Here is a 113165-nt window from a genome sequence, read left to right as displayed (position 1 = left end):
GGCGGGGGGGCGCCCCCCCCGCTCTCTGCGGTTTCTCCGTTTCCGGTTGCGTTTGGGGGGGGGGGGGGGGCCCCCCCCCCCCCCCCGCCGAACTATGTGCCGACTGTGAAATTACTGTGTTCGTCAGCTCTATAAGACAGGTAATGAATCGCACTTCACGGATTGAAATCCCGTCCAGGCCGGTCAAAGAATTGCCCTGAGTTCCACAAGAGTTTCCTTGAAACTGGCCTCTTTGGCGTGGCGGGCTCGCGCGGTGCCGAAGACTGCTGTGCATGGCTACGACCGTCCTCGACCTGTCCGCCCGCCCCACCAGTGGTGATCGTCGCGCCCCCTGGAGATCGCCGGTGGACCAACCCGCGTACGCGCGCCCGGCCCTGCTGGTCATCACCGCGCTCGCCGCCGTGCTCTACACCTGGGGGATCGAGCACAGCCAGTACCACACGTTCTACGCGAACGCCGCCCGCAGCATGACGGAGAGCTGGAAGGCTTTCTTCTACGGCTCTTTCGACCCCGGAAATTCCATCACCCTGGACAAATTGCCGGGATTCCTGTGGCCGCAAGCGCTCTCCGCCCGCGTCTTCGGATTCCATCCGTGGGCGCTGACCCTGCCGCAGGTCCTCGAGGGAGTGGCGAGTCTGCTGGTCCTGCACCGTGTGGTGCGCCGCTGGGCCGGCGTCAACGCCGCGCTGATCGCCTGCACGGCGTTCCTGGTGACCCCGGTGGCCGTGGGCCTGTTCCGCACCGCGGTCGAGGACCCCGCCTTCACTCTGTGCGTGCTGCTCGCCGCCGAGGCCACGCAACGGGCGGCCCGGGACGGCCGGATGCGCCCGCTGCTGCTCGCCGGTGTGTGGGTCGGGCTCGGCTTCCAGGCCAAGATGCTCGAGGCGTGGGCGGTGCTTCCCGCGCTCGCGCTGGTCTACCTGATGGCAGCGCCGATCGGGCTGCGGAAGCGGCTGGCGCACCTGGGTCTGTCGGCCCTGGTGATGACCGCCGTCTCGGCGTCCTGGATACTCGCCGTCACGCTCACCCCGGCCAAGGACCGGCCGTACGTGGACGGCACCACCAACAACTCCGCGTTCAGCATGGTGGTCGGCTACAACTTCCTCAACCGCTTCTCCTCGCTCGGCATCAGCGCCGCCTCGACGGGCAGTGTGAGCGCGACGCAGGGCGCCGGGGGCGGCCGTGGCGGAGCGAAGGGCGGCGCGGGTGCCGACCGGTTCGGACAGACCGGGCCGACGGGGCAGAACGCCGGCAACGGAACGTCCGGAGCCGGTCGCCGGCACAGCGGCAACGGCAACGGCAACGGCCAGTACGGCGCCATGCGCCTGGCCGGAGGCGCCGGCGGTGGCGGTGGCCGCCCGGGCGGAGACCAGAACGGCTGGTCCAAGATGTTCGGCACCTCGCTCGCCTCGCAGACCGGCTGGCTGTACCCGATCGCCGCCGTCGCCCTCGTCTGCGGCGTGCTGTGGCGCCGGGGCAAGCCGCGCACCGACCGGGTCCGCGCCGGATTCGCGCTGTGGGGCACCTGGCTGATCACGTACTTCCTGGTCTTCAGCGCGGGCAGTGTCGGCGGCCACACGTACTACATGGGGGTGATCGCGGTGCCGCTCGCCGCGCTCACCGGTGGCGGTGTCACGCTGATGTGGCGCGCCTACCGGACGGGCGGCCGCCGCGCCTGGGCGCTGCCGGCCGCGGTGGCGGCGACCGCGACGTGGAGCGCGTACCTCGCCGGCGAGTTCCCGACGTTCCTGCCGTGGCTGGCGCCCGTGGTGGCCGTGCTCGGGTTCGCCGCCGTCGTTCTGCTGGCCCTGGCCCGTCCCCACCGTGCCGCCTCCCGGGGCCGGCTGGCCCTCGCCGGACTGGCCGCGGCCCTCGCGGCCGTGCTGATCGCGCCGGGCGCGTGGGCGGTGCAGATCTTCAACCCCTCGTACGGCAGCTCCGGCATGGGCGCGGTCGGTCCGTCCGGCACGAACGGCGGCCACCGCTCGGTGACCGCGGCGGGCGCGCGGTTCGGCCAGGTGCCCTGGGGCGGCGGCCCGACGCGGGGGGCCGGTACGAACCGCCGGAGCATGGGCGGCTTCGGCGGCTTCGGCGGCTTCGGTGAGAACGGCACACTGACCGCGAGCCAGCGGCAGCTGCTCGACTACACCACCGCGCGCCAGGGTTCAGCCGCCTATGTCTTCGCCACCACCAGTTGGAACGGCGCCTCCCCCTACATCCTCGGCGCCGGCGCCCATGTCCTGCCGCTCGGCGGGTTCAGCGGCAAGGTGCCGTTCCCCACGGAGACGCAGTTCCGCCGGCTGGTCGACTCCGGCAAGCTTCAGTACGTGCTGCTGGGGGGAGGCCGCGGTACGGGCAACCCGTTCGGCGGAGGTACGACGACGACAAGCAGCCGGATCACCCAGTGGGTGCGGTCCTCCTGCGCGCCCGTGCCCGCCTCCGCCTACGGCGGCTCACGGTCGTCCGGCGGCTCCCCCACGGCGGAGACGCTGTACCGGTGCGGCCCGGGTCGCTGACGCCCGGCAGCGCGAAGGGTGCGCCGGCCACGGGACGACGCTCGGTCAGGACCGTTGGCAGCGGAAGGTGCTGATTGGGTAAAGGGTTCGACATCGGCCCTTCAATGGTCTTGTCCTGTGCATGTCTCACTGGGTGAGATGCACGGAGACCACTTCGTGCGACTCAGGACCATCCAGGGGGATCCATGCACAGGGCCCGTACCGAGCGGAGCGACGCGGCTTCCACGGCGGCCATCGCCACCCTCGCCGTCGCCGCGCTGGCGACCGCTCCGCTGGCCGGCGTCACCACCGCCGCGCCCGCCGCCGTACCGCACACCAAGGCGGTTCCCGCCATCGCCGGGCACACGCTGGTGCGCGGTGTGCCCAGCCCGCTCTCCAGCGAACAGTGCCAGGCCAAGTGGCACATCGCCTGCTACAACCCGCTCCAGTACCGCACCGCGTACGACCTCAACGCGCTCTACAGGAAGGGCATCACGGGCAAGGGGCGCACCATCGTCATCGTCGACTCGTTCGGCTCCCCCACCGTCCAGCACGACCTCGACGTCTACAGCAAGCAGTTCGGCATACCCAGCACCAAGGTCGACGTGGTCAAGTGGGGCAAGGTCCCCGTCTTCGACCCCAAGAACCCCGACATGACCGGCTGGGCCGGCGAAACCACCCTGGACGTCGAGATGGCCCACGCCGTGGCGCCCGATGCCAGGATCGTCCTGGTGGAGACGGCGGTCGCGGAGACCGAGGGGACCACCGGCCTCCCGGAGATGATGGACGCCGAGAAGCACCTGATCGACAGCGGGGTCGGCGACGTCATCAGCCAGAGCTTCGGAGCCACCGAGAACACGTTCCCCGGTTTCGACAAGGGCGACTTCTCCAGCATCAAGAAACTGCGCTACGCCTTCGAGGACGCGAGCCGCAAGCGGGTGACCGTCCTCGCCTCCTCCGGCGACGGCGGCGCCACCGACAGCACCGCCGACGGGAAGGGCTACTACAAGGAGCGGGTCAACTCCTGGCCGTCCTCCGACCCGTTGGTCACCTCCATCGGCGGCACCCAGCTCCACCTGAACGACAAGGGTCAGCGCGTCAAGCCGGACAGCGTCTACAACGACAACGGTGCGGGCGGCGGCGGCCAGTCCCACGTCTTCCCCCGCCCGTCCTTCCAGAACGACGTGAAGAACGTCGTCGGAGCCCGTCGCGGCACCCCGGACGTGTCGCTCACCGCCGCGGTCAACGGCGGCGCCTGGGTCTACTCCAGCTTCGACCCGACCGCGACCGGGTGGGACGTGTCCGGCGGCACCAGCGAGGCCAGCCCGCTCTTCTCGGGCATCGTCGCCCTCGCCGACCAGGCGGCCGGCCACCGGGTGGGCGACATCAACAAGGCACTGTACGACCTCTCCGAGCGCGCCTCCCACCACGACAAGAGCACCGGCATCGTCGACGTCAACGACGGCACCGACAACAGCTACGCGGGTGTCACCGGGTACAAGGCCGTCAACGGCTACGACATGGCCACCGGCGTGGGTACCGTGGACGCCCTCCGCTTCGTGGCCGCCCTCGCCAGGGCGAGCCACCGCGGCTGACGCCGCACCGCTGTCCCAGGGTCGCTGCCCTGACAGTCGCGTCCGAGACGGCCCGGGCTCGCACCCGGGCCGTGCGGCCCTCGGGTCGCGACCGCTGGCAGGGCAAGACTTGAGACAGGTTTTACGCGACACACGCAACTGCCAACCAGGCCTACCCTGTCTGACAGTGAGTCGGGCCCGTCGGGGCCGAACAGCGAGAGAGCGGGGCAGGTCGTGGGACGGCGCAAGGGCGGCATAGGGATCGCACTCATCACGGGCGTTGTGCTGGTGGGCGCGAGCGCCTGCGGCGGGGGTGGCAGTACCAAGGCGAGCGGCGACGACGGCAAGTCGTCGGGAAAGCCGGGCGCGAGCGCCTCTCCGTCGCCGACGAAGCCCGCCGGCCCGCCGATGCTGCTGGACTCGATCACCCCGCAGGCGGGAACCACGGTCGGCGTGGCCATGCCCATCTCGGTGGTCTTCACCAACCCGGTGGCGGCGAAGGCACGCGCCACGGTGGAGAAGCACATGAAGGTGAGCGCCTCGCAGCCGGTGGCCGGCGCCTGGCACTGGTTCGGCGACCGGCGTGCCGACTGGCGCCCGAAGACGTTCTGGCCCTCCGGCACCAAGGTGAAGATCGACGCCGACATGAAGGGCGTCAGCAACGGTGACGGTCGCTACGGCACGCACGACTACACGCACACCTTCACGATCGGCGACGACGTGCGCGCGGATGTCTCGGTGACCGGCCACACCATGAAGGTGACCCGGAACGGCAGCGTGGTGCGGACGCTGTCGATCAACGCGGGCAGCGCCCAGTTCCCGACGTGGGACGGCACGATGGCCGTCATCGACAAGGAGGAGAAGGTCCACATGACCTCCTGCAGCGTCGGCATCAGCTGCCAGAAGGGCAGCCCCAACTACTACGACCTGACGCTGCCCTGGGACATCCACCTGACCCAGTCCGGCACCTATGTGCACTACTCGACCGGCGACCCCAACCCCGGCAGCGGCAGCGCCCGCGGCTCGCACGGCTGCGTCCACCTGTCGATGTCGGACGCCAAGTGGTTCTACGGCCAGGTCAAGCAGGGTGACCCGGTCACCGTCACCGGCTCCCCCCGGGGCAAGGCGCCGGCGGACAACGGGTATGCCGACTTCAACCTGGGATGGGACCAGTGGCTCGCCGGCAGCGGGTCCGGGGAAGGCAGCACCGCCACGCTGTGACGCGGTGCGGGTCCTCCCTGCTCAGGGAGGACCCTTCTCGCCCACGGCCGGCGGCGGCGACTCGCCGAAGCGGACGGAGATCTTCTCGAAGCCCTTGAAGGACTCGGTGGCCGCGTAGGAGCGGTACGCGCGCAGGTCGCCCTTGGCGAGGTGGACGTGGTCGGTGAAGGGCGTCGCGAGGCTGCGCGGCCACAGCCGCAGGCAGCGTACGGAGATGATCTCCGCCGCGGTGAGGTACACCGTGGCGGCGAGGTAGATCCAGGCGAGCAGGCCGAGCACGATGCCGAACATGCCGTAGGTCGCCGTGGTGCCCCGCAGCACGTGCCCGACGTAGTAGGAGCCGCCCCACTGCAGTGCCTGCCAGGCGCACGCGGCGCCGAGGGCCGGCCCGTAGGTCACGCGCAGCGGCAGTTTGCGCCGGGTCATGAGCCGGTAGCTCAGCAGGAGGAGCGCGGCGTTGAGCGCGATGCCCGCGAGGCCGACGGCGATGCGGATGCCGACCGCGAGGCGGGTCCCGAAGAGGGTGGCGGCGGACTCGGCGGCGGACAGGGCCGTCGTCAGGCAGAGACCGGCCGCGAGCAGGAGCAGGAAGTACAGGCTCCTCGCCCGTGAACGCAACGGATCGGGGCGGGCGTGCCGTGGCACGGCGAAGATCTTGTTCAGGGCGTGCTGGACCGCCTGGGCGACCCCGAGGGCGCCGTAGACGCTGCCGGTGACACCGACGGCGACGGCGGCGCCGCTGCCGTGGAACGAGTGGATGTTGTGTCCGAGCTGGTCACCGATCACCGGGAATTCGCCGAGCGCGGAGTGCAGCACGGAATCCTGCAGCTGCGGATTGCCGTGCAGCGCTCCGCTGAGGATCGCCACCAGGAAGAGCAGCAGCGGGAAGAGCGAGACGAAGCCGTAGTAGGCCAGCAGTGCGGCGAGGTAGGTGGCCTGGTCGTCGAAGAACTTGTACACGACCGCGAGGGGCACACCCACCCACCGGTGCCGTCGCTGGTATCGGTCCAGCCGGGCCAGCACGTCGTCCATGTGCCCTCCCACCCCCTCGGGTGCGAGTCCGCACCTCGGCGGACGCCTCACCTCTCCCGTGCCCCCGGCCGTGCCGTCCCACACCGCCCTGCGTGATCATGAGCGCTCTGGTGTGGGTCTTCCGCGGCCGCTCACATGTCGTCCAGCCGGCGCAGGTCCTCCTCGTCCCAGGTGCTGGTGTCGCGCGGCTGGGTGTACGGCTTCTGCTCCGGTGGCAGCCCGCCGGCGATCGCTCGCTGGCGTGCGGTCTCCGCGTCGAACTCCAGGCCCAGCAGGATCGCCAGGTTGCTGATCCACAGCCAGACGAGGAAGACGATGACGCCGGCCATCGTGCCGTACGTCTTGTTGTACGAGGCGAAGGTGGCGACGTAGAACGCGAACCCGGCGGAGGCGATCATCCAGATCAGCAGGGCGAGGAAGCTGCCCGGGGTGATCCACCGCAGGCCTTTCACCTTGGCGTTCGGGCTGGCCCAGTACAGGAGCGCGATCATGAGGGTGACCAGGACCACCAGGACGGGCCACTTCGCGATGGACCACACCGTCAGCGCGGTGTCCCCGATCCCGAGGGCGGTGCCGGCCTGGTGGGCCAGAGCGCCGGTGAAGACCACGATCAGCGCGCTGACCACGGCAAGCACCAGCAGGACGACCGTCAGCCCGAGCCGCACCGGAAGGAGCTTCCAGATCGGCCGCCCCTCGGGGATGTCGTACACCTGGTTGGCAGCGCGCATGAACGCCGCGACGTAGCCGGACGCCGACCACACCGCCAGTACGATGCCGACGACGGCCATGATCGAGCCGGTGCCGGCGTTGTTCTGCAGTTGCTCGACGGCTCGCGTGATGATGTCACGGGCGGAGCCGGGGGTGAGTTTGCGCAGGTTGGACAGGACCGTGTCGGTGGCCGACCTGCCGGTGATGCCCAGAAGGGACACCAGGACCAGCAGCGCGGGGAACATCGACAGCACGCCGTAGTAGGTCAGTGCGGCCGCGCGGTCGGTCAGCTCGTCGTCCTTGAATTCCCGCAGGGCGCCCTTGAGGACGGCGCCCCACGCCCGCCTCGGCAGCTCCGTCGGGGCATCCGGTGCACGTCGTTCGACGTCGGGGCCGGGCCCCACCTCCGCGGGCGAGGGGGACACGTCGTCGTGGTGGTGATCTTTGTGCCCCGGAAGATGCAGCTTCATACCCACCGAATAACCCTTCCTCACCCGCTCACGCCCACGACGGCGGCACAATCCGCCGGGGCGGTGCCTGCCCGTGCGGGCGGCTTCCGATCGTGTGATCAGGGAGCGAGTGGAGGAAACCCGGGGCCGGCGGGGTTCGGCCGCGCCGACAGGTCTCCGGCGGTCCAGGGGGCGGTCCCGGAGAGGGGCGGCAGGATCCGTGCCAACTCCCGGCGTATCCGGTCGGCTTCACCCCGTACCTGGGTGGGGATGTCACCGCGCTCGGCAACGAGACGGTTGTAGATCGGGGTTTCATGGAACACGGTGAAGTCCGCCTTCTTCGGTGAGCCTGATGTTTGGCCGGGCGGCCCAATGATGCCCTGTCCACGACAGGAGTCAGGCGGACGGTCACGGGCTGGACGCGCTGCGGGCGGGAGAATGGGCGGCGACCGGTGTCCGTTCCGGCTGTTTCGCCAGGTGGAACGCGGTGCAGGCGAAGTCGGTCGGGGGAGGTCAGAAGACGGTGGCGGGCGGTGGGGTCCAGCGGCGGGCGGGCGGGACCGCGCCGGGGACGCCGTAGTCCTTCTTCAGCTGTTCGGGAATGGCGTAGTGCATGACACGGCCGCGGGTGAGGGTGGACAGTTCGAGGAGGGTGGTGAGGTGGCCGAGCCGGTCCAGGGCCCATCCGCCGAACGGTGAGCGGTCCTCGATCGTCTCCAGGATCCCGAGCAGGTGGGGTGCGGCATTGACGACGGTGTCCCAGGTGCTGCGGGGCACGTCGAGCCAGTCCGCGCAGGTGTCGCCGATGAGGTGGCGGATCAGGGCGGAGACGACGGGGTCGAAGAGGGTGCCGGGGACCACCTCCTCGTACAGGTCGATCAACTGGCGGGTCAGATGGGCGCCTTCGTCGGAGCGGCCCATGTGGCGCAGCATGTACAGGTCCAGGAACCGGCGTGCCTCGTCGAGTGTCCTGGGGACGGCGTCCTGGTCGACGCCGAGGATCGCGCCGACCACCCGCCAGGCGTAGAAGTAGGCTTCGGCCCCTTCCGTGCTCAGGTGGATGCCGAGGCGGTGGAGGGAGTCGAGGACGAGGAGGGAGAAGAACATCTGGCCGCCGATCATGTCCTCCTGGCAGATCGGCACGCCGAGCGCCTCGGTGTCCCAGCGGTTCTCCCGTTCGAGGTGGTGACGGATGGAGGCGTGCAGCAGTCGTACCTTCTGGGCGGCCGGGAGGAAGCGGCTGCCGGCCTCGAAGGCGTCGGGTTGCATGAGGTGGACGGTGAACTGCCCGGTCTCCGCCATCCGTTTGGAGGGGTAGTGCAGCCCATGGGTGGTCGAGAGCAGCTTGGCCACGTGCGGGACGAGGTAGCAGGCGGGCATCGAGGCGAAGGACAGCGCGGTGGAGATGTGCACGTTGTTGTCGATGAAGAACAGCCGGGCCTTCTCCATCTCGGCCCAGTCCACCCAGTCCGGTGCCCTGCTGGTCTCCTGGAGGTAGTCGCGGGCCACCGCGGGCAGGCCCTCGGGCAGTTGCTGCCCGGTGGAGGTGACGTAGCGCATGAGGGAGTTGAACTTGCCGACCTCGCCGCGCTCGAACAGGGTGGCCACGACCTGGTCGGCCAGTTCGTCACCGCTACGGCGCAGCAGGTTCATGGACGTCTCGGTGTAGGTCATCACGGTCTCCTCGCGTGGCGGCCCGGCGGGCGGGCGGTTTCCGGGGCCGGGCGGCAGGGTGCGGCCGGTGACACGGGCCGGGGTCAGTGCAGGCGGTCGGTTGCCTGACGCGCCAGCTCCACGAGGGCCCGGCGCGCTGGTGGGGGCACATCCACGTCGTCCAGGGCGCGGGTCGCCCGCTCCACTCGCACGAAGATCATCCGCTCGATCCGTTCCGGCGTCCGCAATCGGGACATCAGCTCGCGCACCATGCGCAGATCGGTGCCGTCGAGGTCTTGGCGGCCCAGCACGAGACGCAGTTGCTCACGCTGGGCGGGGGACGCGGCCTTCCAGGTCTCGGCCAGCAGGGCGGTGGGCCGGTGGGTGCGCAGGTCGTCCAGGCCGGCCTTGCCGGTGTGCTCGGGGTCGCCGAACAGGCCCAGCAGGTCGTCGCGCAGTTGGAAGGCCTCGCCCAGGGGCAGTCCGTAGGCGGAGTAACCTGCCTTCAGCTCATCGGCGGCGCCCGCGAGCAGGCCGCCCAGCAACAGGGGCTGCTCGACGGTGTACTTGGCGGTCTTGTAGCGGATCACCTTCAATGAGGCGTCGGTGTCCGGCCGGCCGCCGCTGCGCAGGATCTCCAGGCACTCCCCCGCGATCAGATCACGGGCGAGAGTCGTCCACAGACCCCGGGCGCGGGCGAGATACGCGGCGGGCAGACCGCTGGTGGTGAACAGATGCCCCGCGAGGGCCATCAGGTGGTCGCCCACCAGCATCGCCAAGGACCGTGCGGCCGCGCCGGGTTCCGGGCGGCCGCCCAGGGCCGGCTCCAGGGCGATGTGCGCGGTCGGCAGCCCGTGGCGCAGCGGACTGTCGTCGATCAGGTCGTCGTGGACGATCGCGGCCGCGTGCACCAGCTCCATGGACGCCGCCGCCCGTACCAGCGCGTCGCTGTCGGGCTGTCCGCACGCCCGCCAGCCCCAGTAGCAGAAGGCCGCCCTCAGTCGTTTGCCGTGACCCGCGGCGTTCTTCAACTGTTCGGCCACTGCTTCGAGTTCGTCGTCGATGGCCACCAGCTGCTCGGCTTCTTCGGTCAGGAAGGCCCGCAGGACGGCGTCGACACGGGTCTTGAAGGCGACGGGGTCCCAGCCGTCAGACATGGCCACCGTCGGCGGGGCGTCGGGCCAGCTTGTGCTGGGCCAGCACTTCCAGGTGGGCGGGCGGTACGTTCGCGTACCGGTCCAGTACGAGACGGCCGCGGGCCTGCAGCTCCCTGGAGGCGTCCCGCGCGAGGTCGACCGTGTCCGAGCGTCGTAACAGGCCCCGCACCGCACCCAGCGCCGAGCCGAGTGTGCTCACCGCGAGATCGGCCAGCCCGGCCGCCAGCAGGACGGCCTGCTCGTCCGGACCTCCGGAGCGCCGTGACGCGTCTGTCATGTCTTTCCCCCGGGTCGTCCAGCCATCAGCGGGCGCCCACCCGAGCGCCGGTGATCACAGCATGACAGCGCACGAGATCCGCATGTCACAGAACACCCGATCGGGTGATATCTCGGAAAAGGTGTTTGTCACCGTCGAACGACAGCGGGGCTCCGGAAGTCGTGGGATCATCGGCCGGTGGAGACGGACCGGGCCAGCCGTACAGCGGTGATGGTCCGCCAGGGCCGCGCCGCCGCGCACGGACGCCTCGCCGAGGGGCGGTTCGCCGATCCGGTGGCGCTGGAGCTGCTGCGTGCGGACGAGCGCGTCGCCGTGCGACACGTGCGGGACGGCGCACCGCCCAAGGGCTGGGGCGAGCGCGTCGCGTACGAGACGGTAGGAGCCACTGCCGAGGTGATGGTGCCACGGACAGTGGCGATCGACGACGCGGTACGAGCCCGGCCGGCGCCGCAGCTGGTCATCGTCGGCGCGGTCCTGGACGACCGGGCCTGGCGGTTGCCGGAGCCGGCCGACGTGGAGGTCTTCGAGGTCGACCACCCGGCCTCGCAGCGTGACGAGCGCGGCCGCGTCGCAGGTCTTGAGCCGCTCGCGAGGTCCGTGCGGTTCGTGCCGGTCGACTTCACCCGCGAGCGGCTGGACACCGCGCTGGCGTCCGCCGGTCACCGTCCGGAGACGGCCACCACCTGGATCCGGGAAGGCGTCGTGCCGTATCTGAGCCGGGCGGACGTCACCGCCACCGTCGAGGCGATCGTCGGCCGGTCGGCGCCGGGCAGCTGTCTCGTCGTCAACTAGACACCAGCGGTGCGATGACCGCCTTGATGAGCCGTACGAAGCCGTCACCGAGCGGCTGCACTGCCGTGCCGACGCCGGGCCACAGCCGGCCGACGAGGACACCGAGGACCAGGGCGCAGAAGACCTGCAGGAACAACGAGGTACGCAGCGTGCGCGCGACGCGTCGTGGGACGGACGGGGCTGACGACGGCACAGGGCACTCCCCTACACAGTTCTGGGATGCGGAATTCGTTTTCCGCGATGCGTCACCATGGATCACCGGCCGCCGAGACAGAAGACCCTACGAAGTCATCGGCCCGAAGCTTGGATGTTCCTCCAACGGGTTCGGCGTCGAGAGGCCGTCAGCGGTGCCGGGCCCCGCCCGGAAGCGGCGAACGCAGGGCTGGAAGCATTACCGCGTCCTTACGGCCCCGCCCCGGCTGAGGCGAGGCGGGGTCCGTGCCCGTACCCTCCGACGCACGACGCCCCGGCCCGGTGGACGGCAGCCGGGCGGCGGCCGAGCAGTCATCCCGATCGCCCACGTATTCACTGGAGTTGCATACTCGATGTCCCTCACCAAACGTTCCGCGCTCATGGCCGGAAGCATCGTCACGGCCGCTGCCGCGGTCATCGGCACCGCGGCCGCCGGACAGGCGGCCGAGCGTCCCTCGGCTCTCCCTCCCGCCGGCGTCGGCCGCACGACGATCCCCGCCGCACTGCGTGTCCCGGACGGCAACAAGCAGGTTGCTGTTCTGCAGGCGCGGGGCGTGCAGACCTATACCTGCGCCAACGGCGCGTGGGTGTTCCTCGAACCCGCCGCGACCCTCTGGAAGAGCCACGACCCGCAGCACCGTGCCGTGGCCCTGCACAGCAAGGGGCCCGTGTGGATCTCGACCACCGATGGCAGCGCGGTCAACGCCGCCGCTGTGCCGGGGGCGAGTGTTCCGCAGGAGCACGCGGTACCGGAACTGCTCCTCAAGGCCACCGCCACCCGCGGAAACGGCATCTTCGGCAAGGTCTCCTACGTCCAGCGTCTCGACACGAAGGGCGGCCTGGCCCCGACCGGAAGCTGCGCTCAGGGCGCCCAGACCGGCGTCCCGTACTCGGCCACGTACCGCTTCTACGAACCCACCGACTGACCTCGCCGGTGCTGTGGAGGCGCCCACCACCATGTGCGGGTGGGCGCCGTACCGCCGGGCCGTGGCAGTCCGCTCGCGTGGAGGATCGGCTCCGGCGGTGAAGTGACGACAGCGGATGAGCGCCGGGGTTCCGGGGCCGGCGGCTGGTCAGCGGTTTCGACCCGACTGATCGGCGAGGTACTCCCGGACGACGGACAGGAAGCCCGGATCGGGCTCCAGTCCGAGTGCGGCGGCTCGTCCGTTGTCGAGGACGGCGGGCCACGAGGCCACGATGGCCTCTACGGCGGGGTCCGGGCTGACCGTGACCAGGCCGGCGGCCGCGTCGCCGGCCACCTGCCGCAGGGTGGCGAGCATCTCGGCGACCGAGACCGTGAGCGCCGGCAGGTTGACCGGCCCCGGGCCTTCGAGCCGTCCGGGCCCGACGCCGCGTTCGGCCTCCGCGATGCGCAGGACGCCCTTGATGGTGCGTCGCGGTGCGGCGAGCGCCACCCGCAGGTCGGGGTGCACGGGGCAGGTCGCCGGGAGCCCCGCGAGCGGTTCACGGATGATGCCGGACAGGAATCCGGAGGCGGCCGCGTTCGGCCGGCCCGGCCGCACCGCGACGGTCATCAGGCGGGCGACCCGCCCGTCGACGAAACCGCGACGCGTGTGGTCGGCGATCAGGTACTCACAGATGAGCTTCTGTGTGCCGTAGCTCGACCGCGGCACCGGCAGGGTGGACTCGCTGACCGTCGGCGGGTCGGACAGCTTCGGGTCGAAGCCGTAGACGGCGAGGCTGCTGGCGAACAGCATCCGCGGTACCGGCCCGCCGTCGGCCGACTGGTTTCGGGCGGCGTCGAGCAGGGCTCGGGTGGTGTCCACGTTGGCGCGCATGCCGAGGTCGAAGTCGGCCTCGCACTCGGCCGACACCGCCGCGGCGAGATGGAACAGCATGTCGACGGGCTGCGCGAACACCTCGTCGAGGCGGTCGGCCAGGTCGCCGTGCACGATGTCGACGAGCGGGTCCGCCGCCTCCGGCGATCCGAGCGGCACGATGCGGTCGGCGAGCACGAGCCGTGTGATCGGCGCGCCACGAAACGTCCGCGTGTGCAGCAGTGCGCCGGTCAGCCGACGCCCCAGGAAGCCGAACGCGCCCGTGATGACGACCCTCACGTGTCTTCCTCCTCGCGCGTGCCGGCGGCGTGACACCGTCCGGCAGCGACGGCGAACTACCCACGCCCGCCCGTCCGCCAAACGCCGACGTGGGCCGGGCGGTGCAAGCGATCGCGCTGTCGGCCCTCGGTACCCGTCAGGCCACCGACCCGGCGACCATGCAGACGGCCACGGCCAGCAGCACCACGGCGAAGACCTGCCGCAGGGTTCCTCCCCTCACCCGGGCCCCCAGGCGCCTGCCGTCCCATGCCCCGAGGACCGCGGCGCCGGTGAAGGGGGCGACGACCGACCAGTCGAGTCCGTCCACGGTGCCGCCGCGCACGGTGAGCGCCGCGAGCGAGTTGACGGTGATGACCAGCAGGCTGGTGCCCACCGCTTCCCGCATGCGGAGTCCGAGGACACTGACGAGAGCCGGTACGGCGAGGAAGCCACCGCCGACCCCGAGGACCCCGGTCATCGCGCCGAGTCCGGCACCGGCCGCCGCGGCGCGACCGGGCCTGACCCTTCCGACGGCACCCGCCTCCACCCCGGGCCGCAGCATGCGCGCCGCCGCGACCACCGCGACCACCGCGAAGGCCGTCGGCAGGACGTCCGCCGGGAGGTGTGAGGCCGCCGCGGAGCCCAGCACGGCCGGGCCGATCCCGGCGGCGGCGAACAGCAGTCCCACGCCCCAACGGACATGCCCGTCGCGGGCGTGCCCGGTCAGGGCGGCTGCCGAGGTGAGGGCCACGACGACCAGTCCGGCGGTGGTGGCCGCCACCGGGGTGAGGCCGAGCGGATAGATCAGGGCGGGTACGGCCAGCACACTGCCACCGCCACCGAGCGCGCCCAGCACCAGCCCGATGACCGCGCCGGCCGCGAGGGCGAGGAACAGGGCGCTCACGCGACCGTACCGCGCGGGCCCCGCGAGTCCGCCTCGGCGGGCAGGGTGAGTCCGGCCCGCTCTGCGGCGGCGAACGAGTCGTCCACCGCGACGACGTCACGGCCTGCCGCGTCCAGCAGCGAGGCGGCGATGGCGGCGCGCGCGCCGCCCGCGCAGTGCACCCACACCTGGCCGGGCGGCACGTCGTGGAGGCGCCGGTGCAAGGTGTGCAGCGGGACGTGGACCGAGCCGTGGACGTGCCCGGCCGCGCGTTCGGAGGCACGGCGGACGTCCAGGACGACCACCTCCCGCGCCGGGTGCTGCCCGGCGAGGTCCGCGAAGGTGGCGCGGGGGAAGGCGGCCGGGGCTTCGCCCTCCCTGCTCCAGACGCGCGGTCCGCCGGTCGCCGCGGCGGCCGGACGGTCGATGCCGACGCGCACCAGCTCCCGCTGCGCGTGCGCCAGTTGTCCGGCCGACTCGGCGAGCAGCGTCACCGGCCTGCCCCACGGGATCAACCAGGCCAGGTGGGTGGCGAGTTGCCCGTCGGCCTCGAAGTTGTAGGTGCCGGCGACATGCCCTTCGGCGAACGCGATCCGGTTGCGCAGGTCGACCACCCACTCACCGGCGGCCAGTCGCGCCGCGATCTGCTCCGCGTCGGCCACCGGGGGCGCGGTGAGGTCGACCGGGGAGGGTCCGGCGGAGTTGGCCGGACCCATGTGTGCGTAGTACGCGGGGATGTCGTCGAGCCCCGCGAGCAGGTGGGCGGTGAACGTCTCGACGTCCTGGGTGAGCGCTCCGTTCGAGGCCCTCTCCTGCCCGATGGTGGTCCTGTCCCCCTCGACCCGGCCGGCGGAACAGAGGCTGCCGAATCCGTGGGTGGGCAACACCACGGCGGCGTCCGGCAGTTCGCGGGCGAGACGGTGCGCGGAGGCGTGCTGGGCCCGCGCGAGGCCGTCGGTCAGACGCGGCTCGACCAGGTCGGGACGGCCCACAGTGCCGATCAGCAGTGAGCCGCCCGTGAACACGGCGGCCACCGTCCCTCGCTCCAGGAGGACGTATGCGGTGTGGTGCGGGGTGTGTCCGGGTGTCGCCAGCGCCCGCAGGGCGAGACCCTCGTCGATGAGCGTGCGGTCCCCGTCGTGCACGGGTGTCCGTTCGAAGGACACGGCGGCTCCGGCGGGTACGAGATACGCGGCGCCGGTGAGACGTGCGAGCTGCGGACCGCCGGTGATGTAGTCGTTGTGGATGTGGGTCTCGACGACATGCGAGATCCGCACACCCCTGCGCGCCGCGGCCGCCAGCACCCGGTCGACGTCCCGGGGCGGGTCGACGGCCACGGCCGTGCGCTCACCGCCCGCCAGATAGCTGCGGTTGCCGAGCCCCGCGACCTCGACGGTTTCCACGAAGGACACGTGCGGCACTCCCTCCGGGCCCATGCCCCCTCACCGCGCCGGATCGAGGCGCCGGACGCTCCGGCGCGAGCGGGTGAAGCGGGCGGCCGCGGGATCGAGGCGGTACCCGGCGCGGGCGTCGAACTGGGCCAGGACGCTGAACCGGTCGCCGCGGACGAGAGTGGTGCGCCATTCGACAGTGCGGTCACGCGTGCGGCCGACCCGCTCGATGGAGAACGCCGCGACGCCCTCGGGGAGGCCGAGCAGCCTCTGTTCGGCGGGGGTGGGAGTGACCGCCTTGATGCGTTCCGCTCCCCCGACCAGCCGGATGCCGCACCGGTCGGCCAGTTCGTCGTAGAGCGCCGTGTGCCCGAAGTCGACGTCGAGCAGCGCCCGGGCGTCCGAGGCCGGCAGCCATACCTTGTCGTGGGCCAGCGGCTCGCCGTCGGCCAGGCGGACGCGCTCCAGGTACAACAGCGGTGTCGACTCCTCCAGACCCAGCCGTACCGCTACGTGCGCGTCCGCACGGATGTCGAGAGTGCGGACGACACTGCGCTGTTCGAGACCGGCCGCCTCCACGGAGGCGAACAGGCTGTAGAGGGCGCCGACGGGCTGCTCGACGACTGCCTCGCCCACCGGTCGCGGCCGTCGTCCTCGTGCCGCCGTGACCAGCCCCTCTTCCCGCAGCTCACGGAGTGCCGCGCGAACGGTGTGCCGGCTGACTCCGTACCGGGCACCCAGTTCGTTCTCCCCGGGGAAGGAGTCGACGAACTCGCCGCGCTCCAACCGGGCCCGGAGGTCGTCACGCACATGGCGCCACAGCGGGGTCCCACCCCGGTCCGCCCGGGAACGCGCGCCCCGGCCGGCCGAGGGAGCCGGTTCCTCACTCATGATCCCCATCCTTGTGTACGTACATTTGGAAAGCTAATGTACGTACATTAGCGGACGCGGGCGCGCCGGGGAAGCCGGGCCGCGTGCGCTCCGGCAGAGGAACACGGGCGCTCCAGGGAGGAACCGGGATGACCACCGACGCGCACCACCAGGTCCTCGTCGTGGGCGGAGGAAGTGCCGGCGTCAGCGTCGCGGCCCGCCTGCTGCGGCTCGGCATCCGCGATGTCGGCGTCGTCGAGCCGTCCGGCACGCACTACTACCAACCGCTGTGGACACTGGTCGGCGGCGGCCGGGCCACCGCCGGGGCGAGCTCACGTCCGCAGCGGTCCGTCCTGCCGAAGGGTGTCTCCTGGATCCGGGACCGCGTGGAGAGCGTGGACCCCGAGGCGCGGACGGTGGGCACCGCCGACGGCAGCGTCATCGCCTATGACAGGCTGGTCGTCTGCCCCGGCCTGCAACTCGACTGGAACCGGGTGCCCGGCATGGCGCAGGCCGTCACCGCACCGCACACCTCCAGCAACTACACCTATGAACTGGCGCCCAAGACCTGGGACCTGATCCGCTCCATGCGCTCGGGCACGGCGGTGTTCACCATGCCGTCAGGCCCGATCAAGTGCGGTGGAGCGCCGCAGAAGATCGCCTATCTCGCCGCGGACCACTGGCGCGAGCAGGGTGTCCTGAAGGACATACGGGTGGTCCTCGCGCTTCCCACGCCGGCCATGTTCGGGGTTCCGGTGTTCGCCGGGGAGCTGGAACGGGTCGCGGCCCGCTACGGCATCGAGGTGCACCGGAGCAGCGAGCTGGTCGAGGTGGACCCGGACGGCCGCACCGCAGTCCTGGTCCATCACGAGTCGGGGGCCAGGGAGTCCGTCCGTTTCGACATGATGCACCTCGTGCCGCCCCAGTCGGCACCCGACTGGCTCAAGGGCGGTCCGTTGGCGGCCCCGGCGGATCCCGCCGGCTATGTGGAGATCGACAGGCACACCATGCGTCACGTGCGCCACCCGGAGATCTTCGCTCTCGGCGATGCCGGCTCGTCACCCAACTCCAAGACGGGGGCCGCGGTCCGCAGACAGGCGCCGGTCGTCGCCCGGAACGTCGCCGCGAGCCTGGCGGGGGCCGAGCCGTTGCCCGCTTCGTACGACGGATACTCCTCCTGTCCGATCACCACCTCCCGGCACAGCGTGCTGCTGGCCGAGTTCGACTACGGCCTGCGGCACCGCCCCACCCTCCCCCTCGTCGACACCACCCGCGAACGCCGGGACCTGTGGTACCTCAAGCGCTACGGCCTGCCCTTCCTCTACTGGCACCTCATGCTCCGGGGACGCGCCTGAAGGGCGGCGCGGGTCAGCTGTCGCCCGGAGCCCGGCCGACGTCCGGAGCCCGGCCGACGTCCGGAGCCGTGGCGGCCCCCGGGTCCGGAAGGTAGCTCGCCAGGCCGCGCAGGATGATCTCCAGGCCGACGTCGAACCTCTCGTCGGAGGAGTCGGTCGCCATCAGCCCCGCGACGGCGCGCAGGTGGGGAAAGTCCCGTGCGGGCAGGGACGCGAAGTAGTTCTGCATCTCGCCGGCCATCTCCCGCCAGTCGGGGCGGGCCAGGGAGGAGCGGTCACCGCCGAGCTGATCGGCCCGGTCCTGCCACATGCCCTCCTCCAGGACGAACCCCTCGATGTACGTGGAAATGAGGTCACCGGCCTCCACCGCGATACGGTCGGGCAGCCCCGCGGTACGGAAGACGGCGAGCAACGCCTCGAGGTGCGGCAGCAGTTCGGCCGTGAAGGGGACGTGGGCCATGGCGATCCTGGCCATGTCCCGGTGGGCGAGCAGACGCAGCCGCCCGGAGCGGGCGTAGTCGCGCACCTGCTCCTGCCATCGCTCGGGGTCGGGGGCGGGCATCTCGAAGCCGTCGAAGAGCCGGGCGTACATCAGTTCCAGCAGGTCGTCCTTGGAGCTGACGTGGGCGTAGAGGGCGGAGACCGTGACTCCCAGTACGGCCGCCACCTGACGCATCGACAGCCCGTCGAGCCCTTCGCGGTCCAGCACGGTGAAGGCGGCTTCGACGACCCGTTCGCGTGACAGCGGTGCGCGCGCGGGGGCGCCGGGGGTGCGAGCGGGGCGCTCGCGCTCCCAGGGGGACGGCGGAGGGGGTACGGGAGCGTCGGCGGCCGCGTCGGTCATGAGGACAGTCTAGGCACCGGGAGAACAGTGTTCTCCATGAGCCGAGAACCCGGCCGTACGCGATATATCTTGTCCTGGAGCCAGGATTGCGCTATATCTTAATGAACGCTGTTCTCTCGGTGAGCACTGTTCCGCTAAGGTGAACAGCGTTCTCTTCTCATGACCGCCCCGTCACGCCCGGAGGTTGCTCCTCCGGCGCCACTTCCGCGAGGAGTTCCGATGTCCACCACTGGTGTCGCGTCAGCCGAGACGGCCACCGACTCACCAGCGCCCTACCGATGGCGCTGGGCAGCGCTCTTCGTGATCCTCGCGGCCGAGGTGATGGATCTGCTCGACGCCGTCGTCACGAACATCGCCGGCCCCTCCATGCGGGCCGACCTCGGCGGCGGTGCCTCCACCCTGCAGTGGCTGGCCGCCGCGTACACCCTCTCGATGGCCGTCGGGCTCGTCACCGGAGGGCGGCTCGGGGACATCCACGGGCGCCGCCGGATGTTCCTGGTGGGAGCGGCCGGCTTCACCCTGGGTTCGCTGCTGTGCGCGGTCTCGGTGTCGCCCGGGATGCTGATCGGGGCACGCGTCGTGCAGGGGGTGTTCGGCGCGGTGATGCTGCCGCAGGGCCTCGGCATGATCAAGGAGATGTTCCCGCCCAAGGAGTCGCAGAAGGCCTTCGGCATGTTCGGCCCGGTCATGGGACTGTCCGCGGTGTGCGGTCCGATCCTGGCGGGCTGGCTCGTGGACGCGGACTACTTCGGCACCGGCTGGCGGATGATATTCCTGATCAACCTGCCACTGGGCGCCGCGGCCTTCCTCGGTGCCCTGCGCTACCTCCCGAAGGGCCGCTCGGGCAGCAAGCCCCGCCTGGACGTCCCCGGCATGCTCCTGGTCTCGCTGGCCGCGCTGCTCATCATCTTCCCGCTGGTCCAGGGCAGGGAGTACGACTGGCCCGCCTGGACGTTCGCGATGATGGCCGCGTCGGCGGTCTGCTTCGTCGCCTTCGCCACGTACGAGTCGCGCCGCAGCAAGGCCGGCCAGGACCCGCTGGTCGTCCCCAGTCTCTTCCGCAAGCGCGGGTTCAGCGGGGGCATGGGCCTCGGGCTCGTGTTCTTCTCGACCATGCAGGGCTTCATGCTGGTCTTCAACCTCTACACGCAGATCGGCCTCGGCTATTCGCCGCTCAAGGCCGGGCTGGTGATGGTGCCCTGGTCGGGCGGCATGATCGTCGGCTTCGGGGTGGCCCAGGGCGTCGCCCGGTTCGGACGGGCCGTCCTGCAGGCGGGCGCGCTGGTCATGGCGGTCGGTGTGTTCGGTGTGTGGCTGACCCTCGACCTGGCGGGGAGTGCCGTCGGCCCCTGGCAGCTGATGCCGTCCCTGCTCGTCACCGGCGTCGGGATGGGCCTGCTCATGGCGCCGTTCTTCGACATCGTGCTCGCCAGCGTCGAGCAGCACGAGACCGGTTCGGCGTCCGGCACGATGACGGCCGTGCAGCAGCTCGGTGGTGCCTTCGGCGTGGCCGTCCTCGGCACCGTGTTCTTCGGCCTGCTGGGCGGCGGGATCGCCGGCGCCGTCGACCACCAGGCGAACGGCCTGCGGGGGCAGCTGACCGCCGCGCACGTCACGCCCGCCGCCCAGGAGCGCCTCGTGGCGGACCTGCGCCGCTGCACCTCGGACCGCGCCGTCGCCAAGGACCCCGCCGCGACCCCGGCCTCCTGCGCGCGCCTGGCGAAGGACACCCGGTCCGCCGTGACCTCGCCTCAGGCCGGAGCCCGGATACCCGTAGCGCTGCGGACCACCGCCTCCTCGGCCTTCCGCAGCGGTTTCGGCTCCGTCATGCAGACGGTGCTGTGGATCGTCGACGGCATGCTCGCCCTGACCTTCCTGCTGGCGTTCCTCCTGCCGCGCCACGCACGCCCCGAGGAAGCCGCAGGCCACTGAGACCCGGCCGTACGGCCCCTGACGCCGCCTCAGCCGCGCGCGGTCACGTACAGGGTCTGGGTGCTGCGGCCGAGTGGTCCCTTCTCGTCGTGCAGGGCGGATTCGGCCAGCCCGATGCCCGCACCGTCCACCATCGTCCGGGCGTCCAGACAGACCCACTCGCCCTCGGGGTGGCGGTGCAGGCTGACCGTCAGGTCGGCGTTGACGAAGACATAACGGTGGAAGTCCAGTTCGGCGCTGATGCCGTTGCCCGAGTCTGCGGCGGTGAGCACCCGGCTGAGCGGCGTGATCTCCTCGCCCGCGACCAGTGGGACGCTCATGCGCATCCACGCCGTCGCCGGGCCCCGCTCGAGGAACGCACCGGCGGCGAAGCGGACTTCCATGGCCGTGTGGTAACCCTGGTCCCACGGGACCGGGAAGAACGCCTTCGGGCCGACAGCCGCCGGTCCGGCGACCTGCGGGCCCGGCGCCACCTCCGGAACCGAGTCCGGCGCCGTCTTCATCAGCAAGGCCGTCGCGCGCATCACCTCCTCGCCTCCGTCGGGGGTCAGACCGACCTCCACGAGTTCGACGCTGCGCCCGGCGCGCAGCACGCGCGTGGCCACGGTCAGGGGCCGTATCGGGACGGGCCGCATGATCTCGTAGGTGAGGCGCGCCACCCGCATGTCCGGCCGCCCGCCGGGCCGCTGCTCGACGGCCAGCCCGAGCAGCGCGGCCGGGGGCCCGGCGTGCTGGGAGCCGGCGTCCCAGGGTCCGCGGGTGTAGGCGGTGGGGAGGAACCGGTCGGCCGCCTCCCGCTCGTAGAAGGCCTCGACGTGCGTCTGCATGGCTGTTCCTCCCGGGTGAGCGGACCACTGCCGACGATGTTACTAAGCGCTTGCTCACATCGCACCGGAATCGACCACCCGAAGTCCCGGCACATCCCGGCCCGGTCGGCTCACCTGCCCGATCAGGCGGCCGCCCGGCCGAGGGCGGGGCGCGATCCAGGCGCAAGGGATCGACAGGCCGGCCCCGCTATGAGCTGCGCCACACGACTGAAGGGGTTCCGTTCCCGCTCGCGGAGGCGTACGTTCCGCTTACCTCGCGACATCGCCTTCCAAGGCGTCGGCCCGCCGGTCCCGGGGCGGCGGGCCGCGCGGGGGCCAACCTGCCGCCGGCCGACCCCCGTCAGTCGGCGTGCCAGGCACCGCCGAGGTGGCTGAGCCTGGCGGCCGCGGTGATGGTCGCGTAGACGTAGTGCTGGGGTGCGGTCGGCATGATGTCCATGGGCTTGAGCAGCAGGACCGCGCCCCAGATCGCGCCGTCCCAGATGACGGGGGCGGCGATGGAGTTCCACTTCGCCATGCATTCCTGGTGTCCCAGGGCGTATCCCTGGTCGCGGATGTCGGCGAGGGAGGCGAGCAGCTCGTCGCCGTCACGGATGACGCCGGGGCCCGCCTCCTCCGGGACCGGGTCGGCGGCCACCCGCCGCTGGATCTGTTCAGGGAGGTAGGCGAGGATCGTCCGGCCGGAGGCGCCGGTGCGCAGCGACCGTGTGACGGAGAGGACGTCGCGGGGCGTCATGCCCAGCTCCACGAGGTCGGAGTCCCCCACCGCCATGTCCAGACACTGCCGGCCCGCTATGCCGAACGGCGCCCTCATGTACAGGAAGACCAGGCCGTTGTCGGTCGCCGTGCGCAGACCCTGCAGGACCTGGGTGGCCTCGGCGCCGGAGAGGTTGTCTTCGGCGAGTGCGTGCAGCCCCAGGTCGGCGACCGTGCTGCCGAGCTGGTACAGGCCCCGGTCGACCCGGACGAAGGTGCTGTTGTACGTGCCGGCGGTCAGCATCCGGCCGGTGGTGGAGTCGTCGAGATCGGCGGTCTTGGCGATCTCGGACAGGCGGTGGGCACCGGGGCCGAGGGTGATGAAAGCCTGCTGCACGCGCATGAAGCGGTCGGCGTAGCTGGTTCCGGTTCCGCGCTGCCCACTCATCAGCCGTACCCCCTTGGTCACCCCGCACCCCTCCTCCTGGAGCGCGGCAGCACCCGACGCGGATAGCACCGAGTACCTTTCTGAGCAACAAGGTTATTGCTTGACGGTGTCCAGACTGAACTTGCCCATGCCGGCTCGGGTGTTGAGCACGTGGTGCGCCTTGGCCGCGTCGGCGAGCGGGAAGGTCCCACCGCTGACGATCTTGAGGGTGCCGTTGCCGACGGCGTCGAAGAGCTGCCGCATGGATGCCGTCAGCGGGAGCGTCCGGTCGGTGTACAGGTGCGGGAGCCAGAAGCCGGCGACGGTGACGGACTTCTGCAGCAGCGTGTGCACGGGGACGTCGGCGAGCTGCCCGCCGGCGAAGCCGTACACGGCGAGCCTGCCGCGCGGAGCCAGCACGTCGAGCGTCTGGTGCAGCGTCTTGCCCCCGGTCATCTCCAGCGCGGCGTGCACGGGCCCTCCCGCGGCGTCCAGGATCCGTTCGGCCAGGCCGTCCTCGTCGGAGGAGTCGACGGCTGCCGCCGCACCCAGCTCCAGAGCCAGCCGACGCTTCTCGTCCGTGCCGGCGAGGGCGACGACCCGCGCGCCCGCCCGTCGCGCCAGCTGGACGGCCAGCGAACCCACACCGCCGGCGGCGGCGGGAATGACGACGGTCTGCCCCTTGGTGATCTGGGCGACCGTGAAGAGGAGGTGGTACGCGCTGTTGCCCTGCAGCGCGAGCGGCACCGCCTGTTCGTCGGTCAGCTCGTCCGGGATCTCCCACTGCAGCCTGCGGTGGACCGCCACCTTCTCCGCGTAGCCGCCCCCCTGGGTCAGCGCCACGACACGCCTGCCCTCCGGCGTGCTGCCGACGACTTCGTTGCCGGGGATGTACGGCAGTTCGACCGGCGCGAGGTAGGTATTTCCGCGAACGTGGACATCTGCGTAATTAACACCCGCCAGCCGCACGTCCAGCAGCGTTTGTCCGCGCGCGGGCTCGGGGTCCGGAACGTCTTCCAGTCGCAGAATCTCAGGGCCGCCGAATTCCCTCATGACAATGGCGCGCACGGCACTCCTATCGCAGCCGGGGCAGGTGTGTACCCCGACAGGCTAGGGCATCCGCACAGGGCGCCCGACCTGGGCAGATTGCCTGCTACATATTTCTCACGAGATGAGAAACGACTGCCCGTTTCTCACTCGCCAAGAAAGTTTAATCTCGAACTTCTCGCGAGATGAGAAGGGAAATAAGCCGCTTGCTTTCGCCCTTTCGAAGAGACATAGTGATGCCGCCTCCGCACTGCCGGGCGCTGCCCCTTCGGGGGCGGTCGGCGGTGCGGGAGGAGGGGCGGCACCTTGGTCCAGGACCAGGACCAGGACCCGCCCTGGAGCTGAGGGGGAACCAGCTCCAGGGCGGAACGTGAGTGCCCCCCGGAGGGGGACGGGGACGGGTGGAGGACCGATGAACGACCAGCAGCCGCCATGGCTACCGCGCCGGCATCGCCAGGGAGTCGCCCGCTCCGGCTCCTGAGCCCGGGCCGGCCGTCCCGGCCCGCAACAGGGACTTCCGGCACACCACTGGGTGCTCTTGCGGCGCGGCACAGGCCCGCGCCCAGCACGTCATGCAGGAGGTTGTTGTGCCCCCTTCCCTTCTTGACTGCCCTGGCCACTCGCGACGCGCCGGCACGTACGTCGACCCCGGCGCCGCTTCGACCGAATCCGTTCCCGACTCCCCCGGCCACAGCGGCCGGATTCCCCGGTTACCGGCGGCCTGCCCGTCCCGAGGAGCGACCGATCCCGCCGTTGGGCCTGTCACCGGCCCGCCCTCCCCGGAGGCCGGGGCCGCGGCCGCCAACCAGGGCAGGGCGCGCATCTGGTCGTCGTAGGCGGTCGCGGCCGCCGGCCCGTGTCTACCGATGCCGACCCCCACACCTCGTCCGTCCTGGAGCTGGTTCTCACGGCCGTCCCGTCCGCCACCCTCCTGGGCGCCCGCCCGTTCGAGGCCGCCGCCGGTTCCGTGGCGATCGTCGCCCCCTGCCCCGGGCGCGCCCTCGTGGAGAGCTTCGCGCGGCACGGATGGCGAAGCGTGGTGGTCGAACCCGGCGCTGCCCGGCAGCCGTCGGTTCTCCAGGAGAGGTTCGCGGCGGGCGCCCACGCGGACGTGGTGGAACATCGCGGATCCCTGCGCCGAACGGTCAAGGCACTGCGGGCGCTGGGGGTCTCGGCCGTCGTCTCCGGGAGCGCGGCGGGCGTCGAGCTGACGGAACGGATCGCCTGGCAACTGGGGCTTCCCCGAGCCGATCCCGAGACATCGCGGCTGCGCTACGACCGTGGCGCACAGGCAGCCGCCCTGCACCGGGCCGCGCTACCGGCGCCGCGCGGCATCGCCACCACGAGCCTGACCGAGGCCCTGGCGTGGGCCGGAACCCACCCGCTGCCCGGGTACGTGCTGGCCCCGGCCGCCGCCGGTGTACCGGTCGAGCCGGTGGTCTGCGACGGGCCGGCGTGGATCGGCTCCGCCTGGCCCGCGATGGTGCGAGCGGCCGCCCGGCACGGCGGTGACACGCGCCTGCTCCTCACCGAACGGCTGTCCGCCCGCCGGTTCGTGGTCAACAGCGTCAGCCGTCCCGGCGCGGACGGGAGGACGGACCATGCGATCACCGACGTGTGGGCCGAGCGGCGCGCCTGGGACGGGACGCTGGACCGCACGGACCTGTTGCACCCTCAGGAGCCGCTGACGCGGGAGCTGTCGGCCTACATGTTGCGCGTCCTCGACACCCTGGGCGTGATGTGCGGTCCGGTCACCGCACGCCTCGCCCGCGAAGAGAACCGGGGTCCCCTGCTCGTCTCGGCACTGGCGGTGCCCGGGACGTCACCGGCCGACGAGGCGCTGCGCAGGGCGACCGGCTGCGACCGGGTGACCGACGCGCTGGACACCTGGAACCCGCGCCCGCCCGTCCCGTTCCTCCGCACTCCGACCGGTCACCGGATCGTCCGGGTCCACCTGCACCCGAGCAGTGGGGCCGCCTCGAACCCGGCGCTCGGAGCCGTGCTGCGCCGGCTGCCGACGGTGAGCGCGGCCGGCGAGGATCCCCCCGCCGGGTGCGGGAGCCCGTTCGCCGAGGTCGTTCTCAGTGGCGCCGACCCGGATGCCGTCGAGGCGGACTACCGTGCGATCCGGGCCGTGGAGCGTGCGGGCCTGCACGAGCCGGTGCGCGTCTGAGAACGCCGGTCGCGACGGCGCCGGGCCGGCGAGCGGCGGGCGAATCCGCCTCCGGCAGGGTGCGGGCCGCGGTGGGCGAACGAGTAGCCCGAACCGGAAGCCGCGCCGAGGACTCCGCTGTGGAGGCGGCCCTGGCAGCGGCAGGGCGGCGTTGTCAGTGGTGGCAGGCAGGATGACGGGTATGACCACACCTGCAGCAGTGATCGTGGATGCCGCCGCCTACGCACAGGCGGTCGAGGACGCCGTAAAGGCTTCGGCCGCCTACTACACGGGCGGCACCTCGGACTTGGACGACGAGACCTACGACCGGCTGGTGCGCGGCATCGCGGCGTGGGAGGCGGCCCATTCCGACCAGGTGCTGCCCGACTCGCCGACGGGGAAGGTCGCCGGCGGCGCCGTGGAGGGGGACGTTCCGCACACGGTGGCGATGCTGAGCCTCGACAACGTCTTCTCGCCCGAGGAGTTCGTCGCCTGGACCGCCTCGCTGGCCCGGAGGATCGACCACGAGGTCACGCGTTTCAGCGTCGAGCCGAAACTGGACGGCCTCGCGATCGCCGCCCGCTACACCGGCGGCCGCCTGAGACAGCTGGTCACTCGCGGGGACGGGACGGCCGGGGAGGACGTCTCGCACGCGATCGGCACCATCGAGGGCCTGCCGGAGGAACTGGCCGAGCCGGTCACCGTGGAGGTGCGCGGCGAAGTCCTGATGACCACCGCCCAGTTCGAGCACGCCAACGAGGTCCGTACCACGCACGGCGGGCAGCCGTTCGCCAACCCGCGCAACGCGGCGGCGGGCACCCTGCGCGCCAAGGAGAGGGCCTACACCGTCCCGATGACCTTCTTCGGGTACGGCCTGCTGCCCCTTCCGGACACCGACACGGCCTTGGCGGACCGGCTGGGCCTGCTCGCGCACGGCGACCTGATGGCGCTGGCCGCCGCGTTCGGGGTGAACACCACCGCGACCACCGCCGTGCCCGGCACCACCGTCGGCACCGCCGAGGAGGTCCTGGCCCGGGTGCGGGAGATCGCCGCCGTCCGGGCGGAGCTGCCGTTCGGGATCGACGGGATCGTCGTCAAGGCGGACCTGGCCGCCGACCAGCAGGCCGCCGGTTCCGGGTCGCGGGCCCCGCGCTGGGCGATCGCCTACAAGCTGCCCGCCGTGGAGAAGATCACCCGGCTGCTCGCGGTCGAGTGGAACGTCGGCCGCACCGGCATCATCGCCCCGCGCGCCGTTCTGGAACCCGTCGAGATAGACGGCTCCACCATCACCTACGCCACCCTCCACAACCCGGCCGACATCACCCGCCGCGACCTGCGCCTGGGCGACCATGTCATGGTCCACCGGGCCGGTGACGTCATCCCCCGCGTCGAGGCCCCCGTCGCCCATCTGCGCACCGGTGACGAACAGCCCATCGCCTTCCCCGAGTCGTGCCCACGCTGCGGCGCCGGGATCGACACCGGCGAACAGCGCTGGCGCTGCGAGAACGGCCGCAACTGTCACCTGGTCGCCGCTCTGGCCTACGCCGCCGGCCGCGACCAGCTCGACATCGAAGGCCTCGGTCACACCCGCGTCGTCCAACTGGTCGAAGCCGACCTGGTCAGCGACCTCGCCGACCTGTTCGCCCTCACCCGCGACCAGCTCCTTCGCCTGGAACGCATGGGCGAGACCAGTACCGACAACCTCCTCGCCGCGATCGCCAAGGCCAAGAACCAGCCGCTGTCGCGGGTGCTGTGCGCGCTCGGCGTCCGTGGCACCGGCCGGTCCATGTCCCGACGCATCGCCCGGCACTTCGCCACCATGGACGCCATCCGCGCCGCCGACACCGAGGCGATGCGGCAGGTCGAGGGCATCGGCACCGAGAAGGCCCCGTCGATCGTCGCGGAACTGGCCGACCTCGCCCCGCTCGTCGACAAACTCGTCGCCGCCGGGGTGAACATGACCGAACCGGGCGCGACCCCTCCCACTCCCCCGGCGGCCGACGGCGCCGAGGACGGCACGCGGTCCGCCGACGCGCAGGCGCAGGGCGGCCCGCTCGCGGGAATGACGGTCGTGGTCACCGGCGCGATGACCGGCCCGCTCGAGTCCCTCAGCCGCAACCAGATGAACGAGCTGATCGAACGCGCCGGCGGCCGCTCGTCCTCCAGCGTCTCCAAGAAGACCACGCTGGTCGTGGCCGGAGGAGGAGCCGGATCCAAGCGCGCCAAGGCCGAGACCCTGGGCATCCGTCTCGTGGACCCCGACGAGTTCGCCGCCCTCGTCGCCGATCACCTCGACTGACCCGCTCGGCGAGGCGCGTACCCCGGCGGGTTCCGGCGGTCAGGACTTGAGGTGAAAAGCGGAGAAGTCCCGTCGCGGATCAGAACGTCAGGACCAGCCGGCCCCGTACGCCACCCTTCGGACGGCTCGCGCCCGCGCCCCACTTCACCTCCTTCGGCGGGGTGGCCGAGGAGTTCTACGACGCCGGCCGGCACGTGTTCGTCCGCGGCCACTACCACGCCGTGTCCAAGTCAGGTCAGGAGTCGGACGCGCGGTTCATCCACCTGTGGACGGTCGGCGACGGCAAGCTCACCCATCTGGTCCAGGCAGCCGACAGCCATGTCGTCCAGCAGGCCCTGATCGGCTGACCGCGCTCACTCCAGGGAGAAACCCATGGCAAAGATCCTCTTCGTCGTCACCGCCGCCACGCACTGGACCCTGGCGGACGGCTACCGGCAGCCCGCCGGGTCCTGGGCGGAGGAAGCCCTCGGCCCGTACGCGGTCTTCAAGGAGGCCGGTCACGAGGTCGTCGCGGCCACCCCGGGCGGCGTACCGCCGACCGCCGACGCGCTCAGCCTGACCCCGGACTTCAACGGCGGCCCCGAAGGCGCCGAGCGGATGAAGACCGCACTGCGGGAGGCGACCGAGCCGGCACGGCCGCTGCGCGTGGAGGACGTGCGGGCCGACGACTACGACGCGGTGTTCGTGCCGGGCGGCTGGGGCCCGATGGAGGACCTGCCGGACAACGCGGCCACCGGAAAGCTGCTGACCGGCATGCTGGCCGCGGGCAGGACCGTCTCCCTGGTCTGCCACGGGCCCGCCGCCCTGCCGGTCACGGTCGGGGACGACGGCAAGTCCCCGTTCTCCGGCTACCGCCTGACCGGCCTGAGCAACGCCGAGGATGCAGAACGGGCCGGCGGACCGCGCGAAGTGGCTGCTGCAGGACCGTCTCGTCTCCGACCTGGGCGTGGACTACCGCCACGGTGAGCCGTTCGCCCCGCACACCGGGGTCGACCGCACCCTCGTCACCGGCCAGAACCCCGCCTCGGCGGTCCCCCTGGCCCATGAAGTGCTCAAGACCCTGGCATCACAGGCCTGAGCGGGCGGCATCCGGTGACCCGACGCCGGCCTGACGCCCGGTCACTCCGCCTGGGCCCGCACCGCACACCCCGGGGCGGTGCGGGCCTTCCCGCGGTGTGATCACCCGCACCGGCCGGTTGTAGCCTCCAGCCTCATGACTTGGCTGCCCGACGACTTCGTCCACCCCGTCCATGTGCCCGTACCCGGCACCACGCTTCACCTGCGGCCGATCCGGGAGGCGGACGCCGCGATCGACTACCCCGCCGTGATGGGCTCCCGGGAGCGCCTGTGGGAGATCTTCGGACCGGCCTGGGGCTGGCCCGACGAGACGATGACCTACGAAGAGGACCGCCTCGACCTGCTGCGGCACGAGAGGGAGATAGCCGCGCACCAGTCGTTCAACTACGCGCTGCTGGACGAACGGGAGACGGCGGTCCTCGGCTGCGTCTACATCGACCCGCCCGAGCGGACCGGCTCCGACGCCGACGTCTCCTGGTGGGTGGTGGACGATCTCGTCGGCGGCGAGGCGGAGCGCGCGCTCGACGCGCTGGTTCCGCGGTGGCTCGCCGCCGCCTGGCCCTTCCGGCGGCCCCGCTGTCTGGGCCGCGACATCTCCTGGCAGGACTGGCTCGCCCTGCCGCCCGCCTCGTGACACGCCCGGGGCGATGCCCCCGGCCCGGGGAACCCGTGACCGATGATGTACCGGCGTAGCCGCGCTGGGGCGGCCGGCGGCGGTGGTGCACGGGGCGGCTTTCCACGAGGCGGTGCTCGGTGCGACACCGGGGAAAGGAGCGGAGCGTGCGTGAGATCCTGCCGGCGCTCGAACGCTGGTACGCGGCCGGGATCCCGTTCGGTCTGGCCACGGTCGTCGCGGTCAGCCGCAGCGCACCGCGCGGGCCCGGTGCCGCCATGGCGGTCGGGCCCGACGACGAGGTCGTCGGCAGTGTGTCCGGGGGGTGCGTGGAGGGCGCGGTGTTCGAACTCGCGCAGGAGGCCGTGGCGAGCGGCGAGGCGCGGCTGGAGACCTTCGGATACAGCGACGAGGACGCCTTCGCGGTGGGGCTGACCTGCGGCGGCGAGATCACCCTGCTGGTGCGGCCCGTGACGCCCGGCTCCGACCCCGCGTTCGGCGCGGTCGCCGCGTCGGTCGCCGAGGGTGCGCCGGTGACCGTGGCCACGGTGGTCGACGGGCCCGCCCCGCGCGGGGCCACGCTCGCCGTGTGGCCCAGGGCCGTGTCCGGCACACTCGGCACGGAGGGACTGGACGTCGCCGTCACCGCCGACGCACGCGGCGAACTCGCCCTCGGCGCCTCGGTGCTCAGGCACTACGGGCCGCACGGGGAGCGGCGCGAGGACGCGGTCACGGTGTTCCTGCAGTCCTACGCGCCACCGCCGCGCATGCTGGTCTTCGGCGCGATCGACTACGCGGCCGCGGTGGCCCGCGTCGGTGCCTTCCTCGGCTACCGGGTCACCGTCTGCGACGCCCGTCCGGTCTTCGCCACGCCCAAGCGCTTCCCGCCGGACGTGGAGGTCGTCGTCGACTGGCCGCACCGCTATCTCGGCGGCACGGACACCGACGAGCGCACGGTGATCTGCGTCCTCACCCACGACCCGAAGTTCGACGTGCCGCTGCTCGAGGAGGCGCTGCGCCTCCCGGCCGCCTACATCGGGGCGATGGGCAGCCGCCGTACCCACGACGACCGGCTGCGACGGCTGACTGAATCCGGTCTCACCGAGGCCGAACTGGCGCGCCTGCGCTCACCGCTGGGGCTGGACCTCGGGGCCCGCACCCCTGAGGAGGTCGCGGTGTCCGTGGCCGCCGAGATCGTGGCGCTGCGCTGGGGCGGCACCGGCGCGCCGCTGTCCGCGACCAGCGGCGCCATCCACCCGCCCGCCGCCCGCTGAGCGCGAGGGACCGCTCGGTCAGTTAACTGTAAAGAACCTTGACAGAATATTGGTCTAGTCCAACTATGGTCGTCGTTCTCCCCCGGTCAAGGGGGGTTCGCCGACGCCCACCCATGCGGCGTGCGTCTGCGGTCCTGTCCTTCCGCTGTCCCCGCCTGCTCTTTTCACCATGGGAGCGTCAATGAGACGACCTGGGCCCCTTCGCGCCCTGCTGTCCTGCATGACCGTCACCGCCCTGTCGGCCGGGGCGGTCGCCCTCGGCGGCAGCGGCGCGCTCGCCGCACAGGCGGCACCCGCAGCGGCCGGAAAGCCGCTGCCCGCGCACCTCGCGGCGCCCTACTTCGAGGCGTGGACCGGCGAAAGCCCCGCCGCGCTCGCCGCCGAGTCGGGCAACAAGTACCTCACGATGGCCTTCCTGCAGACGCCCGCGGCGGGCTCGTGCACCGCCGACTGGAACGGTGACTCCACCCAGCCGATCGACAAGGCGACCTTCGGCGCCGACATCGCGGCGATCCAGGCCCGCGGCGGCAACGTCATCCCGTCCTTCGGCGGCTACGGCGCCGACACCACCGGCACCGAACTGGCCGACAGCTGCACCAGCGTCGACGCCATCGCCAAGGTGTACGAATCCCTCGTCACGACCTACGGAGTCACCCGGATCGACCTCGACGTCGAGGCCGACTCCCTCAACAACGCCGCCGGCATCGACCGCCGTGACAAGGCCATCGCCAAGGTCCAGCGCTGGGCCGAACGCGGCGGCCACCACGTGCAGTTCTCGTACACCCTGCCGACGACCGCCACCGGTCTCGCGCCCAGTGGCGTGGCCCTGCTGCGCAACGCCGTCGACAACGGCGCGCGCGTGGACGTCGTCAACATCATGACGTTCGACTACTGGGACGGAGCCACCCACGACATGGCGGCCGACACCGAGACGGCCGCCGCCGGTCTGCACGACCAGCTGGCGTCCCTCTATCCGAAGAAGGGCCCGGCGAGGCTGTGGCACATGATCGGGGTCACCGAGATGCCCGGCATCGACGACTACGGCCCCGAGGAGACCTTCACCCCGCAGGACGCCGTGACGGTGGAGGCCTGGGCCGTCGCCAAGGGCATCAACACGCTCTCCTTCTGGGCGCTCCAGCGCGACAACGGCGGCTGCGTGGGCACCGCCGGCGCCAACTCCTGCTCCGGGATCGCCCAGGACACCTGGCGGTTCAGCCACGCCTTCGAGCCGTTCACCCACGGCGCCGGCGTCAGCTGAGGCCTCGTCGGGCTCACTGATGCGGTCCGGCAGGACCGTCCCCCGCGTGGTGCCCGTGCCGCGTGTGGTCGGCGTGATCGTGGCCGGGGCCGGGTGAGCCGCCCATCATGCGGAGCATGCTCGGCCCGCCGGTCCGCCAGAACCGTGTCAGGAGCACCGCGGCGAGGACGAGGAAGGCGATGTTGAGCCAGGTGGTGTAGTTCCAGCTGATGCCCTCCATGGGTACCTTCGCCTCGGCCTGGTCGGGGATCAGGCCGAGGCCGCCGAAGGTGAACTCCACGACGTAACCGGCGACGACCATCGCCAGGTAGAACGTGCCGAGGAGGAAGGCGGCCGTCTTGGCTCCGTAGTACTTCCGGTAGATGTTGAGGATCGGCAGGATCAGCAGGTCGGCGAAGATGAACGCGATCACGCCGCCGAAGCTGATCCCTCCTTTCCACAGCACGACCGCCAGCGGCACGTTGCCGATCGAGCACACGAACGAGGCGATCGCCACCAGGGGTCCCACGAGGGGGCCCCACAACTTCGCGGCGAGCGGGTGCCCGTCGAAGAACAAGGTGCGCCAGAAGGAGTCCGGGACCCAGGCCGCGACGGCGCCGGCGATGAGCAGTCCGACGATCAGGTCACGCAGGATCGCCGCCCATTCCATGACGAACACATGGCTCGTGGCGGTGAAGCCCTCGCGGGAGAGCAGGCGCCGGATGAAGGAGCCTTCGCGCGATACGGACATGTCCATCGCGGCGTGGCCCTCCATCGATCCGGCGAGCCCGCGTTCCGCCTGCCGGCGGGCCTGGCACAGGAGGTCGTCGCGCAGGAACAGCCGGAACAGGACCGCGAGCAGGACGATCATGATGGGGCCGCCCACGAATTCGGCGGCCGTGAACTGCCAGCCCATCAGCAGTGCGAGGATGACGCCGAGTTCCACGACGAGGTTGGTGGAGGCGATCTCGAAGGCCATCGCGGCGGTGAAGTTCGCGCCCTTGCGGACCAGCGAGCGGGCCAGCGCCACCGCCGCGTACGAGCACGAGGAGGACGCCACACCGAGGCCGGCGGAGACGGCGAGGGTGCGGGGCCTGTCGTCGCCGAGCAGGGAGACGACGGTGGATCTGCGGGCCACGGCCTGGACGACGGCGGACAGGGCGAACCCCAGGACGAGGGCCCAGGTGATCTCCCAGGTCATGGAACCGGTGATCGACAACGCGTGCAGTACGGCATGCATGGAGGGAACCTTCCCTCCCTGGTGCGGCGTACGACTGTCCGTCGGCGGGACTCAGGCCGGTTCGGGTTGCGGTTCCGGTCGCAGTACTGGTGCGGCCTTCGGCTCCCAGAGCCTGGTGGTCCGGGTGTAGCCGTGGATCACCGAGGTCATCGCCAGAAGGAGGAGCGGTCCGAACACCCACGGATGTCCGGCCATCTCCACCGGCAGACAGCGATAGGACACCAGGAGCGCGGCGAAGACCGTCGCGCCGTGGACGACCAGCTGGATTCCCGACCGGTCCCAGCCGCGTTCGATCGAGCGCATCGCCCCCTCGATCGTGAGCGCGAAGACCACACCGGCCACGAGGTCCACGCCGTAGTGGTAACCGAATCCCAGCGTCGCGGCGAGAGTGGCAACCAGCCAGAAGGCGCCCGCGAACCGCAGAACACGTGGGCCCTTACGGGAATGGATGAAGATCGTGGTGGCCCACGCCGTGTGCAGGCTGGGCATGCAGTTGCGCGGGGTGATCTCGTCGAACGGCATCTCGTGCGGGGTGTGGATCGGCGGCGGGATGTCCGGCCACAGGTTGGCCGCCGCCCAGTGGCCGCCGTCGGCACCGTAGGCGAAGGCCGGCCCGACCACCGGGAAGACCATGTAGACGGCGGGTCCGAGGAGGCCGATCACCAGGAAGGTACGCACCAGGTGATGGCGCGGGAAGCGGCGCTCGACCACCACATGGCGCAGCTGGTACATGGCGACCACGACCGCGGCCACCGCGAGCTGGATGTAGACGTAGTCGAGGACATGGGTGCCGATCGGGCCGGTGGCCCTGACGATCCGGCCCACCAGCCAGGACGGGTTGCCCAGCGCGTGGTCCGCGGTTGCCACGTACTGGTCGAGAACCGTCGGGCGGGCCTCCGAGGTGATGGACAGCCAGGCATCGCCGGTCTTGCGGCCGGTCACCAGCAGCAGTCCCAGCCCGACGCCCTTCAGGAGCAGGACCCGCTCCTGGCCGGTGCGGCGGGTGACAGCGATGACCGCCCAGCCCAGGATCACCCACAACGCGCCGTTCCCGAAAGGGTGGCCGTCGGTCACCTTTATGCCGGCGGCCCACCGCACCAGGAAGAAGACGACGTCGATGCCTATCGCGGCTCCGAGCGCGATGAACCGTTGCCGCCAGGTGAGCACCACCATCATCAACGCCATACCGGCATACAACAGAAAACCCGACTTCGGCGGAAATATCACCTCTCGCACCTGATTGGTGACCGGCGCCGGAAGGTCGTAGCACCGCGCGACAATCTCGAGTGTGACCAAGAATGCCAGGGCCACCACACCCGCCGCGGCCCGCAGCATCAGCCGCGGTTGGCGCCATTCGGCGAAAGCGATTCTTCCGTTTATTCGCGAAAGCACCCGCGATACCATAGATCTCAATTGTTTGGCCGATTTTTCATTTTGTTCAGTCAGTTGGTCGCTCGTCGTAGGTCCGAGCATGCTATCGGAGCGCCGCCAGTGGGCGAGGCCGCGGCGAGTGGTGAGGGTGTCCGGGTGCTCGGACCCCACGTGCCCGACCGCTACTGCTACGAGGTCGTCAGGACCAGGCTGTGGGCCGACCGGTGCCGAGGCGGGCCAGGATCCAGTCGTGGAACTCGCCGATGTGGTGTTCGCTGGGCACCAGGACGCCGCCCTTCGCGTACAGGCGTGAACCCATCGCCGGCTGACAGCGCTCGCAGGCGTCGAAGTCCTGCCGGTTGACCCGGTCGAACAGCTCGACCGACCGGCTGACGTCCTCGCCGCTCTCCACCACGCCCTTCAGGTACAGCCAGTCGCACTCCACGACGGTCCGGTCCACCGCCACCGGGTACATCCGGTGGAAGATCACGTGGTCGGGGACCAGGTTGATGAACACCTGCGGCCGCACCGTCACGGCGTAGTACCGGCGGTCCTGGTCCTCGGAGACGGTCGGGATGCGGTCCAGCCCCTCCGAGCCGTCGACGGTGAACCCCTTGACGTCCGCGCCGAATTCGGCGCCGTGCCCCACGTAGTACTGCGCCGCGTAGCCGTCGGCGAACTCCGGGAGCACCTCGGTGAGTTCCGGGTGGATCGTGGCGCAGTGGTAGCACTCCATGAAGTTCTCGATGATCAGCTTCCAGTTGGCCCGCACGTCGTAGACGATCCGCCTGCCGACCTCCAGGCTCCCGATGTCGTACCGGTCGATGGACTCGACGTCCCCGAGCCGCTCCACCACATCCGCTATCACCGACTGTTCGAACGGGGGCGGGTCCTCGGCCAGGCACACCCACACATAGCCGAGCCACTCGCGCACCGGCACGCTCGCCAGGCCGTACTCCGTCCGGCCCACGTCGGGCATCCTGGTGAGGTTCGGGGCCGCGACGAGCTTGCCGTCGAGGCCGTACGTCCAGGCGTGGTACGGGCACTGGAACGCCCGCTTCACCTCGCCGGACTCCTCCGTGCACAGCTTGGCGCCCCGGTGGCGGCACACATTGAAGAACGCGCGCACGGAGTTGTCCCGCGCCCGGGTCACCAGGACGCTCTCGCGGCCCACGTCCACGGTCCTGAACGCACCCGGCCTCGCCAGCTCCGAGGAGCGGGCCACGCAGCACCACATGGACTCGAAGATGTGCTCCTGCTCCAGGCGGAAGATCTCCGGATCCGTGTAGTGGTCTCCGGGGAGGGTCGCGATCAGGCTCTCCGGCAGGCCGGTCGTGGTCATGGTTCACCTCGCGGGAAGCGTCTCGGGCAGGAACTCCTGAAGTTTCCTCATGTGCAACACACATCGAGTTACGCAACACACAGTGCGGCCCGCCCCGACCCCTGTCAAGAGGAGGGCGGACCCTTGACCGCAAGGCGTCACAGCCAGGACCATGTTGCGTATCAGTCACGCTGTTGCGTCATACGAATCGCGTATGGCGGACCCCCGGGAGGACCCAGTGTCTCTTCGCCCGCGACCCGACCGCGACTTCGTCCTCACCCTGTCGTGCCCCGACCGCTCCGGAATCGTCCACGCCGTCACCGGATTCCTCGTCCGGCACTCCGGGAACATCCAGGAGAGCCAGCAGTTCGACGACCGTCCGCAGGACCGCTTCTTCATGCGGGTGCACTTCGACGTCTCGGATCCGGGCACGTCACTGGAGACCCTGCGGTCCGGCTTCGCCCCGGTCGCTGAGGCGTACCGGATCTCCTGGCAGCTGCACAGCGCGTCGACCCCCACCCGCGCGCTGATCATGGTGTCGAAGTTCGGCCACTGCCTGAACGACCTGCTCTTCAGGCAGCGCACCGGAGCGCTGAACATCGAGGTACCGGCGATCGTCTCCAACCACCGGGACTTCGAACCGCTCGCCGAGAGCTACGGGATCCCGTTCCACCACGTGCCCGTGACGGCGGAGACGAAGGCCGACGCGGAGGCCCGGCTGCTCAGGCTCGTCGACGAGCTGGACGTCGACCTCGTGGTCCTCGCCCGCTACATGCAGATCCTGTCGAACGATCTGTGCAAGCAGCTCGAAGGCCGGGCGATCAACATCCACCACTCGTTCCTGCCGAGCTTCAAGGGCGCACGGCCCTACGTCCAGGCGCACGAGCGCGGCGTCAAGCTCGTCGGAGCCACCGCGCACTACGTCACCCCGGACCTCGACGAGGGCCCCATCATCGAGCAGGACGTCATCCGGGTGAACCACGCGCAGAGCCCCGACAGCCTGGTCACTCTCGGACGAGACGTCGAGGCGCAGGTCCTCGCCCGGGCCGTGGAGTGGCACAGCCAGAACCGCGTCATGATCAACGGCAATCGCACGGTCGTCTTCCGCTGACCTGTGTCGACCCGTTCACATATGGTTCCGCCATGAGCAGCTTCGGCACCGAGTCCGCGGGCAACGCCGGCGGCGGGGTGCAGTCCGTCGACCGGGCTGTCACCGTACTGGAGATCCTGGCCCAGCGCGGCGAGGCAGGCGTAAGCGAAGTGGCCGAGGCCATCGACGTGCACAAGTCCACCGCCTTTCGCCTGCTCGGCGCGTTGGAGGCGCACGGGATGGTCGAGCAGGAGGGCGAGCGCGGCAAGTACCGCCTCGGCTTCGGCATGGTGCGACTGGCCGGTGCGGTCACCGGGCGCATCGAGGTCACGAAGCACGGGCGGGGAATCTGCGAGCGTCTCGCCGACGAACTGGGCGAGACGCTGAACATCGCGGTGCTGGAGTCACACCACGTGATCAACCTCGACCAGGTGCGCGGCCCGTCCGCCATCACCGCGCAGAACTGGGTCGGGCGGCTGACGCCGCTGCACTGCACGTCGAGCGGAAAGATCCTGCTCGCCCACCTCGAGGACGAACGCCGGGACGAGCTGATCGCGGCGGCCGGTCTCGCGCGCATGACGGCGCACACGCTGACGTCCAGGCGGAAGCTGGAAGCGGAACTGGCACAGGCCCGGGAGCGGGGCTACGCCATCACGGTGGAGGAATACGAGGAGGGGCTCAACGCCATGGCCGCTCCCGTGCGTTCCCGCGAGGGGGACACCGTCGCCGCGCTCACCGCCTCGGGTCCCGCCTTCCGTCTCACCGAGGAGCGGATGCACGAGCTGGCGCCGGTGCTGATCGAGGGAGCGGACGAGCTGAGCCGCCGGCTCGGACATGTGGGCTGAAACGAGCTGAGGCGCGCTGAGACGGCGGGACCGGCCGGGCGGGCGGCGGGCGGCGGTCCGGTCTGCGGATCGCCGGCCGCCGCCCGCGCGGCATGCCAGGCCTCAGGCCAGCCACTCCGTGGCCGCGTCCAGCAGCCAGTCGGTCAGATAGCCGGCGAACGAGGCACGCACCAGTACCCAGAAACCGGCCCGTGGTTCGTCACGGGCGACCAGTACGACCTGGGTGCGGCCGAGGGGCGTCTGGGCGCAGCTGCCGGGTCCGAAGGAGCGCGGGTGCAGGTCCAGCGCGCAGCCGTGGGCCAGCAGGTCACGGGCTCGGGCGCCCGAGACGAGGAGCGTGGTGCGCTGAGCGGAGACGTCGACCACGGACACCGGCTCGTCACCGCAAGCCGCACGGATCCGGCTCTCCAGCTCCCGCCGGCCACCCGGCGGACCGACCACGAGCCACTCGTCGGGGCCGAGCCACAGCACGGTCAACTGACCCGAGCGCACGACCGTGTTGGGTTCCACGGGCAGTGGGAGGCCCAGCTCCAGCCCGACGGCGTCCGCCGCCGCTCCCTTGGGGTCCAGGCGCACCCCGACCTGGGTCAGGAAGGGCAGTTCGGCCAGCCGGACCGCGCCGCCGGAGGAACGTGTGGCGGCGGCCAGGCGGTCGGCGGCATGCGCCAGAGGGCTGCGGGGCGGGGCGGTAGGGGCGGTGTCAGCCATCGCGGCGGGCTCCCTCGGGGTCGTAGAGGACGGGACTGGCGACGGTCACCGGGACCAGCCGGTCGCCCACGGGGGCGTAGAGCCGCTCGCCGATGCGCTCCCGGCCGCCCTTGACCAGGGCGAGCGCGAAGGTCCGGCCGAGTGCCGCGCTGCGGTAGCTGGAGGTGACATGGCCGAGCATCGGCACGGGCGGCGCGGGCAGCACGCTGTCGGCGACCAGGTGCGTGCCTTCGGGGAGGAAGGTGCCCGGATCGTCGGGGAGCAGGCCGACCAGGTGCTTGCGGTCGGGGCGGACGGTGTCGGCGCGGGCGTAGGAACGCTTGCCGAGGAAGTCCGGCTTCTTCTTCGACACCACCCAGCTCATGCCGAGGTCCTGCGGGGTGACCGTGCCGTCGGTGTCCTGGCCGACGATCGGATAGCCCTTCTCCGCGCGCAGCACATGCATCGTCTCGGTGCCGTACGCGGTGATGCCGTACGGGGCACCGGCTTCGTACAGCGCCTCCCACAGGGCCAGGGCCTGCCAGGGGGAGACGTTGATCTCGTAGGCCAGTTCGCCGGAGAAGCTGATCCGGCACACCCGCGCCTCGATGCCGGCGACGGTCGTCTCGCGCCAGGCCATGAACGGGAAGTCCTCGTTGCCCAAGGCCAGTCGGGGCGCGAGGGTGCCGAGGAGCGCGCGGGAGCGCGGGCCGACCAGGGCGACGGTCGCCCACTGCTCGGTCACTGACGTGCAGTGCACCCTCAGGTCCGGCCACTCCGTCTGCAGCCACTCCTCCATCCAGTCCAGTACGGCGGCCGCGTTGCCCGTCGTGGTGGTGGCCAGGAAGCGGTCCCGGGCGAGGCGGATGACGGTGCCGTCGTCGAAGACCATGCCGTCCGGGCGGCACATGACGCCGTAGCGGATCATGCCGACCTTCAGGGTGCTCATCAGGTTGGTGTAGAGGCGGTCGAGGAAGACGGCGGCGTCCGGGCCCTGTATGTCGATCTTGCCGAGGGTGGAGGCGTCCATGAAGGCGACGCCCTCGCGGGCCGCGGCGCACTCGCGCAGCACGGCGGTCTCCATGTCCTCGCCGTCCTGCGGGTAGTACCAGGGGCGCTTCCACTGGCCGACGTTCTCGAAGCGGGCTCCGTGCGCGACGTGCCACTCGTGCAGGGCCGTCGTACGGATCGGGTCGTGCAGCGCGCCGCGGTCGCGGCCGGCGAGCGTGGCGAAGGAGACCGGGGTGTACGGGGGACGGAACGTGGTCGTGCCGAGCGCGGAGACGTCCACGCCGAGCAGTTCGGCGACCACCCCGCCGGCCAGGAGTCCGGAGGTCTTGCCCTGGTCGTTGGCCGTGCCGGCCGTGGTGTAGCGCTTGGTGTGCTCGACCGAGCGCATTCCGGCGCCGGTCGCACGGGCCAGGTCGTCGACGGTGACGTCGCGTTGCAGGTCGACGAACCGGGGGGCGCCTTCGCGGCCGGGGACGGTGAAGACGTGCATGGGCGGCGTCGGGCGGGGCTCCGCGGGCACCGGGGGGAGGTGCACGGTCTCGGGCGGGTAGCCCTCGGCCTCGACCGCGCGGGCACCGGCAGCCGCGCCCTGCGCGAGAGCGGCGGCCAGATCGAAGACGCCGTTCGCGCTGCCCGCGACCTCGACGGCCTGACGGCAGGAGTCGGGGACGAAGGTGCCCAGTGCCTGGTCGTGGCGGAGCCGGCCGCCCGCCTGGCTGAACAGGTGCGCCACCGGGTTCCAGCCGCCGGAGACGAGAAGGAGATCGGCGGCGAACTCCCGCCGGCCCACGCTCTCTCCGTACGGGGCGACGGTCACCGCGGTCAGCCGCGCCTCGCCCTCGGTGGCGGTGACCGCGTGCCCGGGCAGCACCTCGATGCCGGCCGCGCGGGCACGCTCAGCCCACTCCCCCGGCTCGGGTCGGGTGTCCACGATGGCCGTGACCTCGGCACCGGCCCGGTGCAGGTCCAGCGCCGCCGCGTAGGCGCTGTCGTTGGTGGTGAACACCACCGCGTGCCGGCCGGGCAGGACGCCGTGGCGGTTGACGTAGGTGCGGGCCGAGGCGGCCAGCATCACGCCGGGCCGGTCGTTGTCGGCGAAGGCGAGGGAGCGTTCGTGGGCGCCGGTGGCGAGGACGACCCGGCGGGCGCGGATGCGGTGGACTCGTTCGCGGGAGACGTTCTCGGGGGCGTCGGCGCCGAGGTGGTTGGTGCGGCGTTCGACGGCCAGGAGGTGGTTGTCGTCGTAGTAGCCGAAGACGGTGGTGCGGCGCAGGACGCGAAGTTGGGGGGCGGCGTCGAGGTGTGCGGTCGTTTCGGCGACCCAGTCGGGGAGTTCGCCGGTGCCGAGGAGACTGCCACCGGGTTCGGGCCGGTCGTCGGCCAGGACGACACGGGCGCCGGTGCGTGCGGCGGCCACGGCGGCCGCGAGGCCGGCCGGGCCCGCGCCGACGATCAGGAGGTCGCAATGGGTGTGTACGGCGTCGTAGCGGGCCGGGTCCGGGGTGGCGGCGAGGCGGCCCTGGCCGGGGAGACCGGCCGCCACGAGGCCGTCGTACAGCTCGACGGTCGTGGCGGGGAGCATCGGCTCGGGGAAGGGTTCCTCGATCTGGACGACGGCGTTGGGTTCCTCGACGCCGGCGGAGAAGATGCCTCGGGGGCGGCCGAGTCTGATGCTGGTCGCCGCCGCGATGACGCCGTTGGCGAGGAGGGCGGAGGCGAGGGTGTCGCCCTCGACGCCCTGGTATTCGGTGCCGTCGAAGGTGAAGGTGAGGGTCCGCTTTTGGGCGCGGGTGCGGGTGCGGGTGCGGGCGGGTGCTGGGGGCTCTGCCCCGAGACCGGCTGGAACAGCCGGACCCGGCTGGGAGGGAACCGGACGTGACTGGGAAGTCAGGGGGCGTGGCTCGACCGTCTCCGGCCGTTGCTCCCCCGCCCGGTAGACAGCCAGGATCTCGTTCGTCGACGTGTCCCGCACCGCGTTGAACCACCGGCGGCAGCCCGCCGAGTGGCTCCACCTCTCGGCGAACGGGCCCCTCGGGTTGTCGCGGAAGAAGAGGTACTTGGCCCACTCCTCGTCGGTGAGGGATGCCGGGTCCTCCGGGTACGGCACGTGTGCCTGGCCGCCGTAGTGGAACTCGGCCTCGTCGCGGGGCCCGCACCACGGGCAGGGGATGAGCAGCATGTCGTTCGGCTCCCTTGAGGATCCCTAGTGGGCCACCGCGGCAGCGCCGTGCTCGTCGACGAGCGCGCCGGTGGTGAAACGGTCGAGCGAGAAGGGGGCGTTGAGGGGGTGGGGTGTGTCGTGGGCGATGGTGTGGGCGTAGACCCAGCCGACTCCCGGGGTCGCCTTGAAGCCGCCCGTGCCCCAGCCGCAGTTGAGATAGAGGTTGTCGACCGGGGTGAGGCCGATGATCGGGGAGGCGTCGGGGCTGACGTCGACGATGCCGCCCCAGGTGCGCAGCACATGGGCACGGGCGAAGACCGGGAAGAGTTCCAGGGCCGCCGCCATCTGCTCTTCGATGATGTGGAAGGCACCGCGCTGGGTGTAGGAGTTGTACGAGTCGATGCCCGCGCCCATCACCAGCTCGCCCTTGTGGGCCTGGCTGACGTACACGTGGACGGCGTTGGACATGACGACCGTCGGGTGCACCGGCTCCAGGAGTTCGGAGACCAGCGCCTGCAACGGGTGGCTCTGCAGGGGGAGTTCGATGCCCGCCATGGCGGCGAGGACCGAGGTGTGGCCGGCCGAGCACAGCGCGACCTTGCCCGCCGCGATCGGGCCCCGGGTGGTCCGCACCCCGACCACCCGGCCGCCGACGATGTCGAGGCCGGTGACCTCGCAGTTCTGGATGATGTCGATCCCGGCCGCGTCGGCCGAGCGGGCCAGGCCCCATGCGACGTGATCGTGCTTGGCGATGCCGGCTCGCGGCTGGTAGGTGGCGCCGAGGACCGGATAGCGCACGTCCGGGGAGGTGTTGACGATCGGGCAGACCTCGTGGACCTGCCGCTCGTCGAGCCACTCGGCGTCCACGCCGTTCAGGCGGTTGGCCTCCACCCGGCGCACGCTGTCGCGGACGTCCTGGAGGCTGTGGGCCAGGTTGAGGACACCGCGCTGGGAGAAGAGGATCGGGTAGTCGAGTTCCTCCGCCAGTCCCTCCCACAGCTTGAGCGCGTGCTCGTAGATGCCGGCGCTCTCGTCCCACAGGTAGTTGGAGCGGATGATCGTGGTGTTGCGGGCCATGTTGCCGCCCGCCAGCCAGCCCTTCTCCAGGACGGCGACGTTGGTGATGCCGTGGTTCCTCGCCAGGTAGTGGGCGGTGGCCAGACCGTGTCCGCCGCCGCCGACGACGATCACGTCGTACGAGCGCCTGGGGTCGGGCGTGCGCCACAGCCGGTCGGGGTGTTCGGGGAGTTCGGCGCCGGGGGTGCGGGGGCTCATCGGGCGTCTCCGTCCTCGGACAGGTGCGGGTAGAGCGGGTGCCGGGCGGCCAGTGCCTCGGTGCGGGCGCGCAGGGCGGCGACGTCCGGTTCCGGCTGGAGCGCCAGCGCGATCACGTCGGCGACCTCGGCGAAGTCCTCCTCGGTGAAGCCCCTGGTGGCCAGTGCCGGGGTGCCGATGCGCAGGCCCGAGGTGACCATGGGCGGGCGCGGGTCGAAGGGGACGGCGTTCCGGTTGACGGTGATGCCGATGTCGTGGAGCAGGTCCTCGGCCCCTCTGCCGTCGAGTGCGGAGTCGCGGAGGTCGACCAGGACCAGGTGGACGTCCGTGCCGCCGGTCAGCACCTTCACCCCGGCCGCCGACGCGTCCGGCCGGATGAGGCGTTCGGCGAGGATGCGGGCGCCGGCCAGGGTACGGGTCTGGCGCTCGGCGAACTCCGGTGACGCGGCGACCTTGAAGGACACCGCCTTCGCGGCGATGACGTGCTCCAGCGGGCCGCCCTGCATGCCCGGGAACACCGCTGAGTTGATCTTCTTGGCGAGGTCGGCCTCGTTGGTGAGAATGACCCCGCCGCGCGGGCCGCCGAGCGTCTTGTGGGTGGTGGTGGTCACCACGTGGGCGTGCGGGACGGGGTTGGGGTGAAGTCCGGCGGCGACCAGTCCGGCGAAGTGCGCCATGTCGACCATCAGCAGGGCGCCCACCTCGTCGGCGATCCGGCGGAAGGCGGCGAAGTCCAGCTGCCTGGGGTACGCCGACCAGCCCGCGATGATCATCTTGGGGCGGTGTTCCTTGGCGAGGCGCTCGACCTCGTCCATGTCGACCAGGTTGTCCGTCTCGGCCACGTGGTACGGCACGACGTTGAGCATCTTGCCGCTGTAGTTGATGCGCATGCCGTGGGTGAGGTGCCCGCCGTGCGCGAGGTCGAGACCGAGAACGGTGTCGCCGGGCTGGAGCAGCGCGAAGAAGACCGCGGTGTTGGCCTGGGCACCGGAGTGCGGCTGGACGTTGGCGAACCCCGCTCCGAAGAGCGACTTGATCCGCTCGATGGCCAACCGCTCGGTGACGTCGACGTGTTCGCAGCCGCCGTAGTAGCGGCGGCCGGGGTAGCCCTCGGCGTACTTGTTGGTGGCGACCGAGCCCTGCGCCTCCATCACGGCGGTGGGCGCGAAGTTCTCGGAGGCGATCATTTCGAGGGTGGACTGCTGACGGCGCAGTTCGGCCCGGAGGGCGGCGTGGACCTCGGGGTCCAGTTCCGCCAGGGGGGTGTTCAGCGCGTTCATAGGGTGTTCGCGTTCCTCTCGGCGGCCTCGACGACATTGGCGAGCAGCATGGCCCGGGTCATGGGGCCCACTCCCCCGGGCATCGGCGCGAGCCATCCGGCGACCTCGGCGGCCTCCGGGTGCACATCGCCGGCCAGCCCGTGGGCCGTGCGGGTGATGCCGACGTCCAGGACCGCCGCGCCGGGGCGCAGCAGGTCCTTGGTGATCAGGCCGGGCGAGCCGGCCGCCGCGATGACGATGTCCGCCTCGCGTACGTGCCAGGCCAGGCCCCTGGTCCCGGTGTGGCAGAGGGTGACGGTGGCGTTCTCGGAGCGGCGGGTGAGGAGGAGACCGATGGGCCGGCCCACGGTGATGCCGCGTCCGATCACGCACACCCGTGCTCCGGCGATCGGCACCTCGTGACGGCGCAGCAGTTCGAGGATCCCGCGAGGGGTGCAGGGCAACGGCGCCTCGACGCCGAGGACGAGCCGGCCGAGGTTGGCGGGGTGCAGCCCGTCGGCGTCCTTGGCCGGGTCCATCCGTTCCAGTACGGCGCCGGCGTCGAGGTGTGGCGGGAGCGGGAGCTGGACGATGTAGCCGGTGCAGGCCGGGTCGGCGTTGAGTTCGTCGATGACGTCCTCGACCTGCTGTCGGCCGGCGTCGGCCGGCAGTTCGCGGCGCAGGGAGGCGATGCCGACCTGCGCGCAGTCACGGTGCTTGCCGGCGACGTAGGCGTGACTGCCCGGGTCGTCGCCGACCAGGACGGTGCCCAGGCCCGGCGGGCGGCCGGTCGTGGCGGCCAGCTTGGCCACGCGTTCGGCGAGGTCGCGGCGGATGTCGGCGGCGGTCGCCTTGCCGTCGAGGAGTTGTGCGGTCACCGGTGGTGCTCCTTCTTGGCGGCTAGCCACGCAGACGGGACATCGTCGGGTCGAACAGCGGCTCCTCGGCGACGACCGCCTCGATGCGCTGGTCGAAGTAGCCGATGCGGACGGTGGTGCCGGGGGCGGTCAGCTCGGTGGGGAGCCAGGCGTAGGCGATGCCCTTGCCGATCGTGTAGCCGTAGGCGGCGCTGGTCACGTATCCGACGGGGCGTTCACCGTCGTACACCGGCTCCTTGCCCATGACGACCGACCGGGGATCGTCGATCGTCAGGCAGGTCAGTTTCCGCCGTACGTCGGCCCTGCGGCGTTCCAGCGCGGCCCTGCCGATGAAATCGTCCTTGTCGGGCTTGACGGCGAAGCCGACACCGGCCTCGTAGGGGTCGTGTTCGTAGGTCATGTCGGTGCCGAAGGAGCGGTAGCCCTTCTCCAGGCGCAGGCTGTTGAAGGCGCCCCGGCCGGCCGCGATGCCACCGAGCGGCCTGGCGGCCTGCCAGAGGGTGTCCCACAGTTTCTGGCCCAGGTCGGCGGTGGTGTACAGCTCCCAGCCGAGTTCGCCGACGTACGACAGGCGCATGGCCGTCACGGGGACGGAGCCGATGTGGGCCCGGCGGGCGCGGAAGTACTTCAGGCCGGCCGCCGAGAAGTCGGCGTCGGTGAGCGGTTGCAGGACGTCGCGGGCCAGTGGCCCCCACAGTCCGATGCAGCAGGTGCCGGGGGTGATGTCCCGGACCTGGACGGTGCCGTCGGCGGGCAGGTGCCGGCTGAACCAGTCGAGGTCCAGGTTGGAGTTGGCGCCGACCTGGAAGAGGTCGGGAGCGAGCCGGGCGACGGTGATGTCACTGCGGATGCCGCCGTCGTGGTCGAGGAGCAGGGTGTACGTCACCGAGCCGACGGACTTGGCGACCTTGCCGGTGCACAGCCGCTCCAGGAACCGCGCGGCGCCGTGCCCGCTGACCTCCAGCCGTTTGAGGGCCGTCATGTCGTACATCGCGACGGTCTCGCGGGTGGCCTGGGCCTCGGCGCCGACGATGGGCGACCAGTACCGGGCGGCCCAGTCGTTCGGGGTGACGAGGGAACGGCCTTCGACCAGGCCCGCGTTGGCCTCGTACCACTGGGGGCGCTCCCAGCCGTTGGCCTCCAGGAAGAAGGCGCCCAGCTCCTGCTGGCGGGTGTGGAAGGGGCTCGTGCGGATCGGGCGCGGGTGCCCGGCCGGCTGGAGGGGGTGCAGGATGTCGTAGACCTCGACGAAGTTCTGGCAGTCGCGGGCCAGCACGTACTCCGGGGACAGCTGGTGCGGTTCGAAGCGGTTGACGTCGCACTCGTGCAGGTCGAAGGACGAGCAGTGACCGTCGACCAGCCATTCTGCGACGGCCCGTCCCACACCGGCGGAGTGGGTGACCCACACGGCCTCGGCGACCCAGAACCCCTTGACGTCCGGGGACTCGCCGAGGAGGGGGAGGCCGTCGGTGGTGAAGGAGAACAGGCCGTTGATGCCCTCCTCGACCTTGGCCTCCCGGGTCGCGGGGAGCAGTGACCGGGTCTCGGTCCACGCGTCCGCGAAGTCCTCCTCGGTGAACTTCAGGACGGACGGCATCGCGTCGTCGGCGTCGTCGACGGACAGGATGTCGTCGGCGGAGACCGGCATCGGGCGGTGGCCGTAGGAGCCGATGCCCAGACCGTCGAAGCGGTCGCGGTAGTAGAGGTCGGCGTCCTGGTGGCGCAGGATCGGGCGCACCGCCTCCCGCGTCTGGCCCGCCAGCGCCGGTACCGGGCCGGTCCAGGCCAGTTGGTGGGCGAGCGGGGTGAGCGGCAGGTTCATGCCGACCATGCGGGCGATCTTCGGGCCCCAGATGCCGGCGCAGCACACGACGATGTCGGCGGGGATCTCGCCCTGGTCGGTGCGGACGCCGGTGACCTCGCCGTCGGTCTGCGTCACGTCCAGGACCTCGTGGCGAGCGAGGAAGCGGACACCGCGTTCGGTGGCCCGGCGGATCTGCGCCTCGACGGCGAGGACGGCCTTGGCGATCCCGTCCGTCGGGACCAGGAGACCGCCGAGGACCCTGTCGGGGTTGACCAGGGGGTGCTGTTCGACGCACTCCTCGGGGCTCAGCAGCCGGCTCTCGATGCCCCAGGAGGTGAGCCAGCCCTGGCGGCGCCGGAGTTCGGCGACGCGCTCCGCGGTGGTCGCCACCTCGAGGCCGCCGACCTGAAGGAAGCAGGGTCGGCCGTCGACGTCGAGGGAGCAGAACTTCTCGACCGTGTAGCGGGCCAGCTCGGTCATGGTCTTGGAGGAGTTCGTCTGGAAGACCAGGCCCGGGGCGTGCGACGACGATCCGCCGGTGGCGGGCAGGGGGCCCTGGTCGACCACGGTCACTTCGGTCCAGCCTCGCGCGGAGATCTCGTCGGCGAGCGCCGCCCCCACGACGCCCGCTCCGATGATGACCACCCGGGGTCCCGCCATCGCCGCACCTCCGACTTGGAAAGCGTTCCAGTTGCCCAGTCACCAGTTGCTGGTTCCCAGTTGCTAGTCGCGCAACATGGTTCAGGTTGCGCAACTCAATGTGCCCGTCGGGGGGATACGTGTCAAGGGGTCCGTGACGTCGGAAAACCACCCCGGAACGCGACGGGGCCCGGCAGGCTGACAGCGCAGCCTGCCGGGCCCTTCCGGCGGGTTTCCGGGGCGCCGGCGCGCCCTACTTGATCCAGGCGTCGACCTTGCCGCGGTTGGCCTCGACCCACTTCTTCGCCGCCGCGTCGGGCGACAGCTTGTCCACCGCGATGGACTTGGCCACGGCGTTCTGGTCGTCGTTCGTCCAGTTGAAGTTCTTCACCAGGTGATAGGCCGGGCTGCCCGACTGGGCGAACTTGGCGCTGACGATCTTGTCCAGGTCGTACACGGGATAGTCGCAGGCGACCTTCGCCGCATCGGCGTCGCAGCCCGTCTTGTACGCCGGGAGGTTGACCTTGACGAGTGGCACCTCGGACAGGAACCACTGCGGCTCGTAGAAGTAGCCGATCACCCATTGCTTGTTCTTCTCGGCGTTGCGGTACGCCTGGATGAGCGCGGTCTCGCTGCCCGCGTACACCACCTTGAAGTCCAGTTTCAGGTTCTTCACCAGCGCCGCGTCGTTGGTGACGTACGACGGGTCGCCGTCGAGGAGCTGGCCCTTTCCGCCCGACTCCGAGGTCTGGAACTTGGACGCGTACTTGTCGAGGTTCTTCCAGTCGGTGATGTCCGGGTGCGCCTTCGCCAGCCACGGCGGCACGAACCAGCCGATGATGCCCTTGTTGCCGGTCTGGCCGGCCTCGACGGCGGTCTTCTGCCCGGTGATGTACTTCTTCTTCAGGTCGTCGTGGCCCCAGTTCTCCAGGACGGCGTCGACCTCGCCCGTGCCGAAGCCCTGCCAGGCGATCTCCTCCTTGAGGTCCTTCTTGGTGACCGTACAGCCGAGGTCGTGCTGCGCGACGTACGCGACGACCGCCGCGTCCGCCTCGTAGCCCACCCAGGGGTTGACGGCCAGGTTGAAGGTGCCGCACTTGCCCGAGCTGCCCGGACTCCCGGCGCTGTTGTCGCCGACCTTCGCGCCACCGCAGGCCGTGAGGGTGAGGCCGAGAACCGCCATGCCGGCCGCTCCGGCCCGCCAGTGTCTTGCCATGGTGTGGTGCTCCTTATGCGCTGGTGCGGCGAGCCGCTGCCTGAGTGATCCGGTCGAACATGACTCCGAGCAGGACGATGGCGAGTCCGGCCGCCAGTCCCTTGCCGTACAGCTGTCCCTGGGAGAATCCGGCGACGACGTCGTAGCCGAGGGCGCCCGCTCCCACCAGACCGCCCACGACGACCATCGACAGCACGTAGATCAGGCCCTGGTTGGTCGCCAGCGTCAACGCTCCGCGTGACATCGGCAGCTGGACCTTGGTGATGATCTGCCAGGTGTTGCACCCGGCGGCCGTCGCCGCTTCCACGGTGGTCTCGGGCACGGTCCGCACCCCGTCGGCGATGATCTTTATGGCGACCGGGGCCGCGTAGACCACGGCGGCGACGATGGCCGTGAACCGGGTCGCGCCGAAGAGCGCGAGGAACGGTACGAGGTAGACGAACGGCGGCATCACCTGTGCCGCGTCCAGGGTCGGCCGCACCAGCCGGTCCACGAGCGGGCTGCGTCCCATCCACACCCCGAAGACGACGCCGAGGAGCATCACCAGCACCGTGGCGACCACGGTCGAGGCCAGTGTCGTCATGCCGTCCGACCACACGCCCGTGCCGACCAGCAGCCCCACGCACACCGCGGTGGTCACCCCGGCCCGCCGGCCGCCGAGGACCGCGCCCACCGCGATCAGGGCGGCGCCGACGACCCACCACGGGGAGTCGGTCAGCAGGGTCTGGAACGGGTTGAGCAGGCCGTTGGTGATGGCGTCGCGGAAGCCGTTGGTGAGGCCCGACAGGTGGTCCTGGGCCCAGGTGGTCACGTCGTCCGCCGCCTTGGCGATGGAGCTGCCGGTGCCGCCCTGGCCGGGGAAGTCCGCCGCCCACACGTACGTGTGCGACAGATAGACCAGGACCACCGCCACGACACCTCCGGCCGCCAGCAGCGGCCGCCGCCACCTGAGGAAGCGGCCGTCCGAGTTGCGGGCCGCCTCCGCTCGTCCGCTGGCCGCGGTGGTCACCCGGTCCAGCACGATGGCCATGACGACGATGGCCAGGCCCGCGTTGAAGGCCGTTCCGACATCGAGGGACTGCAGGGCCTGGACGACGGTCTTGCCGAGGCCCGGCGCGTCGATCAGGGCCGCGATGGTGACCATGGCCAGCGCCGCCATGATGGTCTGGTTGACGCCCATCACCACGGTCCGCCTGGACATCGGCAACAGCACCTTGAGCAGCGACTGCCGGGGGGTGGCGCCCATGGAGTCGGCCGCCTCGACCGTCGTCGCGGGCACGGAACGGATGGCGTGCGCGGTGATGCGGATGGCCGGCGGCGCGGCGTAGATCACGGTGGCGATGGTCGCGGACGCACCGCCGATGAGGAAGATCAGGGTCAGCGGGGCCAGGTAGACGAAGGTCGGCATCGTCTGCATGAAGTCCAGGAAGGGCGTGATGATCCGGTTGAACCGGTCGGACAGGCCCGCCCACACGCCCAGCGGGATGGCGAACAGCAGCGCCACGAACACCGCGCACAGGATGAGGGCCAGGGTGTCCATGCTCTCCTGCCACAGGCCCTGCAGCCCGAAGAAGGTGAAGCCGGCCACGGCCAGCAGCGCCACCCGCCAGTCGGCCAGCGCCCAGGAGACGTACCCGGCCAGGCCCACCACGCCGAGCCAGCCGATCTGCGGGACCGGGCGGGTGCCGGACGGCTGGGAGATCAGGTGCTGGACGAAGGTCACCAGGTTGTCGATGACCAGCCGGATCTCGTTGAAGAAGTACAGGAAGAGCGGGTTGGAGTTGCGGTTGGCGCCGATGGAGTCGTTGACGTCGTTGAGCCAGCGGTGCAGTCCGGTGAGGTCCGCCGCCGCCAGGGACAGGGTCTGGGTGCCGCGCAGCACGGCGAACAGCAGCAGCCAGACGACCAGGATCGCGGCCACCACCATGGACCGGCTGATCCGGCGTGCCCGCGCGACCGGCGCCGGCGGCTCGGGCCGCCGTGTCTTCTGCGGTTTCCGCACGGCGACGGTCATCGCGCGTCGCCTTCCTGTCCGGCGACCACGGCGAGGATCTCCTCGTCGCCGACGATGCCGAGCAGCTTTCCGTCCTCGACGACCTTGACCGGCTTCTCGGCCGCGAGCACCGCCCGGGTGGCCTCCCGCACCACGACGTCCGGACCCAGCTCCGGCCCGTCCAGCGGGTCGCCGGGCTCCGCCGGACGCATGATCCATCGCAGGGTCAGCACATCGCCGCGCGGCACGTCCTTCACGAAGTCGCGCACGTAGTCGTCCGCGGGGGCGCCGACCAGTTCGTCACCGGTGCCGCACTGGACCATCCTGCCGTCGCGCATGATGAGGATGCGGTCGCCCAGCTTCAGCGCCTCGGACAGGTCGTGGGTGATGAACACCATCGTCTTGCCGACCTCGTGGTGCAGGCGGATGACCTCGCTCTGCATGTCACGGCGGATCAGCGGGTCGAGCGCGGAGAACGGCTCGTCGAAGAGGAGCACGTCGGGATCGCCGGCCAGGGCGCGGGCCAGGCCGACGCGCTGCTGCATACCGCCGGAGAGCTGGTCGGGGTAGGAGTTCTCGTATCCGGCGAGGCCGACCAGTTCGACGACCTCCAGTGCCCGCCGGGTGCGCTCGGCCCGGCTCATGCCGCGTATCTCCAGTCCGAACGCCACGTTGTCGACGACCCGGCGGTGCGGCAGCAGCCCGAAGTGCTGGAAGACCATGGAGAACTTGCTGCGCCGCAGTTCGCGCAGGCGCTTCTCGTCCGCGTCCCGGATGTCCTCGCCCTCGAAGACGATCTCACCGGCGGTGGGCTCGATCAGCCGGGTCAGACAGCGCACCAGGGTGGACTTGCCGGAGCCGGACAGGCCCATGACGACGAAGACCTCGCCGGGCGCGACCTCGAAGTTCACGTCGCGCACGGCGGCGGTACAGCCGGTGCGGTCCATCAGCTCGCGGCGCGTCAGCCCGCACAGTTCCTCGGAGTCCGGCACCTGGTTCGCCTTCGGCCCGAACACCTTCCACAGCTTGCGCACGGAGATGACCGGCGCGGGGACCGCGTCCCGGGGCGTGCCGCGTCGCCGCGGCGCGTCGGTCTGCGTGGGGGTCATGGTCGACCTCTTTTCGGCGTTCAGCCGCGGAACCAGTGTTGCGGCCGGGGTTGGATGTTCTGCCAGATGTGCTTGGGCTCGCGGTACTCGCCCAGGCCGGTGGGTCCCAGTTCCCGGCCCACGCCGGAATGCCCGAAGCCACCCCATTCCGCCTGCGGCACGTAGGGGTGGTAGTCGTTGATCCACACCGTGCCGTGACGCAGCCGCCGGGCGACCCGCTGGGCCTTCCCGGCGTCCTCGGTCCACACGGCTCCGGCGAGTCCGTACTCGGTGTCGTTGGCGATGCGTACGGCGTCGTCCTCGTCGGTGAAGCGCTCCACCGTGAGCACGGGTCCGAAGGACTCCTCGTGCACCACCCGCATGTCCTGCCGGCACTCGTCGAGCACGGTGGGCGGGTAGTAGTGGCCGTTCGCCAGGGCCGGGTCGGCGGGGCGTTCGCCGCCGCAGCGCAGTACCGCGCCCTCTGCGACACCGCCGGCGACGTACGCCTCGACCTTGGCCAGGTGCTGCGCGGAGATCAGTGCCCCGGTGTCGGCCTCGGGATCGAAGGGTCCGCCGAGACGGATCCGTCCGGCCCGGCGGACCACCTCGTCGACGAACCGGTCGTGCAGCGAGTCCTCGACGATCAGCCGGGCGCCGGCCGAGCAGACCTGCCCGGAATGCAGGAAGACGGCCGTGAGAGCGAAGTCCACGGCCGTCTCGAAGTCGGCGTCGGCGAAGACGACGTTGGGATTCTTTCCGCCGAGTTCCAGCGCGACCTTCTTCACGGTGGCGGCTGCGGTGGCCATGATCCGCCGGCCGGTGTCCAGGCCGCCGGTGAAGGAGACCATGTCGACGCGGGGATCCTCCGAGAGCGGGGCGCCCACCTCGGGGCCGGCCCCCAGGACGAGGTTGGCGGCGCCGGCCGGGAGTCCTGCCTCCTGCAGTGCTCTCATCAGCAGGATGGAGGTGGAGGGGGTCAGTTCACTCGGCTTGAGGACGATCGTGTTGCCCGCGACAAGGGCCGGGGCGACCTTCCAACTCGCCTGGAGCAGCGGGTAGTTCCAGGGTGTGATCAGCGCGCACACCCCGACCGGCTCGTACACCACGCGGCTGACGGCGTCGTCGCGGCCGGTGTCGATCACCCGGCCGGCGTCGGTGCCGCCGAGGCCGCCGTAGTAGCGGAAGCAGGAGACGACGTCGGCGATGTCGTACTCGCTCTCCACCAGCCGCTTGCCCGTGTCCAGCGACTCGGCGCGGGCGAATTCCTTGGCGTCGCGCTCGACGAGGTCGGCGGTGCGCAGCAGCAGGGCGCCGCGCTCGCGCTCGGGGGTGTGCGGCCAGGGGCCTTCGTCGAAGGCCCGGCGGGCCGCGGCGACGGCGGCCTCGGTGTCGGGACGCGTCCCTTCGGACACGGTCGCGGAGAGGGTGCCGTCGGCGGGGCACCGGATGTCCCGGTGACCTCCGGCCACCGGGTCCCGCCATTCCCCGTCCACATACAGGTCTGCCACGTCGGGGCCTTTCCAGCCAATTTCGTTGCGCATAGCGCACCGTATTGCTTGTGGTGGAACACTCTGGAGACTGCGGGAACCCACGTCAAGGGGTAGCGGAGCGGCAATCGGAAAACTCTGTGTTACCGGGTCCTGGTCACCGGGGGGAGGCGCTCAGCCGGTCCAGCAGGGCGCGGCGCCATCGTTCGGTCTCGGCGATCTGGTTGAAGGTGAACAGGTGGAGGCCCGCCACGTCCGCCGGCGGCGCGGTGAGCGCCTCGGCGGCGCGGGCGAGCAGCCGCTCGGGCGCGTAGCCGCCGGGGGCCGCGAAGCGCAGGAACCAGGAGGTGTGTCCGGCCAGGAACCGGGTGGACTCCCCCACGCCGATCTTCGTAGCCATGGACAGCAGCTTCGCCCGCTGTACGGGGCCCGCGACGCCCACGTGCACGGGCAGGGCGACATCACGGCGGCGGATCCGGCGGACCCAGTCACCCAGCACGCGCGGGTCGAAGCAGAGGTTGCTGACAATGTACGTGGCGTGCGCCTGTTTGTCCCACATCGCCTGGATGGTGAGGTCGTCGTGGATGAGCGGGTGGCTCTCGGGATAGCCGGTGATGCCGACCCGGGCGAAGGGGCTGCCCAGTTCGCCGAGCCGGCGCAGCACCGGCAGCGCGCCGTCGTAGACCCCGGCCGGCGGACCGGCGTCCCCCGCCGGGACGAAGACGTCGGCGACGCCCGCCTCGCGGAGCCGGTCGACGACGTCCTTGAGGTGGGCGTCGTCCCGCAGCAGCCGCGCGGGCACGTGCGGGACGACGCGGTGACCGTGCGCCGCGAGCCGGGTGGCGAGGTCGAGGGTCGGTTCCAGACCCTTGACCGGCGAGGCCGTCACGGTGACGACGACGTCGCGCGGGACATGGGCGAGGACCTTGTCCTCGGTCGCCTTCGCGGGCAGCACCTCGTAGCGGACGCTACCCAGCAGAGCGCGCAGACCGTCGGCGCCCAAGGCTTACCCGGCCTGCTTCTGGGCGTCGCGGTGCCGGTAGTAGTCGGCCGAGGAGGGGGGCAGCGGCTTCTTGCCGAGGATGAGGTCGGCCGCCTTCTCCGCGATCATCATCACCGGCGCGTAGATGTTGCCGTTGGTGACGTAGGGCATCACCGACGCGTCGACGACGCGCAGTCCCTCCACCCCGTGCACCCGCATGCTGGCCGGATCCACGACGGACATCTCGTCGGTGCCCATCTTGCAGGTGCAGGAGGGGTGCAGGGCGGTCTCGCCGTCCTTGGCGACCCAGGCGAGGATCTCCTCGTCGGACTCGACGGAGGGTCCGGGCGAGATCTCCCCGTCGTTGTACGGGGCCAGGGCGGGCTGGTTGAGCAGCTTTCGGGCGACCCGGATCGCCTCCACCCACTCGCGGCGGTCCTGTTCGGTGGAGAGGTAGTTGAAGCGCAGCGCGGGGTGCTCCCGCGGGTCCGTGCTCCTGATCTTCACCGAGCCGATGGCGTCGGAGTACATGGGCCCGACGTGCACCTGGTAGCCGTGGCCGCCGGCGGGTACGGAGCCGTCGTAGCGGACCGCGATGGGCAGGAAGTGGAACATCAGGTTGGGGTAGTCCACGTCCTCGTTGCTGCGGGCGAAGCCGCCCGCCTCGAAGTGGTTGGTCGAGGCGGGGCCCTTGCGCAGGAGCCACTGCAGACCGATGAAGGGGGCGCGCCACTTCGCCAGGTACGGCTGCATGGAGACGGGCTGCTTGCAGGCGTACTGGATGTACACCTCCAGGTGGTCCTGCAGGTTCTCGCCGACGCCGGGGAGGTCGTGGACGACGTCGATGCCGAGCGCGGCCAGTTCCCGCGCGTTGCCGACGCCGGAGAGCTGCAGGAGCTGCGGGGAGTTGATGGCGCCGCCGCAGAGGACGATCTCGCGGGCGCGCACCCGCTGGGGCCCTCCGCGACCGCGCCGGTATTCGACGCCGACGGCCCGCTTGCCCTCGAAGAGGACCCGGGTGACCAGGGCGCGGGTCGTGACGGTGAGGTTGGGACGCTTCCTCGCGGGCTTGAGGTACGCCTTCGAGGCCGACAGGCGGCGTCCTCGGTGGACGTTGCGGTCGAAGGGGGCGAAGCCCTCCTGCCGGTATCCGTTGACGTCGTCGGTGCGGGCCTGTCCCGCCTCCTGGACGGCGTCGAGGAAGGCGGTGAACAGCGGGTTGGTGGCGGGGCCGCGCTCCAGGACGAGCGGGCCGTCGTGGCCGCGGAACTCGTCGTCCGGGTCGGCCGCGAGACAGTTCTCCATCCGCTTGAAGTACGGCAGACAGTGCGCGTAGTCCCAGGTCTCCATGCCGGGGTCGGCGGCCCATCGCTCGTAGTCCATGGGGTTGCCGCGCTGGAAGATCATGCCGTTGATGCTGCTGGAGCCGCCCAGCACCTTGCCGCGCGCGTGGTAGACGCGCCGGCCGCCCATGTGGGGCTCGGGTTCGGACTCGTACTTCCAGTCGTAGAACCGGCTGCCGATCGGGTAGGTCAGCGCCGCGGGCATGTGGATGAAGACGTCCCACGGGTAGTCGGGCCGGCCCGCCTCCAGGACCAGCACCCGGTTGCCGGGGTCGGCGGAGAGCCGGTTGGCCAGTGCACTGCCGGCCGATCCACCACCGACGATGACGAAGTCGTACTGCGCAGGAGCCATGGTGCCTCGTCTCGCTCGTGCCCTAGATATGCGCGGCATGCTAGTACGAGTATCGCCATACGCACCAGGTTGCGAGCCGCGCAACTTGGGGGCCGCGTTTCAAACGTGTGACACGCACCGCAGCCCTTGTTGTTTACTGCGCGTATAGTTTCGCTGTGAGCAACTACAGTCCAGATAACGAAACGACGGGTTCACCGGCCGGCGGAGTGCAGTCCGTCGACCGGGCCATCACGGTGCTGGAGATCCTGGCCCGGCGCGGCGACGCCGGGGTCAGCGAGGTGGCCGCGGAGATCGACGTTCACAAGTCCACCGCGTTCCGGCTGCTGGGCGCCCTGGAGGCGCGCGGCCTGGTGGAACAGGCGGGCGAGCGCGGCAAGTACCGCCTCGGTTTCGGCGTCGTGCGCCTGGCCGGAGCGGTCACCGGACGGATCGACATCACCCAGCAGAGCCGCCCGGTCTGCGAGCGGCTGGCCGAGGAGATCGGCGAGACCGTGAACCTCGCCGTGAAGCAGGAGCACTACGCGATCAACCTCTACCAGGTGCGCGGCCCGGGCGCCGTCACCGCGCACAACTGGGTCGGCCAGCTGACCCCGCTGCACGCCACCTCCAGCGGCAAGATCCTGCTGGCCCACATGCCCGCCCAGGAGCGCGCGGCGCTGCTGGCCGAGGCCGGTCTGAAGAAGCTGACGCCCCGCACGCTGACCGCGAGGACCAAGCTGGAGAAGAGCCTGACCCAGGCTCTGGAGCGTGGCTACTCCTGGACCCTGGAGGAGCTGGAGGTGGGACTCCACGCGATGGCCGCGCCGGTCCGCAACCGCGACGGAGAGGTGATCGCGGCCATCAGCGCCTCCGGACCCGCCTACCGGCTCACCGAGGACCGCATGCACGAACTCGCTCCGCTGCTGGTCAAGGGTGCCGAGGAGATCAGCCACCGCATGGGCTACCTGGGCTGAGGCCGCGCACCGCCGCTACTGCGGCCGGCCTGCTCCCAGACGGTCCTGGACGAAGGCGTGGAACTCGCCGATGTGGTGCTCGCTGGGCACCAGGACGCCGCCCTTGGCGTACAGCCGGGAACTCATCGCGGGCTGACAGCGCTCGCACGCCTCGAAGTCCTGCCGGTTGACGCGGTCGAACAGCTCCACCGACCGGCTGACGTCCTTGCCGCTGTCGACGACGTGCCTCAGGTAGAGCCAGTCGCACTCGACGATCGTGCGGTCCGCGGCGACCGGGTACATCCGGTGGAAGATCACGTGGTCGGGCACGAGGTTGATGAACACCTGCGGCCTCACGGTGATCGCGTAGTAGCGGCGGTCCTGCTCCTCGGTGACCCCCGGGATGCGGTCCAGCCCCTCGGAGCCGTCGACCGTGAAGCCCTTGACCTCGGCGCCGAACTCCGCGCCGTGCCCGACGTAGTACTGAGCGGCGTACCCGTCGGCGAACTCGGGGAGCACCTCCGTCAGTTCGGGGTGGATCGTCGCGCAGTGGTAGCACTCCATGAAGTTCTCGACGATGAGCTTCCAGTTCGCCCTGACGTCGTAGACGATCCGTCTGCCGACTTCCAGGTCCTCGATGCCGTAGTGCTCGATCGACTCGGTGTCGCCCAGGCGTGTGACGACGTCCTGGACGACCTCCTCGAAGGGAGGCGGGTCCTGGGCGAGGCACACCCACACATAGCCGAGCCACTCCCGCGTCGCCACGCTCGCCAGGCCGTACTCCGTGCGGCCGACGTCGGGCATCTTGGTGAGGTTGGGAGCCGCGACGAGTTTGCCCGTCAGGTCGTAGGTCCAGGCGTGGTAAGGGCATTGGAAGGCGCGCTTGACCTCGCCGCTCTCCTCGGTGCAGAGCTTGGCGCCGCGATGCCGGCAGACGTTGAAGAAGGCGCGCACGGAGTTGTCCCGGGCGCGGGTGATCAGAATGCTCTCGCGGCCCACCTCGACCGTCCGGAAGGCGCCGGGTCCGGCGAGTTCGGAGGAGCGCACGGCGCAGAACCACATCGTTTCGAAGATGCGCTCCTGCTCCTGGGCGAAGATGCCGGGATCCGTGTAGGCGGAGCCGGGGAGGGTGGCGATCAGGCTGTCCGGCAGGCCGGTCGAGGTCACAGGGCACTCCTCGGGGAACGTCAGGGATCGGTCATGGGGACGCCGCGGGGGGGCGCTGTCAGAGCGCCGCGGCGGCGAGCTGCTTGCGCCAGCGCGTGAACAGCCGCGGCTGGTTCATCCCGAGTACGGCGACCGGCTGCCCGGAACGCCGGTAGACGGCCAGGACGTTGCGGTCGTCCCGGGAGCCTTCCTCGATCGTCACGCTGTCGGCACCCGCCGCGTGACCGGCGAACTGGATCTTCACGCCGTACTGGTCCGACCAGAAGTAGGGGGGCCGGGGCACACCGGGTTCCACCGCGCCGCCCGCCAGCAGCGTGGCGACCGCCGCGTCCGGGCGCTCCCGCGCGCCGGTCCAGTGTTCGACGCGGCGGTGGGCGCCCGCACGGGGGTCGTACCAGTTGGCGCAGTCGCCGACCGCGACGACGCCCGCCAGGCTGGTGCGCCCGTCCGCGCCGCAGGTGACGCCGTTGCCGAGCGCGACCCCTGATCCTTCCAGCCACTCGACGCACGGCCGGGCGCCGACACCGACGACGACGATGTCGGCGGGGATGCTGCGCCCGTCCTCCAGCAGGACGGCATCGATACTCCCCCAGACTCCGTCCGGGGGGACCCCCATCTCGCTTCGCTCGCCACCGCTCAGCCCCTTGACGCCCACGCCGCACACCAGGCGTACTCCGTGGTCCGTGTGGAGGGCGGAGACGAGGCCGCCCATGGCCGCCCCGAGCGGTCCGGCCAGCGGCGTCGGTGCCGCCTCGACGACCGTCACGTCGAGTCCGAGACCGTAGGCGGTGGAGGCCACCTCGGCGCCGATGAATCCGCCGCCGATCACGACCAGCCGTCCACCCCCGGCCAGTTCGTCCCGCAGGGCACGGGCGTCGTCCAGGGTGCGCAGGGTGTGCACACCGGAGAGACCGTCCGTGCCCGGCAGCGTCCGCGCGGCCGCGCCGGTCGCGATGACGATGCCGTCGGCCCTGACCTCCCGGCCGTCGGCCAGCCGCACGGCGCGGCGGAGGCTGTCGAGTGCGGTGGCGCGGGCCCCGAGCAGCCACTCGGCCCGCAGGTCCTCGCCGTCCGACTCCAGCGCGAGGTCGGCTTCGTCCAGGGCGCCGGCCAGGAACTCCTTGGACAGCGGCGGTCTGTCGTACGGGCGGTGCGGCTCGTCGCCGATGACGACGAGCCGCCCGTCGTACCCCTGGTTCCGCAGCGAGCGCGCCGCCGAGAGACCGGCCAGCGAGGCGCCCACGACGGCCACCGTCCTCACGCGGGACCCCCGGCGAGCCGGGCCTCGATGCAGGGCGGCAGGTTGGGGGCGTCCATGGACAGCTGGACGTGGATCATGCCGTCCTCGATGTGGACCTCGTGCGTGCGCACCGGGCGCTTGGCCGGCGGGGCGTCGACGGCTCCCGTCCGGAGGTCGAACTTCGAGGCGTGGAGCGGGCATTCCACCTCGCAGCCCTCCAGCCAGCCGTCGGCGAGCGAGGCGTCCTGATGGGTGCAGGTGTCGTCGATGGCGAAGACCTCGCCGTCATCGGTGTGGAACACCGATACCGGCGGATCGATGTCGAGCCGGTAGGCCTCGCCTCGCGGCAGATCCACGAGACGGCACGCGGGAATCTTCATGACACCTCGGTGCGTATGACGAAACGGATTGCGGTAAGCGCAACGCCAGTTTGGGGGCGCCCCCAAACGCCTGTCAAGGCATCCACCGGACACCGGACGGCGGTCAGAACCCTCGGTCGATCCACTCGTCCAGATGCGGCGCCTCGGCGGCGATGGTGGTGGTCTCCCCGTGGCCGGTGTGCACGACCGTGTCGCCCGGCAGCGTCAGGAGCCGGTCCCGGATCGAGCCGACGATGGTGCCGAAGTCGCTGTAGGACCGGCCGGTGGCTCCCGGGCCGCCCGCGAAGAGCGTGTCACCGGCGAAGAGCGCCTTCAGGGCCGGCGCGTACAGGCAGACCGCCCCGGGGGCGTGGCCGGGCGTGTGCAGGACCGTCAGCTCGACACCCGCCACCGTGATCACCTGCCCGTCGGCCAGTTCGCCGTCGGGCGCCCGCTCGGGGTGGGTCTGTTTCCACAGCGGAAGGTCGTCCTCGTGCAGCAGGATCGGAGCCCCGGTGCGCGCGGCGAGCTCGGGCGCGGCGTCGATGTGGTCGTTGTGGGCGTGGGTGCACACGATGGCCCGCAGGGTGCGTCCGCCGAGCGCCGCGGCGATCGCCCCGGCGTCGTGTGCGGCGTCGATGACGACGGCCTCGCTGTCGTCACCGACGATCCACACGTTGTTGTCGACGTTCCAGACGCCGCCGTCCAGGGAGAACGTGCCCGAGGTGACGAGGTGCTCCATGCGCGCCCCGGCCATCAGAAGACCACCACCGAGCGCAGCACGTCGCCGTCGTGCATCCGCTCGAAGGCCTTCTCGACCTCGTCGAGGGCGATGGTCTCGGTCACGAAGGCGTCCAGGTCCAGCCGGCCCTGCAGGTACAGGTCGATGAGCATCGGGAAGTCGCGCGAGGGCAGGCAGTCGCCGTACCAGGACGACTTCAGCGCGCCGCCCCGCCCGAAGACGTCCAGCAGCGGGAGTTCGAGTTTCATCTCCGGCGTCGGCACACCGACGAGGACCACCGTGCCGGCCAGGTCGCGCGCGTAGAAGGCCTGCCGGTACGTCTCCGGACGGCCGACCGCCTCGATCACCACGTCGGCGCCGAAGCCGCCGGTCAGCTCGCGCACGGCCGCCACGGGATCGCCCTGCCTGGAGTTGACCGTGTGGGTCGCTCCGATGCGCCTGGCGGTGTCGAGTTTCCGCTCGTCGATGTCGACGGCGATGATCCTGGCGGCTCCGGCGAGCCGGGCACCGGCGATCGCCGCGTCCCCCACCCCGCCGCAGCCGATGACCGCCACGGTGTCACCGCGCCCGACGCCGCCCGTGTTGATGGCCGCGCCGATGCCGGCCATCACCCCACATCCGAGCAGACCGGCGGCGGCCGCCGAGGCCGCCCGGTCGACCTTGGTGCACTGCCCCGCCGCCACCAGCGTCTTCTCGGCGAACGCGCCGATCCCGAGGGCCGGGGACAGCTCGGTGCCGTCCGTCAGGGTCATCTTCTGCCTGGCGTTGTGGGTGTCGAAGCAGTACTGCGGCCGGCCCCGCCGGCAGGCGCGGCACTGTCCGCAGACCGCACGCCAGTTGAGGATGACGAAGTCACCCGGGGCGACGTCGGTGACACCGTCGCCCACCGACTCCACGACACCCGCCGCCTCGTGCCCCAGCAGGAACGGGAAGTCGTCGTTGATGCCGCCCTCGCGGTAGTGCAGATCGGTGTGGCAGACCCCGCACGCCTCGATCTTCACCAGCGCCTCCCCCGGGCCCGGGTCGGGGACGACGATCGTTTCCAGGCCGACGGGTGCGCCCTTCGCTCGCGCGACGACGGCACGGACGTGGTGAGCCATGGCTACTCCTCAGGTCGGACGAGACGCAAGGAGAGGGTTTCTCATTGCGCTACGCATCTCACGTACCGCAACGAAGCATCGTGGAGGGGCAGGCGGCGGTCAAGAACTCGGACGCCACCGGGACCACCCGATGCGCAGCACCAGGGGCCTCACCTCGCCACGGCCAACGCCTTCGAGTTCGCCCACTGCGCGAGAGTGAGCGGTGTGGTCCGTGCCGGGCGGCGCCGGCCGGTCCTCCGGCCGCGCGACTGGTCGGCCAGTGCCTCCCGGAGGGGAACCAGGTGAGCCGCCACGGCCGCGAGGCAGTAGTGCTCGTCCTGGCAGGCGGAGCAGGTGGCCAGGTGGGCGCTGACGGCGCCGGCCTCTTCGGTGACGAGTGCGTGGAGTGCGTATCCGGCCAGTCGTTCCCGGATGGCGTGGCATTCCTGAAGCGAGCTGAGCATGTCGGGACGTCCTCTCTCGGCTGCGACCAGGCCACACGGGCGGCGCAGGGTTCCGTTCACCCCTTCACTGTCGCCGACACCGGTGCCCTCACGCGTCGTCCCCGTGAAGCGAATCGCGCCTACCACGTCCGTGGTACGCGGTGCCCGTGGCTACACACTGACCAGGCCGCTCTGGTAGGCCATGACCACCAGCTGGGCCCGGTCGCGGGCCGCCAGCTTGGTCATGGCCCGGTTGACATGCGTCTTGGCGGTCAGCGGACTGACGAACAGACGTTCGGCTATCTCGTCGTTGGAGAGCCCCAGGGCCACCAGGCACATCACATCGCGCTCCCGTGGCGTCAGACCCTCCAGGCGGTCCTGGACCAGGGTCGAGCACAGTTCGGGCTGCGCCAGGAACCGGGAGATCAGCGCGCGGGTCGCCACCGGCGAGAGCAGCGCCTCACCGGCGGCCACCGTCCGGACGGCGTCGAGCAGCACCTCGGGCCGTACGCCCTTGCCGAGGAAGCCGCTGGCACCCGCACGCAGCGCCTCGGCGACGTGCTCGTCGTCCTCGAAGGTGGTGAGGATCAGGACCTTCACCCCGGCCAGGTCAGCGGACTGGCTGATCAGTCGCGTGGCGGCGAGGCCGTCCATCTCGGGCATGCGGATGTCCATCAGCACGACGTCCGGAAGCAGCGCGGCGGACAGTTCCAGGGCTTCCTTCCCGTTGGCGGCCTCGCCCACGGTCTCCATGTCGTCCACCGAATCGAACAACATTTTGAAGGTGCCCCGGAGCAGAGCCTGGTCATCGGCGAGCAGGACACGGATCGTCATGCTCATTCCTCCTCGTCGGTGCCGTCGGTGCCGTCGGTGCCGTCGGTTCTGGGGGCGCCGGGGGTGCCGTGGATTCCGCCGTGGATGCCGTCGGGGTCACGTCGCCTGCCGCCGCTCCGGACAGCAACGGCAGCTCGGCGACCACGGTGAAACCGCCGTCGGCGCGGGGGCCGGCCCGCACACTGCCGCCGACGCTGCCGGCCCGTTCACGCATCCCGATCAGCCCGTGGCCGGTCCCCGAATCGGAGCAGGGGGGCTTCGAGTGTCCGTCGTCCTCGACCGTGATCGTCAACCAGTGAGGGCGGTAGCACAGGCGCAACCGGGCGTGGTCGACGCCCGAGTGCTTGCGGACGTTGGTCAGAGCCTCCTGGATGATGCGGTACGCCGCCAGGTCGGCCGCCGGCGCCAGCGGCCCGGGTGCGCCGCTCAGTGACTGCTCGACCGCGAGACCGGCACGTTCGAACGAGGCCAGCAGGGCCGGTACCTGCGCCGTGCCCGGCGTCGGATCGCGGGGCGCGGCCGTCTCGTCGGGCTGCCGCAGCAGGCTGACGGTCACCCGCAGTTCGTCGAGCGCCGACTGGCTCACGTCGCGGATGCCCTCCAGTGCGGTGAGTACGTGCTCGGGCCGCCGCTTCACCAGGTGGACGGCGACACCCGCCTGGGCGTTGATGAGGGCGATGTGGTGGGCGACGACGTCGTGCAGCTCGCGCGCGATCCGCATCCGCTCCTCGGCCACCCGTTGGCGGGCCTCCTGCTCGCGGGTCCGTTCCGCGTGCTCCGCCCGTTCCTCCACGGCCGCCACATAGGCCCTGCGGGAGCGCACCCCGTCTCCGACAGCGGCCGGCAGGGCCGTCCAGGCCAGCGTCGCCGCGTTGTCCGGGGACAGCCATGACCCGGGATCGAACGACACGGCCGCCCCCACCAGCACGGCCGCCGACACGCCCGCCGTCGTCCAGGCGGTACGCCGGTCCGTGCACACGGCGACCGTGTACACGGACAGGATCACCGGGCTCGTCTCCAGCGGGCCCTCCCGGTATCCGAGCCCCTGGAGGACCACCGCGCAGCCGACGGCCACGACGAGTACGCCGAAGGGGTGGCGGCGCCGCCACATCAGCGCGAAGCAGCTGACCCCGACGAGCACCACGGCCGGCCATCGGAAGTAGAGCCGGTGCTCGTCGTGGACGACCGAGACCGCGATCGCCGACAGCACGAACAGCACGGTCGACATCAGGACGTCCAGGAAACCCGTCCGCGCCTGCGCTCTGCGACGTCCAGTGGTGATCACTGCCATGCCACCACGGTAGGCGCGGAGGCCGCACCGGGCATCGCGTCGCGAGCCGCACGTGTCCGGCCCGGCGCGGTCAGCGAGCCGTGGCGAGCACCGAGGCGAGTGCGTCGGTGAACGCGGCCTCGGACCGGTCGGCGTGCTGCCGTATCCGCGCGGCGACGGCTTCGGCTCCGCCGCCTTCCACGAGGTGGACGAGCCGGTCGATGCGGCGCCGGTGGCCTTCCGGGGTGTCGGGCAGGGAGGACAGGTAGAAGTCCGCCGCGTCGTAGGCCATGTGGAAGACGTGCTTCTTCACATCGCTCAGCGTCAGGTAGTCGTCGTCGGTCGTCGGGACCGGTTCGGGGGCGCCGACGCACACCACCGGGGTGCCGGCGCCCCATGCGTTGACGCACAGGTGGTAGGTGTCCGTGATGACCAGCCGGTATCGGGGAAGGACCCTCACCAGGTCACCGACGGTGTGGCCGCCCGGGCGGGTGGTGATGTGACGGATCGGGGAAGGGATGTCCCGGTCGAACCACGGCAGCCATTCGAGCGGGGCTCCGAAGCGTTCGGAGAGGTCCTGGCAGAAGGCGGGCAGCCAGGCGGGGATCTCGGTGCGGGCGCCGAGGAACACCCCGATCGCGCCGCCGTCCGGGACCTCCTGGGACCATGCCGTGCCCGGCAGGCGGGCGAGGTCGCCCGGACGGGACAGCAGCGCCGCGTCCGAGCCGAAGTATTCGGTCGTACGGTCCCCGCGCAGGCGCGCGATCCTGGCCGCCGAGATCGGCTCACGCATCCAGACCCGGTGACTTCGCGTCATCAGGCGGGAGAACAGCGGACCGTACTCCTTGTCCTCGTAGTCGGACTGCGTGTTGTGCAGAATGGTGCCCCCGTAGCTGAGGGTCCGCGCGAGGAGCCCGTCCGGCTGGTCCGCGAGCAGCAGGGTCCGGTTCAGCAGCACCCGGGCGGCGTCCCGGTCGTCGGCCACACCGAAGTCGAGCAGGCGGTTGGTCGCGTCCTGGGCCAGATAGTGCCGTGCGTGGAGGAAGTCGCCCCAGAAGACGACCGCGTCGTGGCCGGCGAGCGCGTCGAGGTTCTCGGCCAGCGGTTGGAAGCGGAAGGGGAAGTCCGTACCCCGGGCGCACTCCCGCAGGGGGGCGGTCTCCGGCGGGTGCAGGGTGTACCAGGTGGCGTCGACCGCGGTGCTCATGCGCCGCCTCAGGGATTCGAACGCCAGGTCGACCGTCAGCATTCCTGTGTTGCGGTACCCGATGTTCGGCGCGGTGATGACGGCGACGCGAGCCATGTGTTCCTTTCCCCCAGCCGTTGCCGGCGCCGTCGGCGTACGGCCCGGAGCACCCCGCCAACGTACACGCCGGCGTCGGTCGGCGGACGGGCCGCCCCGGGACCGCTGTTCGTGCCGCCCACGGCGGCGCGGTCAGGTGGAGGCCGCCGTCATGTCCGGGTTGCCGTAGTAGGCGTCCGGGCCGTGTTTGCGGGTGTAGTGGCGGTCGAGGAGATGGCGGGGCGGCGGGCCGGTCGGGCCCAGGTTGAGGGTGTGGATGGCGATGTCGGCGACCGCCTCGCAGATGATCGCGTGCTCCAGGGACTTGCGGGCGCTCGGTCCCCAGGTGAAGGGGCCGTGGTTGGCGACGAGGGCGGCCGGGACCTCGACCGCCCGGCTGTCGTCCTCGCCGAGCAGGTCCACGATGACGCGACCGGTGTTGTACTCGTAGTCCTTCGCGCACTGCTCGGCCGTCAGGTCGGGAGTGCAGGGGATGGGGCCGTTGAAGGTGTCGGCGTGGGTGGTGCCGAGGACGGGTATCTCACGGCGGGCCTGGGCGAAGGCCACCGCGTGGGTGGAGTGGGTGTGGGTGACGCCGCCGATGGAGGGGAACGCCAGGTACAGGCAGCGGTGGGTCTCGGTGTCGGTGGAGGGACGCAGGTCGCCGTCGACCACCGCGCCGTCGGCGAGCCGTACCGTCACCAGGTGGTCGAGGGTGAGGTCGGCGTAGGCCACGCCGGACGGCTTGATGACGAAGACGCCTGCCTCCCGGTCGATTCCGCTGACGTTTCCCCAGGTCAGGGTCGCCAGGCCGACCTGCGGGATGGCGAGGTTCGCCGCCAGTACCTCCTGCCGCAGGCCGTCGCGTACGGGTACGGTCATCGCTCGTCTCCTTCGTGCCGGCGGCGCGTCACAGGGCCTGGGCGAGTCGGTGGTACGCGGCGTTCCACCGGATCTCCTTGGCGAGTTGTTCGGGCGTGGTGTCGGCGCCGATGGTGAGCAGTTCGACGCCGGTCATGGCGGCGAAGTCGGTCAGTGTCTCGGCGTCGACGGCGGAGCTGAGCACGGTGTGGTGCGGGGCTCCGGCCAGCAGCCAGCTCTCGGCGGACTCGGCCAGCGAGGGGCGCGGCTTCCACACGGCGCGTGCCACCGGCAGGTGGGGCAGGCGCTCGCTGGGGCCGACCACGTCGACCTCGTTGGCGGTCAGCCGGAAGCGGTCGCCCAGGTCGGCCAGCCCGACGACGACGGCGGGGCCGGGGGCCGCGTCGAAGACCAGCCGGACCGGGTCCTCGCGTCCGCCGATGGACAGCGGGTGGATCTCGCAGCTGGGGCGGTCGGCGGCCACCGACGGGCAGACCTCCAGCATGTGCGCGCCGAGGATGCGGGGGGTGCCGGGACCGAGGTGGTAGGTGTAGTCCTCCATGAAGGTGGTGCCGCCGGGCTGCCCCTGCCCCATGACCTTCATGACGCGCAGCAGCGCGGACGTCTTCCAGTCGCCCTCGCCGCCGAAGCCGAAGCCGTCCGCCATCAGGCGCTGGACCGCCAGGCCGGGGAGCTGCCGCAGGCCGCCGAGATCCTCGAAGTTGGTGGTGAAAGCGGTGAATCCGCCCTCGGTGAGGAAGGTGCGCAGGCCGATTTCCTGGCGGGCGGCGTACAGCAGGGAGTCGTGCCAGACGCCGCCGGGACGCAGGGCCGGGACGACGTTGTACGACTCGACGTACTCGGCGGCGAGTTCGGCGGCCGCCTTGTCGTCGACGGCGTCGACGACGGCGACCAGGTCGTTGACCCCGTAGGTGTTGACGGAGAACCCGAACCGCATCTGGGCCTCGACCTTGTCGCCCTCGGTCACGGCCACGTCCCGCATGTTGTCGCCGAACCGCGCCAGGCGCAGGCTGCGGGCCGCGTGGCGGCCGGCCGCGGCCCGTGCCCAGGCGGCGATCCGCCGGATCACCCGCGGGTCGGTGGCATGGCCGGCGACGATCTTGCGGTCGATGCCGAGCCGGGCCTCGATGTGGGCGAACTCGCGGTCGCCGTGCGCCGCCTGGTTGAGGTTCATGAAGTTCATGTCGATGCTCGACCAGGGCAGCGACAGGTTGTACTGGGTGTGCAGGTGCAGCACCGGCCGGTCCAGCGCGCTCAGTCCGCCGATCCACATCTTCGCCGGGGAGAAGGTGTGCATCCACACGATGACGCCGACGCAGTTGTCGGAGGCGGTGGCCTCCTGGCACAGCCGGCGGATCGACTCGGCGTCGGTGAGAACGGGCTTCCACACGATCCGCAGCGGGATCGCGTCGGCCGAGTCGATTCTCTCGGCGATCTGCCGGGACTGGTGGGCGACCTGCTGCAGCACGTCGTCGCCGTACAGGCCCTGGCTGCCGGTGAGGAACCAGATCTCCTGGTCGGTGGGCGTCTTGTCGGGTGTGGTCATGGCGGGTTCCTTTCGGGTGGATCGGCTTGCGGCGGACCTGCGGCCGCTCAGGCGGACGCCTCGGCGCGGAGGTGGCGCAGGCGGTGCATGACGTCGTTGGTGCCGCGGCCGAAGTAGTCGTGCAGGAGGCGGTACTCGGCGTACAGACGGTCGTAGGCCGCGGCACGGTCCGGGTCCGGCTGGTACACGCCCCGGTCGGCCTTGCCCATGGACTGGGCGGCGGCCTGGATGTCGGGGAACGCGCCGGCCGCCACCGCGGCGTGCATGGCGGCGCCGAGGGCGGGGCCCTGTGCGGAGCCGATGACGCCGAGGGGGCGGCGGGTGACGTCCGCGTAGATCTGCATCAGCAGCGCGTTCTTCGTCAGACCGCCCGCGATGATCAGTTCGTCGACCGGCACGCCGGACGTCTCGAACGCCTCGATGATGGTGCGGGTGCCGAAGGCGGTGGCCTCCAGCAGGGCGCGGTAGACGTCCTCGGGGCGGGTCGACAGGGTCAGCCCGACCACCACGCCGCTCAGATCGTGGTCGACGAGCACGGAGCGGTTCCCGCTGTGCCAGTCCAGCGCGATCAGACCGTGTTCGCCCACCCGTTGCCCGGCCGCGAGCGCCGTCAGGTGCTCGTGCGCGGTGCGGCCCAGCGCGGCGGCCTGGTCCGCGTACTCGGCGGGCAGGCCGGTGCGCACGAACCAGCCGAAGATGTCACCGACCCCGCTCTGCCCGGCCTCGTAACCCCACAGGCCCGGCAGGATGCCGCCGTCGACGACACCGCACATGCCGGGCACCGTGCCCCGCTGGTCGGAGCTCATCACATGGCAGGTCGAGGTACCCATGATGGCGACCATCTGGCCCGGTTCCACCGCCCTGGCCGCGGGCGCCGTCACATGGGCGTCGACATTGCCCACGCACACCGCGATGCCCTCCGGCAGGCCCGTCCACGCCGCCGCCTCGGCCGTCAGCTGTCCGGCCTTCGCGCCCAACTGGCCGATCGGGTGCTCCAGTTTGTCCGTCACGAAGTCGGCGAAGCCGGGGTTGAGTGCCTCCAGGTAGGCACGCGAGGGGTAGGCGCCGTCCTGGAGCTGCCCCTTGTAGCCGGCGGTGCAGGCGTTGCGCAGATACGTGCCGCACAGCTGCCAGACGATCCAGTCCGCCGCCTCCACCCACCGCTCCGTGCGGTGGTAGATCTCGGGATCCTCCTCCAGCAACTGCAGGGCCTTGGCGAACTCCCACTCCGAGGAGATCTTGCCGCCGTAGCGCTGGAGCCACTCCTCCTTGCGTTCGGCGGCCAGCGTCGTGATCCGGTCGGCCTGTGCCTGGGCCGCGTGGTGGCGCCACAGCTTGACGTAGGCGTGCGGGCGGGCGGCGTACTCGGGGAGTTCGCACAGCGGGGTACCGTCCGCCAGCACCGGCAGCACCGTGCACGCGGTGAAGTCGGTGCCGATGCCGACGACCTGCTCGGGCGCCACACCGGCGGCCCGGAGTGCCGCCGGTACCGCCTGGCGCAGGACGTCGACGTAGTCGGAGGGCACCTGCAGGGCCCAGTCCGGGGGCAGCCGCGTACCGTCCGGCAGCTGGCGGTCCAGGACGGCGTGCCGGTACTCGTGCTCGGCCGTCCCCAGCTCCGCACCGTCACGGACGCGGACCACCACGGCCCGTCCGGACAGTGTCCCGAAGTCCACTCCCACGACGCAGGGTTCGCCGTTCCCGGCTGTCTCGTCTCCGGCGTTCACCATCAGCCTCCTCCACGGAGAGATGTTCGACATATTCGATATATCGACCAGTGTTCGATCTCTTGTCGACGCCGAAACGGCATCCGCCCGGCTCGGCTCGGTCGACGGCGTCCTAGCCCCGGCTCCTGCCGAAGTAGCGGGCGCGCACCCGGTCGAGCAGGATGGCGACACCGAGGACCGCGCCCTGCACCACCTGCTGGTAGTAGGGGCTGACCTTGAGCGCGAGCAGACCGTTGGTGATGAACTCCAGCAGGATCGCGCCGGCCGCGATGCCGGCGATACGGCCCTCGCCGCCGGAGAGCGACATCCCGCCGACCACCGCGGCGGCGATCGCGGTCAGTTCCCAGCCCGCGCCGACCGAGGGGTCGGCCACGTTCATGCGGCCGATCACCATGATGCCCACCACGCCGGCCAGCGCGGCGCTGGCGACGTAGGTGGAGGCGATCCGGCGGGCGGTGGGGATGCCGGCCAGCCGGGCGGCTTCCTTGTTGCCGCCGACCGCGTAGATCTGGCGGCCCACGTAGGTGCGCTCCAGTACGAACCAGGCGACGGCGGCCGCTCCGACGAAGAACAGGGCGGGGACCGGTATCTGTCCGATGTAGTACTGGCTCAGGTTGCTGAACATCGGGTCGAGGTTGTTGATGGGCGAGCCGCTGGTGATCGCGAGCGCCATGCCCTGCGCGACGGTGTAGGTGACCAGGGTGATCACGAAGGGCGGCACGTTCAGCCGGGTGACCATGATGCCGTGCCAGAGGCCGACGCCGCCGCAGATCACCAGCGTGAGCAGGATGGCGAGGGGTGCGGGCAGGCCCTCGTTCACGTTCATCCAGGCGGCCAGGATGCCGGCCAGACCGGCCAGCGCGCCCACCGAGAGGTCGATGCCACCGGTCAGGATGACCAGCGACTCGCCGATCGCGAGGATGCCGACCTGGGACAGGTCCCGGCCCATCACCTGGAGGTTGCCCACCGCGGTGTACGTGTCCGCGTTGGCCGCGATCCCGACGAACACCAGCACGCAGGCGATGATGACACCGGCCTCCGGGGAGGCGGCGAGCTTGCGGGCGAGGCTCGACACGGCCGGGCGTGAACGCGGGGCGATCTCGTCGGGGGCGAGCGTGCTCTGCGCGCTCATGCTGTGGCTCCGTTCGTCAGTTGTTCCTGGTCGGGTGTTTCGGGGACGAAGGCCGAGGTGCCGGCCGCGGCCGTCATGATCCGCTCCTTGGTGGCGTCGGCCCGGTCGATGACCGTGACCACCCGCCCGTGGTTCATCACCGCGATGCGGTGGCAGATCCAGAGCAGTTCCTCCAGCTCCGAGGAGGCGACCACCAGTCCCATGCCCTGCTCCGCCGCCCGGTCGATCAGTTTGTAGATCTCCGCCTTCGCGCCCACGTCCACGCCACGGGTGGGCTCGTCGAGCAGCAGCAGGCGCGGCTCGGCGGCGAAGGCGCGGCCGAAGATGGCACGCTGCTGGTTGCCGCCGGACAGCGAGCCGATCGGCTGTTCCACCGACTGCATCCGCACATTGACGTTTTCGGTGATCTTCCGCGCCTCGGCGCGTTCGCGGCCCGGGCCGAGCAGGCCCCGGGTACTGATCCGCTTGAGCACCGAGACGACGACGTTCGACCGGATCGGTGCGAACAGCACCAGCGACTGTTCCTTGCGGTCCTCGGGGATCAGCGCGATCCCGGCGGCCACGCCGTCACCCGCGCCCCGCGGCTGGTACGGCTCGCCGCCCAGCCGCATCCGGCCGCCCGTCGAGGGCTGGGCGCCGGCGATGGTGTGGACCAGACGGCTCCGGCCCGAGCCCATCAGGCCGGCCACGCCCAGGATCTCGCCCTGGCGCACCTCCAGGTCGACGGGGCCGAGACCGTCCGCGGTCAGCTCCTCGACCTGCAGCAGCACCGGGCTCGTCGCCGGTGGTGCCTTGGGCTCGCCCTGTGCGACCTCGCCGCCGACCATCTCCCGGATCAGCCGCTCCTCGGTGGCCTCCGCGGGTTCCAGGTCGGCCACCAGCCTGCCGTTGCGCAGCACCAGGACGCGGTCGCTGACGTCGCGCACCTCGTCCAGCCGGTGCCCGATGAAGAGCACCGTGCCCCCGCGTTCGGCCAGTTGACGGGCCAGGCCGAGGACCATCTCGGCCTCGACCGGGCCCAGTGAGGAGGTCGGCTCGTCCAGGATCAGCAGCTTGGGTTCGCGGCCCCACGCCTTGGCGATCTCGATCATCTGCCGGGTGGGCACCGCGAGGGTGCGCACCTCCCGGCTCACCGGGATCGTCTCGGCGGACAGGCCGATCTCCGCCAGCATCGCCTCGGCCTCGGCCCGCTGTGCGTCACGGTCCACGAGGAACCGCCGCCTCGACTGCCGGGGGCGGCGGCCCAGCAGCAGGTTCTCCGCCACCGAGAGCTGTCCCACCAGCGGGAACTCCTGGGAGACCATGGCGATGCCGAGCTGTCCCGCCGCTTCCGTGGATCCGGCGACGAGCGGCTCGCCGCCGATCAGGATCTCGCCGCCGTCCCGGTGGACGGAACCCGCCAGGGTGCCCATCAGGGTGGACTTGCCCGCGCCGTTCTCGCCGACCACGCCGATGACCTGACCGGCGTAGAGGTCGAGTTCCGGCAGGTCGAGGACGCGCACCGGACCGTAGGACTTGTGCACGCCCCGCAGCCGTGCGGTCACCGCGCGGCTTTGGGCGTTCTTCGTGGCCGTCATGCTCAGCCGATCCCCAGCTGCGACTCGAGCGACTGGTACGCGCTCAGGTCGGACTTGGTGACCAGGCCCACGCCGGAGCTGAGGGTCGAGCCGTCCTTCTCCAGGTAGGGCTTGACGAGCGCCATCGTCTTGTCCTTGCCCAGCACCTTCTCGGCGGCCAGGATGTACGCGCCGGTGTAGCCCTGCTGGTACGGCATCTGCACCACGGTGCCGGAGATCACGCCGGACTGGATGAACTTCAGGGTCTGGGCGTCGGAGTCGTCGGACACGATGTGCACGGAGGCGGTCTTGCCGGCCGAGGTGACGGCCTGCGCCAGCGCGGGACCGTCGTAGGAGTAGACGCCGTAGAGGCCGTTGACGTCGGGGTTGTTGGCCAGGATGGTCTCGGCGTCGGAGGTCGCGGTGCTGGCCTGGAGGTTGTCGTTGACCTTCTGGGCGACGGTGATCTGGGTGCCCTTGAGCGCGTCCTCGAAGCCCGCGATGCGCTGGGTGGCGTTCGACGCGGTGAGGGAGCCGACCAGGATCGCGACCTTGCCCTTTCCGCCGAGGACCTGCTTCATCGCGGTGCCGGCCTGGAACCCGGCGGTGTAGTTCGGGGTGCCCAGGTAGAGGGAGGCCGCGTCGGTGCCGGGCAGCGGCGAGTCGATCGCCAGCACGCCGATGCCCTTCTGGACGTCGGTGTGGATGGTGCCGGCGGCCGAGGTCGGGTCGATCGCCGAGAGCGAGTAGCCGGTGACGCCCTGCGAGCGCAGGGTCTCCAGCTCCGAGTTCTGCTCCGTCAGCTTGCCGTTCGGCGGGGCGAAGTAGGTGCACTTGCTCTTCGAGATGCCGAGGTCGGAGCAGCCCTTGAGGAAGCCGACCTGGCCGGCCTTCCAGTAGTCGGCGGCCACGTTCACGACCATCGCGATGTCGACCTTGGACAGGTCCTTGCCGGCCAGCGCGGACTTCAGCGCCGCGTCGAGCTTGGCCAGGTTCGTCTGGTTGAAGGTGACCGAGCCGGCCAGTGCGACCGGGGCGGCGCTGGAGTTCGAGCCGGAGTTGGAACCGGCCGAGGAGGAGTTGGAACCGCCGGCGTTCTTGGAGCAGCCCGCGGCGGCGAGCGAGAGGAGCACCGCGGTCGCGACGGCCACGGTACGGGAACGTCTGGTACGAATCATCGCTGATCAGCGCCCTTCTAGGGATTGCGTGGGTGAGCGGTGAGCCCACGGCACGGGAGCGGCGTGGGTGGAACGGGGAGTACGGGACCGGGGCACGGTCCGTCGGCCGGCCCCCGCCTTCGGGCATGGCGGTGCCTCGGAGGGGGCGCGGATGACCGGTGGTGATCCGGTGGGAGAGCCCTGGCGGGCGAGTCGTCGGCTGTCGCCGAGTGGAGCCGACCGCGGTGACCGCGACGGGGCGGTGCGGGCGGCTGGGTTACCTGACAGTTCGTCAGGCGCGGGGGCCGACGGGTCGGAAGGCGGAATTTCTCGCCGGTTTCACTACCCGGGCGGTCTGGGCGGAGCGGTTGTTCGGCATACGGCGCTCGGGTGTGCCGGCCCCTGGCGATCGGGGACGGTCCCGCGGCCGGCGGTCACGTCAGCCGGAAGGGGCCATGTCGGAGTTCCTTTCTGTGCGCGGTCTGTACGCGTTCGGTACGCGGTCTGTGCGTGGCCTGGTGGTGCGACCGGGGTACCGGTCAGTGCCGGGGGCGGGTCGCCGAGGTGCGCACCACCAGGCTGGGCGGGATGACGATGTGAGGTGTCTGGTCGGCCGCCGGGAGCCCCGCGTCGGGGTCGCCGACGATCTCGACCAGCGCGTGCAGGGCACGTCGGCCGAGTTCGTCGAAGTCCTGGCGGACGCTGGTCAGGGCGGGGCCGAAGAACTCGGTCTCGGGCATGTCGTCGAATCCGACGACACTGATGTCCTCGGGCACCCGGTGCCCGGCCTGCTGCAGGGCCCGCAGCAGACCGAGGGCCATGTGGTCGTTGGCGCAGAACACCGCGGTGACCTCGCGGTCGGTGGCGATCCGCTGACCGAGTTCGTATCCGGTGCGGGCCGTCCAGTCGGCGCCGACCAGTGGTTCGACCACCGGGGCGCCCCGCTTTTCCAGGGTGGAGCGCCATCCGGCCTCGCGCTCCTGCGCGTCGAGCCAGGACCGCGGCCCGACCAGGTGGTGCACCGTGCGATGGCCCAGGTCGAGCAGGTAGGAGGTGGCCAGCTCGGCACCGGCCTCGTTGTCCACGGCGACCGAGGCCAGCGCGGTGTGGGTGCCGCAGCCGACCGCGACCAGGGCCACGTCCGCCGGCACGTTCGCCAGTGCGCCGACCGCGGCCGTCTGCGGCGCGATGACGATGATTCCCTCGACACCCTGACCCCTGAGCCGGTCGACGGCGTCCAGTACCGATCGCCGGTCGAGCGTGCCGACGGCGGCCACGGTGACGGTGTACTCGTGCTGTCGGGCCGCCTGTTCGATGCCGTAGAGCATGCAGGCGGGGCCGTACAGCGTGGTGTTGAAGCTGATCACACCCAGGGTGCGGGTGCGGCGGGTGGCCAGGGTGCGGGCGGCCGCGTTGGGGCGGTAGCCGAGTTCACGGACGGCGGCGAGCACCCGGTCCCGGGTGGTGGGCCGCACGTTCGGGTGGTCGTTCAGGACCCGCGAGACGGTCTGGTGCGAGACGCCCGCGATCCGGGCCACGTCCGCCATCACCGGTGCACGATCCCCGTCCATGCTCCACCTCCCCACACTCACACGCCGCCATGTTTCCGGCCGGTTGCCTCCGAGGGGAGCCAGCAGGCCGTGGAGAATTGTTAGCGCACACATTCCGAAGGGGTCAAGGCTTCGCAACCACTCCGATCAGGAATTTTCCGACAGCGTTGTCGGACGCCCCAGAAGGCTTCTGACGTCGCGATCACCCACCGGGAACGGCCGCACTCCTCCGAGTTCGCACCCCTTGGCGGAGGAAACGCATGGCATTTGTTTCCACACTCTTGACTGTTCGACGGTGTTGACCCGGTGTTCATCCCAGCGTAAAAAGACGGAGTCGCGAGACCGGTCGATCACCACCGACCGGGCGCAATCGTGCAGGCCAAGACCCCCGGTCCAGCTCCACCAGAGCAGCCCACAGGCCGGCCGCACCCCCGTCCCCCCGCTACTCGGATGAGTGGCGCCAAGCGAGTGCCTTGATTGTTAGCGCTCACAATCCCCCGCTGAACAGGCGCAAGAGGAAGAGGTTCACAGTGACAGCCAGACATCTGAGCGGGCTCCGGCTGAGGGTGGTGGGCGCGGTCCTCGCACTCGTCGCCGGCATCCTCGTCGGGGCCGTCGGCGCCGGCACGGCGCAGGCCGCCTCGTCCCTGCCCTGCGACATCTACGCCTCCGCGGGGACGCCGTGCGCCGCCGCGCACAGCACGACGCGGGCGCTCTTCGGCTCCTACAACGGCGCTCTCTACCAGGTCAAGCGAGCCTCGGACGGCGCCACCACCGACATCGGTGTGCTCAGCGCCGGCGGCTATGCCAACGCCGCGGCACAGGACTCCTTCTGTTCCGGCACGACCTGCGTCATCACCAAGATCTACGACCAGAGCGCGAACCACAACGACCTGACCATCGAGGGTCCGGGCGGCAACGGCGGACAGGACGTCGGCGCGATCGCCAACGCCCTGCCGGTCACGGTCGGCGGCCACGCGGCGTACGGCGTCTTCGTGTCCGCGGGCGTCGGCTACCGGAACAACAGCACGAAGGGCATCGCCACCGGCGGCTCTCCCGAAGGCGCGTACATGGTGACCAGCGGCCACCACGTCAACAACCGGTGCTGCTTCGACTACGGCAACGCCGAGACGTCCACCACCGACACCGGCAACGGCCACATGGACGCGATCAACTTCGGCACGGAGTGCTGGTTCTCCCCCTGCTCCGGATCGGGCCCGTGGGTCCAGGCAGACCTGGAGAACGGCCTGTTCGCCGGTGCCAACGGCTCGGACACGAACAACAAGGGCAACTCCAGCGAGTACGTCACCGCCATGGAGAAGAACAACGGCACGACGACCTACGCGATCAAGGGCGGCAACGCGCAGTCGGGCTCACTGACCACCTGGTACAGCGGGGCCCTTCCCAACATCGGCGGTTACACCCCGATGCACCTGGAGGGCGCCATCGTCCTCGGCACCGGCGGTGACGACAGCAACGGGTCCGACGGCTCCTTCTTCGAGGGCGTCATGACCTCCGGCTACCCGACCGACGCGGCCGACAACGCCGTGCAGGCCAACGTCACCTCCGTCGGCTACACCACCCCGGCCGCCACCTTCCCGGTCACCGGCACCGCCTACCGGCTGACGAACACCAACTCCGGCAAGGTCCTGGACGCGGTGAACTGCGGTACGGGCAACGGGACCGCAGTGGACATCTGGGCGTCGCTCGGCAACACCTGCCAGCAGTGGAAGTTCGCCTCCGCGGGCAACGGCCACTACACGATCACCAACGTGAACAGCGGCACGGTCCTGGACGACAAGAACTGCGGGCAGAGCAACGGCACGGCCGTCCAGCTGTGGGCCTCGCTCGGCAACACCTGCCAGCAGTGGGACGTCACCCATGTCGGCACCCACTACACACTCACCAATGTCAACACCGGTATGACGCTGGACGTCGCGAACTGCGGCACCGCCAACGGGACCGCGGTCCGTCAGTGGCAGCAGCTCGACAACACCTGCCAGCAGTGGAACATCGCTCCCTGACCCGATCCATCGAGTCATCGGTGGCCCGCCGGCCCTTCCCGCCGGCGGGCCACCGTTTCATGACCGGGACACCGGGGCCGTCGGCGCCCCGGCGGATCGGCCGTCCGTCACCTGCGCCGGCCCTCGGTGGGCGTGGGCTCCGGGCCCGCGGCCCGCACGCTGCTGGTGTGGCCCGGCGTGGACCTGCCCGGGGCGGGCCGGCCGGTGGCGGCCGGTGCCTTCTGCTTCGGGTGGTGACGGATCGCCAAGTCCTGGGGGAAGGTGAGCTGCTGGTTCATCCACGTCAGGGCGGCGGGCATCTCCCGTACCCAGGTCGGGAAGTTGTGGCTGCCCTGCTCCGGCAGGATCGACGCGACCCGCATGGGTGCCTTGACGGCCTTGATGAAGGCCACCGTCTGCGCGTAGCCGCGCTCGCCGTGCTTGCTCTCGGCGACCAGGACGGACACCTGGGGCACCGGCAGGTGCTGGAGCCGCCACATCAGATCGTGCTCGTTGATCTGCTTGACACGGCCCGGTCCACTGCCGAAGAGGTTGCCGGTGGTGGGGTCTTCCTTGATCTTGTAGTCGGGCGACAGGGCGGCCGCGGCGCTGTACACGTGCGGGTCGCGCATCGCCAGCTGCAGGGAGCAGGTGGCGCCGGAGGAGTAGCCCATGACGCCCCAGGCGTTGGCGTCGTGGCCCACCCGGTAGGCGGACCTCAGGGCGTCGGGGAGGTCCTGGGCCAGGAAGGTCTCGGTCTGCGGGCCGCCCGGGACGTCCACGCACTCGGTGTCGCGCGGCGGGGCGACCGTCGGCCGGATCATCACCACGATGGTCGGCTGCATCCGGCCGCTCTTCTGCAGCTGCCCGGCGATCTGCGACACCCGCAGGTGCTGCGCGAGGTTGAAGATGCTGCCCGGGTAGCCGCTGAGCGCGACGATCACCGGGAAACGCTGCAACTGGTAGGCCTTCTGGAAGTACTGCGGGGGCAGGTAGACGAACGCCGGGTCGACCACGCCCGTGCGGCGGCCGATGACCTTCACCGACTCCACCTGTCCGTTCACGGCGGCGGGACCGGTGGGCAGTCCGCTGACCCCCTTCAGCTGCTCGTCGCCGGCGGGCTGTACGAGCGCCCCCTTCACGGAGACACCGTCGATCGTGCCCAGGCCACCGCTGCCGGCCGCCTGCGTCAGACCCACCGGGGCGGTGTCGACGTTGCCGAACAACTCGCCCCACGACCCGAAGAACTGGTACGACGAGTTCAGCGCGCAGGCGAACGCAGCGAGGATCGTCACCTGGGTCACCCCGATGGCCGCCAGCCGCCCCAGCACCTGCCACAGCCCCGCACTGGCCAGCCGCGGCCACACCCAGACCAGCAGCGCCACGCAGCCGGCGGCGACGGCCGCCAACACGTACACGGTCGTCTCGCTGGTCAAACCCATGGCACTCAGTCCCCGCTTTCCTTGCCCGTTCGGTTTCCTTCACCCAGAAAGAGGGCCGCGGAGCCCTCCGCGTTCCCCAACGAACGCCGAGGGGGACAAATCACGGGCAATTCTTGCTTTCCCGAGGGATCTCACACCTTCCCGCGCGGCATGCGGCGGTAGGGTCGGCCGATGCCCGGACTGCAGCAACTGCACGCTTCCCATGCGCCGGCGGTGCTGGCCTTCGAACTGGCGAACCGAGCCTACTTCGCCGCGTCGGTCTCCGATCGCGGCGACGACTTCTTCGACCGGTACGCCGAGCGGCACCGCGCTCTGCTGGCCGAGCAGGACGCCGGCATCAGCGTCTTCTACCTGCTCGTCGCCGAGGACGGCTCGGTTCTGGGCCGGTTCAACCTCTACGACCTCTCGGACGGCACCGCCGTACTCGGCTACCGGGTCGCGCAGCACGTCACCGGTCGGGGCGTGGCGACCGCGACCGTCCTGGAGCTGTGCGGGCTGGCGGCGGCCCGGCACGGGCTGCGCACGCTGCGGGCGGGCACCTCCCGCCAGAACACCGCGTCCCAGAGAGTTCTCGCCAAAGCGGGGTTCACCCTGGTAGGCCCGGCCGATCCGGCCGGGCTCGGCGGCAAGCAGGGCCTCTGGTACGAGCGCGACGTGACGTAAGGACGACGTAAGAACGTCTCGACGGGGCCGTAGGAGGGGATACTTCCGCTTTGTCTCACGGGCCTCTCGCGTAAGAGCATGCACACCTCACACTGGGCCCAGCAGAGAGGCACCGCACATGAAGCACGCCGCGCGCCACCGGTGGTTGGCGATGGTCCTGCCGGTGGCGGCCGTAGCCGTGGCGGCGTCGTTCGCCGTCCCGCACCTGGCGGGCGCCTCGCCCGCGCCGGCCGTTCGGACGGCCACGCGGATCGACGACCGGCAGCAGGTTCTCGACGCCGTCGCCGATCGCATCACCGAGGGCCTCTCCGAGTCGGGCCGCGCGCGAATACCCGGTTTCACCGACATCGCGGTCGACCCCGACCACAACCTCCTGCGCCTGTACTGGAAGGGCGCCCCGCCGCAGCGGGTCCGGCACATCCTCGCCCGGCTCCCCCACGGTGTGCGGGCCGAAGTCGAGCACGCCCGCTACTCCAAGGCCGAACTCCACGCCGCCCGTGCGAAATTGCTGCGCAGCCGGACCTCGATGAACCTGCGGATCGCCGGGACCTCGGCGCCCGTCCACATCACCAGCATCGGCCCCGCGGTGGACGGCAGCGGCCTGGAGGTCGGCTACGAGGCCGTGGGCGACCGGACGAAGAGCCCCCTGGCCATCACGGGCGGAAACGTCCCCCGGCGGGTCGCGACGGCCGCCGCCCGTCTGGCGGGGATCCACGTCGCCGCGATCCACCGGCTGCAGAGCGTCGACCTGGCCTCCCGGCAGCACGACCAGTCGCCCTGGACCGGAGCCTCGGCCCTGCACAACCCCGGCGGGGGCATCTGCTCCGGCTCCTACGGCGTGCGGAACGCCGCCGGCCAGTCCATGCTCACCTCGGCCTACCACTGCGGCTCCGCCGCCGGCGGCCGGTGGACGACCTGGTCCGGCGGCGACCTCGTCGGCACCACGGACGCGACCCAGGAATCCGCGCAGGACGACGTGGTGGGCATCAAGGTGCCGTCGCGGCAGGTCAGCGGCCGGCTCTACGACGGCCCCGCGAGCCGCACCGACGGTTACGCCAAACCCCTCGTCGGCTGGGGCCACAACAACGTCGGCGACTACGTGTGCACCGACGGCGCCAACGGCGGTGTGCACTGCGGTGTACGGATCGCGCAGACCGACATCGGTGTCACCGGACCGAACCATGTCTACCGCCCCGACGTCGACCTCGCCTACGCCACTTCCGCGACTCCGGGCGGTGTCGCCGCGCTCAACGGCGACAGCGGCGGGCCGGTGTTCGCCCCCGTCCGCAACCACACGGCCGACGAGGCACGCGGAATGATCACCGCCCTCGACCGCACCGTCACCTGCCCGCCCGCGTACAACCCGAACACCGTCCTCGACGGTCACCGCAGGGCGCCGTGGTGCCTGGCCGGCGTGTACTACGTGCCGATCGGGCAGACGCTCCACGACATGCACTGGACCCTGGTGACCGGCTGACGACGGCCCGCCCGACTCCCCTTCGCACAAAGGAAGAACGCAGTCAGTGAAGCCGATCGGCGCAGACCTCCTCAGGCCCCTTCCGGAACTGCTGCGGGAGAACGCGCTGCGCTTCGCCGAGAAGGTCGCCTTCCAGGACTCCCACTTGCGGCTGACGTACGCGGAGTTGGAGCGCAGAACCGGACGGCTGGCCGGCCATCTGGCCGGACTCGGTCTGCGCCACGGCGAGCGCGCGGCGATCCTCCTCGGCAACCGCGTCGAGGCGGTGGAGAGTCTGCTCGCCGTCACCCGGGCCGGGGCGGTCGGCGTACCGATGGACGCTCGCGCCTCCGACGCGGAACTCGCCCACATGCTGGACGACAGCGCCGCCCGGGTGGTCTTCACCGACCGGTCCGGGCTGGTCCGGCTGCGGCCGCTGCTCGACGGGCGTCCGCACCTCGCCGTCGTACCGGTGGACGGTGCCGGAACGGGTCGTACGCCCGGCTACGCGGACATGGTCACGACCGAGCCGTCCGTGTCCGCGCCGGACGACCTCGGGCTCGACGAGGTGGCCTGGCTGCTGTACACCTCGGGGTCGACGGGCACGCCCAAGGGTGTGCTCTCCACGCAGCGCAACCGTCTGTGGTCGGTCGCGGCGGGCCTGGTCTCGGTGTTCGGGTTGTCCGCCGACGACCGGCTGCTGTGGCCGCTCCCCCTGCATCACGCCATGAGCCAGGTCATGTGCGTCATCGGGGTGACCGCGACCGGCGCGGGTGCCCGCATCCTGCCGCGGTTCTCGGTCGAGGACGTGCTCGGCGAACTGCGGCGGACGCAGGACCCGTGCACCCTGATGGCCGGTGTGCCGACGACGTACGCCAGGCTCCTCGACGCGGTGCGCGGCGAAGGGTTGCGGGCGCCCGCCCTGCGGGGCTGTGTCAGCGGGGGTGCCGCGGCCCCGCCCGCTTTCCAGCGGTCCTTCGAGGAGATCTGCCGCGTCCCGTTCCTCGAACACTACGGCAGCACCGAGACGGGGCCCGTCACGATGACGGCGCCGGGCGTCTCCCGGACACCGGGATCGTGCGGCCGGGTGATTCCCGGGGTCCGGGCGCGGATCGGCGACGAGGACGGGACCGCGGGCGAAGGGGACGAAGGGGAGTTGTGGATCAGCGGGCCCGGCGTCATGGCCGGCTACCACAACCGGCCCGACGACACCGCCGACGCCCTGCGCGAGGGGTGGTACCGCACCGGTGACCTCGCCCGGATCGACGCCCGTGGCGAACTCACCATCACCGGCCGGGTCAGCGAGCTGATCATCCGTGGCGGGGAGAACATCCACCCGTCCGAGGTGGAGGCGGCGCTGCTCGATCTCCCGGAGGTCGCGGACGCCACCGTGGTGGGGCGGCACGACGACGTGCTCGGTGAGGTACCGGTCGCCTACCTGGTGGCCGAGCGGGCCGGCGGGCTCGACCGCCGACGGATCCTCGCCGCGTGCCGCGCCCGCCTCGCACCGTTCAAGGTTCCCGCCGACCTGTACGAGGTGGCGGGGATTCCGCGCACGGCGTCGGGCAAGCCCAGGCGGTACGCGCTCGCCGACGCGCCCGCGCGGCTCCTGGCGGCGGTGGCCGCCCCCCGCCCCGGCCGTACGACGGCGGACCTGCTCGCCCTCGTCCGGGAGGAGGTCGCCGCCGTACTCGACTGCGCTGCCGACGACGTGGAACCGCAGACCGCGTTCCGTGATCTCGGCCTCGACTCGCTGTCGTCGACCGTGCTGCGCCGGCGCTTGGCGGCGGCCACCGGTCTCGCCCTGTCCGAGGCCGTCGCCTTCGACTTTCCGACGGCGGCCGAGATGGCCGCGCATCTGCGCGCGGGACTGACCGGGGAGCGGACGGGCGCCGTGTCCGTGGACCCGCCGGAGGCCGACGACTCCGACGATCCCGTGGTGATCGTCTCGATGGCGTGCCGCTTTCCCGGTGGTGTGGAGTCCCCGGAGGAGTTGTGGCGGCTGGTCGCCGACGGCGTCGACGCGATCACCCCGTTCCCCGCCGACCGGGGCTGGGACCTGGACGGCCTGTACGACCCTGATCCCGGGCGGGCCGGGCGGACGTACGTCCGTGAAGGCGGCTTCCTGACCGGCGTGGACCGCTTCGATCCGGCGTTCTTCGGCATCTCGCCCCGTGAGGCGCTGGCGATGGATCCGCAGCACCGGCTGCTGCTCGAAGTCGCCTGGGAGGCCTTCGAGCGCGCGGGGGTCGACCCCGGCACGCTGCGCGGTACGGCGACGGGTGTGTACGCCGGCGTCATGTACAGCGACTACGCCGGCCGGCTCCCGGCCGCGCCGGAGCACGTCGAGGGCTACCTCGGCATCGGCAACGCGGGAAGCGTCGCCTCCGGCCGTATCGCCTACACCTTCGGTCTGGAAGGACCCGCCCTCACCGTCGACACGGCGTGCTCGTCGTCGCTGGTGGCCCTGCATCTGGCGGCCCAGGCGCTGCGCAGGGGCGAGTGTTCCCTCGCCCTGGCGGGCGGCGTGACGGTGATGTCGGCGCCGGGCTCCTTCGTCGAGTTCAGCAGGCAGCGCGCGCTGGCCCCCGACGGCCGCTGCAAGGCGTTCGGCGCCCGGGCCGACGGCACCGCGTGGGGCGAGGGCGCGGGCCTGGTGCTGCTGACCCGGCTGTCCGAGGCGCGGCGGGCGGGACATCCGGTCCTGGCCGTGGTGCGCGGTACGGCGGTGAACCAGGACGGTGCCAGCAACGGTCTGACGGCCCCGCACGGGCCGGCCCAGCAGCGGGTGATACGGCGGGCCCTGGCCGACGCGCGGCTGGCGCCCGAGGAGATCGACGCTGTCGAGGCGCACGGCACCGGGACCCGGCTCGGTGACGTCATCGAGGCGGAGGCCTTCCTCGCCGCCTACGGCCGGGGCGGACGCCGTCGGCACCCGCTGTGGCTGGGCTCCGTCAAGTCCAACATCGGTCACACGCAGGCCGCAGCGGGCATCGCGGGCGTGATGAAGATGGTCCAGGCGATGGCGCACGGTGTGCTGCCCCGCACCCTGCACGCCGACGAGCCGACGCCGAGGGTGGACTGGTCCTCGGGCGCGGTGTCGCTGCTGACCCGGCAGGTGCCGTGGCCCCGGACCGGCCGGCCGCGCCGGGCGGGCGTGTCGGCGTTCGGGATCAGCGGGACCAACGCGCACGTGATACTGGAGCAGCCCCCCGCGTGGGACTCGGCCGCCACGGCGCCCCCGCCGCGGCGGACGCCGTCGGCCCCGGTGCCGGCCGTGCCATTCCCGCTCTCGGCCAGGAGCGCGGCGGGGCTGCGCGCCCAGGCCGGGCGCCTGCACGCCGCGGTGGCCGCGGACCCGGGAACCCGCCTGGTGGACACCGGCTTCTCCCTGGCCACGACCCGCGCCGCCTTCGAACACCGCGCGGTGCTCGTGGCCGGCGACCGCGACGCACTGCTCGCCTCCCTCAGGGCGGTGGCCGAGGGGCGCCACCGGCCCGGAGTGAGCACCGGCGGCCCCCGTCAGAAGGGGCCCGTGGTCTTCCTCTTCACCGGCCAGGGCAGCCAACGTGCGGGCATGGGGCGGGAGCTGTACGAGACCTGTCCCGCCTACGCCCGTTCCTTCGACGAGACCTGTGCGCGGCTGGACCCGCTCCTGCCCCGGCCACTGCGGGACGTGGTGTTCGCCACGGACGGCTCGGACGGCTCGGACGGCTCGGCCGGCTCGAACGGCTCGAACGGCTCGAACGGCTCGCACCACTCGGGCGGTTCGTCCGCGGGCGGCGACCTGCACGCGACCTTGTTCGCGCAGCCGGCCCTCTTCGCCCTGGAAGTCGCCCTGTTCCGGCTGCTGGAGTCCTGGGGGGTGCGCCCGGACATCGTGGCGGGGCACTCCGTCGGCGAGGTCGCGGCGGCGCATGTCGCCGGGGTGCTGACCCTCCCGGACGCCTGCACGTTGGTGGCGGCCCGGGGCCGGCTGATGGGCGCGCTGCCCGCCGGCGGGGCCATGGTCGCGGTGCGGGCCGGCGAGCGGGAGATGGCCGCGTTCCTCTCCGGCCGGGAGCGGCGGGTGGACATCGCGGCGGTCAACGGCCCCTCCTCCGTGGTCGTCTCGGGAGACGAGGAAGCGGTGCTGGACGTCGCCGCGTACTGGCGCGAACAGGGCCGGGAGACCTCGCGGCTGCGCGTGAGCCACGCGTTCCACTCCCCGCGCATGGAACCCATGCTGGCCGGCTTCGCCGAGGTGGCCCGGGGGCTCGCCTACTCCCGCCCGCGCCTGCCCCTGGTGACCGCCGTGGCGGGCCGGATCGCGACGGCCGAGGAGGTCGGTTCACCGGACCACTGGGTGGATCACGTACGGCGACCGGTCCGTTTCGCCGACACGATGCGCCACCTGGGCGAACGGGGCGCGACGCACTATGTGGAACTCGGCCCCGACGGTGTGCTCGCGGCCATGGCTCGGGAGTGTCTCACCGACGCCGCCCCCGCGCCCCTGGTCGTCCCCACCCTGCGCGGCTCCCGTCCCGAGGCCGAGGCGCTCCTGACCGCACTGGCCGCGCTGCACGCCCAGGGTGTCGGCGTCGACTGGCGGGAGGTGTTCGCCGGACGCGGCGCACGGCGTACGGCACTTCCCACGTACGCCTTCCAGCGGGAGCGGTACTGGCTGGACGCTCCCCGGGCGGGGACGCTCACGGCGTCGCCGGAGGCCGCCGGGGACCATCCGTTCCTGCGGTCCGTCACCTCCACGGCGGACGACGGCGGACTGCTGCTGGGCGGGCGGCTCTCGCCGCGCGACCAGCCCTGGCTGGCCGACCACGCCGTGCTGGGCACGGTGCTCCTGCCCGCCACGGCGTTCGTCGAGATGGCCCTTTACGCCGGTGGCCTGGTGGGAGCCGGCGTCCTGGACGAACTCACCCTCACGGCACCGCTGCCGCTGCCCTCCACCGGCGCCGTCGAGGTGCAGGTGAAGGTGTCCGGACCGGACGGGGAGGGGCGGCGGGCCGTGGTGTTCCACTCCCGGCCCCACTCGCCCGCGTACGACGGCCCGTGGCACCGCCACGCCACCGGAACCCTGGCACCCGGCGAGCCGTCGGCCCTGCCGGAAGGCGGCGGGCCCCCCGCGCCCGCCGCGCCCCGTGCGTGGCCTCCGGCGGGTGCCGTACCGCTCCCGCTCGATACCGAGCCGGATCCGGACGCCGATGGCGACGGCCACGGGGACGGTGACGGTGACGATGACGGCGGGTTCTACGATCGTCTCGCGCGCCTCGGACTGGACTACGGCCCGGTGTTCCAGGGTCTGCGAGCCGCCTGGCGCCTCGGCGAGGACGTCCTCGCCGAGGTCGCGCTGCCGGAGGAGGCGGGCACCGACGCCTCCCGGTTCACCGTGCACCCGGCCCTGCTGGACGCGGCGCTGCACACCATGATGCTGGCCGGCGCCGTCCCCGACGCCACCACCGCCGACGCCGGCGCCGGCCGGGCGGTGTCGCTGCCGTTCGCCTGGAGCGGGGTACGGGCGCACGCCTCCGGTGCCCGCCGGCTGCGGGTGCGCATGTCGCCCGGGGCGGCGAACCGTGCGTCGCTTGAGCTGGCCGACGACACCGGGGCGCCCGTCGCCACGGTCGGCGCACTGACCCTGCGGCCGCTCCCCCGCGAGCAGTTGACGACCGCCGGCGCCCTCGGTGACCGCCTGTTCCGGATCGGCTGGACGCGGTCGGCCCGCTCCCCCGTCGCCGTGTCCCCCGGCGAGGCCGCCTGGGGCGTGCTGGGCGAGGCCGACCCCCGGCTGCTCGACGCGCTCGGCACCGGCGGCGTCACGGCGACGCGTCACCCGGACCTGGCCTCGCTGGCCGCCGCCGCGCCCCCCGTCGTCCTCGCCCCGTGCCCGCCGCTCGGCGAGGTCGCGGCAGGCACCGACCACGCCCTGGCCGCGCACCGTCTGGCCGCCTGGACGCTGCGGCTCGTGCAGGACTGGCTCGCCGAGGAGCGCCTGTCCGGCTCGCGCCTGGTCATCGTCACCTCAAGGGCGGTCAGTACGGCGGCGGACGGCCGGGCAGGCCTCGCGGAGGGCATCGAGGCCGTCGCCTACGCGCCGGTGTGGGGGCTGGTCCGCTCGGCCCAGACGGAGAATCCGGGCCGCTTCACCCTCGTGGACGTGGACGAACACCCCGATTCCCGGCGGGCGTTGGTGTCGGCGGTGGCGAGCACGGAGCCGCAGACGGCCGTACGCCGGGGAGCCGTGTACGTTCCGGGGCTGGTCCGGGACTCCGGGACGGCGTCCGGTGCGGCGCCGGGCCGTCGGCTGGACCCCCACGGCACCGTCCTGATCACCGGCGGTTCCGGTTCGCTGGGCAGGTCGCTCGCCCGCCATCTCGTCGTCGCGCACGGGGTCCGCCACCTGCTGCTCGCGGGACGGCGCGGCGCCGACGCACCGGGTGTCGGCGAACTCCGGTCGGAACTCATCGATCTGGGCGCCGAGGTGACCGTCGTGGCGTGCGATGTCGCCGACCGCGCGGCGCTGGCCGACGTGCTGGCCGGTGTCCCCGAGGCGCACCCGCTGACGGGTGTCGTGCACACCGCGGGCGTGCTGGACGACGGTGTGATCCCCGCGCTCACCGCGGACCGGCTGGCCGGCGTGCTGCGGCCGAAGGCGGACGCGGCCCTCGCGCTGCACGAGCTGACCAAGGACCTCGACCTGGCGGTGTTCGCGCTGTTCTCCTCGGTGGCCGGGGTGTTCGGTTCCGGCGGCCAGGGCAACTACGCCGCGGCGAACTGCGTCCTGGACGCGCTGGCGCAGCACCGCGTCCGTCTCGGTCTCCCCGGCACCTCTGTCGCATGGGGGCCGTGGCAGCAGAGCGACGGGATGACGGCGCACCTGAGCGGCGCCGATCTGCGCCGGATGGCCCGTACCGGTTTCGTCCCGCTGAGCACCGAGGAGGGCCTCGCGCTCTTCGACGCCGCCGTCGCAAGCCCCACGGCGGTGCTCGTCGCGGCGCGCCTGGACCCGGCGGTCTTCCGGTCCGCCGGGACGGCCGGTGTGCCGCTGTCGCGCCTGCCGGGCCGGCGGTCCGCACGGCCCGGCTCCGTGGCACCCGCCGAGCCCGGCGGTCGTGGCTCGCTGCATGCCCGGCTGGCCGCCGTGGACGCGAACGAACGCGGCTCGCTGCTGCTGGCCGCCGTACGCGCGGAAGCGGCCGCCGTGCTGGGCCACGGCGCGGACGGTTCGGCGATCGACGCGGACCGTACGCTGACCGAGCTGGGCCTCGACTCGCTGGCGGCCGTGGAACTGCGCAACCATCTGGAGAAGGCGACGGAACTGTCCCTTCCCTCCACCCTGCTGTTCGACTACCCCACGCCTCGTGCGGTCGCCTCCCACCTGGCCAAGCGGTGGGCCGGCACCCGCTCCGAGGCGACGGGCGCCACCGGCCGCCCGTCGGACGCCGACTCCGTCTCCGGGCTCTTCCGCGCCGCGTGCGCCGTCGGCAGGGCGTGGGACGGCATGGCGGTGCTGACCGTCGCCTCCCGTCTGCGCGAGGTCTTCGCCACGGCCGAGGACCTCGGCGCACCGCCCCGGGCCGTCACCGTCTCGACCGGGGGCACCGGTCCCCGGCTGGTCTGCTTCCCGGCGCTCAGCGCGCTCTCGGGGCCGCACGAGTACACCCGCTTCGGGCGTGATCTCCAGGGTCTGCGACCGGTCTCGGTGCTTCCGCATCCCGGATTCCTGCCCGGTGAACCACTGCCGGCCACGCTGGACGCCTTCCTGTCCGCGCAGGCCGCCGCTGTCCTGGCCTGCGCGGGCGACGAGCCGTTCGCCCTGCTGGGGCGCTCGGCCGGCGGCTGGGTCGCGCACGCCGTGGCCGGGCATCTGGAGCGCGGGGGCCACGCCCCGGCCGCCGTCGTCCTGATCGACACCTACCCGCCCGACCCGTACGACGGACCCGCGCTGTCCGCGATGACGGCCGGAATGCTCGACAAGGCGGCGGGGTTCGCCTCGGCCGAGACCGAGCGGCTCACCGCGATGGCCGGTTATCTGGAGCTGTACGCCGGCTGGGAACCGGCCGCCCTGTCGGCTCCCACGCTGTTCGTCCGGGCCCGGGAGGCCCTGCCGGGTGTCGAGCCGCCCTCGCCGTGGCGTCTGCCGCACCGGGAAGTCACCGTGCCCGGTGACCACTTCACCGTCCTGGAGGAGCACGCCCGGACCACCGCTCTCGCCGTGCACGACTGGCTCACCGGCCGGCCGTGACCCGGCGTCCGCCCGCCCGAGGCCACGGGTATGTATTCGGTATGAATCAGGTATGACGGGGGTTGTTCGGGGCGCCCCCTGCCGAGGCCCGGGGGAGCACCGGGCGTAGGGTTCCTCGGCGGGTCCGGCGGGGGCCCGATGTGCCGTGGAAGGAGCGCGCGATGGCGAGTCTGCCGGAACTGACGACAGGGCGGCTGCTCTCGTCCTGGCAGGTGGATGTGCCGGCGCTGCTGCTCGTCGTCGCGCTCGGCGCCCTGTACGGGTGGGGCGTGCTGCGGCTGCGACGGCGGGGCGACCCCTGGCCCGTGCCTCGCGTCGCCGCGTTCGCGCTGCTGGGCCTCGGGACGCTCGCCGTCGCGACGATGTCCGCCCTCGCGGTGTACGACCGCGTGCTGTTCTGGCCGGCCGCCGTCCAGAACATCCTTCTCGATCTGGTGGCGCCGCTCGGCCTGGCCCTCGGCGACCCGCTGGGGCTCGCCGTGCGCGCGCTGCCCGAGCGCGCCGCGGCCCGGGTGCGGGGCGCGATGGGCCGGCGTCTCGTCCACCTGCTCACGTTCCCGCTGGTCAGTACGGCCCTGGTGCTCGCGACCGAGCTGTCGGTGTACTTCACGCCGTACTTCGAGACGGCGCTGCGGCACAGCTGGCTGCACGAGGTGATGTACCTGCACCTGCTGCTCGCCGGCTGTCTGTTCGTGGTGCCGGTGCTCACCCGCGAGGAGACCCTGCCCGCCTGGTGCACGCATCCCGTGCGGGCGGCGCTGGTGTTCCTCGACGGGATCGTGGACGCCGTGCCCGGCATCGTGGTGATGACTCATGGCACGCTGATCGCCGGCGCCTGGTACCTGCACCACGCCCCGTCCTGGGCGCCGGACGTCCAGCACGACCAGCAGCTCGGCGGCGGCGCGATGATCAGCATCGCCGAACTGGTGGCGCTGCCCTTCCTGCTGGCGATCCTCGTGCAGTGGGCGCGCGCCGAACGCGTCGGTGCCGCCGCGCTGGACCGCCGGCTGGAGGCCGAACTGGTCCCCGCGGTGGCCACCGCCGCCCCCGCCGCCGAGGACACCCCGGCCCCGGACCTGGTGCGCCCCTGGTGGGAGACCGAGAACAGCGCGGTCGCCCAGCGCGTCCGGCAGCAACGGCCCGAACGCTGACCCGACCGTAAGGGAACGCGAGTAAGGGAAGGCGAATCGCCAGAGGCCTGAGTGACTGCTGTGACGTACGAGCCGACCCTGGGTTGTCCATCTCATGGAACGGGCATAGCCACCGGAATGCCTCGGTGATACAAATGCCGCATGTCGGACCGATTTGCCCGATTCGGACGCATCTCCATGCGGTCGATGATCGGCAAGAGCCCCCGCAGCGTCGCCGGACAGGTCTTCGTCCTGCAGGCCGCGCTGGTGGTGGCGCTCGTGGTCTGCGCCGTCTTCGCGCTCGTCCTCCAGTCCGAACGTGACACCGGCACGGAGGCCCGGCGCCGGTCGATAGCGGTCGCCGAGACCTTCGCGCACTCGCCGGGCATCCTCCAGGCGCTGCGCACCCCCGACCCCTCGAAGGTGCTCCAGCCGCTCACCGAGGCCGGCCGCAGGAGCGCGGGCGTGGACTTCATCGTGGTCATGAACACCAGGGGCATCCGCTACACCCACCCCATGCCCAGCAAGATCGGTAAGCGGTTCGTCGGCAGGATCGGTCCGTCACTGGCCGGCAAGGTCTACACCGAGAGCGTCCACGGCCCGCTCGGCCACGAGGAGCAGGCGACCGTTCCCATCGACGACACCCACGGCAGGGTGACGGCCCTCGTCTCCGCCGGACTGAAGGTCAGGAACGTGACCAACGAGGTGGACCGGCAGCTGCCGATCATCCTGGCCGCCGGGGCCGGAGCACTCGCGGTGTCCACCACGGGCACGGCGCTGGTGGGCAGGCGACTGCGGCGGCAGACCCACAGCCTGGCCCCGGACGAGATGACCCGCATGTACGAGCACCACGACACGGTGCTGCACTCGGTGCGGGAGGGTGTGCTCATCGTCGACGACAACGGGCGGCTGCTGCTCGCCAACGACGAGGCCAGACGGCTGCTGGAGATACCCCTGGAGGCCGAGGGGCGGCATGTGCTGGAGTTGTCGGGTCTTGACCCCGCCATGACGGAGCTGCTCGTCTCCGGCCGTGTGGCCACCGACGAGGTGCACTTCGCCGGGAGCCGGCTGCTGGCGGTCAATCAGCGCCCCACCGACCGGGTCGGAGGCCCCAGGGGAACCGTGGTGACGCTCCGCGACTCCACCGAACTCCAGGCGGTGTCCGGCAGGGCCGAGGTGGCGCGGGAACGGCTGGAGCTGCTCTACGACGCGGGACTCGGCATCGGCACCACCCTCGACGTGATCCGCACGGCGGACGAGCTGGCCCAGGTCGCCGTCCCCCGCTTCGCCGACTTCGTCACCGTGGACCTCGCCGACCCCGTGCTGCACGGCGAGGAGCCCGCCCCCACCGCGACGGACATGCGGCGCGTCGCCGTGCACGGCATCCGGGACGACCATCCGCTCTACGAGAAGGGCCGGCTGATCGACTTCCTGCCCTCCACCCCGCAGGCGCGCGGCTTCGACGCCGGCCACTCCGAGCTGGCGACCGACCTGTCGACCGCGAACGGCTGGCACGCACAGGATCCGGCGCGGGCCCGGCAGATCGTGGACTACGGCATCCACTCGCTGATCGCCGCACCGATCCAGGCCCGTGGCGTCGTCCTCGGCATGGCCAACTTCTGGCGTGCCAAACGGGAGCCGTTCACCGAGGAGGAGCTGTCGCTCGCCGACGAACTCGTGGCCCGCGCCGCCGTCAGCATCGACAACGCCCGCCGGTACGCCCGCGAGCACGCCATGGCGGTCACCCTCCAGCGCAGCCTGCTGCCGCGGGCGCTGCCCGAACAGAGCGCCCTGGACGTCGGCTACCGCTATCTGCCCGCCCAGTCGGGCGTGAGCGGGGACTGGTTCGACGTGATCCCCCTGCCGGGGAGCCGGGTCGCGCTGGCCGTGGGCGATGTCGTCGGGCACGGCCTGCACGCCGCCGCGACGATGGGCCGGCTGCGGACCGCGGTGCACAACTTCTCCGCCCTCGACCTGCCACCGGACGAACTGCTCAGCCACCTGGACGACCTGGTCGGCCGCATCGACCAGGACGAGGCCTGCGCGCAGACGGCCGGCGAGATCGTGGGCGCCACCTGTCTGTACGCGATCTACGACCCGGTCGGCCGCCGCTGCGTCATGGCGCGCGCCGGACACCTGGCGCCCGTGCTGGTCCACCCCGACGGCTCCGCCGCCTTCCCCGACGTGCCGGCCGGCCCGCCGCTGGGTCTGGGCGGCATGCCGTTCCAGACGGCGGAAGTGGACCTTCCCGAGGGCAGTCAGCTCGTGCTGTACACCGACGGCCTCATCGAGGACCGCAACCGTGACCTGGACGTGGGCATGGAGCTGCTGCGGCGGGCGGTGGCCGGCCGCCCCGACCGGCCGCCCGAGGAGACCTGCCAGGCGGTGCTGGACGAACTGCTGCCCGAGGGATCCAAGGACGACGTCGCGCTGCTCGTCGCACGCACCCGGGCGCTGCCGCCGGAGAACGTGGCCGACTGGGACGTGCCCCGGGATCCGGCCGCCGTGTCCCGGATGCGTGCCGCGGTCTCCGGCCGGCTGGACGAATGGGGCCTGTCCGAGCTGGGCTTCGGCATGGAACTCGTGCTGAGCGAGCTGATCACCAACGCCATCCGCTACGGCTCCGATCCGGTCCGGGTGCGGCTGATCCGCGACCGCTCGCTGGTCTGCGAGGTCGCCGACGGCAGCAGCACCTCCCCGCATCTGCGGTACGCCGCGACGACCGACGAGGGCGGCCGGGGCCTGTTCCTGGTCTCGCAGATGACCGAGCGCTGGGGCACCCGGTACACCCCCCAGGGCAAGGTGATCTGGGCCGAGGTGGCCCTGCCGGACCTCTCGGAGTGGCCTGCGGAATGACCGGAAAGCGCCGGTTGCGGCAAGCAACCGGCGGGCCGGAATCGCCCTCTTGTGCGGTGACAGCAACCTATGGGGGAGGACGAGATGAATCGTGGTATCGGCCGGTCCGGCATCCGGCGCACGGGAGCCAGGGCCGCGGCGGTGGGCGCGCTGGGTACGGCCGCGGTCGTACTGGCGGTGACGCCGGCGTTCGCCAAGGGCAGTGTCGACCTGACCGCGTCGCCTGGCACCGTCCGGGTCGGACACACCGTCCATGTGAAGGGATCAGGCAACAGCGACGCGGTGTGGTTCGCGAAGTTCTGCGCGCAGGAGCGCACGGGGACGCGCGGCGCGTGGCACACCGTCGCGTGCGGCCGGGTCGTGGACGTCACCGAGCGGGACGCCAAGGTGGACGCGAGGATCGAGGTCCGCCACCGCGGCGTCGTGCAGTTCCGCGGCGTGCTCTACGGCGTCGACGGCCCGCGCGGCGGCCACCCCTACGCGGACATCACCACACCGGCAAGGACCGTGCACGTGCGCTGACCGGTGGCGGCGGGGAGGGAGGACGGCCCCGCCGGCCGGGTGTCAGGCCTGCGGCGGCGTCCACCGCTGGGCGGTGGATCCGTCGCAGGTGCGGATCTGCAGTCGGGTGCCTTCCGTCGTGGAGGAGTCGGGGTCGGCCAGGCACAGGCCGGAGTTGGTGTTCCTCAGGGAGCCGTCGGCGCCCACCGTCCAGCCCTGGGCGCCGGTGCCGTTGCAGGTGTACAGCTGGACGAGGGTGCCGTCGGTGGTCCCGCTGCTCGTCACGTCGAGACACTTGCCGAGCGTGCGCAGGGTGCCGTCGGCCGCGACCGTCCAGTCCTGGGCGTAGGTGCCGTTGCAGGTCCACAGCCGGATCGCGGTGTGATCGGCCGTACCGGAGCCGGCGTCGTCGACGCACAGGGCGGCGCTGACGCCTGAGCCGACAGGCCCCACCCGCGGCTTCCCGGGGCCCGCGGTGTCACCGGGGTAGGACGGCGGGGCCGCCGAAGGGCTCGTGGCCCAGCCGGTGTTCGCGGTGGTGCCGAGCGTATAGCTGAGCGTTCCCCCGGAGGTGATCGCGCTCGTGGGGGCGTAGGCGTTGTTCCACGCCGCCCCGTCGAACGTCGCCGACCGGACATAGGGAGCGTCGTCCGCCGCGCCCACGCCGTCGATCGTCAAGGTCTTGCCGGACGGCAGGGTGATCACGGCCTGGGGGAACACCGGCGACCCGAGGGCGAGGTCCGAGGTGCCCGGCGTCATCGGGTACATGCCCAGGGCGGACCAGACGTACCAGGCGCTCATCTCGCCGAGGTCGTCGTTGCCGTCGGCGAGACCGCCGGGAGTGTTCGACCAGATCCGGTCCTGGATGGAGCGCACCGTCGACTGCGTCTTGTAGGGGCGGCCGACGTAGTCGTACTCCCAGGGCAGTTCGATGCTCGGTTCGTTGCCGACCCGGGCGTATCCGTTCGCGCCGGTGTAGCTGCGCAACACGGTGTCGAGGTAGTGGGCCATCACCGTGTCGCCGCCCTTCGCGGTGGCCAGCCCGGCCAGGTCGAACGGCACCATGCCCGAGTAGATCCACGAGTCGGCCTCCACCATGTCGGTGCCGTTGGTCGGGGAGAAGCCGCTGGTCCAGGTGCCGTTGCCGGCACGGGGCTGGACGAAGCCGGAGGCCGGGTTCACCGTGTTGCGCCAGTCCTGCGCGCGACGGGCGTACTTCTGCCGGCTCGCGCTGTCGCCGAGTGCGCCGGCGAAGGCGGAGAGCGCGAAGTCGGCGGCTCCGTACTCCAGGGTGGTGGCCACCGGGCCGTAGAAGTTGCAGCAGCCGTAGGTGCCGTCATGGGGTTCGTAGCCCGGATCGTCCAGGTAGTGGAGGCCCGGTCGGTCGTTGTTCGCGGTGCTCGCCTGTCTCAGCAGACCGGCCAGCGCCTTCGAGGCGTCGAAGCCGCGGGCACCGAAGGCGTAGTAGTCGGCGATGATCGCCGCCGCCGGGTCACCGACCATGATGTACGACTCGCCGTCGTTCTCCGACCACTTGGGGAAGATCCCCGTCTGGGCGTAGTCGTCGGTCATGGACTGGGCGGTGTCCGAGGCGGTCGAGGGACTCAGCAGCGCCTCGATCTGCGCCTGGGAGCGGTAGACGTCCCAGCCGGAGTAGTTGGCGTAGGCGGCGGCGTGACCGGCGTCGACCGTGTGCGTCCTGCCGTCGAACCCGTAGTACTGGCGGTTGGTGTCACTGATGGCGTTCGGGTGCAGCAGTGAGTGGTACAGCGCGGTGTAGAACATGGTCTGCTGGTCCGCCGTGCCACCGGCGATCCGCACCTTGCCGAGTGCCGTGTCCCAGGCCCGGTGGGCCGCCGCACGGACGGCGTCGAAGTTCCAGCCGGCGTTCTCGGACGTGCGGTTGGCGACGGCGTTCGCCACCGAGACGTAGGAGATGCCCACCTTGGCCTGCACGACCGGGTGCGCGGTCGTGTCGAAGGTGACGTGGGCGTCGGACGCGGCGGCGGTCGAGCCGTGCGGCGTCGCCGTGCCGTCGGCGGGCCCGGGCGTCGGGCCGTGCAGTCGCGGCTTGTCCGGCTGGTCCGGATCGCTCCGGCCGGCCCGGGGGGCGGAGGGCTCGGACGGGTTCGCCGGGCGGGCCGCCGTGCTGCCGCTGGAGGCGAAGGGGCGGTCGAAGACCATGTCGAAGTAGACGGTGTAGGTGTTCGCCGCGCCGCAGAAGCGCCCGCTGGTGACCCGGCCGCTCACCTCGGTCCTGGACACGACGTCGAACTGCGTTGCGGACGCCTTGTTCTGACTGCCGGTCAGTTTGAGGAGGAGGTTCGCCTGTGCGGTCGCGGGGAAGGTGAAGCGGGCCATGCCGCTGCGTGTGGTGGTGGTGAGTTCGGTGGTGACCTTGTTGCGGAGTGCGACCTTGTAGGAGCCGGGCGAGGCGGACTCGTCGGCGTGCGCGAAGGCGTCGGTCGCCGCGTCGTCGACGGCACCCACCGTGGGCAGCACCGGCACGTCGCCGGCGGCCCGGCAGCCCGGTCCGGCGATATGGGTGAGGCTGAATCCGGTGATCGAGGAGTCGTGGTACTCGTATCCGCCACCGGGCGGCCTCGACGACGTGTCGGGGCTCCACTGGACCATGCCGAACGGGACGTCCGCGCCGGGGAAGTCGTTGGCCGCGTTGGTCGTGCCGATGAAGGGATTGACCAGGTCCGCGGGTGAGGACACGAGTTCCGCCGCGCTCGTGCCCGTGGGACGCGCCGTCGCCCAGGCGAGGGGAGCGGGCGACGCGTACCCGGCCAGCAGGGCCGCGCCGACGGCGGCCCGGAGTGCCGCTCGGCTCCGGCGGGCGCGGGCGGGTCGTCCTCGCGTCTCACGCCGGCGGCCGCCGGCCTGCATCGGGAACATCGCGATCTGCCTCCTGAGGGATTGCGTCGGAGCACACGGGCTCCGCTCGCGCGCCGGCCCGTGGGGACGTGCGGGCGGAGCCCCGGTGAGTGACGTGCGTGGGAGCCCCGTGAGTGATGTGCGTGGGAGCCCCGTGAGTGGGGACGGAGGAGAACGGTGACAACGTTGTCGCAGCACACTGTTCGCAACGTAGCTACGGAACGTGCTCACGTCAATACTGTGCGCCGATACGCCATGGTGTTACGCCCCTGTGACGCCGAGCGGACGGTTCCAAGATCGGGCCTTGACAGGCTGTGTTTCGAACAGAGCGGCAGGCGGTCAGGGGACTCCAGTGGTCCGAACGCCATCGGAGCGGCTCTGACGTTGATGCACACGACCTGTCGGCGTTCCTGGGGGAATCACTCATGACCACGCGTATCCGCACCACCGTCGCCGCCATCGCGGTGGCCGCCGCCGTCACCGGCACCGCGCTGCTGGGCGCCTCGGGCGCCGCCTCGGCCGCCACCGGGCACGGCACCCTGACCATCAGCAACGGCACCAGGTACGTGCTGATCAACGGCCACCAGGTCGACTTCAGGGTGCCCGTCCGGGACCTCGCCTGGTCCCCGAACGGCGCCAAGGCCGCCTTCATCGACGGCACCGGCAACCTGGACGTCGCCAACCCCGACGGCAGCGGGCGCGTCGTCGTCGCCAAGAACCCCGGCAACCAGAACTGGTCCCACCCCACCTGGCAGGTCACCCCGGCCGGCAACCCGGACGGCGTTCCCGCCAAGGACAACCTGATCTTCGCCGCCCGCGCGGGCGGCGTCTCCCGGCTGAAGTACGTCTCCGCCAAGGCCGTCCACGGCACGCCCAAGACGCTGCCCCTGTGGTCCGAGGTCGGCCCGGGCGTCCCGGCGCTGCCGCAGACCGGCAACGTCTGGCCGAACGCGGCCGACCACTACGGCACCTCGGTCTACGCCAACACCGACACCGGCGCCGTCTACATCCGCGACGACTACACCCGTCAGCAGGGCTACAAGCTCACCAAGGGTTCCCAGCCGGCCCTGTCGCCCAACGAGGAGGAGGTCGTCTTCGTCCGCTCGGTCGCCGGACACGACCACCTCTTCGTCGAGGGCCTGGGGCAGGACAGCCGCATCAAGGACCTCACCCCGCACGCCACCACCGACTACACCGAGCCGGCCTGGTCCCCGGACGGCAGGACGCTCGCGGCGCGCACCCCCTCCGGCACGGTCACCCTGGCCTCCAACGGCACGGGCCACCCCACGAAGGTCACGACGGAGAAGGGCCTGGCGGCCTACCGTCCCTGACGTCGGCCGGCTCACCGGGCCGGGCCGGGCCGTGCGGCGGAGTGCGCGTCACTCCGCCGTACGGCCCAGCTCGGCCCGCAGTTCTTCCAGGTGTTCGTCGGCCGTGTCGTGCGGCAGGAACTCGACGACGTCGAGGAACCGGAACATCACCTGGCTGCCGGTGATGGCGTACTCGTACTCCGCGAACCCCACCACCGCGCCCATCGCACCCCGGCGGGTGCCCCGCACCACGTGCGAGGTCAGTTCGTCCGGCTGCTCCGCCGACAGCCCGCGCCGCGCGTTGGGCCGTGCCAGGTACGGGCACACCATCGAGGCGTACAGCATGCAGGCCCGGTGCCCGGGCCCTTCCAGGGTCGGCGCGAGATTGCGGTACGGCCGCCCGGCGGCCAGTGCCTCCCCGATCGCCGCGCTCTCCGCGGCCCCCACCACCCGCCACACCGGCCCCCGCGGCATGGCCCGGTTGCACACCGAGCACAACCGCTTGCCCGCGCACTGGGCGCTGCGCTCGTAGTCGGTCAGCGCGAACTGCGGCGTGTCCCCCTCCCATGGAGTGATCGCCGGTACCGGATATCCCCGTATGTCCCTCGGCCGCGCCTCGACCCCCGCCGGCATGGGAACGCTCTCGAATCGCACGCCCCCATCCCTACCAGTCCGGGCCCCGCCGGACCAACAGGGTGGCGTGCGGCACGTGGGCGGGCGGCGGGTCCGAAGACACACCGGGGGCTATGTGAGACCGTAGTGCCAGGAAGCCCGCCCGCAGATGGGGCCGACACCATGGGTCTCACGGATATGGCCAATGAGCACCGGGGCGATCCGTTCGGCATCACGTCCGCCGCCGTCGTCCTGGTGGACGGGGACGGACTGATCCGGTTCTGGAGCCGGAGCGCGGAAACCCTGCTCGGCCACCCGGCGGCCGGTGTGCTGGGGCGCCCCGCGACCGCCGTACTGGCGAGCGAGGACTCGCTGGCGTCCGCGCTGTCCGGAGCGCGCCGGGTCGGGGACGGCTGGGAGGGCCTGCTCACCGCCCGTCACCTCGAGGGCCACCTCGTCGAACTCGCTCTGCGGGCGTGTCCGCTGCGTACGGAGCGGGGCTCCGCCTGGCTCGCCGTCGCCTGTGACACCTCCGAATCGCGCCGGTGGGAGCTGGACCAGGCGGTGATGCGCGGCATTCTGGAGGACTCACCGATCGGCATCGCCGTCCTCGACAGTGAGCTGCGCTTCCAGTGGGTGAACCGGGTGCTGACCGCCATGGAGGGCCTGCCGCCCGAACAGGGGGCCGACGGCACCGCCACGCCCCCGGGGCCGGGCCAGGTGCCGCCGGCCGTGGACTGGCAGGCGCGCCAGGCGCTGATGTCGGGGCGCATCACGCCGGCCCTGGAGCATGTGACGCCCGCGCCCGGTGTGTCCCGCCGCAACTCGCAGGGGCACCTCAGGCTGCGCTCGTCGTTCCCGCTGAGGGACCGCGAGGGGAAAACCCTGGGCGTCTGCCACACCGCCGTCGACTTCACCGCCGAGGACCGGGCCCGCGAGCGGCTCGCCCTGGTCAACGAGGCGGCGCAGCGCATCGGCACCACCCTGGACCTCGACCGCACGGTGCAGGAACTGGCCGAGGTCCTGGTGCCGCAGCTCGCCGACTTCATCGCGATCGACCTCTTCCACGGCGTCCTGGCGGCCAAGGACCTCGCCCCGGGCCCGGTCACCGGGGGCGCTCTGCTCCGGGCGGCGCACCGGTCGATCCACCAGCAGGTGCCGGAGGCGATCGTCCCCGTCGGGGGGCACAGCAAGTATCCGCGCAAGTCCCCGCAGGCACGCTGTCTGACCACCGGCCGGCCGATCCGGGACCCGGTGCTCGACCCGACGACCTGGTGGCTCGCCGAGGACCCCCAGCGCCTCGCCAAGATCACCCAACTTGGCGTGCACACCCATCTGGTGGTTCCGCTGCGGGCCCGGGGGGTGACCATGGGAGTGGTCACGCTGCTGCGCTGGGAGAACCCCCATCCCTTCGACGAGGACGACCTCCTGCTCGTCGAGGAGCTGGTGGCCCGCGCCGCGGTGTGCGTCGACAACGCCCGGCGTTTCGTCCGTGAGCACAACGCCGCCCTCGCCCTGCAGACCAGCCTGCTTCCGCCGGTCCTGCCCGATCACTGCGCGGTGGAGGTCGCCTACCGCTATCTGCCGACCGACGTGGAGGCCGGTGTGGGCGGCGACTGGTTCGACGTCATCCCGCTGTCCGGCGCCCGGGTCGCCCTGGTCGTGGGGGACGTGGTCGGCCACGGCATCCACGCCGCGGCCAGCATGGGCCGGCTGCGCGCGGCCGTACAGACCCTCGCCGACCTGGACCTGCCGCCCGACGAGCTGCTCGCCCACGTCGACGACCTGGTCCTGCGCCTGGCGGACGAGGCGGAAGCCGCGACGGACGGCCCGGTGGTGATCGGCGCGACGTGTGTGTACGCGGTGTACGACCCGATCTCGCGGAAGCTCAACGTGGCGCGCGCCGGACACCCCACGCCCGCCATCGCTCACCTCAGCGAGCCCGTGGAACTCCCCGACATTCCCGCCGGCCCGCCGCTGGGGCTGGGCGGTCTGCCCTTCGAGTCGGCCGAGATCGAGCTGGAGGAGGGCAGCGTCGTCGCCCTCTACACCGACGGCCTGATCGAGGCCTCGGACCGCGATGTCGACGTCGGCTTCGAGCGGCTCTGCTTCGCGCTGGCCCACCCCGACCGGCCGCTGGAGGAGATCTGCGACACGATGGTCCGCATCCTGCTGCCCGACCATCCGCCCGACGACGTCGCCTTCCTCGTCGCCCGGACCCGTGCCCTCCCGCCCGACCGGGTGGCCTCCTGGGAGGTCCCCGCCGATCCCCAGGCGGTGCACGACGTGCGCGACAACACCGCCCGGAAGCTGGCCGCGTGGGGTCTGGAGGACGTCGCCTTCACCACCGAGCTGATCGTGAGCGAACTGGTCACCAACGCCATCAAGCACGCCTGCGGTCCGATCAGCCTCCGTCTGATCCACGAACGCACCCTCATCTGCGAGGTGTCGGACGCCAGCAACACCTCGCCGCACATGCGCCGTGCCCACAGCACCGACGAGGGCGGGCGCGGTCTCTTCCTGGTCGCGCAGGTCGCCCAGCGCTGGGGCACGCGGTACACCGACACGGGCAAGACGCTCTGGGCGGAGCAGCAGTTGCCGGACGGCGGCCCCTGCTGAGAGCGCCACGTGGCGGCCGGTCAGGCCTGCTCGCGCCCGTTCCGCGTGCGCGGGTCCTCGCCCACCGCCGCGTCGAGGAGGGGGCCGAGTTCCCGGGCCACGGTGGTCAGGGCGCGCACGTCCCGCTCGGCCCGGGCGATGAGGACGGCCCCCTCCAGAGCACTGATCATGAGTGTGGCGAGCGCTTCGGACCGGTCCTCGGGCACGCCCATGTCCGCCAGGGCACGGGCCACCGGTCCGGTCCACGTGGCGAAGGCGTCGGACGCGGCCTTTCTCGTGGACGCGGCGGTTTCGGCGCAGTCCACCGTGGCGGCGGCGACCGGGCAGCCGCCCGCGAACCCGGCGGTCTCGTACTCGTCGGTCCACTGCCGCACCATCCGCGCGAACAGGCCGCTGGGCGTCGGCTCGGGCAGCGCGGCCAGAAAGCGGGCGACGCGGTTGCCCGCGTACCGGCCCGCCCAGCCCACCGCCTCGTTGACCAGCTGCTCCTTGCCGCCCGGGAAGTAGTGCTGCAGTGAGCCGCGCGGCGCGCCCGCGTGGGCGGCGACCTCGCGCATCCCGGTGGAGGCGACCCCTTCGCGCCGGATGAGCTGGGCCGCGCTGAAGACCATCCGCTCGCGCGGCCCCCGTTCGGCCATCCCCATGGTCGGCTCCCCCCGGCAGGTCGTGGATGTTCCGTGCCCACTCTATGACCGTCGTCATAGCGAGGGCTACTATGACCGCTGTCATAACAGCCGGGGGCCGGAAGTTGGTGGTGCGTGGTGTACGTCGGTTTCGTGGGCCTCGGCGTCATGGGACAGCCCATGGCCCTCAACCTCGCCCGGGCCGGGACGCCCCTCCTCGTCTGGAACCGCACCCCGGCCAGGTGCGAACCCCTGCGCGCGGCCGGAGCCGAGGTCGCGGCGAGCCCCGGCGAGGTCTTCGACCGGGCCGGGACCGTGATCCTGATGCTGGCCGACGAGAGGGCCGTCGACACGGTTCTGGGACGCGGCACGCGGGACTTCGCGGCACGCGCCGCCGGACACACCGTCGTCCACATGGGCACGACCTCGGCCGAGTACTCGGGCGGACTGCGGGACGACATCCGGGCGGCGGGCGGGAGATACGTCGAGGCCCCGGTCTCCGGTTCCCGCGTCCCGGCCGAACGTGGCGAACTGGTGGGGATGGTGGCGGGCGACGACGACGCCGTGGCGGCCGTACGCCCCCTGCTGGGCCCGCTGTGCCGCGAGACGTTCGACTGCGGTCCGGTGCCGGGAGCGCTGCTGATGAAGTTCTCCGTGAACCTGTTCCTGATCACCCTGGTCACCGGTTTGACGGAGGCGTTCCACTTCGCCGGCCGGCACGGGCTCGACCAGAGCCTGCTGCGGGACGTCCTGGACGCGGGCCCGATGGCCAGCGCCGTGTCCCGTGGGAAGGCGGCCAAACTGGTGGCCGGCGATTTCACCGTCCAGGCCGGCGCCGCGGACGTGCTGAAGAACAACCGGCTGATCGCTCAGGCCGCCCGCAGGGCCCACCTCGCCTCCCCGCTCCTCGACGTCTGCCACGCCCTGTACGGCGAGACCGTCGAGCGGGGCCACGGCGGCGAGGACATGGTGGCCGTCCTGCGCGCCCTGGAGGCCCGGACCGACGGTGTTCGGTCGTGAGCACACGGAGGAAAAGGCGACAAAAGCAAAGGCAAGGAGTGCACTCACTCCTTGCCACTCTCAACGTATAGCGTACCGGGGGGCTTGCGGCAAGGCCCCGGTCATACCGCAGAATCGCTGGCCGAAGCCAGGATCTGCGGAAACGGGAGCCCCACCAAGTGCCATCCGGCGACATGAACCTGACCACCAGTGCGTTCGACCTTCCCGACCGTCTCTCGGCCAAGGCCGACCCGGCGCTGATCGCCGACGACGAACGGCACTTCGCGGCCATCGCGGCGGCCCTCGACGAGACGATCGCCGAACTGTCCGACCGCCTCGATGCCGAGCGCAGGGCGCCCGGCGGCACGGGCCGGCAGGCGATGGACCGGGACGCGGAGATCCACCGGCTCACCGGCCGGCTGCGCGCCCTGCGCCGCTTCGGCCTGGACCTGTGCCTCGGGCACATGGTCGGCGCGGACGACTCCGAGCCCCTGTACATCGGGCGGCTCGGCCTCACCGACAGCTCCGGGCGCCGGCTGCTGGTCGACTGGCGCTCCCCCGCGGCCGAGCCGTTCTTCGCGGCGACCCACGCCCACCCCATGGGTCTGGCAAGCCGCCGCAGGTACCGCTGGACACGCGGACGGATCAGCGACTACTGGGACGAGGTGTTCACGGCCGACGGACTGGACGGCCACGCGGCGCTCGACGACCAGTCCGCCTTCATCGCCAGCCTGGGCGGCAACCGGTCGTCCCGGATGCGCGATGTGCTCGCCACCATCCAGGCCGACCAGGACGCCATCATCCGGGCGGGATCGCGCGGCGCCCTCGTCGTGGACGGCGGTCCGGGCACGGGCAAGACCGTCGTCGCCCTGCACCGCTCCGCCTACCTCCTCTACTCCGACCCGCGCCTCGGTCATCGCCGGGGCGGGGTGCTGTTCGTCGGCCCGCACCGGCCTTACCTGTCCTACGTCGCCGATGTCCTGCCCAGCCTCGGAGAGGAGGGCGTGCAGACCTGCGTCCTGCGCGACCTCGTCCCCGAGGGAGCCGCGGCGACCGTCGAGACCGACCCGGACGTGGCCCGGTTGAAGTCGTCCGCGGACATGGTGCGGGCGATCGAGACGGCCGTCAGGTTCTACGAGGAGCCGCCCACCAAGGGGATGACCGTCGAGACCCACTGGTCCAGCGTCTGGCTGAGCCCCGAGGACTGGGCCGAGGCGTTCGAGGCGGCGGAACCCGGCACCCCGCACAACGAGGCGCGCGAGCAGGTCTGGGAGGAACTGCTCACGATCCTCGCGGACAGGCACGACGACGACCTGGCCCCGCCCGCCCTGCTCCAGCGGTCGCTGCGGCAGAACAGGGGACTGCTGGCGGCCTTCAACCACGCATGGCCGCTGATCGAAGCGGCCGACCTGGTCGCGGACCTCTGGTCGGTGCCCGCCTATCTGCGCAAGTGCGCTCCCTGGCTCGGCCCCGACGAGGTGCGCAAGCTGCGGCGCGAGGCCGCACCCGGTGCCTGGACGGTGTCCGACCTGCCGATTCTGGACGCGGCCCGGCAGCGGCTCGGCGACCCGGAGGCGGCCCGGCGCGAGCGCCGGCACAAGGCGGTCCTCGCCGCCCAGCGTGAGCGTATGACGCAGGTCGTCGACAACCTGATCGCGGCCGTGGCCGACTCCGGCGCCGACGGAGACGACGGCGAAGGTCTGGTGACGATGTTGCGCGGTGAGGACGCCCAGGTCAGCCTGGTCGACGAGGCCGAACTGGCCACCGTGGACCCGGATCTGCTCGCCGGGCCGTTCGCGCACATCGTCGTGGACGAGGCCCAGGAACTCACCGACGCGGAATGGCAGATGCTGCTGCTCCGCTGCCCCTCCCGCAGCTTCACCATCGTCGGCGACCGCGCCCAGGCCAGGCACGGATTCACCGAGTCGTGGCAGGAACGCCTCGAACGCATCGGCCTCGACCGGGTCACCCTGGCCTCCCTGAACACCAACTACCGCACCCCGGAGGAGATCATGACGGAGGCCGAGCCGGTCATCCGGGCCGCGCTGCCCGACGCCAACGTGCCGACCTCCATCCGCAGCAGCGGCGTCCCCGTCCTGCACGGAGCCGTCGCGGACCGGGACTCGATCCTCGACACCTGGCTCTCCGAGCACGCCGACGGGATCGCCTGCGTCATCGGCGACCCCACGTTCCGGGCGACGTCCCGCGTCCGCTCGCTGACCCCGGAGCTGTCGAAGGGGCTCGAGTTCGACCTGGTCGTCCTCGTCGAACCGGAGAACTTCGGCGAGGGCGTCGAAGGAGCCGTCGACCGCTATGTGGCGATGACCCGGGCGACCCAGCGGCTCGTCATCCTCGACAGCCGGGCCGCGTCACACTGACGGCGGGTCGCCGACCACGACTCCCACGACGATGACGTCGACGGCGGCGAGGCCGGCCCCGGACGGGTGAACCCGGCTGCTCCATCAGGGTGATCGCGCGCAGTGCCCGAGCACCGTGCGCGACCCCCGCCTCGATCATCTCCGGGTCGGCGCAGGGCCGGCCTGGAGACGAGGAGTGGCCGGATGTCGGTGCGGAGTGTTTCCCGGAGGCGGCCGGTCCGGCGGCGCACCAGGTGGGCGGCGGTCTGTGCGGGACTCGCACTGGCGCTGACCGGAGGGCTTCAGGGTGAGGCGGCCGCGTCCGCCGGCACCGCCCCGCCGAAACCGTCCGGGCACCTCCTCTCCCTTCCCGTGGCGCTGGCCGCCTCTCTGGTCCACCCGGACGCGCCGCCGCCCGGGGCCGACGACTGGAACTGCAAGCCCGGCTCGGCTCATCCACGGCCCGTGGTGCTGCTCCACGGCACCTGGGAGAACGCCTATGCCAACTGGAGCCTGCTGGCCCCTTGGCTGAAGCAGGCGGGCTACTGCGTCTTCGCCCCCGACTTCGGCGGGGCGCCCGGGGTCCCGTTCAAGGCCACCGCGCACATCCCGGACTCCGCCCGGCAGATCGCCGACTACGTCGACCGCGTACTGCGGGCCACCGGCGCCCACCAGGTGGACCTCGTCGGGCACTCCCAGGGCGGCGGTCTGCTGCCCCGCTGGTATCTGCGGTTCGACGGCGGTACGGACCCCGCGCACCCGGCTCGGAACAAGGTGCACAGCCTGATCGGCCTGGCGCCGTCCAACCACGGTACGACCGGAGCCGGCATCGGCACACTCACCGACAAGCTGGGTCTCACCGAACCCGTCTCCCTCGTCATCGGCCAGGCGTACGCGGATCAGCTGGTCGGCTCGCAGGTGAACACGACGCTGGACCGGGACGGGGACACCCAGCCAGGGGTCGACTACACCGTCATCGCCACCCGTTACGACGAGGTCGTGACGCCCTACCAGCACCAGTTCCTGGCCGCGGGTCCGGGCGCGACGGTCCGGAACATCACGATCCAGGACATCTGTCCTCAGGACAAATCCGAACACGTGTCGATCGCCTATGACACCAACGCCCTCCAACTCGTGGGCAACGCCCTCGATCCCGCCCAGGCGCAACCCGTCCAGTGCGGCATCTCCCTGCCGCTGCTCGGCGGCTGAGGCGACCCCAGGGCCGCCGATCGCTCGTGGGTGAGCGGGTCCGTGGGATCACCCCCGCCCCCCGGTTGTCCGCGACCCGGCAGGTGTCCGAAACCTTCGAAGCCGACACGGCAGTTGGCGATCGCCCAGCACGGGAGCAGGCCGGGACGTGGACCTGATCTGCGGGTTCACCCCCGAGGAGTACCGGGGTCAGGGCCCGGCGCCCGCCCCGGGAGTCGACCTGGCGATCGCCGCCGAAGCGGTCGGGCTGGACAAGGCGGCGGCCGCCGCCTACCGCCGTGCCTGGCCCGGCGTCGGTGATGCCGAACTGTTCACCGTGCTGTTGTCCGACGCGCTCATCCGGATGCCGACCGCGTGGGTGGTGGAGGCCCACACCCGCGGGGGCGGGTGCACCTGGCTTTTCGTCTTCCTCGGCTCGCCGCCGCCGGCGCCCCGGGCTGGCCCCGCTTCACCCCCGAACGCCCCACCACCCGCCTCTGGGACACCCCGCCCACCGACGGCCCCTGCCCTCTGTAGAAGTCCAGGACACCTGGCAGGCCGTCACGGGGGTGTCAGGGCCTGCGACGGGCACCGGGCCCGGTTGTCCGGGCCCGGCTCAACGCCGGAACTCGCCGAGACGGCCCCGACCGAGGCCGAAGTCCACCGACGGCTACCCCCCGCTCCGACTACTCGTCAAACGACTCCGACGGCTCCATAGCCCGCGAAGGATGCTCGGGCCCCGACGGGTAGGAGGGGTGGTCCGGCTTTTCCGGGTGGATGGGTTTCGCCGGGTACTCGGGCTTTTCCGGGTGGATGGGTTTCGCCGGGTACTCGGGCTTTTCCGGGTGGATGGGTTTCGCCGGGTACTCGGGCTTCACCGGGTGAACGGGCTTCGCCGGGTACTCAGGCTTCACCGGGTGAACGGGCTTCGCCGGGTACTCAGGCTTCACCGGGTGAACGGGCTTCGCCGGGTACTCAGGCTTCACCGGGAGGATGGGCTTCACCGGGTACTCAGGCTTCACCGGGTGTGCTGGATAGGCAGGCTTCTCCGGCATCACGGGCTTCACCGGATAGGAAGGCTTGACCGGGCGGACGGCCTTGACCGGGTAGGTGGGCTTGACCGGATACACCGGCTTCACCGGGTAGACGGGCTTGACCGGGTACTCAGGCTTCACCGGGTACACCGGCTTGACCGGATAGACAGGCTTCACGGGAAGCTCGGGCTTCACCGGATAGACAGGCTTCACGGGAAGCTCGGGCTTCACCGGATAGACAGGCTTGACCGGGTACACCGGTTTCACCGGATAGACAGGCTTGACCGGGTACACGGGCTTCACCGGGTACACCGGCTTGACCGGATAGACAGGCTTCACGGGAAGCTCGGGCTTCACCGGATAGACAGGCTTCACCGGACGCTCAGGCTTCACCGGGTAGGCAGGCTTCACGGGAAGCTCGGGCTTCACCGGATAGACAGGCTTGACCGGGTATTCGGGTTTCACCGGGTACACGGGCTTCACCGGGTACACAGGCTTCACGGGAAGCTCGGGCTTCACCGGATAGACAGGCTTCACCGGACGCTCAGGCTTCACCGGGTACACCGGGTACACCGGGTACACAGGCTTGACCGGGTACTCAGGCTTCACCGGATACACCGGCTTGACCGGATAGACGGGCTTCACCGGATACACCGGCTTCACCGGATAGACGGGCTTCACCGGACGCTCAGGCTTCACCCGCGGTACCGGATAAGCCGGCTTCGCCGGGAACGCGGGTTTCGGTGGGTGCGCCGGATGGGGCGGGTACGGTGGGGTGTGGTCCTGGGCGTAGGCGGTTCCCGTGCTCGCCAGGGCGACCGCGCCGAGCGCGGTCGCGCCGAGCGCGGCAGCCACGGCGGCTGACGCCAGACCAGATCGCCAACGCGGCGATGTCGTCATTCTCTCCACTCTCCTCGGCTTGGTTCAGCGCTGGTGACGGATCGTCAGCTCGTCAGCGCCAAGAGCTGGATAGTGAGATGAATAGGAAATCGCACGCATGAATAACGCTTTGATGGCCATAAGCAACCGGATGGTGTAAGCCCGGGGGAAGCACATAGCCCCCGCCGACATGGCCGCCCGCTACGGTCAACGCCCTCCCGCCCCCGGACCGAATCAGCGTGGGACGGCCTCGACGACGGTCATCCGGTACACAACGCGCCGACGCGGAGCGCAGTGCACCTCGACGACGTCCCCCACCAGGAACCGGTCGGCGAGTGTCGGGTTCGTCTCCCGGGAGAACAGCGACCGGTCCCAGGTGTCCACCTCGAAGGACCAGGCCTTCCCCGACGCGGGGTCCTCGACGGAACAGCAGTAGTGCGTGGTGGCGGTCGGTGGCTCACCGCCCTGGGTGACGTAGTCGAAGCGGCAGATGACCGCACCGCGAAACGTCAACTCGGTGGGCACCGCCTGGATACGGCGCCGGGCGGGGAGCCAGAGGGCCCACCCGAGTACGCCGAGGAGCGCCGGCCCGACGGCCAGTGCAGCACCGTGGGGAACGCGCGTGGCCGGGAGGGCCAGGGCGGCCGTGGTGGTGCACCCCGCGAGGGCCAGGAGCACGATTTGCCATATGTGCCCCCAGCGCGGCCGGTCCAGCGGCGCGGTGTCGACGACGTGCCACGATCCGCCGTACGAGGACCAGATCCGGCGCGACTCACGCACCGGCAGTGCCGACTGCGGACCTTTCGCCCCCACCTGCCGTGCCGGAGGCCGGTGTTCGGCGGCGTCCGGGCTCCGGCGCCACCATGTCGCCGCCCGCCGGCCCTCGACTGTCAGCCGGCGGCCGGACCTGCCGGGGAACCGGTCGGAGAAGATGAACGGCAGGAGGATGCCCGGGATGCTCAGGGCAAGGACCACGTGGAACACGCCCTTGCCGATCAGCGCCGCGATCGACAGCATGCCGAGCCAGACCTCGATCGCCACGCCGCCGCCCGACAGCCAGGTCGCCCACTTCCTGCGCGGCGGACGGATCAGTCCCAGGGCCATGGCCTCGTCACGGACACCCTGCTGAAAACCTCGCCACCACACCCAGTACTCGTCGCCGTCCCCCGGGCCGAGGGCGGCTATCGGTACCCGGTCGACATGGAAGCGGCAGCGGTGACGTACGCGTTCGAGCAGGAGTTCCTCGAAGGGGCGCAGGGGGCGGTGGTCGCGGGGTTCGGGGTCGAGGCGGACGGTCAGCGTGCCGTCGGACTTCCGCTCGGCCCTCAGCCGGCCCCTGCCGACCAGTTCGAGGGCGGTCGTCTCGATGGCCTTCGGGGTGACCTCTCCGCCTCCGATCAGCAGGTTCACCACGGCCGCCGGCAGCTCGTCGTACACCGGCGCGGGAATCCGGGCCCGGGGGGCGTCGTACGCGCCGATCTCCTTTTTCACGGACACCCCTCCCCCAGTGCGTCGAGACCAGTCGAACGATCAGTTCATGATCGGACACGGAGCGGGTCCGCGTACATCCGTGAAAACCCCGATTCGAGCACGTAAGGGGCCCGGGGCGCGGGCGGCCGGGCCGTGCCGGTGTCGTATTGTCGCGAGCGTGATGCGGGAACTGACCGGCACGCGGCCGGCCCGGCGGCTGAACGCCTCCGCGCGGACCGGGGCGGCCGACGTGGTCCGGAAACCGTGAGCGGTCCGGTGGACCTCCCCACGCTCGATGATCTCGACCTGCAGCTGCTGGAGGCGCTGCAGCTCGACGGACGCGCGCCGTTCAGCCGTATCGCCGCCGTCCTCGGGGTCTCCGACCAGACCGTGGCCCGGCGGTACCGCAGGCTGTACAACACCGTCCATGTGCGGGTGCTCGGCATGACGGACGAGAACCGGCTCGGGCTGCAGAGCTGGCTCGTGCGGCTGCACTGCGTCCCGGATGTCGCCGAGCACCTCGCGGACGCGCTGGCCAAACGCCCCGACACCCTCCACGTGGCCCTGATCTCCGGCGGAACCGAGATCGTCTGCGGGATGAAGCCGCGCAGCCGCAAGGAGCGGGACGACCTGCTCTTCGGCCGGCTCCAACGCACCCGCCAGATCGTCACCATGACCGCCCACTGCCTGCTGCGCCCCTTCTACGGCGGCTCGCTCGGCCGGTTCGCCAAGTCCGACGTGCTCACCGCCGAGCAGCAGGCCGCCCTGTGCCCGCCGGCCCCGGAGCCCCCGGACGTCCCGGTCAGCCTGGACGCGGCCGACGAGGCGCTGCTCGCGGTGCTCCGCCGGGACGGCCGGACCACCCTCACCGACCTGCAGAAGGCGACCGGTCAGACGGAGTCGGCGGTCAAACGGCGGCTTGAGGCCCTGCGCGCCACCGGCGTGCTGTACTTCGATGTGCAGTACGACCCCGAGCCCCTGGGACGCGGCGTCAGCGCGATGCTCTGGCTCACCGTGGCGCCCCGCGCGCTCGCCGGCGTGGGCCGCAGTCTCGCCCTGCACCCGGAGGTGCGTTTCGCGTCCGCGGCCACCGGTCAGGCCAACATCGTCGCCAACGCCCACTTCCGCAGCCCCGACGAGCTGTACACCTACCTGAGCGAGAAGATCGGCTCGCTCGACGGCGTCCAGACGGTCGAGTCGGCTCTCATCCTGCGCCAGGTCAAGCGGCTCACCTACGAACCCAGCCGCTGACCCGGCGCGTCGTACGGATCCGCTCAGCTGTCCGGATGGGCCAGCTCCAGGTCGAACTCGCGTCCCGGTCCGGCCACGGTCACCGGCGCGGCGACCGGCGGATAGCCACTCGCGATCACCGAGTACTCGCCGGCGTCCAGATCCGTGAAGGCGTAGAGCCCGTCCGGTCCGGTGGTCGCCGTACCGATCACGTTGCCGGCCCGGTCCACGAGGGTGACCCTCGCCTCGGCCAGCGGCCTGCTCTCGGCGCCGGCCCGTACGGTGCCCCGGAGCACCGCCCCCGGCCACAGTGTGACGTCCAGCCGGGCGAGCTGGGGGCCGGAGACCCGCACCGGATGTGCGGCGGGCCGGAATCCGGCGGCGTTCACGACCACCGTGACATCGCCTTCCGGTAGTTCACCGAAGGCGAACCCGCCGGACGTGTCGGTCGTTCCGGCGGCCAGCGCCTCTCCCCGCACATCGGTCACGGCCACCGTCGCACCCGGCACGGGTGCCCCGTCCACGGCCGTGACCACCGTGCCGGTCAGCCCGCTGATCGCGGACAGCAGGACGTCGTGGGGCAGCGGCTCCTCCCCCAACACCACGGTGGACGCCTGCGGTTGGTGTCCCCGCGCCGCCGCGATCAGGACGTAGGAACCGGCCCCGGGCGCGGTGAGCCGGTAACGGCCCTCGGCGTGCGCCACGGCCCGGCCCAGCTGGCGCCCCTGCGGGGAGATCAGCGTCAGCGTGGCTCCTTCCGCGGTCTCTCCCGCCGCCCCGCGTATCCGGCCGTACAGGACGGGACCCGCGTCGGTGTCGGAGGCGGCGCCGGTCGCGCCGGTCGCGTCCCGCGGTCGGCCCGGCCCCGCCGAACGCCCTCGCGCCTGGGCGCCGACCAGCACCGGCTCCCGCTCGGACGAGAACGAGGGCTCGGGCTCGGGCTCGGCCTGGGCGGGCGGCTCCGCGGTGGCGTCGGCGTCCTCGGGTGACGTTCGCCGCGGCGTCCGCAGCAGTACGGCGCCGACGAGCGCGGCGAGCAGGGCCAGGGACGCGGCCACGACGAGGCACAGATGGAGGCCGTCGAGGAACGCCTGGGACAACGCGCCCATGGCCCGGCCGGTGTCCGCGCCCAGGTTCAGCCGCGCCGCCGCCCCCAGACCACCGGCGTCGACGGCGCCGGTGACCCGGTGTGCCACCGGTCCGGTGAGGCCGGCGTCGCGCAGCCGGCCGGGCAGGGCGTGGGTGCTCCTGCTGGTCAGCAGGGTGCCCAGCACAGCCGGGCCGAGGGCGCCGCCGACCTGCCGGAAGGCGTTGTTGCCGGCCGACGCCATACCGGCCAGGTGATGCGGCACGGCCGCGACGGCGGTGGCGGTCATCGGGGTGACCACCAGGCCGAGTCCGGTTCCGAGCAGGGCCAGCCGCCAGGCCAGCGGGCCGAAGGGCGTGCCGGCGTCGATCACGGTCAGGGAGAACAGCGCGCCCGCGGTGGCCAGCAGACCGGTGGTGATCATGACCCGGGGCGGGATCCGGTGCATCACACGGCCCGCCAGCGCCCCCACGACCAGGCACACCGCGCTGACGACCAGCATCCGGTAGCCCGCGTGCAGGGTGTCGAGCCGCTGCACCATGCCGAAGTAGAGGCTGAGGACGAAGAAGAAGCCGATCAGCCCCAGGAAGGTGATCATCGCGATCAGGGTGGTCGCGCTGAAGGCCGGACTGCGGAAGAGCGACAGATCCAGCATCGGGTCGGCGCTGCGCCGCTCGGCCAGGACGAAGACGACGGCGCAGACCGCGGCCAGCGCGAGGGCCGCGATCACCCGGCCTTCGGAGAAGGAGGCGGCGCCGCCCTCGATGACGCCGTAGACCAGCGCGGTGATCGTGACCGCCGCGGTGATCTGACCGGGCCAGTCCAGGCGGCGCTCGCCGGGGGCGCGGGAGTCGGTCACGAGCGGTGCCGCGACCGCCAGGGTGAGGAGCGCCACCGGGACCGTCGGCAGGTAGATCCAGCGCCAGGCGGTGTGGTCGAGGATCACTCCGGCGATCATGGGACCGAGGGCCAGCGCGGCCATCAGGGACGCCGCCCAGAGGCCGACGAAGGTGCCGCGCTTGCGCGGGTCCGGTACGACATGGCTGATCAGGGCCAGTGTGGAGGGCAGCAGCGCGGCCGCGCCCAGACCCGCGACGGCCTGACCGGCCCACA

The 113165-nt window shown here is 71.5% G+C and carries 81 protein-coding genes and 2 pseudogenes (1 of these 83 cut by a window edge); 30 read left to right on the top strand and 53 right to left on the bottom strand.

Annotated elements, in window-relative coordinates; translation table 11 throughout:
- Nucleotides 1-272 precede the first annotated feature (272 nt).
- The 3 genes from ACFYMM_RS17015 (at nt 273) to ACFYMM_RS17005 (ending at nt 5290) form a co-directional block, all read left to right on the top strand.
- Entirely contained in the window at nt 273-2516 is a 2244-nt protein-coding gene (locus ACFYMM_RS17015; RefSeq protein ID WP_388387070.1) for an ArnT family glycosyltransferase, read from the top strand.
- Nucleotides 2517-2701: 185 nt separating this feature from the next.
- Nucleotides 2702-4090, top strand: coding sequence for a S8 family serine peptidase (locus ACFYMM_RS17010; RefSeq protein WP_388387068.1), 1389 nt, complete (start codon nt 2702-2704; stop codon nt 4088-4090).
- 213 nt (nt 4091-4303) lie between these two features.
- Nucleotides 4304-5290, top strand: coding sequence for an Ig-like domain-containing protein (locus ACFYMM_RS17005; protein ID WP_388387066.1), 987 nt, complete (start codon nt 4304-4306; stop codon nt 5288-5290).
- Nucleotides 5291-5311: 21 nt separating this feature from the next.
- Here ACFYMM_RS17005 and ACFYMM_RS17000 read toward each other — a convergent pair whose 3' ends face one another.
- The 6 genes from ACFYMM_RS17000 to ACFYMM_RS16975 all read right to left on the bottom strand — a co-directional run bounded on the left by ACFYMM_RS17000 (nt 5312) and on the right by ACFYMM_RS16975 (nt 10566).
- Nucleotides 5312-6322, bottom strand: coding sequence for a YihY/virulence factor BrkB family protein (locus ACFYMM_RS17000; protein WP_388387064.1), 1011 nt, complete (start codon nt 6320-6322; stop codon nt 5312-5314).
- A 131-nt stretch (nt 6323-6453) separates the two neighbouring features.
- A complete protein-coding gene (locus ACFYMM_RS16995; protein ID WP_388387061.1) occupies nt 6454-7500 on the bottom strand; it encodes a YihY/virulence factor BrkB family protein in 1047 nt (348 codons plus the stop codon).
- A 98-nt stretch (nt 7501-7598) separates the two neighbouring features.
- On the bottom strand, nt 7599-7802 hold the full coding sequence (locus ACFYMM_RS16990) for a hypothetical protein (RefSeq protein WP_388387059.1): 204 nt from the start codon (nt 7800-7802) through the stop codon (nt 7599-7601).
- Nucleotides 7803-7992: 190 nt separating this feature from the next.
- Complete coding sequence (locus ACFYMM_RS16985; protein WP_388387057.1) at nt 7993-9153, bottom strand: oxygenase MpaB family protein; 1161 nt, start codon at nt 9151-9153, stop codon at nt 7993-7995.
- Nucleotides 9154-9236: 83 nt separating this feature from the next.
- Complete coding sequence (locus ACFYMM_RS16980; protein WP_388387055.1) at nt 9237-10289, bottom strand: polyprenyl synthetase family protein; 1053 nt, start codon at nt 10287-10289, stop codon at nt 9237-9239.
- Nucleotides 10282-10566 carry a polyprenyl synthetase gene (locus tag ACFYMM_RS16975; protein WP_388387053.1) on the bottom strand — a complete coding sequence of 95 codons (285 nt, stop codon included), beginning with the start codon at nt 10564-10566 and terminating at the stop codon, nt 10282-10284. Before ACFYMM_RS16975 ends, ACFYMM_RS16980 begins: the two co-directional genes overlap by 8 nt.
- Before the next feature lie 177 nt (nt 10567-10743).
- On the opposite strand from ACFYMM_RS16975, the gene ACFYMM_RS16970 reads away from it, so the two are divergent.
- A complete protein-coding gene (locus ACFYMM_RS16970) occupies nt 10744-11358 on the top strand; it encodes a class I SAM-dependent methyltransferase (protein WP_388387051.1) in 615 nt (204 codons plus the stop codon).
- A 1-nt stretch (nt 11359) separates the two neighbouring features.
- Here ACFYMM_RS16970 and ACFYMM_RS16965 read toward each other — a convergent pair.
- Nucleotides 11360-11551, bottom strand: a pseudogene (locus ACFYMM_RS16965) (cation:dicarboxylate symporter family transporter); the annotation flags it as partial.
- Nucleotides 11552-11903: 352 nt separating this feature from the next.
- On the opposite strand from ACFYMM_RS16965, the gene ACFYMM_RS16960 reads away from it, so the two are divergent.
- Nucleotides 11904-12476 carry a DUF3455 domain-containing protein gene (locus ACFYMM_RS16960; RefSeq protein WP_388387048.1) on the top strand — a complete coding sequence of 191 codons (573 nt, stop codon included), beginning with the start codon at nt 11904-11906 and terminating at the stop codon, nt 12474-12476.
- Between the two features lie 147 nt (nt 12477-12623).
- On the opposite strand, the gene denD is transcribed toward ACFYMM_RS16960, so the two are convergent.
- The 4 genes from denD to ACFYMM_RS16940 form a co-directional block, all read right to left on the bottom strand.
- Nucleotides 12624-13628 carry a D-erythronate dehydrogenase gene (gene denD / locus ACFYMM_RS16955; RefSeq protein ID WP_388387047.1) on the bottom strand — a complete coding sequence of 335 codons (1005 nt, stop codon included), beginning with the start codon at nt 13626-13628 and terminating at the stop codon, nt 12624-12626.
- A 136-nt stretch (nt 13629-13764) separates the two neighbouring features.
- On the bottom strand, nt 13765-14511 hold the full coding sequence (locus ACFYMM_RS16950) for a sulfite exporter TauE/SafE family protein (protein ID WP_388387045.1): 747 nt from the start codon (nt 14509-14511) through the stop codon (nt 13765-13767).
- On the bottom strand, nt 14508-15926 hold the full coding sequence (locus tag ACFYMM_RS16945; protein ID WP_388387043.1) for a rhodanese-like domain-containing protein: 1419 nt from the start codon (nt 15924-15926) through the stop codon (nt 14508-14510). Before ACFYMM_RS16945 ends, ACFYMM_RS16950 begins: the two co-directional genes overlap by 4 nt.
- A gap of 6 nt (nt 15927-15932) precedes the next feature.
- Complete coding sequence (locus tag ACFYMM_RS16940) at nt 15933-16772, bottom strand: GntR family transcriptional regulator (protein WP_388387041.1); 840 nt, start codon at nt 16770-16772, stop codon at nt 15933-15935.
- A gap of 128 nt (nt 16773-16900) precedes the next feature.
- On the opposite strand from ACFYMM_RS16940, the gene ACFYMM_RS16935 reads away from it, so the two are divergent.
- The gene (locus ACFYMM_RS16935; RefSeq protein ID WP_388387039.1) at nt 16901-18106 is read left to right on the top strand and encodes an FAD-dependent oxidoreductase; all 1206 of its coding nucleotides are present in this window, start codon (nt 16901-16903) and stop codon (nt 18104-18106) included.
- Between the two features lie 13 nt (nt 18107-18119).
- On the opposite strand, the gene ACFYMM_RS16930 is transcribed toward ACFYMM_RS16935, so the two are convergent.
- Nucleotides 18120-18950 (bottom strand): TetR/AcrR family transcriptional regulator, encoded by an 831-nt coding sequence (locus ACFYMM_RS16930; RefSeq protein ID WP_388387037.1) that lies wholly within the window; start codon nt 18948-18950, stop codon nt 18120-18122.
- Between the two features lie 219 nt (nt 18951-19169).
- Here ACFYMM_RS16930 and ACFYMM_RS16925 point away from each other — a divergent pair, with 219 nt between their 5' ends.
- Entirely contained in the window at nt 19170-20882 is a 1713-nt protein-coding gene (locus ACFYMM_RS16925; protein ID WP_388387035.1) for an MFS transporter, read from the top strand.
- 29 nt (nt 20883-20911) lie between these two features.
- On the opposite strand, the gene ACFYMM_RS16920 is transcribed toward ACFYMM_RS16925, so the two are convergent.
- The 3 genes from ACFYMM_RS16920 to ACFYMM_RS16910 all read right to left on the bottom strand — a co-directional run bounded on the left by ACFYMM_RS16920 (nt 20912) and on the right by ACFYMM_RS16910 (nt 23900).
- Nucleotides 20912-21709: a thioesterase family protein gene (locus ACFYMM_RS16920; protein ID WP_388387033.1), complete on the bottom strand. Its 798-nt coding sequence runs from the start codon at nt 21707-21709 to the stop codon at nt 20912-20914.
- 340 nt (nt 21710-22049) lie between these two features.
- The gene (locus ACFYMM_RS16915) at nt 22050-22874 is read right to left on the bottom strand and encodes an IclR family transcriptional regulator C-terminal domain-containing protein (protein ID WP_388387031.1); all 825 of its coding nucleotides are present in this window, start codon (nt 22872-22874) and stop codon (nt 22050-22052) included.
- Nucleotides 22875-22946: 72 nt separating this feature from the next.
- Nucleotides 22947-23900 carry a zinc-binding alcohol dehydrogenase family protein gene (locus tag ACFYMM_RS16910; RefSeq protein WP_388387029.1) on the bottom strand — a complete coding sequence of 318 codons (954 nt, stop codon included), beginning with the start codon at nt 23898-23900 and terminating at the stop codon, nt 22947-22949.
- An 835-nt stretch (nt 23901-24735) separates the two neighbouring features.
- Between ACFYMM_RS16910 and ACFYMM_RS16905 the strand changes: the two genes are divergently transcribed.
- The 7 genes and pseudogenes from ACFYMM_RS16905 to ACFYMM_RS16875 all read left to right on the top strand — a co-directional run bounded on the left by ACFYMM_RS16905 (nt 24736) and on the right by ACFYMM_RS16875 (nt 32552).
- On the top strand, nt 24736-26052 hold the full coding sequence (locus tag ACFYMM_RS16905) for a hypothetical protein (RefSeq protein WP_388387027.1): 1317 nt from the start codon (nt 24736-24738) through the stop codon (nt 26050-26052).
- A gap of 181 nt (nt 26053-26233) precedes the next feature.
- The gene (gene ligA / locus ACFYMM_RS16900; RefSeq protein ID WP_388387025.1) at nt 26234-28330 is read left to right on the top strand and encodes an NAD-dependent DNA ligase LigA; all 2097 of its coding nucleotides are present in this window, start codon (nt 26234-26236) and stop codon (nt 28328-28330) included.
- A 161-nt stretch (nt 28331-28491) separates the two neighbouring features.
- On the top strand, nt 28492-28677 hold the full coding sequence (locus ACFYMM_RS16895) for a nuclear transport factor 2 family protein (protein WP_388387023.1): 186 nt from the start codon (nt 28492-28494) through the stop codon (nt 28675-28677).
- A 25-nt stretch (nt 28678-28702) separates the two neighbouring features.
- Nucleotides 28703-29408, top strand: a pseudogene (locus tag ACFYMM_RS16890) (type 1 glutamine amidotransferase domain-containing protein).
- A 135-nt stretch (nt 29409-29543) separates the two neighbouring features.
- On the top strand, nt 29544-30041 hold the full coding sequence (locus tag ACFYMM_RS16885; RefSeq protein ID WP_388387021.1) for a GNAT family N-acetyltransferase: 498 nt from the start codon (nt 29544-29546) through the stop codon (nt 30039-30041).
- Between the two features lie 146 nt (nt 30042-30187).
- The gene (locus tag ACFYMM_RS16880) at nt 30188-31294 is read left to right on the top strand and encodes an XdhC family protein (protein WP_388387019.1); all 1107 of its coding nucleotides are present in this window, start codon (nt 30188-30190) and stop codon (nt 31292-31294) included.
- 220 nt (nt 31295-31514) lie between these two features.
- Entirely contained in the window at nt 31515-32552 is a 1038-nt protein-coding gene (locus tag ACFYMM_RS16875) for a chitinase (protein ID WP_388387017.1), read from the top strand.
- Nucleotides 32553-32565: 13 nt separating this feature from the next.
- Here ACFYMM_RS16875 and ACFYMM_RS16870 read toward each other — a convergent pair whose 3' ends face one another.
- From ACFYMM_RS16870 to ACFYMM_RS16860, 3 genes are all read right to left on the bottom strand, one after another.
- Complete coding sequence (locus ACFYMM_RS16870; RefSeq protein WP_388387015.1) at nt 32566-33771, bottom strand: permease; 1206 nt, start codon at nt 33769-33771, stop codon at nt 32566-32568.
- A gap of 51 nt (nt 33772-33822) precedes the next feature.
- A complete protein-coding gene (locus ACFYMM_RS16865) occupies nt 33823-35106 on the bottom strand; it encodes a phosphatase PAP2 family protein (protein ID WP_388387348.1) in 1284 nt (427 codons plus the stop codon).
- A gap of 235 nt (nt 35107-35341) precedes the next feature.
- Nucleotides 35342-36484, bottom strand: a complete 1143-nt coding sequence (locus tag ACFYMM_RS16860) for an aromatic ring-hydroxylating dioxygenase subunit alpha (RefSeq protein WP_388387013.1) — start codon at nt 36482-36484, stop codon at nt 35342-35344.
- Between the two features lie 217 nt (nt 36485-36701).
- Here ACFYMM_RS16860 and purU point away from each other — a divergent pair, with 217 nt between their 5' ends.
- Both purU and ACFYMM_RS16850 read left to right on the top strand, forming a co-directional pair.
- Nucleotides 36702-37574, top strand: coding sequence for a formyltetrahydrofolate deformylase (gene purU, locus ACFYMM_RS16855; RefSeq protein WP_388387011.1), 873 nt, complete (start codon nt 36702-36704; stop codon nt 37572-37574).
- A gap of 32 nt (nt 37575-37606) precedes the next feature.
- Nucleotides 37607-38398, top strand: coding sequence for an IclR family transcriptional regulator (locus tag ACFYMM_RS16850; protein WP_388387009.1), 792 nt, complete (start codon nt 37607-37609; stop codon nt 38396-38398).
- A gap of 102 nt (nt 38399-38500) precedes the next feature.
- On the opposite strand, the gene ACFYMM_RS16845 is transcribed toward ACFYMM_RS16850, so the two are convergent.
- From ACFYMM_RS16845 to betA, 12 genes are all read right to left on the bottom strand, one after another.
- Complete coding sequence (locus ACFYMM_RS16845; protein ID WP_388387007.1) at nt 38501-39106, bottom strand: sarcosine oxidase subunit gamma; 606 nt, start codon at nt 39104-39106, stop codon at nt 38501-38503.
- Nucleotides 39099-42275: a sarcosine oxidase subunit delta family protein gene (locus ACFYMM_RS16840; protein ID WP_388387005.1), complete on the bottom strand. Its 3177-nt coding sequence runs from the start codon at nt 42273-42275 to the stop codon at nt 39099-39101. The genes ACFYMM_RS16845 and ACFYMM_RS16840 overlap by 8 nt, the downstream gene beginning before the upstream one ends.
- A 24-nt stretch (nt 42276-42299) precedes the next feature.
- Nucleotides 42300-43532, bottom strand: coding sequence for a sarcosine oxidase subunit beta family protein (locus ACFYMM_RS16835; RefSeq protein WP_388387003.1), 1233 nt, complete (start codon nt 43530-43532; stop codon nt 42300-42302).
- Nucleotides 43529-44812, bottom strand: coding sequence for a serine hydroxymethyltransferase (glyA, locus tag ACFYMM_RS16830; protein WP_388387001.1), 1284 nt, complete (start codon nt 44810-44812; stop codon nt 43529-43531). The genes ACFYMM_RS16835 and glyA overlap by 4 nt, the downstream gene beginning before the upstream one ends.
- Nucleotides 44809-45669 carry a bifunctional methylenetetrahydrofolate dehydrogenase/methenyltetrahydrofolate cyclohydrolase gene (locus ACFYMM_RS16825; protein ID WP_388386999.1) on the bottom strand — a complete coding sequence of 287 codons (861 nt, stop codon included), beginning with the start codon at nt 45667-45669 and terminating at the stop codon, nt 44809-44811. The genes glyA and ACFYMM_RS16825 overlap by 4 nt, the downstream gene beginning before the upstream one ends.
- 22 nt (nt 45670-45691) lie before the next feature.
- Nucleotides 45692-48133, bottom strand: coding sequence for an FAD-dependent oxidoreductase (locus ACFYMM_RS16820; RefSeq protein WP_388386997.1), 2442 nt, complete (start codon nt 48131-48133; stop codon nt 45692-45694).
- 232 nt (nt 48134-48365) lie between these two features.
- Entirely contained in the window at nt 48366-49328 is a 963-nt protein-coding gene (locus tag ACFYMM_RS16815; protein WP_388386995.1) for an ABC transporter substrate-binding protein, read from the bottom strand.
- A gap of 13 nt (nt 49329-49341) precedes the next feature.
- A complete protein-coding gene (locus ACFYMM_RS16810) occupies nt 49342-51342 on the bottom strand; it encodes an ABC transporter permease (RefSeq protein WP_388386993.1) in 2001 nt (666 codons plus the stop codon).
- Nucleotides 51339-52430, bottom strand: a complete 1092-nt coding sequence (locus ACFYMM_RS16805; RefSeq protein WP_388386991.1) for a glycine betaine/L-proline ABC transporter ATP-binding protein — start codon at nt 52428-52430, stop codon at nt 51339-51341. The genes ACFYMM_RS16810 and ACFYMM_RS16805 overlap by 4 nt, the downstream gene beginning before the upstream one ends.
- A gap of 20 nt (nt 52431-52450) precedes the next feature.
- Nucleotides 52451-53920 (bottom strand): aldehyde dehydrogenase family protein, encoded by a 1470-nt coding sequence (locus ACFYMM_RS16800; RefSeq protein ID WP_388386989.1) that lies wholly within the window; start codon nt 53918-53920, stop codon nt 52451-52453.
- 136 nt (nt 53921-54056) lie between these two features.
- Nucleotides 54057-54902, bottom strand: a complete 846-nt coding sequence (locus ACFYMM_RS16795) for a 5,10-methylenetetrahydrofolate reductase (protein WP_388386987.1) — start codon at nt 54900-54902, stop codon at nt 54057-54059.
- Between the two features lie 3 nt (nt 54903-54905).
- A complete protein-coding gene (gene betA, locus ACFYMM_RS16790; RefSeq protein WP_388386985.1) occupies nt 54906-56576 on the bottom strand; it encodes a choline dehydrogenase in 1671 nt (556 codons plus the stop codon).
- 206 nt (nt 56577-56782) lie between these two features.
- On the opposite strand from betA, the gene ACFYMM_RS16785 reads away from it, so the two are divergent.
- Nucleotides 56783-57529: an IclR family transcriptional regulator gene (locus ACFYMM_RS16785; RefSeq protein ID WP_388386983.1), complete on the top strand. Its 747-nt coding sequence runs from the start codon at nt 56783-56785 to the stop codon at nt 57527-57529.
- Nucleotides 57530-57544: 15 nt separating this feature from the next.
- Here ACFYMM_RS16785 and ACFYMM_RS16780 read toward each other — a convergent pair whose 3' ends face one another.
- The 16 genes from ACFYMM_RS16780 to ACFYMM_RS16705 form a co-directional block, all read right to left on the bottom strand.
- On the bottom strand, nt 57545-58675 hold the full coding sequence (locus ACFYMM_RS16780; protein WP_388386981.1) for an aromatic ring-hydroxylating dioxygenase subunit alpha: 1131 nt from the start codon (nt 58673-58675) through the stop codon (nt 57545-57547).
- 58 nt (nt 58676-58733) lie between these two features.
- A complete protein-coding gene (locus ACFYMM_RS16775; protein ID WP_388386979.1) occupies nt 58734-59936 on the bottom strand; it encodes an NAD(P)/FAD-dependent oxidoreductase in 1203 nt (400 codons plus the stop codon).
- Nucleotides 59933-60295, bottom strand: a complete 363-nt coding sequence (locus tag ACFYMM_RS16770; RefSeq protein WP_388386977.1) for a bifunctional 3-phenylpropionate/cinnamic acid dioxygenase ferredoxin subunit — start codon at nt 60293-60295, stop codon at nt 59933-59935. Before ACFYMM_RS16770 ends, ACFYMM_RS16775 begins: the two co-directional genes overlap by 4 nt.
- A gap of 103 nt (nt 60296-60398) precedes the next feature.
- Nucleotides 60399-61031, bottom strand: coding sequence for an MBL fold metallo-hydrolase (locus ACFYMM_RS16765; RefSeq protein WP_388386975.1), 633 nt, complete (start codon nt 61029-61031; stop codon nt 60399-60401).
- Nucleotides 61031-62116, bottom strand: coding sequence for an S-(hydroxymethyl)mycothiol dehydrogenase (locus ACFYMM_RS16760; RefSeq protein WP_388386973.1), 1086 nt, complete (start codon nt 62114-62116; stop codon nt 61031-61033). Before ACFYMM_RS16760 ends, ACFYMM_RS16765 begins: the two co-directional genes overlap by 1 nt.
- A 149-nt stretch (nt 62117-62265) precedes the next feature.
- Nucleotides 62266-62559 (bottom strand): zf-HC2 domain-containing protein, encoded by a 294-nt coding sequence (locus ACFYMM_RS16755; protein WP_388386970.1) that lies wholly within the window; start codon nt 62557-62559, stop codon nt 62266-62268.
- 150 nt (nt 62560-62709) lie between these two features.
- On the bottom strand, nt 62710-63372 hold the full coding sequence (locus tag ACFYMM_RS16750) for a response regulator (protein ID WP_388386968.1): 663 nt from the start codon (nt 63370-63372) through the stop codon (nt 62710-62712).
- Entirely contained in the window at nt 63344-64663 is a 1320-nt protein-coding gene (locus ACFYMM_RS16745; protein WP_388386965.1) for a sensor histidine kinase, read from the bottom strand. Before ACFYMM_RS16745 ends, ACFYMM_RS16750 begins: the two co-directional genes overlap by 29 nt.
- A gap of 70 nt (nt 64664-64733) precedes the next feature.
- Nucleotides 64734-65945, bottom strand: coding sequence for a hypothetical protein (locus ACFYMM_RS16740; protein ID WP_388386962.1), 1212 nt, complete (start codon nt 65943-65945; stop codon nt 64734-64736).
- Between the two features lie 132 nt (nt 65946-66077).
- Nucleotides 66078-66806: an L-ribulose-5-phosphate 4-epimerase AraD gene (gene araD, locus ACFYMM_RS16735; RefSeq protein WP_388386959.1), complete on the bottom strand. Its 729-nt coding sequence runs from the start codon at nt 66804-66806 to the stop codon at nt 66078-66080.
- 28 nt (nt 66807-66834) lie between these two features.
- Complete coding sequence (gene araA / locus ACFYMM_RS16730) at nt 66835-68352, bottom strand: L-arabinose isomerase (protein ID WP_388386957.1); 1518 nt, start codon at nt 68350-68352, stop codon at nt 66835-66837.
- Between the two features lie 47 nt (nt 68353-68399).
- Entirely contained in the window at nt 68400-70082 is a 1683-nt protein-coding gene (gene araB / locus ACFYMM_RS16725) for a ribulokinase (protein WP_388386954.1), read from the bottom strand.
- A 109-nt stretch (nt 70083-70191) separates the two neighbouring features.
- Complete coding sequence (locus ACFYMM_RS16720) at nt 70192-71211, bottom strand: ABC transporter permease (protein WP_388386952.1); 1020 nt, start codon at nt 71209-71211, stop codon at nt 70192-70194.
- Entirely contained in the window at nt 71208-72788 is a 1581-nt protein-coding gene (locus ACFYMM_RS16715; protein ID WP_388386949.1) for a sugar ABC transporter ATP-binding protein, read from the bottom strand. Before ACFYMM_RS16715 ends, ACFYMM_RS16720 begins: the two co-directional genes overlap by 4 nt.
- Nucleotides 72789-72790: 2 nt before the next feature.
- Nucleotides 72791-73918 carry a substrate-binding domain-containing protein gene (locus ACFYMM_RS16710; protein ID WP_388386947.1) on the bottom strand — a complete coding sequence of 376 codons (1128 nt, stop codon included), beginning with the start codon at nt 73916-73918 and terminating at the stop codon, nt 72791-72793.
- A gap of 545 nt (nt 73919-74463) precedes the next feature.
- Complete coding sequence (locus ACFYMM_RS16705; protein ID WP_388386945.1) at nt 74464-75495, bottom strand: substrate-binding domain-containing protein; 1032 nt, start codon at nt 75493-75495, stop codon at nt 74464-74466.
- Nucleotides 75496-76004: 509 nt separating this feature from the next.
- Here ACFYMM_RS16705 and ACFYMM_RS16700 point away from each other — a divergent pair.
- Nucleotides 76005-77498 (top strand): arabinofuranosidase catalytic domain-containing protein, encoded by a 1494-nt coding sequence (locus ACFYMM_RS16700; RefSeq protein WP_388386943.1) that lies wholly within the window; start codon nt 76005-76007, stop codon nt 77496-77498.
- Between the two features lie 107 nt (nt 77499-77605).
- On the opposite strand, the gene ACFYMM_RS16695 is transcribed toward ACFYMM_RS16700, so the two are convergent.
- Nucleotides 77606-78919 carry an alpha/beta hydrolase gene (locus tag ACFYMM_RS16695; RefSeq protein ID WP_388386941.1) on the bottom strand — a complete coding sequence of 438 codons (1314 nt, stop codon included), beginning with the start codon at nt 78917-78919 and terminating at the stop codon, nt 77606-77608.
- 171 nt (nt 78920-79090) lie between these two features.
- On the opposite strand from ACFYMM_RS16695, the gene ACFYMM_RS16690 reads away from it, so the two are divergent.
- The 6 genes from ACFYMM_RS16690 to ACFYMM_RS16665 all read left to right on the top strand — a co-directional run bounded on the left by ACFYMM_RS16690 (nt 79091) and on the right by ACFYMM_RS16665 (nt 93785).
- Nucleotides 79091-79582 (top strand): GNAT family N-acetyltransferase, encoded by a 492-nt coding sequence (locus ACFYMM_RS16690; RefSeq protein WP_388386938.1) that lies wholly within the window; start codon nt 79091-79093, stop codon nt 79580-79582.
- Between the two features lie 118 nt (nt 79583-79700).
- A complete protein-coding gene (locus tag ACFYMM_RS16685) occupies nt 79701-81059 on the top strand; it encodes a hypothetical protein (RefSeq protein WP_388386935.1) in 1359 nt (452 codons plus the stop codon).
- 46 nt (nt 81060-81105) lie between these two features.
- Entirely contained in the window at nt 81106-89277 is an 8172-nt protein-coding gene (locus ACFYMM_RS16680; protein WP_388386933.1) for an SDR family NAD(P)-dependent oxidoreductase, read from the top strand.
- 161 nt (nt 89278-89438) lie between these two features.
- Nucleotides 89439-90428, top strand: coding sequence for a cytochrome c oxidase assembly protein (locus ACFYMM_RS16675; protein WP_388386930.1), 990 nt, complete (start codon nt 89439-89441; stop codon nt 90426-90428).
- Between the two features lie 186 nt (nt 90429-90614).
- Complete coding sequence (locus ACFYMM_RS16670; RefSeq protein WP_388387346.1) at nt 90615-93263, top strand: SpoIIE family protein phosphatase; 2649 nt, start codon at nt 90615-90617, stop codon at nt 93261-93263.
- A gap of 84 nt (nt 93264-93347) precedes the next feature.
- Nucleotides 93348-93785, top strand: coding sequence for a hypothetical protein (locus ACFYMM_RS16665; protein WP_388386928.1), 438 nt, complete (start codon nt 93348-93350; stop codon nt 93783-93785).
- A gap of 42 nt (nt 93786-93827) precedes the next feature.
- Here the strand turns inward: ACFYMM_RS16665 and ACFYMM_RS16660 are convergent, their stop codons facing one another.
- Entirely contained in the window at nt 93828-96665 is a 2838-nt protein-coding gene (locus ACFYMM_RS16660) for a lectin (RefSeq protein WP_388386926.1), read from the bottom strand.
- A 404-nt stretch (nt 96666-97069) separates the two neighbouring features.
- Between ACFYMM_RS16660 and ACFYMM_RS16655 the strand changes: the two genes are divergently transcribed.
- Nucleotides 97070-97975, top strand: a complete 906-nt coding sequence (locus ACFYMM_RS16655; protein ID WP_388386924.1) for a hypothetical protein — start codon at nt 97070-97072, stop codon at nt 97973-97975.
- Nucleotides 97976-98023: 48 nt separating this feature from the next.
- Here the strand turns inward: ACFYMM_RS16655 and ACFYMM_RS16650 are convergent, their stop codons facing one another.
- The gene (locus tag ACFYMM_RS16650) at nt 98024-98608 is read right to left on the bottom strand and encodes a hypothetical protein (protein ID WP_388386922.1); all 585 of its coding nucleotides are present in this window, start codon (nt 98606-98608) and stop codon (nt 98024-98026) included.
- A 141-nt stretch (nt 98609-98749) separates the two neighbouring features.
- On the opposite strand from ACFYMM_RS16650, the gene ACFYMM_RS16645 reads away from it, so the two are divergent.
- Entirely contained in the window at nt 98750-101185 is a 2436-nt protein-coding gene (locus tag ACFYMM_RS16645; protein WP_388386920.1) for a SpoIIE family protein phosphatase, read from the top strand.
- A 20-nt stretch (nt 101186-101205) separates the two neighbouring features.
- On the opposite strand, the gene ACFYMM_RS16640 is transcribed toward ACFYMM_RS16645, so the two are convergent.
- Entirely contained in the window at nt 101206-101829 is a 624-nt protein-coding gene (locus ACFYMM_RS16640) for a TetR/AcrR family transcriptional regulator (protein ID WP_388386918.1), read from the bottom strand.
- Nucleotides 101830-101946: 117 nt separating this feature from the next.
- On the opposite strand from ACFYMM_RS16640, the gene ACFYMM_RS16635 reads away from it, so the two are divergent.
- From ACFYMM_RS16635 to ACFYMM_RS16625, 3 genes are all read left to right on the top strand, one after another.
- Nucleotides 101947-102828 carry an NAD(P)-dependent oxidoreductase gene (locus ACFYMM_RS16635; protein WP_388387344.1) on the top strand — a complete coding sequence of 294 codons (882 nt, stop codon included), beginning with the start codon at nt 101947-101949 and terminating at the stop codon, nt 102826-102828.
- Between the two features lie 173 nt (nt 102829-103001).
- On the top strand, nt 103002-105185 hold the full coding sequence (gene helR, locus ACFYMM_RS16630) for an RNA polymerase recycling motor ATPase HelR (RefSeq protein ID WP_388386916.1): 2184 nt from the start codon (nt 103002-103004) through the stop codon (nt 105183-105185).
- 183 nt (nt 105186-105368) lie between these two features.
- Complete coding sequence (locus ACFYMM_RS16625; protein ID WP_388386914.1) at nt 105369-106373, top strand: esterase/lipase family protein; 1005 nt, start codon at nt 105369-105371, stop codon at nt 106371-106373.
- Between the two features lie 665 nt (nt 106374-107038).
- Here ACFYMM_RS16625 and ACFYMM_RS16620 read toward each other — a convergent pair.
- On the bottom strand, nt 107039-108241 hold the full coding sequence (locus ACFYMM_RS16620) for a hypothetical protein (RefSeq protein ID WP_388386911.1): 1203 nt from the start codon (nt 108239-108241) through the stop codon (nt 107039-107041).
- Nucleotides 108242-108499: 258 nt separating this feature from the next.
- Nucleotides 108500-109756, bottom strand: coding sequence for a DUF2207 family protein (locus ACFYMM_RS16615; RefSeq protein ID WP_388386909.1), 1257 nt, complete (start codon nt 109754-109756; stop codon nt 108500-108502).
- A 243-nt stretch (nt 109757-109999) separates the two neighbouring features.
- Between ACFYMM_RS16615 and ACFYMM_RS16610 the strand changes: the two genes are divergently transcribed.
- The gene (locus tag ACFYMM_RS16610; protein ID WP_388386907.1) at nt 110000-110986 is read left to right on the top strand and encodes an Lrp/AsnC family transcriptional regulator; all 987 of its coding nucleotides are present in this window, start codon (nt 110000-110002) and stop codon (nt 110984-110986) included.
- A gap of 23 nt (nt 110987-111009) precedes the next feature.
- Here the strand turns inward: ACFYMM_RS16610 and ACFYMM_RS16605 are convergent, their stop codons facing one another.
- Nucleotides 111010-113165: the 3' portion of an MFS transporter gene (locus ACFYMM_RS16605; protein ID WP_388387342.1), read on the bottom strand. Its footprint extends 262 nt past the window's final position; the window shows 2156 of its 2418 coding nt (coding positions 263-2418); the start codon falls outside the window, past its right edge; its stop codon occupies nt 111010-111012.

The sequence above is a fragment of the Streptomyces sp. NPDC006739 genome, assembly GCF_042869815.1.
GTDB lineage: Bacteria > Actinomycetota > Actinomycetes > Streptomycetales > Streptomycetaceae > Streptomyces.
The sequence above is the reverse complement of the archived record's forward strand: the minus strand, read 5'-3'. Positions and strand labels throughout refer to the sequence as shown.

What these genes read in the sequence shown, in the direction of transcription:
- ACFYMM_RS17015 (WP_388387070.1), top strand. Translation starts at nt 273, where the DNA reads ATGGCTACGACCGTCCTCGACCTGTCCGCCCGCCCCACCAGTGGTGAT.
- ACFYMM_RS17010 (WP_388387068.1), top strand. Translation starts at nt 2,702, where the DNA reads ATGCACAGGGCCCGTACCGAGCGGAGCGACGCGGCTTCCACGGCGGCC.
- ACFYMM_RS17000 (WP_388387064.1), bottom strand. Translation starts at nt 6,322, where the DNA reads ATGGACGACGTGCTGGCCCGGCTGGACCGATACCAGCGACGGCACCGG.
- ACFYMM_RS16995 (WP_388387061.1), bottom strand. Translation starts at nt 7,500, where the DNA reads ATGAAGCTGCATCTTCCGGGGCACAAAGATCACCACCACGACGACGTG.
- ACFYMM_RS16985 (WP_388387057.1), bottom strand. Translation starts at nt 9,153, where the DNA reads ATGACCTACACCGAGACGTCCATGAACCTGCTGCGCCGTAGCGGTGAC.
- ACFYMM_RS16980 (WP_388387055.1), bottom strand. Translation starts at nt 10,289, where the DNA reads ATGTCTGACGGCTGGGACCCCGTCGCCTTCAAGACCCGTGTCGACGCC.
- ACFYMM_RS16975 (WP_388387053.1), bottom strand. Translation starts at nt 10,566, where the DNA reads ATGACAGACGCGTCACGGCGCTCCGGAGGTCCGGACGAGCAGGCCGTC.
- ACFYMM_RS16960 (WP_388387048.1), top strand. Translation starts at nt 11,904, where the DNA reads ATGTCCCTCACCAAACGTTCCGCGCTCATGGCCGGAAGCATCGTCACG.
- ACFYMM_RS16945 (WP_388387043.1), bottom strand. Translation starts at nt 15,926, where the DNA reads ATGGGCCCGGAGGGAGTGCCGCACGTGTCCTTCGTGGAAACCGTCGAG.
- ACFYMM_RS16940 (WP_388387041.1), bottom strand. Translation starts at nt 16,772, where the DNA reads ATGAGTGAGGAACCGGCTCCCTCGGCCGGCCGGGGCGCGCGTTCCCGG.
- ACFYMM_RS16935 (WP_388387039.1), top strand. Translation starts at nt 16,901, where the DNA reads ATGACCACCGACGCGCACCACCAGGTCCTCGTCGTGGGCGGAGGAAGT.
- ACFYMM_RS16930 (WP_388387037.1), bottom strand. Translation starts at nt 18,950, where the DNA reads ATGACCGACGCGGCCGCCGACGCTCCCGTACCCCCTCCGCCGTCCCCC.
- ACFYMM_RS16925 (WP_388387035.1), top strand. Translation starts at nt 19,170, where the DNA reads ATGTCCACCACTGGTGTCGCGTCAGCCGAGACGGCCACCGACTCACCA.
- ACFYMM_RS16920 (WP_388387033.1), bottom strand. Translation starts at nt 21,709, where the DNA reads ATGCAGACGCACGTCGAGGCCTTCTACGAGCGGGAGGCGGCCGACCGG.
- ligA (WP_388387025.1), top strand. Translation starts at nt 26,234, where the DNA reads ATGACCACACCTGCAGCAGTGATCGTGGATGCCGCCGCCTACGCACAG.
- ACFYMM_RS16885 (WP_388387021.1), top strand. Translation starts at nt 29,544, where the DNA reads ATGACTTGGCTGCCCGACGACTTCGTCCACCCCGTCCATGTGCCCGTA.
- ACFYMM_RS16875 (WP_388387017.1), top strand. Translation starts at nt 31,515, where the DNA reads ATGACCGTCACCGCCCTGTCGGCCGGGGCGGTCGCCCTCGGCGGCAGC.
- ACFYMM_RS16870 (WP_388387015.1), bottom strand. Translation starts at nt 33,771, where the DNA reads ATGCATGCCGTACTGCACGCGTTGTCGATCACCGGTTCCATGACCTGG.
- ACFYMM_RS16865 (WP_388387348.1), bottom strand. Translation starts at nt 35,106, where the DNA reads ATGCTGCGGGCCGCGGCGGGTGTGGTGGCCCTGGCATTCTTGGTCACA.
- ACFYMM_RS16860 (WP_388387013.1), bottom strand. Translation starts at nt 36,484, where the DNA reads ATGACCACGACCGGCCTGCCGGAGAGCCTGATCGCGACCCTCCCCGGA.
- ACFYMM_RS16850 (WP_388387009.1), top strand. Translation starts at nt 37,607, where the DNA reads ATGAGCAGCTTCGGCACCGAGTCCGCGGGCAACGCCGGCGGCGGGGTG.
- ACFYMM_RS16845 (WP_388387007.1), bottom strand. Translation starts at nt 39,106, where the DNA reads ATGGCTGACACCGCCCCTACCGCCCCGCCCCGCAGCCCTCTGGCGCAT.
- ACFYMM_RS16840 (WP_388387005.1), bottom strand. Translation starts at nt 42,275, where the DNA reads ATGCTGCTCATCCCCTGCCCGTGGTGCGGGCCCCGCGACGAGGCCGAG.
- ACFYMM_RS16835 (WP_388387003.1), bottom strand. Translation starts at nt 43,532, where the DNA reads ATGAGCCCCCGCACCCCCGGCGCCGAACTCCCCGAACACCCCGACCGG.
- glyA (WP_388387001.1), bottom strand. Translation starts at nt 44,812, where the DNA reads ATGAACGCGCTGAACACCCCCCTGGCGGAACTGGACCCCGAGGTCCAC.
- ACFYMM_RS16820 (WP_388386997.1), bottom strand. Translation starts at nt 48,133, where the DNA reads ATGGCGGGACCCCGGGTGGTCATCATCGGAGCGGGCGTCGTGGGGGCG.
- ACFYMM_RS16815 (WP_388386995.1), bottom strand. Translation starts at nt 49,328, where the DNA reads ATGGCAAGACACTGGCGGGCCGGAGCGGCCGGCATGGCGGTTCTCGGC.
- ACFYMM_RS16810 (WP_388386993.1), bottom strand. Translation starts at nt 51,342, where the DNA reads ATGACCGTCGCCGTGCGGAAACCGCAGAAGACACGGCGGCCCGAGCCG.
- ACFYMM_RS16805 (WP_388386991.1), bottom strand. Translation starts at nt 52,430, where the DNA reads ATGACCCCCACGCAGACCGACGCGCCGCGGCGACGCGGCACGCCCCGG.
- betA (WP_388386985.1), bottom strand. Translation starts at nt 56,576, where the DNA reads ATGGCTCCTGCGCAGTACGACTTCGTCATCGTCGGTGGTGGATCGGCC.
- ACFYMM_RS16770 (WP_388386977.1), bottom strand. Translation starts at nt 60,295, where the DNA reads ATGAAGATTCCCGCGTGCCGTCTCGTGGATCTGCCGCGAGGCGAGGCC.
- ACFYMM_RS16765 (WP_388386975.1), bottom strand. Translation starts at nt 61,031, where the DNA reads ATGGCCGGGGCGCGCATGGAGCACCTCGTCACCTCGGGCACGTTCTCC.
- ACFYMM_RS16760 (WP_388386973.1), bottom strand. Translation starts at nt 62,116, where the DNA reads ATGGCTCACCACGTCCGTGCCGTCGTCGCGCGAGCGAAGGGCGCACCC.
- ACFYMM_RS16755 (WP_388386970.1), bottom strand. Translation starts at nt 62,559, where the DNA reads ATGCTCAGCTCGCTTCAGGAATGCCACGCCATCCGGGAACGACTGGCC.
- ACFYMM_RS16750 (WP_388386968.1), bottom strand. Translation starts at nt 63,372, where the DNA reads ATGACGATCCGTGTCCTGCTCGCCGATGACCAGGCTCTGCTCCGGGGC.
- ACFYMM_RS16745 (WP_388386965.1), bottom strand. Translation starts at nt 64,663, where the DNA reads ATGGCAGTGATCACCACTGGACGTCGCAGAGCGCAGGCGCGGACGGGT.
- ACFYMM_RS16740 (WP_388386962.1), bottom strand. Translation starts at nt 65,945, where the DNA reads ATGGCTCGCGTCGCCGTCATCACCGCGCCGAACATCGGGTACCGCAAC.
- araD (WP_388386959.1), bottom strand. Translation starts at nt 66,806, where the DNA reads ATGACCGTACCCGTACGCGACGGCCTGCGGCAGGAGGTACTGGCGGCG.
- araA (WP_388386957.1), bottom strand. Translation starts at nt 68,352, where the DNA reads ATGACCACACCCGACAAGACGCCCACCGACCAGGAGATCTGGTTCCTC.
- araB (WP_388386954.1), bottom strand. Translation starts at nt 70,082, where the DNA reads ATGGTGAACGCCGGAGACGAGACAGCCGGGAACGGCGAACCCTGCGTC.
- ACFYMM_RS16720 (WP_388386952.1), bottom strand. Translation starts at nt 71,211, where the DNA reads ATGAGCGCGCAGAGCACGCTCGCCCCCGACGAGATCGCCCCGCGTTCA.
- ACFYMM_RS16715 (WP_388386949.1), bottom strand. Translation starts at nt 72,788, where the DNA reads ATGACGGCCACGAAGAACGCCCAAAGCCGCGCGGTGACCGCACGGCTG.
- ACFYMM_RS16705 (WP_388386945.1), bottom strand. Translation starts at nt 75,495, where the DNA reads ATGGACGGGGATCGTGCACCGGTGATGGCGGACGTGGCCCGGATCGCG.
- ACFYMM_RS16695 (WP_388386941.1), bottom strand. Translation starts at nt 78,919, where the DNA reads ATGGGTTTGACCAGCGAGACGACCGTGTACGTGTTGGCGGCCGTCGCC.
- ACFYMM_RS16690 (WP_388386938.1), top strand. Translation starts at nt 79,091, where the DNA reads ATGCCCGGACTGCAGCAACTGCACGCTTCCCATGCGCCGGCGGTGCTG.
- ACFYMM_RS16685 (WP_388386935.1), top strand. Translation starts at nt 79,701, where the DNA reads ATGAAGCACGCCGCGCGCCACCGGTGGTTGGCGATGGTCCTGCCGGTG.
- ACFYMM_RS16675 (WP_388386930.1), top strand. Translation starts at nt 89,439, where the DNA reads ATGGCGAGTCTGCCGGAACTGACGACAGGGCGGCTGCTCTCGTCCTGG.
- ACFYMM_RS16670 (WP_388387346.1), top strand. Translation starts at nt 90,615, where the DNA reads ATGATCGGCAAGAGCCCCCGCAGCGTCGCCGGACAGGTCTTCGTCCTG.
- ACFYMM_RS16665 (WP_388386928.1), top strand. Translation starts at nt 93,348, where the DNA reads ATGAATCGTGGTATCGGCCGGTCCGGCATCCGGCGCACGGGAGCCAGG.
- ACFYMM_RS16660 (WP_388386926.1), bottom strand. Translation starts at nt 96,665, where the DNA reads ATGTTCCCGATGCAGGCCGGCGGCCGCCGGCGTGAGACGCGAGGACGA.
- ACFYMM_RS16655 (WP_388386924.1), top strand. Translation starts at nt 97,070, where the DNA reads ATGACCACGCGTATCCGCACCACCGTCGCCGCCATCGCGGTGGCCGCC.
- ACFYMM_RS16645 (WP_388386920.1), top strand. Translation starts at nt 98,750, where the DNA reads ATGGGTCTCACGGATATGGCCAATGAGCACCGGGGCGATCCGTTCGGC.
- ACFYMM_RS16640 (WP_388386918.1), bottom strand. Translation starts at nt 101,829, where the DNA reads ATGGGGATGGCCGAACGGGGGCCGCGCGAGCGGATGGTCTTCAGCGCG.
- helR (WP_388386916.1), top strand. Translation starts at nt 103,002, where the DNA reads ATGAACCTGACCACCAGTGCGTTCGACCTTCCCGACCGTCTCTCGGCC.
- ACFYMM_RS16625 (WP_388386914.1), top strand. Translation starts at nt 105,369, where the DNA reads ATGTCGGTGCGGAGTGTTTCCCGGAGGCGGCCGGTCCGGCGGCGCACC.